104 protein-coding genes and 2 riboswitches (2 of these 106 only partly in view) are annotated in these 113132 nt (G+C 71.9%); of the genes, 47 read left to right on the forward strand and 57 right to left on the reverse strand.

Annotated features, from left to right (window positions below):
• The 3 genes in view from KAF39_RS08595 to nagB are tightly spaced (at most 31 nt apart) and all read left to right on the forward strand, a layout consistent with a single transcriptional unit that may run on beyond the window.
• Nucleotides 1-96, forward strand: the 3' portion of a protein-coding gene (locus KAF39_RS08595; RefSeq protein WP_210676879.1) for an ROK family transcriptional regulator. It extends 1092 nt beyond the left edge of the window; the window shows 96 of its 1188 coding nt (coding positions 1093-1188); the start codon falls outside the window, past its left edge; its stop codon occupies nt 94-96.
• Between the two features lie 31 nt (nt 97-127).
• On the forward strand, nt 128-1093 hold the full coding sequence (locus KAF39_RS08600) for an ROK family protein (protein WP_246878263.1): 966 nt from the start codon (nt 128-130) through the stop codon (nt 1091-1093).
• Nucleotides 1086-1865, forward strand: coding sequence for a glucosamine-6-phosphate deaminase (gene nagB / locus KAF39_RS08605; RefSeq protein WP_210676880.1), 780 nt, complete (start codon nt 1086-1088; stop codon nt 1863-1865). The genes KAF39_RS08600 and nagB overlap by 8 nt, the downstream gene beginning before the upstream one ends.
• Before the next feature lie 7 nt (nt 1866-1872).
• On the opposite strand, the gene KAF39_RS08610 is transcribed toward nagB, so the two are convergent.
• The 6 genes from KAF39_RS08610 to KAF39_RS08635 all read right to left on the reverse strand — a co-directional run bounded on the left by KAF39_RS08610 (nt 1873) and on the right by KAF39_RS08635 (nt 9259).
• Entirely contained in the window at nt 1873-2280 is a 408-nt protein-coding gene (locus KAF39_RS08610; protein WP_210676881.1) for an NUDIX domain-containing protein, read from the reverse strand.
• The gene (locus KAF39_RS08615; RefSeq protein WP_210676882.1) at nt 2273-3637 is read right to left on the reverse strand and encodes an FAD-binding oxidoreductase; all 1365 of its coding nucleotides are present in this window, start codon (nt 3635-3637) and stop codon (nt 2273-2275) included. Before KAF39_RS08615 ends, KAF39_RS08610 begins: the two co-directional genes overlap by 8 nt.
• A gap of 10 nt (nt 3638-3647) precedes the next feature.
• On the reverse strand, nt 3648-4019 hold the full coding sequence (locus tag KAF39_RS08620; RefSeq protein ID WP_210676883.1) for a YrdB family protein: 372 nt from the start codon (nt 4017-4019) through the stop codon (nt 3648-3650).
• A 9-nt stretch (nt 4020-4028) separates the two neighbouring features.
• Complete coding sequence (locus tag KAF39_RS16140) at nt 4029-6059, reverse strand: sigma-70 family RNA polymerase sigma factor (protein ID WP_210676884.1); 2031 nt, start codon at nt 6057-6059, stop codon at nt 4029-4031.
• Between the two features lie 519 nt (nt 6060-6578).
• Nucleotides 6579-7751: an N-acetylglucosamine-6-phosphate deacetylase gene (gene nagA / locus KAF39_RS08630; RefSeq protein ID WP_210676885.1), complete on the reverse strand. Its 1173-nt coding sequence runs from the start codon at nt 7749-7751 to the stop codon at nt 6579-6581.
• Nucleotides 7748-9259 carry a family 20 glycosylhydrolase gene (locus KAF39_RS08635; RefSeq protein ID WP_210676886.1) on the reverse strand — a complete coding sequence of 504 codons (1512 nt, stop codon included), beginning with the start codon at nt 9257-9259 and terminating at the stop codon, nt 7748-7750. Before KAF39_RS08635 ends, nagA begins: the two co-directional genes overlap by 4 nt.
• A 117-nt stretch (nt 9260-9376) precedes the next feature.
• Nucleotides 9377-9461, forward strand: a riboswitch (ZMP/ZTP riboswitch).
• Between the two features lie 38 nt (nt 9462-9499).
• On the opposite strand from KAF39_RS08635, the gene glyA reads away from it, so the two are divergent.
• Nucleotides 9500-10774 carry a serine hydroxymethyltransferase gene (gene glyA, locus KAF39_RS08640; RefSeq protein WP_210676887.1) on the forward strand — a complete coding sequence of 425 codons (1275 nt, stop codon included), beginning with the start codon at nt 9500-9502 and terminating at the stop codon, nt 10772-10774.
• The gene (locus KAF39_RS08645) at nt 10771-11649 is read left to right on the forward strand and encodes a bifunctional methylenetetrahydrofolate dehydrogenase/methenyltetrahydrofolate cyclohydrolase (protein WP_210676888.1); all 879 of its coding nucleotides are present in this window, start codon (nt 10771-10773) and stop codon (nt 11647-11649) included. The genes glyA and KAF39_RS08645 overlap by 4 nt, the downstream gene beginning before the upstream one ends.
• A gap of 78 nt (nt 11650-11727) precedes the next feature.
• Here the strand turns inward: KAF39_RS08645 and KAF39_RS08650 are convergent, their stop codons facing one another.
• From KAF39_RS08650 to KAF39_RS08685, 8 genes are all read right to left on the reverse strand, one after another.
• Nucleotides 11728-12450 carry a DUF6882 domain-containing protein gene (locus KAF39_RS08650; RefSeq protein WP_210676889.1) on the reverse strand — a complete coding sequence of 241 codons (723 nt, stop codon included), beginning with the start codon at nt 12448-12450 and terminating at the stop codon, nt 11728-11730.
• A gap of 22 nt (nt 12451-12472) precedes the next feature.
• The gene (locus KAF39_RS08655; RefSeq protein ID WP_210676890.1) at nt 12473-13717 is read right to left on the reverse strand and encodes an MFS transporter; all 1245 of its coding nucleotides are present in this window, start codon (nt 13715-13717) and stop codon (nt 12473-12475) included.
• A gap of 81 nt (nt 13718-13798) precedes the next feature.
• Nucleotides 13799-14602 carry an HpcH/HpaI aldolase/citrate lyase family protein gene (locus KAF39_RS08660; protein ID WP_210676891.1) on the reverse strand — a complete coding sequence of 268 codons (804 nt, stop codon included), beginning with the start codon at nt 14600-14602 and terminating at the stop codon, nt 13799-13801.
• Nucleotides 14587-15372, reverse strand: a complete 786-nt coding sequence (locus KAF39_RS08665) for a fumarylacetoacetate hydrolase family protein (protein WP_210676892.1) — start codon at nt 15370-15372, stop codon at nt 14587-14589. Before KAF39_RS08665 ends, KAF39_RS08660 begins: the two co-directional genes overlap by 16 nt.
• A 9-nt stretch (nt 15373-15381) precedes the next feature.
• Entirely contained in the window at nt 15382-16548 is a 1167-nt protein-coding gene (hpaD, locus tag KAF39_RS08670; protein ID WP_210676893.1) for a 3,4-dihydroxyphenylacetate 2,3-dioxygenase, read from the reverse strand.
• Between the two features lie 30 nt (nt 16549-16578).
• A complete protein-coding gene (hpaE, locus tag KAF39_RS08675; RefSeq protein WP_210676894.1) occupies nt 16579-18078 on the reverse strand; it encodes a 5-carboxymethyl-2-hydroxymuconate semialdehyde dehydrogenase in 1500 nt (499 codons plus the stop codon).
• Nucleotides 18075-18761: a GntR family transcriptional regulator gene (locus KAF39_RS08680; RefSeq protein WP_210676895.1), complete on the reverse strand. Its 687-nt coding sequence runs from the start codon at nt 18759-18761 to the stop codon at nt 18075-18077. Before KAF39_RS08680 ends, hpaE begins: the two co-directional genes overlap by 4 nt.
• A complete protein-coding gene (locus tag KAF39_RS08685) occupies nt 18758-20230 on the reverse strand; it encodes a fumarylacetoacetate hydrolase family protein (RefSeq protein ID WP_210676896.1) in 1473 nt (490 codons plus the stop codon). The genes KAF39_RS08680 and KAF39_RS08685 overlap by 4 nt, the downstream gene beginning before the upstream one ends.
• Nucleotides 20231-20371: 141 nt before the next feature.
• Here KAF39_RS08685 and KAF39_RS08690 point away from each other — a divergent pair, with 141 nt between their 5' ends.
• Nucleotides 20372-21751 carry an MFS transporter gene (locus KAF39_RS08690; protein WP_210676897.1) on the forward strand — a complete coding sequence of 460 codons (1380 nt, stop codon included), beginning with the start codon at nt 20372-20374 and terminating at the stop codon, nt 21749-21751.
• Nucleotides 21752-21808: 57 nt separating this feature from the next.
• Here the strand turns inward: KAF39_RS08690 and KAF39_RS08695 are convergent, their stop codons facing one another.
• Nucleotides 21809-22516 carry an IclR family transcriptional regulator gene (locus tag KAF39_RS08695; RefSeq protein ID WP_210676898.1) on the reverse strand — a complete coding sequence of 236 codons (708 nt, stop codon included), beginning with the start codon at nt 22514-22516 and terminating at the stop codon, nt 21809-21811.
• Nucleotides 22517-22647: 131 nt separating this feature from the next.
• On the opposite strand from KAF39_RS08695, the gene KAF39_RS08700 reads away from it, so the two are divergent.
• From KAF39_RS08700 to KAF39_RS08725, 6 genes are all read left to right on the forward strand, one after another.
• Nucleotides 22648-24510, forward strand: a complete 1863-nt coding sequence (locus tag KAF39_RS08700) for an FAD-dependent monooxygenase (RefSeq protein ID WP_210676899.1) — start codon at nt 22648-22650, stop codon at nt 24508-24510.
• Between the two features lie 80 nt (nt 24511-24590).
• Nucleotides 24591-25553: an ABC transporter ATP-binding protein gene (locus tag KAF39_RS08705; RefSeq protein ID WP_210676900.1), complete on the forward strand. Its 963-nt coding sequence runs from the start codon at nt 24591-24593 to the stop codon at nt 25551-25553.
• A 1-nt stretch (nt 25554) separates the two neighbouring features.
• Nucleotides 25555-26316, forward strand: a complete 762-nt coding sequence (locus tag KAF39_RS08710; RefSeq protein WP_246878264.1) for an ABC transporter permease — start codon at nt 25555-25557, stop codon at nt 26314-26316.
• A 29-nt stretch (nt 26317-26345) separates the two neighbouring features.
• On the forward strand, nt 26346-27476 hold the full coding sequence (locus tag KAF39_RS08715) for a sensor histidine kinase (RefSeq protein WP_246878265.1): 1131 nt from the start codon (nt 26346-26348) through the stop codon (nt 27474-27476).
• Entirely contained in the window at nt 27470-28099 is a 630-nt protein-coding gene (locus tag KAF39_RS08720) for a response regulator transcription factor (protein WP_307805152.1), read from the forward strand. Before KAF39_RS08715 ends, KAF39_RS08720 begins: the two co-directional genes overlap by 7 nt.
• A gap of 76 nt (nt 28100-28175) precedes the next feature.
• Nucleotides 28176-28556, forward strand: coding sequence for a VOC family protein (locus KAF39_RS08725; protein WP_210676901.1), 381 nt, complete (start codon nt 28176-28178; stop codon nt 28554-28556).
• A 605-nt stretch (nt 28557-29161) separates the two neighbouring features.
• Here the strand turns inward: KAF39_RS08725 and KAF39_RS08730 are convergent.
• Nucleotides 29162-30010, reverse strand: a complete 849-nt coding sequence (locus KAF39_RS08730) for a PhzF family phenazine biosynthesis protein (RefSeq protein ID WP_210676902.1) — start codon at nt 30008-30010, stop codon at nt 29162-29164.
• 26 nt (nt 30011-30036) lie between these two features.
• A complete protein-coding gene (locus KAF39_RS08735; protein ID WP_210676903.1) occupies nt 30037-31782 on the reverse strand; it encodes a thiamine pyrophosphate-binding protein in 1746 nt (581 codons plus the stop codon).
• 162 nt (nt 31783-31944) lie between these two features.
• Between KAF39_RS08735 and KAF39_RS08740 the strand changes: the two genes are divergently transcribed.
• Nucleotides 31945-32454, forward strand: coding sequence for a phosphoribosyltransferase (locus KAF39_RS08740; protein ID WP_210676904.1), 510 nt, complete (start codon nt 31945-31947; stop codon nt 32452-32454).
• Here KAF39_RS08740 and KAF39_RS08745 read toward each other — a convergent pair whose 3' ends face one another.
• From KAF39_RS08745 to KAF39_RS08780, 8 genes are all read right to left on the reverse strand, one after another.
• Nucleotides 32455-33993 (reverse strand): ATP-dependent DNA ligase, encoded by a 1539-nt coding sequence (locus KAF39_RS08745; protein ID WP_210676905.1) that lies wholly within the window; start codon nt 33991-33993, stop codon nt 32455-32457.
• 67 nt (nt 33994-34060) lie between these two features.
• The gene (locus tag KAF39_RS08750; protein ID WP_210676906.1) at nt 34061-34831 is read right to left on the reverse strand and encodes an enoyl-CoA hydratase/isomerase family protein; all 771 of its coding nucleotides are present in this window, start codon (nt 34829-34831) and stop codon (nt 34061-34063) included.
• Nucleotides 34832-34841: 10 nt separating this feature from the next.
• Nucleotides 34842-36002: a 1,2-phenylacetyl-CoA epoxidase subunit PaaE gene (gene paaE / locus KAF39_RS08755; RefSeq protein WP_210676907.1), complete on the reverse strand. Its 1161-nt coding sequence runs from the start codon at nt 36000-36002 to the stop codon at nt 34842-34844.
• Nucleotides 36002-36502, reverse strand: a complete 501-nt coding sequence (paaD, locus tag KAF39_RS08760) for a 1,2-phenylacetyl-CoA epoxidase subunit PaaD (RefSeq protein WP_210676908.1) — start codon at nt 36500-36502, stop codon at nt 36002-36004. The genes paaE and paaD overlap by 1 nt, the downstream gene beginning before the upstream one ends.
• Entirely contained in the window at nt 36496-37383 is an 888-nt protein-coding gene (gene paaC / locus KAF39_RS08765) for a 1,2-phenylacetyl-CoA epoxidase subunit PaaC (RefSeq protein ID WP_210676909.1), read from the reverse strand. The genes paaD and paaC overlap by 7 nt, the downstream gene beginning before the upstream one ends.
• Nucleotides 37380-37709: a 1,2-phenylacetyl-CoA epoxidase subunit PaaB gene (paaB, locus tag KAF39_RS08770; protein WP_210678002.1), complete on the reverse strand. Its 330-nt coding sequence runs from the start codon at nt 37707-37709 to the stop codon at nt 37380-37382. The genes paaC and paaB overlap by 4 nt, the downstream gene beginning before the upstream one ends.
• Nucleotides 37709-38704, reverse strand: coding sequence for a 1,2-phenylacetyl-CoA epoxidase subunit PaaA (gene paaA, locus KAF39_RS08775; protein ID WP_210676910.1), 996 nt, complete (start codon nt 38702-38704; stop codon nt 37709-37711). Before paaA ends, paaB begins: the two co-directional genes overlap by 1 nt.
• A gap of 87 nt (nt 38705-38791) precedes the next feature.
• A complete protein-coding gene (locus KAF39_RS08780) occupies nt 38792-39211 on the reverse strand; it encodes a pilus assembly protein CpaE (protein ID WP_210676911.1) in 420 nt (139 codons plus the stop codon).
• An 89-nt stretch (nt 39212-39300) separates the two neighbouring features.
• On the opposite strand from KAF39_RS08780, the gene KAF39_RS08785 reads away from it, so the two are divergent.
• Nucleotides 39301-41427: a DEAD/DEAH box helicase gene (locus KAF39_RS08785; RefSeq protein WP_210676912.1), complete on the forward strand. Its 2127-nt coding sequence runs from the start codon at nt 39301-39303 to the stop codon at nt 41425-41427.
• Between the two features lie 25 nt (nt 41428-41452).
• Here KAF39_RS08785 and KAF39_RS08790 read toward each other — a convergent pair whose 3' ends face one another.
• Entirely contained in the window at nt 41453-42220 is a 768-nt protein-coding gene (locus tag KAF39_RS08790; RefSeq protein WP_210676913.1) for an IclR family transcriptional regulator, read from the reverse strand.
• A gap of 147 nt (nt 42221-42367) precedes the next feature.
• Here KAF39_RS08790 and dhaK point away from each other — a divergent pair, with 147 nt between their 5' ends.
• From dhaK to KAF39_RS08825, 7 genes are all read left to right on the forward strand, one after another.
• Complete coding sequence (dhaK, locus tag KAF39_RS08795; protein ID WP_210676914.1) at nt 42368-43360, forward strand: dihydroxyacetone kinase subunit DhaK; 993 nt, start codon at nt 42368-42370, stop codon at nt 43358-43360.
• Nucleotides 43360-44001, forward strand: a complete 642-nt coding sequence (gene dhaL, locus KAF39_RS08800; protein ID WP_210678003.1) for a dihydroxyacetone kinase subunit DhaL — start codon at nt 43360-43362, stop codon at nt 43999-44001. The genes dhaK and dhaL overlap by 1 nt, the downstream gene beginning before the upstream one ends.
• The gene (ptsP, locus tag KAF39_RS08805) at nt 43998-46520 is read left to right on the forward strand and encodes a phosphoenolpyruvate--protein phosphotransferase (protein ID WP_210676915.1); all 2523 of its coding nucleotides are present in this window, start codon (nt 43998-44000) and stop codon (nt 46518-46520) included. Before dhaL ends, ptsP begins: the two co-directional genes overlap by 4 nt.
• A 153-nt stretch (nt 46521-46673) precedes the next feature.
• The gene (locus tag KAF39_RS08810; protein ID WP_210676916.1) at nt 46674-47975 is read left to right on the forward strand and encodes a sensor domain-containing protein; all 1302 of its coding nucleotides are present in this window, start codon (nt 46674-46676) and stop codon (nt 47973-47975) included.
• Between the two features lie 105 nt (nt 47976-48080).
• On the forward strand, nt 48081-48509 hold the full coding sequence (gene paaI / locus KAF39_RS08815; protein ID WP_246878266.1) for a hydroxyphenylacetyl-CoA thioesterase PaaI: 429 nt from the start codon (nt 48081-48083) through the stop codon (nt 48507-48509).
• 34 nt (nt 48510-48543) lie between these two features.
• A complete protein-coding gene (gene paaK / locus KAF39_RS08820) occupies nt 48544-49860 on the forward strand; it encodes a phenylacetate--CoA ligase PaaK (RefSeq protein WP_210678005.1) in 1317 nt (438 codons plus the stop codon).
• Nucleotides 49861-49923: 63 nt separating this feature from the next.
• Nucleotides 49924-50526: a TetR/AcrR family transcriptional regulator gene (locus tag KAF39_RS08825; protein ID WP_210676917.1), complete on the forward strand. Its 603-nt coding sequence runs from the start codon at nt 49924-49926 to the stop codon at nt 50524-50526.
• Nucleotides 50527-50611: 85 nt separating this feature from the next.
• On the opposite strand, the gene paaZ is transcribed toward KAF39_RS08825, so the two are convergent.
• The 8 genes from paaZ to KAF39_RS08865 form a co-directional block, all read right to left on the reverse strand.
• Entirely contained in the window at nt 50612-52696 is a 2085-nt protein-coding gene (gene paaZ, locus KAF39_RS08830; RefSeq protein WP_210676918.1) for a phenylacetic acid degradation bifunctional protein PaaZ, read from the reverse strand.
• 14 nt (nt 52697-52710) lie between these two features.
• A complete protein-coding gene (locus tag KAF39_RS08835) occupies nt 52711-53586 on the reverse strand; it encodes a 3-hydroxyacyl-CoA dehydrogenase family protein (RefSeq protein ID WP_210676919.1) in 876 nt (291 codons plus the stop codon).
• Complete coding sequence (locus KAF39_RS08840) at nt 53583-54329, reverse strand: enoyl-CoA hydratase/isomerase family protein (protein WP_210676920.1); 747 nt, start codon at nt 54327-54329, stop codon at nt 53583-53585. The genes KAF39_RS08835 and KAF39_RS08840 overlap by 4 nt, the downstream gene beginning before the upstream one ends.
• On the reverse strand, nt 54326-55516 hold the full coding sequence (locus KAF39_RS08845) for an acetyl-CoA C-acyltransferase (RefSeq protein ID WP_210676921.1): 1191 nt from the start codon (nt 55514-55516) through the stop codon (nt 54326-54328). The genes KAF39_RS08840 and KAF39_RS08845 overlap by 4 nt, the downstream gene beginning before the upstream one ends.
• Before the next feature lie 119 nt (nt 55517-55635).
• Nucleotides 55636-56955, reverse strand: a complete 1320-nt coding sequence (locus KAF39_RS08850) for an MFS transporter (protein ID WP_210676922.1) — start codon at nt 56953-56955, stop codon at nt 55636-55638.
• 133 nt (nt 56956-57088) lie between these two features.
• Complete coding sequence (locus KAF39_RS08855; RefSeq protein WP_210676923.1) at nt 57089-58525, reverse strand: dihydrolipoamide acetyltransferase family protein; 1437 nt, start codon at nt 58523-58525, stop codon at nt 57089-57091.
• Complete coding sequence (locus KAF39_RS08860; protein ID WP_210676924.1) at nt 58522-59559, reverse strand: alpha-ketoacid dehydrogenase subunit beta; 1038 nt, start codon at nt 59557-59559, stop codon at nt 58522-58524. Before KAF39_RS08860 ends, KAF39_RS08855 begins: the two co-directional genes overlap by 4 nt.
• On the reverse strand, nt 59556-60665 hold the full coding sequence (locus KAF39_RS08865) for a thiamine pyrophosphate-dependent enzyme (protein WP_210676925.1): 1110 nt from the start codon (nt 60663-60665) through the stop codon (nt 59556-59558). The genes KAF39_RS08860 and KAF39_RS08865 overlap by 4 nt, the downstream gene beginning before the upstream one ends.
• Before the next feature lie 150 nt (nt 60666-60815).
• Between KAF39_RS08865 and KAF39_RS08870 the strand changes: the two genes are divergently transcribed.
• The 4 genes from KAF39_RS08870 (at nt 60816) to KAF39_RS08885 (ending at nt 65954) form a co-directional block, all read left to right on the forward strand.
• The gene (locus KAF39_RS08870; protein WP_210676926.1) at nt 60816-61253 is read left to right on the forward strand and encodes an Lrp/AsnC family transcriptional regulator; all 438 of its coding nucleotides are present in this window, start codon (nt 60816-60818) and stop codon (nt 61251-61253) included.
• 79 nt (nt 61254-61332) lie between these two features.
• Nucleotides 61333-62934 carry an HNH endonuclease signature motif containing protein gene (locus KAF39_RS08875; protein ID WP_210676927.1) on the forward strand — a complete coding sequence of 534 codons (1602 nt, stop codon included), beginning with the start codon at nt 61333-61335 and terminating at the stop codon, nt 62932-62934.
• A gap of 48 nt (nt 62935-62982) precedes the next feature.
• On the forward strand, nt 62983-64461 hold the full coding sequence (locus KAF39_RS08880; RefSeq protein WP_246878267.1) for an aldehyde dehydrogenase family protein: 1479 nt from the start codon (nt 62983-62985) through the stop codon (nt 64459-64461).
• Nucleotides 64462-64463: 2 nt separating this feature from the next.
• Nucleotides 64464-65954, forward strand: coding sequence for an FAD-dependent oxidoreductase (locus KAF39_RS08885; protein ID WP_210676928.1), 1491 nt, complete (start codon nt 64464-64466; stop codon nt 65952-65954).
• A gap of 67 nt (nt 65955-66021) precedes the next feature.
• Here KAF39_RS08885 and KAF39_RS08890 read toward each other — a convergent pair whose 3' ends face one another.
• From KAF39_RS08890 to KAF39_RS08910, 5 genes are all read right to left on the reverse strand, one after another.
• A complete protein-coding gene (locus KAF39_RS08890; RefSeq protein ID WP_210676929.1) occupies nt 66022-66399 on the reverse strand; it encodes a DUF202 domain-containing protein in 378 nt (125 codons plus the stop codon).
• A 10-nt stretch (nt 66400-66409) separates the two neighbouring features.
• A complete protein-coding gene (locus tag KAF39_RS08895) occupies nt 66410-66766 on the reverse strand; it encodes a YidH family protein (RefSeq protein WP_210676930.1) in 357 nt (118 codons plus the stop codon).
• A 98-nt stretch (nt 66767-66864) separates the two neighbouring features.
• Nucleotides 66865-68319, reverse strand: coding sequence for an APC family permease (locus tag KAF39_RS08900; protein ID WP_210676931.1), 1455 nt, complete (start codon nt 68317-68319; stop codon nt 66865-66867).
• A gap of 163 nt (nt 68320-68482) precedes the next feature.
• Nucleotides 68483-69133, reverse strand: a complete 651-nt coding sequence (locus tag KAF39_RS08905) for an HAD-IA family hydrolase (protein ID WP_210676932.1) — start codon at nt 69131-69133, stop codon at nt 68483-68485.
• Between the two features lie 22 nt (nt 69134-69155).
• Nucleotides 69156-70109, reverse strand: coding sequence for a helix-turn-helix domain-containing protein (locus KAF39_RS08910; RefSeq protein ID WP_210676933.1), 954 nt, complete (start codon nt 70107-70109; stop codon nt 69156-69158).
• A 103-nt stretch (nt 70110-70212) separates the two neighbouring features.
• On the opposite strand from KAF39_RS08910, the gene KAF39_RS08915 reads away from it, so the two are divergent.
• Complete coding sequence (locus KAF39_RS08915) at nt 70213-71355, forward strand: DUF998 domain-containing protein (RefSeq protein ID WP_307805156.1); 1143 nt, start codon at nt 70213-70215, stop codon at nt 71353-71355.
• Nucleotides 71356-71390: 35 nt separating this feature from the next.
• Here KAF39_RS08915 and KAF39_RS08920 read toward each other — a convergent pair whose 3' ends face one another.
• Nucleotides 71391-72248: a MurR/RpiR family transcriptional regulator gene (locus KAF39_RS08920; RefSeq protein WP_210676934.1), complete on the reverse strand. Its 858-nt coding sequence runs from the start codon at nt 72246-72248 to the stop codon at nt 71391-71393.
• Between the two features lie 101 nt (nt 72249-72349).
• Here KAF39_RS08920 and KAF39_RS08925 point away from each other — a divergent pair, with 101 nt between their 5' ends.
• From KAF39_RS08925 to KAF39_RS08935, 3 genes are all read left to right on the forward strand, one after another.
• On the forward strand, nt 72350-73240 hold the full coding sequence (locus KAF39_RS08925) for a BadF/BadG/BcrA/BcrD ATPase family protein (RefSeq protein ID WP_210676935.1): 891 nt from the start codon (nt 72350-72352) through the stop codon (nt 73238-73240).
• A complete protein-coding gene (gene murQ / locus KAF39_RS08930; RefSeq protein ID WP_210676936.1) occupies nt 73230-74162 on the forward strand; it encodes an N-acetylmuramic acid 6-phosphate etherase in 933 nt (310 codons plus the stop codon). The genes KAF39_RS08925 and murQ overlap by 11 nt, the downstream gene beginning before the upstream one ends.
• 96 nt (nt 74163-74258) lie before the next feature.
• Nucleotides 74259-74921: an SDR family oxidoreductase gene (locus tag KAF39_RS08935; RefSeq protein ID WP_210676937.1), complete on the forward strand. Its 663-nt coding sequence runs from the start codon at nt 74259-74261 to the stop codon at nt 74919-74921.
• 28 nt (nt 74922-74949) lie between these two features.
• Here the strand turns inward: KAF39_RS08935 and KAF39_RS08940 are convergent, their stop codons facing one another.
• Nucleotides 74950-76938 (reverse strand): primary-amine oxidase, encoded by a 1989-nt coding sequence (locus KAF39_RS08940; protein ID WP_210676938.1) that lies wholly within the window; start codon nt 76936-76938, stop codon nt 74950-74952.
• A gap of 103 nt (nt 76939-77041) precedes the next feature.
• Complete coding sequence (locus KAF39_RS08945; protein WP_210676939.1) at nt 77042-77626, reverse strand: TetR/AcrR family transcriptional regulator; 585 nt, start codon at nt 77624-77626, stop codon at nt 77042-77044.
• A 151-nt stretch (nt 77627-77777) separates the two neighbouring features.
• Between KAF39_RS08945 and KAF39_RS08950 the strand changes: the two genes are divergently transcribed.
• Entirely contained in the window at nt 77778-79220 is a 1443-nt protein-coding gene (locus KAF39_RS08950) for a glyceraldehyde-3-phosphate dehydrogenase (protein WP_210676940.1), read from the forward strand.
• Nucleotides 79221-79322: 102 nt separating this feature from the next.
• Complete coding sequence (locus tag KAF39_RS08955) at nt 79323-80366, forward strand: winged helix DNA-binding domain-containing protein (protein WP_210676941.1); 1044 nt, start codon at nt 79323-79325, stop codon at nt 80364-80366.
• Nucleotides 80367-80459: 93 nt separating this feature from the next.
• Here the strand turns inward: KAF39_RS08955 and KAF39_RS08960 are convergent, their stop codons facing one another.
• A complete protein-coding gene (locus KAF39_RS08960) occupies nt 80460-81902 on the reverse strand; it encodes an XRE family transcriptional regulator (RefSeq protein ID WP_210676942.1) in 1443 nt (480 codons plus the stop codon).
• A gap of 109 nt (nt 81903-82011) precedes the next feature.
• Here KAF39_RS08960 and KAF39_RS08965 point away from each other — a divergent pair, with 109 nt between their 5' ends.
• The gene (locus KAF39_RS08965) at nt 82012-83874 is read left to right on the forward strand and encodes a phosphoenolpyruvate carboxykinase (GTP) (RefSeq protein ID WP_210676943.1); all 1863 of its coding nucleotides are present in this window, start codon (nt 82012-82014) and stop codon (nt 83872-83874) included.
• Nucleotides 83875-84027: 153 nt separating this feature from the next.
• On the opposite strand, the gene KAF39_RS08970 is transcribed toward KAF39_RS08965, so the two are convergent.
• Entirely contained in the window at nt 84028-85914 is a 1887-nt protein-coding gene (locus KAF39_RS08970; RefSeq protein ID WP_210676944.1) for an ABC transporter ATP-binding protein, read from the reverse strand.
• Nucleotides 85915-85991: 77 nt separating this feature from the next.
• Nucleotides 85992-86198 carry an AsnC family protein gene (locus tag KAF39_RS08975; RefSeq protein ID WP_210676945.1) on the reverse strand — a complete coding sequence of 69 codons (207 nt, stop codon included), beginning with the start codon at nt 86196-86198 and terminating at the stop codon, nt 85992-85994.
• Nucleotides 86199-86316: 118 nt separating this feature from the next.
• Between KAF39_RS08975 and KAF39_RS08980 the strand changes: the two genes are divergently transcribed.
• A complete protein-coding gene (locus tag KAF39_RS08980) occupies nt 86317-86562 on the forward strand; it encodes a hypothetical protein (RefSeq protein WP_136050761.1) in 246 nt (81 codons plus the stop codon).
• Nucleotides 86559-86945, forward strand: a complete 387-nt coding sequence (locus KAF39_RS08985; RefSeq protein WP_307805157.1) for a type II toxin-antitoxin system VapC family toxin — start codon at nt 86559-86561, stop codon at nt 86943-86945. Before KAF39_RS08980 ends, KAF39_RS08985 begins: the two co-directional genes overlap by 4 nt.
• A 69-nt stretch (nt 86946-87014) precedes the next feature.
• On the opposite strand, the gene KAF39_RS08990 is transcribed toward KAF39_RS08985, so the two are convergent.
• Entirely contained in the window at nt 87015-88475 is a 1461-nt protein-coding gene (locus tag KAF39_RS08990; protein WP_210676946.1) for an MFS transporter, read from the reverse strand.
• Nucleotides 88476-88620: 145 nt separating this feature from the next.
• On the opposite strand from KAF39_RS08990, the gene KAF39_RS08995 reads away from it, so the two are divergent.
• Nucleotides 88621-89118, forward strand: coding sequence for a metallophosphoesterase (locus KAF39_RS08995; protein WP_210676947.1), 498 nt, complete (start codon nt 88621-88623; stop codon nt 89116-89118).
• Nucleotides 89115-89618, forward strand: coding sequence for a GAF domain-containing protein (locus KAF39_RS09000; RefSeq protein ID WP_210676948.1), 504 nt, complete (start codon nt 89115-89117; stop codon nt 89616-89618). Before KAF39_RS08995 ends, KAF39_RS09000 begins: the two co-directional genes overlap by 4 nt.
• Before the next feature lie 8 nt (nt 89619-89626).
• On the opposite strand, the gene KAF39_RS09005 is transcribed toward KAF39_RS09000, so the two are convergent.
• From KAF39_RS09005 to KAF39_RS09035, 7 genes are all read right to left on the reverse strand, one after another.
• Nucleotides 89627-89986: a hypothetical protein gene (locus KAF39_RS09005; protein WP_025103902.1), complete on the reverse strand. Its 360-nt coding sequence runs from the start codon at nt 89984-89986 to the stop codon at nt 89627-89629.
• Nucleotides 89987-90071: 85 nt separating this feature from the next.
• Complete coding sequence (gene ribH / locus KAF39_RS09010) at nt 90072-90545, reverse strand: 6,7-dimethyl-8-ribityllumazine synthase (protein ID WP_210676949.1); 474 nt, start codon at nt 90543-90545, stop codon at nt 90072-90074.
• Nucleotides 90542-91810 carry a GTP cyclohydrolase II gene (gene ribA, locus KAF39_RS09015; RefSeq protein ID WP_210676950.1) on the reverse strand — a complete coding sequence of 423 codons (1269 nt, stop codon included), beginning with the start codon at nt 91808-91810 and terminating at the stop codon, nt 90542-90544. The genes ribH and ribA overlap by 4 nt, the downstream gene beginning before the upstream one ends.
• On the reverse strand, nt 91807-92523 hold the full coding sequence (locus KAF39_RS09020) for a riboflavin synthase (RefSeq protein ID WP_210676951.1): 717 nt from the start codon (nt 92521-92523) through the stop codon (nt 91807-91809). Before KAF39_RS09020 ends, ribA begins: the two co-directional genes overlap by 4 nt.
• On the reverse strand, nt 92523-93581 hold the full coding sequence (gene ribD / locus KAF39_RS09025) for a bifunctional diaminohydroxyphosphoribosylaminopyrimidine deaminase/5-amino-6-(5-phosphoribosylamino)uracil reductase RibD (RefSeq protein WP_210676952.1): 1059 nt from the start codon (nt 93579-93581) through the stop codon (nt 92523-92525). Before ribD ends, KAF39_RS09020 begins: the two co-directional genes overlap by 1 nt.
• A 64-nt stretch (nt 93582-93645) precedes the next feature.
• A riboswitch (FMN riboswitch) is annotated at nt 93646-93790 on the reverse strand.
• 67 nt (nt 93791-93857) lie between these two features.
• The gene (locus KAF39_RS09030; RefSeq protein WP_210676953.1) at nt 93858-94721 is read right to left on the reverse strand and encodes an Fpg/Nei family DNA glycosylase; all 864 of its coding nucleotides are present in this window, start codon (nt 94719-94721) and stop codon (nt 93858-93860) included.
• A gap of 50 nt (nt 94722-94771) precedes the next feature.
• On the reverse strand, nt 94772-95335 hold the full coding sequence (locus KAF39_RS09035; protein ID WP_210676954.1) for a GNAT family N-acetyltransferase: 564 nt from the start codon (nt 95333-95335) through the stop codon (nt 94772-94774).
• Between the two features lie 143 nt (nt 95336-95478).
• Here KAF39_RS09035 and mfd point away from each other — a divergent pair, with 143 nt between their 5' ends.
• Nucleotides 95479-99045, forward strand: a complete 3567-nt coding sequence (mfd, locus tag KAF39_RS09040) for a transcription-repair coupling factor (RefSeq protein WP_210676955.1) — start codon at nt 95479-95481, stop codon at nt 99043-99045.
• Nucleotides 99046-99106: 61 nt separating this feature from the next.
• Nucleotides 99107-99703, forward strand: coding sequence for a gamma carbonic anhydrase family protein (locus KAF39_RS09045; protein ID WP_210676956.1), 597 nt, complete (start codon nt 99107-99109; stop codon nt 99701-99703).
• Nucleotides 99704-99772: 69 nt separating this feature from the next.
• Here KAF39_RS09045 and gdhA read toward each other — a convergent pair whose 3' ends face one another.
• Both gdhA and KAF39_RS09055 read right to left on the reverse strand, forming a co-directional pair.
• The gene (gene gdhA / locus KAF39_RS09050) at nt 99773-101143 is read right to left on the reverse strand and encodes an NADP-specific glutamate dehydrogenase (protein WP_210676957.1); all 1371 of its coding nucleotides are present in this window, start codon (nt 101141-101143) and stop codon (nt 99773-99775) included.
• A 132-nt stretch (nt 101144-101275) separates the two neighbouring features.
• Nucleotides 101276-103885 (reverse strand): phosphoenolpyruvate carboxylase, encoded by a 2610-nt coding sequence (locus tag KAF39_RS09055; protein ID WP_246878575.1) that lies wholly within the window; start codon nt 103883-103885, stop codon nt 101276-101278.
• A gap of 174 nt (nt 103886-104059) precedes the next feature.
• Between KAF39_RS09055 and nhaA the strand changes: the two genes are divergently transcribed.
• The 4 genes from nhaA to KAF39_RS09075 all read left to right on the forward strand — a co-directional run bounded on the left by nhaA (nt 104060) and on the right by KAF39_RS09075 (nt 108113).
• Entirely contained in the window at nt 104060-105229 is a 1170-nt protein-coding gene (gene nhaA, locus KAF39_RS09060) for a Na+/H+ antiporter NhaA (protein ID WP_210676959.1), read from the forward strand.
• Between the two features lie 18 nt (nt 105230-105247).
• Nucleotides 105248-105910, forward strand: coding sequence for a MazG family protein (locus KAF39_RS09065; RefSeq protein ID WP_210676960.1), 663 nt, complete (start codon nt 105248-105250; stop codon nt 105908-105910).
• Between the two features lie 79 nt (nt 105911-105989).
• Entirely contained in the window at nt 105990-107240 is a 1251-nt protein-coding gene (gene hisS, locus KAF39_RS09070; protein WP_246878576.1) for a histidine--tRNA ligase, read from the forward strand.
• Nucleotides 107241-107306: 66 nt separating this feature from the next.
• On the forward strand, nt 107307-108113 hold the full coding sequence (locus KAF39_RS09075) for an SGNH/GDSL hydrolase family protein (protein ID WP_210676962.1): 807 nt from the start codon (nt 107307-107309) through the stop codon (nt 108111-108113).
• Here KAF39_RS09075 and KAF39_RS09080 read toward each other — a convergent pair.
• Nucleotides 108082-108609 carry a glyoxalase/bleomycin resistance/extradiol dioxygenase family protein gene (locus tag KAF39_RS09080; protein ID WP_210676963.1) on the reverse strand — a complete coding sequence of 176 codons (528 nt, stop codon included), beginning with the start codon at nt 108607-108609 and terminating at the stop codon, nt 108082-108084. The genes KAF39_RS09075 and KAF39_RS09080 overlap by 32 nt on opposite strands.
• Nucleotides 108610-108701: 92 nt before the next feature.
• On the opposite strand from KAF39_RS09080, the gene KAF39_RS09085 reads away from it, so the two are divergent.
• The gene (locus tag KAF39_RS09085) at nt 108702-109481 is read left to right on the forward strand and encodes a helix-turn-helix domain-containing protein (protein ID WP_210676964.1); all 780 of its coding nucleotides are present in this window, start codon (nt 108702-108704) and stop codon (nt 109479-109481) included.
• Here KAF39_RS09085 and KAF39_RS09090 read toward each other — a convergent pair.
• Nucleotides 109457-110701, reverse strand: a complete 1245-nt coding sequence (locus KAF39_RS09090; protein ID WP_210678009.1) for an APC family permease — start codon at nt 110699-110701, stop codon at nt 109457-109459. The two genes, KAF39_RS09085 and KAF39_RS09090, sit on opposite strands and share 25 nt — an antisense overlap.
• 205 nt (nt 110702-110906) lie before the next feature.
• Between KAF39_RS09090 and KAF39_RS09095 the strand changes: the two genes are divergently transcribed.
• The 4 genes from KAF39_RS09095 to KAF39_RS09110 form a co-directional block, all read left to right on the forward strand.
• Nucleotides 110907-111827, forward strand: a complete 921-nt coding sequence (locus KAF39_RS09095; RefSeq protein WP_210676965.1) for a hypothetical protein — start codon at nt 110907-110909, stop codon at nt 111825-111827.
• Nucleotides 111828-111841: 14 nt separating this feature from the next.
• Nucleotides 111842-112216, forward strand: coding sequence for a hypothetical protein (locus KAF39_RS09100; protein ID WP_210676966.1), 375 nt, complete (start codon nt 111842-111844; stop codon nt 112214-112216).
• A 106-nt stretch (nt 112217-112322) separates the two neighbouring features.
• On the forward strand, nt 112323-112730 hold the full coding sequence (locus KAF39_RS09105; protein WP_210676967.1) for a GntR family transcriptional regulator: 408 nt from the start codon (nt 112323-112325) through the stop codon (nt 112728-112730).
• Nucleotides 112717-113132 carry the start of a DUF1648 domain-containing protein gene (locus tag KAF39_RS09110; protein WP_210676968.1) on the forward strand. The gene runs 640 nt beyond the window's last position, so only the first 416 of its 1056 coding nucleotides appear in the window; the start codon lies at nt 112717-112719; its stop codon lies off the right edge, out of view. Before KAF39_RS09105 ends, KAF39_RS09110 begins: the two co-directional genes overlap by 14 nt.

Genomic DNA, 113132 nt, shown 5'->3' on the forward strand with positions numbered 1-113132 from the left:
TTCGAGGACGTCCTGGTGCGCCTCACCCATCAGGACGACATCGTGCTCCGCGGTGCCGCGGTGATGGTGTTGTCCGGGCAGCTGGGTGTGTCATGACCCCGATGCGCACGACCGGGAACGGCACCCGATGACCGTTCCCGCCCCCGCCGACCTCGCCGGTCGGCCGATTCGCGTGGGCCTGGACGTCGGAGGCACCAAGATCGACGCCGTCGCTGTCGACCCCGCCGGCACCATCCTCGGGCGACTGCGGCGACCGACGGGATGGGGGGAGGACGCGGTCGTCGAGAGCATCGTCGCGACCGTCGTCGCGCTCGCCGACGAGATCGGCGTGCCGCTGTCCGCGGTCGGCTCCGCCGGCATCGGCATCCCCGGTCTCGTGGACGCGGAAGCCGGTCGGGTCCTCCACGCGGTGAACCTCGGCGTGGAGTCGCTCGACCTGGCGACACGCGCCGCGCAGGCGCTGGGCATCCCGTTCCGGGTGGAGAACGACGTCAAGGCCGCCGCATTGGGCGCCGCCGTGCTGAGCGACGTCGCCGGCTCGATGGCGTACCTCAACCTCGGCACCGGGGTCGCCGCCGGCATCGTCATCGACGGGCGCATCTGGCGCGGTGCGCGGGGGACCGCCGGCGAGGTCGGGCACCTCTCCGTCGACCCGCGCGGACGTCTGTGCGGGTGCGGCCAGCGCGGCTGCGTGGAGACCTTCTGCGGGGGAGGTGCGCTCGCGAAGGCGTGGGGGCGCCCCGGCGCCCTGCCCGTCAAGGACATCGTCGACGCCGCCGACGCGGGAGACCCCCAGGCGCTCGCACTGCGCGCCGACCTCTTCTTCGGGGCGGCCGCGGCGGTGCGGGTGCTCGTGCTGTCGGCCGACGTCGAGACGGTGGTCATCGGCGGTGGGCTCACGGCTCTCGGCACCCGCCTCGCGGACGGCGTCCGCGAGGCCCTCCATGCGGGCGCCGAGGCGTCACCGTTCCTGAGGTCGCTGCGTCTGGATGAGAGAATCGAACTGCTCCCCGCGGGTTCCCCCGCCGCCGCTTTCGGCGCCGCTCTGGTGGGCGCATCCATTTCTGAGAAGGAGATCGTTCCGCATGGCTGAGGTCGTCATCGTCGAGAATGCCGAGGCCGCCGGCGCCCTGGTCGCCACCGAGATCGTCGAGCTCATCGACCGCCGTCCGGATGCGGTGCTCGGCCTCGCGACCGGCTCCACCCCGCTGCCCGTCTACCAGGCTCTCCGCAGCCGCCTCGCCGGGCGCGACGTCTCGCAGGTGCGCGGATTCGCACTCGACGAGTACGTGGGCATCGATCCCTCCCACCCGGAGAGCTACCGCTCCGTCATCACCCGCGAGGTGGTCGAGCCGCTCGGTCTCGACCCGCAGCGCATCCATGTGCCGAACGGCGCGGAGGCGACGATCCAGCACGCCGGTGAGGACTACGACGCCGCCATCGCCGCGGCCGGCGGCGTCGACCTGCAGATCCTCGGCATCGGCACGGACGGCCACATCGGGTTCAACGAGCCGGGGTCATCCTTCGCCTCGCGGACCCGCGTGAAGACGCTCACGGAGCAGACGCGCGAGGACAACGCCCGCTTCTTCGACTCCATCGACGACGTCCCGATGCACTGCATCACCCAGGGGCTCGGCACCATCCTGGAGGCCCGTCACCTCGTGCTCCTGGCCTTCGGTGCGGGCAAGGCCGAGGCCGTCGCGGCAGCGGTCGAGGGACCGCTCACCGCGCTGCTGCCCGGGTCGGCGATCCAGCTCCACCCGCACGCGACCATCGTCGTCGACGAGGCCGCGGCCTCGAAGCTCCAGCTCGCGGACTACTACCGGTACACCTTCGCGAACAAGCCGGCCTGGCAGGGCATCTGACGCGGCGTCAGCGCGCGGCCGCCGGCCATGCGAGCGGCAGCAGGTGCTCGACGCTCAGCGGGGCCAGCGGGAGCGTGGCGGCGTCCGCCGGGGTGATCCAGCGGAGCTCGGCGAGCTCGGCCCGGACCTGGACGCCGGTCGGGTCGATGGTCGTCGCGAACGCCTCCGCGACGACCCGGTGACCCGGCTCGTTGGCGGCCGCGGACACGAAGCGGCCCAGCGGCCGCAGGTCGGCCTCCGCCAGCTCCAGCCCCAGCTCCTCCTGGAGCTCGCGGAGGAGGGTCTCGGCCGCCGACTCGCCCGGCTCGGGCTTGCCTCCCGGCTGCATGAACCGCGTCGTGCCGTGCTTGCGGACGACGAGGACGCGGCCGTCGTCGTCGACGATCACGGCGGCGCTCACATGGATGTCAGGCATCGGGGACGAAGACCTTTCCGGGATTGAGGATCCCGAGGGGATCGAAGACGGCGGCGATGTCCCGCTGCAGCTGCCACTGGTCATCGCCGAGCTCGTCCGCGAGCCAGCGGCGCTTCAGGACGCCGATGCCGTGCTCCCCGGTGAGCGTGCCGCCCAGACGGATCGCGGCGCGGAACAGTTCGTCGGCGGCGGCCCAGACCTCCGGTGGTGTCTGCGTGCCCTCGAAGATGAAGTTGGGGTGCAGGTTGCCGTCCCCGGCGTGGGCGACGGTCGGGATCGTCATGCCGAACTCGCGCTCGATCCGCGCGATCTCGTCGAACATGGCCGGCATGGCGCTCCGCGGCACCGAGACGTCCTCGATGAGGGTCGTCCCGAGGGAGGCCATCGCGGCATGCATCGAGCGGCGGACCGCCAGCAGTCGCTCGCCCTCGGCGGGGTCGTGCGAGACGACGGGGACGCCCTCGTGGGCCCGCAGGATCGTCGCGATCGCCTCCGCCTCCGCACGGGCGGCGGGACCGTCGGTCTGGATCGTGAGCTGGGCGGCTCCGGGCGTCGGCTCGGGGAGGCCCAGCAGGGCGTGGACGGCGGCGAGGCTCACGGCGTCCATGAGCTCCATGATCGCCGGCTGGAGCCCGGCGGCGGTGACCGCGGCCGAGCCGGCGGCGGCGGCCCGCACGCCAGGGAAGGTCGCCGTGACCGTGCAGGTCTCGCCCGGAACGAGCCGGCGCAGCTTGAGGGTGGCGCCCACGACCACGCCGAGGGTGCCCTCCGACCCGACGACCAGTGCCGTCAGGTCGAGACCGGTGACGCCCTTCACGCTGCGGTGGCCGAGGTGCAGCAGCCGCCCGTCGGCGAGCACGAGGTCCACCCCGAGGACCGCATCCCGCACGACGCCGTACTTCGCGCACAGCAGGCCTCCGGCGCCGGTGGCGATGTTGCCGCCGACCGTGGAGATGTCGCGACTGGCGGGGTCGGGCGCCCACCACAGGCCCTGGGTCGCGAGATGCGCATTGAGGTCCGCGTTGAGGATGCCGGGCTCCACCACGGCGAGGAGGTCGTCGGGCCGCACCTCGAGGATGGCGTCCATCCGGCGGAGGGAGAGGACGATCTCGCCCTCGCCCGCGTTCGCGGCGCCCGCGAGTCCGGTGCCCGCACCGCGGACGACGACCGGGGTGCGCGTCGCCGTCGCGATCCGCATGGTCTGCTGTACGTCGTCGACGCTCTCGGCATGGACGACGGCGAGGGGACGGCCGGCGGCGGCATGCCCGGAGCGATCCGCCCTGGCCTCTTCCCTGGACTGCTCGCTGACGTCCACGCGCGCGCCGAGCGCATCGCGGAGGAGCGAGACGACGCTCATGGCCGTGCGCTCACGCCAGGGCGCGGCGCCCGCTGAGGACGCCGGCGACGACGGCGACGAGCGCGAACGCGGTGCCGATCAGGGCCTGCCCCATCGACCACCAGGCGATCGTCACGCCCACGTAGATGAACAGCTCGACGATGGCGCGGAGGAACGGGTGCACGCGCAGCACGGGACGCGGCGACAGGAAGAGCGCCCACAGCAGCAGGGCCACCACGGGGGCGCCGATGCCGATCACGATGCTCCACGGGAGGTCCCAGCTGGCGAAGCCCCACAGGGCCAGCGAGCCGATCGCCGCGATGAGGACGACGACGCGCACGATGTCGAGCGCCGAGAGAGCCGGACGTTCGACGCCGGCGACGGGAGCGGGATCCGGGGTCATGCGTCCAGTCTATTCCGCGGGCGGTGCGTCCTCGGTCGGGGTCGCGGCGTCGGTCGGTGCCGTCTCCGGGGCGACGACCGTCTCCTGCGGGGCGGTCGGCGCGGGCTCGACCGGCGCGGTCTCGACGGGCGCGGTCTCGACGGGCGCGGTCTCGACGGGCGCGGTCTCCGCCGGGGCCGTCTCGGCCGGCTGGGACTCCGTCGGCATGGTCTCGACCGGGGCCTGGGTGGCGGCCTCCTCGGTCGGCGCGGCCGCCGGAGCCTCGGTGGGCGTGCTCTGGTCTTCCGCGAGCACGATCGGATCGACGGGGTCGCCGGCAGCGGCGCGCGCATCCCCCGCCGACCCCTGGGGCTCGAGCGAGTAGAGCGTCGTGACGACCGACGGCCCGGCCTCGCCCGAGGGAAGCAGGTAGCGGAAGGTGACCGGAACGAGGTTGGCGAAGAGGAACTGCAGGTGGGAGGGGCGGAGCTCGATGGTCCCGGTGCCGTCCTCGCCGAGGACGACGCGTCCGCCGTTGGTCTCGCTGCCGTCGAGCAGTGCCTGCACGATGGTGCCCGGGGCACCCGCGACCGGGACGACGTAATGCCAGTTGAGGTCGTCGTCGAGCCAGAAGTCCGCGGTGCTCCACGTCGGCGGCTCCGTGGGCAGAGCGGGCTCCACGGGGTCGACCGGATCGACGGGGTCGACCGGGTCCACGGGGTCGACCGGGTCCACGGGGTCGACCGGCGCCACCGGCGGGGCGACCTCGGGGAGGCCGGCCGGGATCTCCGGAGCGGCGGGTGCCACATCCGGCGCCGTCTCCTCGGCGGCGGGCGGAGCGGTCTCCTCCTCGACCGGGGGAGCCGGGCTCTCGTCGGCATCCGGGGTCTCGATCACCACGGGCTGCTCGAGGTCGAGCGAGGAGTCCGGCGCGATGTCGGTCGTGATCGACGACGGGTCGGAATCGGAGGCGCTGGGCAGCGAGGTCGCCGGGCTGGCCCCGGCGAGTCCCGGGACGATGGCGGCAGCGGCCACCACTCCGGCGACGACGAGGGCCGCCGATCCGGCGCCGACGACGGCGCCCATGCCCGTGAAGACCCCGCCCGTGCCGGCACCGCTCCCGGTGCCGCCGGCGGAACCCGCCCCCGAACCGGCCGCACCGGAGCCGGCCGCGGCCTGCCCGGCGCCGCCGTCGCCGACGAACACGGCGCCCGGGACGGGAGACGGCATCGCGGCCATCGCCACGAGCGGTGCGCCGCCACCCTGCAGGGCGGCGAGGTAGCCGGAGGCGCCGGTGACGCCCAGGACGAGCGGGAGCAGCACGAGGGCGAGGCGCTTCGACACGTCCTTCGCCTCGGCCGCCACGATCATGCAGCGCGCGCACTCGTCGAGGTGCAGCTCGAGGCGCTTGTGGTCGCGCGTCGCGAGGTTGCCGCGCGAGTAGGCGCCGAGGTGCTCGATCGTCCACTGGCACTCGGAGCCGGGGTTCGCGCTGCGCAGGTGCGCCTGGATCCAGGCCTCACGGAGACCTTCGCGGGCGCGGAACGCGAGCTGGGAGACCGCGCCGGCCTTCATGCCGAGGAGCGGACCGACCTCCTGCGGCTTCATCTGCTCGATCTCGGTGTACCAGAGCACCTCCTGCCACCGCGACGGCAGGCTGCGGAAGGCCTGGGCCGTGAGGCTGCGGTCGAGCGCCTCGTTCGAGGCGTGCTCGGTGCTGTCCGGGTCGGCGACGGTGTCGAGCTCGTCGATCGCGGTCTCGCGGCGGGCGCGCCCCCAGGCGGCGGCCGTGTTGCGGATGCTCGTGAAGAGGTAGGCGCGGAAGGACCCGTTGGGGCCACCGCCCTTGAGGATGGCCTGGTAGATGCGGGTGTACGACTCCTGCACCAGGTCGTCCGGGTCGATCGAGGAGGTCACCGAGCGGGCCACCGTCAACCCCGAGGGGTAGTGGCGTCTCCAGAGTTCGCCGAACGCCCCGCGGTCGCCGGAGCGGACGCGGAGGATCAGGTCGGCATCGCCGATGGTCTCGTCGGGGGTGGTGTTCTCTCGGTGCACAGTCATCCATCTGGTCCTGGGGGCGACGGATTCGTCTCCCAGGAGGAGAGACGCAGGAATGCGTCTTTCATTACGCGGTAGGACCATTGTCCCTCGAAATCGACGAGGGGGCCAGCCCCCGACCGGACTCGGAGCAGATCTTCGGGATGCGCATCCGGCCCGGCCTGGGGCCTCGGAAGGGACCGGCGGAAAGATTCTCGAAGAATTTTCCGAGAACCGCGTAATGAACCGGGGGTGCCCTCGTCTCTTCCCGTAGAGACAGCCGAAATGGACTCCACCGGGGGGCGGAGTTCCGGCGCTGGTGCGGGGGGCTGCACCAGTGGGCGGGTCGGGATCCTCGGGGGAGGAGCTCCCGGCCCCGCCCGCTCGAGCGGGAGGGAACGGGGCCGCCGATCTGGGGAGAACGGCGGCCCTCCACCCCGCACTGCGAGATGTGCGTCGCCGATCTGGGGAGTCCGGTGTGCGCGTCTCGTCCGATCGACCGGAGACCGCAACGCTGCGCGTCGCGCGAAGCGCTGCACACTCCTAGGCGGGCAGCGCCGGACCCGTCCACACTCGCGCGACGCGCAGCTCTGCGTCCAGGAGCACCGCATCGCCGACCATGCCCGATCGCAGGGCGCCCAGGTGCGCGTCCCGTCCGATCGCGTGCGCCGGGGTCTCGGTGAGGGCGCGGACCGCGTCCGGAAGGGGGACGCCCGCCGCGACAGCACGCCGCAGCGCGACGTCCTGGGTGAGCGTGGAGCCCGCGATCGACCCCGTGTCATCCGCCCGCGCCACACCGTCCTGGACCGTGACCTTCACCGCGCCGAGGTCGTAGTGGCCGTCCGCGCTGCCGGCGGCGGCCATCGCGTCGGTGATGAGCGCCACGCGCCCCGGGGCAGCGTCGAACACGAGCTTCACGATGCGCGGGTCGAGGTGCACGTCGTCGGCGATGGCCTCCAGGATCACCCGGTGGTCAGCGGCCGCGGCGAGGACGGGACCGGGAGCGCGGTGATGGATGCCCGGCATCGCGTTGAAGGCGTGGGTGAGCAGGGTCGCCCCCGCCTCGAACGCCGCGACGGCCATGGCGGCGTCGGCGTCGGTGTGCCCGACCGCCGCCGCCGCGCCCGCGGCGACGATCTGCCGGACGGCGTCCAGCCCGCCGGGGAGCTCCGGGGCGATGGTGACCTGGCGCACGGTGCCCTCACCGGCCTCCAGCAGTCGCGCGACATCGGCCGCGACCGGGTGCCGCAGGAGCGAGGGCTCGTGCGCGCCGTGGTGGCCGGGGTCGAGGAACGGGCCCTCCAGGTGCGAGCCGAGCACGTCGGCATCGGTCCGGGTCAGCGCGGCGATCGTGGCGACGCTGCGCGCGAGGTCGTCGATCGTGCCCGTGACGAGGGAGATGACCGCCCTGGTCGTGCCGTGCGCGCGGTGCAGATCCCGTCCCGTCCGGATGGCGTCCACACCGTCGTCGTAGGCGGCACCCGCTCCGCCGTGGCCGTGGATGTCCACGAACCCCGGGGTGAGCAGCGCGCCGTCGCCGGCCGCGTCCCGGGCGTCCACGACCTCGGACGCCGACTCCCAGCCCGCGCCGGTGCCGCGCGCGACGATCAGGCCGTCCTCGATGCGCACCCAGCCGTCCTCGACGATCCCGCCCCGATCGACGACGCGGGCGGAGTGGATGACGAGCGAACCGGTCGCGGAGGAGAGGGTCTTCAACGGGCGCTCCAGGGGATCTCGGGGGCGGGGTGGAAATCGACCCCCTCAGCCTTCCACAGCGGCGCCAGCGCGCCGAGCCGGGGGCGGAAGGACTCCCACGTGCGTCCGGCGCCGTGGCGCGGAGACCAGGCGACCTCCGCCTGTGCCGCCGCGCGGGGGAACACGAGCCGCTCCACCTCGTCGAGCGTGCGGGTGGTCTCGGACCACAACGGGGCCTCGATGCCGAGGATCGCCTCGTCCGGCACGTCGAGGACGGCGGTCGGCTCCCACTCGTACGCGCGACGGACATCGATGATCGCCGCCCAAGTGAGGCCCAGCGGGTAGTCCGCGGTGTACTTCATGTCGAGATACGTCGCATCCGCCGCAGACATGATGAGGGCGCCGCCGCGCTCGACGAAGTGCGCGGCCTCCTCCGCATGGGTCCCGGTCGGGGTCGTCATGCCCCAGTACTGACCGACGGTGCCGGTGGCGATGTCCGCCGCCGCACCCATCTCGTGCCAGGCCACCGGGATCTTGCCCTCCTCGACGACGATCGCGGTCGCGCGCTCCGCGAAGAGGTCGAAGTCGGCCTGGGTCGTGCCCAGGGACTCGTCCCCGCCGATGTGGATGTACGGCCCCGGGGTCATCTCCGCGAGCTCGCGCACGACATCGCGGACGAAGCGATAGGTCTCCTCCTCGTGGATGCGGACGCTGGAGTGCCCGACTCCCCAGCCCAGGTAGGGCTCGCCGGCCACGGGCAGCGGCTGACCGAGTTCCTCCGACTGCGCGACCAGCGCATCGTTCAGCACCGGTGCCTCGACCAGCTCCGGGTAGGCGACGCCGATCGCGTGCGTGTGGCCGGGGAGGTCGACCTCCGGGATCACGATCATGTGGCGCGAGGCTGCGTAGGCCACGATCTCGCGGTAGTCGTCCTTGGTGTAGAAGCCGCCGGGCGCACCGTCCGCCGCGGTCGTCGCCGCCCGCTCGGTGAGCAGGGGCCAGGAATCGATGTGCACGCGCCAGCCCTGATCGTCGGTGAGGTGCAGGTGCAGATGATTGAACTTCAGGGCGCTGGTGCTGTCGATGAAGGACTTCACGTCGTCGACGCCGAAGAAGTGGCGCGCCACATCGAGCATCACGCCGCGGCGGGGGAAGCGCGGGGAGTCCGCGATGTCGGCCCGGAGCAGTCCCCAGCCCGCGTCGTCCTCGCGCAGCAGCTGCCGCAGGGTCTGGACGCCGTAGAACAGCCCCGCCTCGTCCGCGCCGACGAGGACGGCGCGGTCGCCGATCTCCAGCGTGTAGCCTTCCGGGGCCGAGGAGGCCGGGTCGAGGATCAGCTCGATCTCGGCGGGACCGGACGCGACGGCGGAGAGCCGGAGCCCGGTGCGGCGCTCGACCGCGTCGATCAGCTGCTCGGCGGCCGGGGAGGACCCGAGCACGCGCGTCGTCGCATCGACCGGCATCCGCCCTCCCCGAGCGACGGCGGACACGGGCGCTGGCACGAGCGGGAGATCGAGAGGTAGGACCATGAACAAAAACCTATCGGCCGCAGCGCGGCAAGGGAACAGCGGGATCGAAACGATTCTGCGGACGGGGGCCCCGGCTTCGACGGGGCCGCGTGCACGATGCCGCGTATCGGCTATGCTCATAACCGTCGCGACTGGCGTCTGGGTGGACAACCACCGGGGAGCGACTGACCACGGAATTCGACCGCGCGCCTGGGCCGATAGGAACACCCTGTTCGAATCCGTCGTCACAAGGAGCACGTCATGACCGACCGTTACTTCAACGCCCCGCTGTCCGAGGTCGACCCGGAGATCGCCGAGGTCCTCGATCGCGAGCTGCAGCGTCAGCAGACCTTCCTCGAGATGATCGCCTCGGAGAACTTCGTCCCCGTCTCGGTCCTGCAGTCGCAGGGCTCGGTGCTCACCAACAAGTACGCCGAGGGCTACCCCGGCCGCCGCTACTACGGGGGCTGCGAAGAGGTCGACGTCGCGGAGGAACTCGCCATCTCGCGCGCGAAGAGCCTGTTCGGCGCCGAGTTCGCCAACGTCCAGCCGCACTCCGGTGCGTCGGCGAACGCCGCGGTCCTGCACGCCATCGCGCGCCCCGGCGACACGCTCCTCGGCCTCTCGCTCGACCAGGGCGGCCACCTCACGCACGGCATGAAGATCAACTTCTCCGGTCGTCTCTACGACATCGTCGCCTACGGGGTCGACCCGGAGACCTCCACCATCGACATGGACGAGGTGCGTCGCCTCGCGCTCGAGCACAAGCCGAAGGTCATCATCGCCGGGTGGTCGGCGTACCCCCGCACGATGGACTTCGCGGCCTTCCGGGCCATCGCCGACGAGGTCGGCGCACTCCTCTGGGTCGACATGGCGCACTTCGCCGGCCTCGTCGCCGCCGGACTGCACCCGAACCCGGTGCCCCACGCGCACGTCGTCTCCTCGACCGTGCACAAGACGATCGGCGGCCCGCGCTCGGGCTTCATCCTCACCAACGACGCCGAGCTCGCCAAGAAGATCAACACCGCGGTCTTCCCGGGCCAGCAGGGCGGTCCGCTCATGCACGTGATCGCGGCCAAGGCGACCGCCTTCAAGCTCGCCGCCACGCCGGAGTTCACCGAGCGCCAGGAGCGCGTGCTGCGCGGTGCGAAGATCATCGCCGAGCGCCTCTCCCAGCAGGACGTGAAGGACGCCGGCATCGCCGTGCGCTCCGGCGGCACCGACGTGCACCTCGTGCTCGTCGACCTCCGCGACGCCGAGATCGACGGCAAGCAGGCCGAGGACCTCCTGCACGACATCCACATCACCGTGAACCGCAACGCCGTCCCGAACGACCCGCGTCCGCCGATGGTGACCTCCGGCCTCCGCATCGGCACGCCGGCCCTCGCGACGCGCGGCTTCGGCGACGCCGAGTTCACCGAGGTGGCCGACATCATCGCCCTCGCGCTGCTCCCGGGTGCCGACATCGAGGCTCTCCGCGCCCGCGTGGACGCGCTCGCCGCGGCCTTCCCGCTCTACCCGGACCTGCAGCAGTGACCGCGGTCGTCCTCGACGGCAAGGCGGCGGCGGCCGAGATCCGCGCCGAGCTGACCGAGCGTGTCGCCGCGCTGAAGGAACAGGGCGTCACCCCCGGCATCGCCACGGTGCTGGTGGGGGCCGACCCCGCCTCGCAGCTCTACGTGGGCATGAAGCATCGGCAGTCGGAGGCGATCGGGATGAACTCGATCCAGCGCGAGCTGCCGGCCGACGCCACCCAGGCCGACGTCGAAGCGCTGATCGACGAGCTCAACGCCGATCCCGCCTGCCACGGGTACATCGTGCAGCTGCCGCTGCCGAAGCACCTCGACACCGATGCGATCCTGGAGCGGATCGACCCGGCGAAGGACGCGGACGGCCTGCACCCGACCAACCTCGGGCGCCTCGTCCTCAACGTCAACGCGCCGATCCACACGCCGCTGCCGTGCACCCCGCGCGGTGTCATCGAGTTGCTGCTGCGCAACGACTACGACCTCACGGGCAAGCACGTCGTGGTCGTCGGGCGCGGCGTCACGATCGGCCGCTCGATCGGGCTGCTGCTGACCCGTCGCGACCTCAACGCCACGGTCACGCTGACCCACACCGGCACGGTCGACATGCCGCAGTATCTCCGCGAGGCCGACGTGATCGTCGCGGCGGCCGGTGTGAAGCACCTCATCCGCGCCGAGGACGTCAAGCCGGGGGCCGCTGTGCTGGACGTCGGCGTGACCCGGGAGACCGACCCCGAGACCGGGAAGAACGTCGTCTTCGGCGACGTCGCTCCCGAGGTCGCCGACGTCGCCGGGTACCTGTCGCCGAACCCGGGAGGGGTGGGGCCGATGACCGTCGCCCTGCTCATGACCAACGTCGTCGAGGCGGCCGAGCGGACGGTCTGACCTCCGCGCCACACCGCGATTCACACGAACGCCGCAGGGATCCCCGGATCCCTGCGGCGTTCGTGCGTCTCTGCGGACTCAGGCGTGACCGTGCAGCGAGCTCTCGACACCGCTGATGCGGGCCTGCTCGTCGAAGCGGACCGTGGCCGTGCCGGAGGCATCCGTCACCGTGGCGCCCGAGAACGAGGCATCCGTCCAGGTGAGGGTCCAGCCGGCGAGGCGGGCGAGGTCCCAGACGGCCGTGCGGGCGTCGGGGAGCGGCGTCTGCGCGAGGATGCGGGGGAGGGCGGCCACCGCATCCGCCACCGTGAGCGGCGCGAGCGGCGCGTCGAGCAGGAACACCGCGCGGGTGCCGCCGTCGACGGGGGCCGAGTAGTACGGGGAGCGGCCGGTGAGCTCGACCGCCACGCCGCCGATCGTGTGCGCCGCGCGGGCGATCCAGTCCGCATCGCCGGCCGCATCCGCGGGGAAGGGGACCTCGGGGGCGGTGAGCTCGGCGATGCCGTGCTGCTCGCCGTACGCGCGGAGCTGCGCGGCGACGCCCTGCGGGTCGCCCTGGGGGTGCGCCCACGCCCAGAGCAGCGAGCGCGGACCCGGCGCGATCGTCGCGATGAGATGCGCGCGGGTCACGAGCTGCCGGGTCGGGTCGGCGTTCGCGGTGAAGGTCAGGGTTCCCGCCGCGAGGTCCGCGTCCCAGCGGTGCTCGCCGAGCGCATCGGCGGCCGCGGAGAGGGCGTCCTGGCGGAGCGCGGTGAAGAGAGCGGCACGGTCGGCGAGGGGCTGCAGCGGGGGGAAGGTCATGACCACAGTCTCCCCGGAATTGCTATGAATCCGCCACTTCCGCGTGCTCCACGACGGCGGCCGCGGGGCGCCCCATCCGCCATACCGCGGGCACGAGCAGTGTGACCAGAGCGATCGTGGCATAGAGGACCGCGGAGGTGGTGAGCACGGTGGCCGGATCCGCGTGCGTGACGAGCCAGCCGTACACGAGCGTCCCGATGGGCATCACCACGAAGCTGCCGAGCATGTCGTAGCTCGCAACCCGGGAGAGCTTCTCGCCGGGGACGTTCTCCATCATGGCGAGGTTCCAGCCGGTCGCGAAGACCTCGGCCCCGGCTCCGGCGACGAACGCGGCCATCGCCAGCAGGACCACGGCCGGATGCACACCGAGGAGCGTGAGTGGCAGCGCGAACACCGCCATCCCGATCATCCCGTAGCGCAGCGGCCGGCGGAGCGGCACCCACATCAGCAGGAGGGTCATCACCAGGACCCCTGCCCCCTCCGCGCTCACGACCCACCCCCAGCCGGAGATGCCGAGCCGATCGTCGTTCTTCGCGATGTACGGTCCGACCACGCCCCAGGCGCCCACGTGGATCGCGTTCATGACCATGAAGGCCAGCACGATGGTCCACAGCCAGGAGCGGCTCCAGAACTCGTGCCAGCCCACCCGGAGGTCGTGGAACATCGTGGCCCCGCCGGTCCCCGCGGGCGGTGGGAGCTTCACGAGCGCGAGGACCGGGATCGCGAGCAGCCAGCCCGCCGCCTGCACGACCATGGCCCAGGCGGGTCCCGCGGTCGCCACCAGCACCCCGGCGATGACCGGGCCGCCGATCGTGACGGCCGAGCGGACGAACGACAGCATCGCGTTCGCCTGCTGGAGGTGCGCGGGGGTGGTCAGCTGCGGGATGATGCCCTGCATCGCCGGGAGCACGAACGCGGACGAGGCGCCGTTGATCGCGGACAGCACGGCGAGGAGCGGGACCGTGGCCGTGCCGGTGAACAGCAGGGCGGCCATCGCCCCGACCGACAGGATGTCCACGACGTAGCAGGACTGGATGATGAGGGCGCGGGGGAGCCGGTCGGCGACGACGCCGCCGAACAGGACGAACACGATATTGCTGATCGTGAAGGCCGCCAGCACGATCGAGAGCGACCGCGCGTCGTTGTCGATCTCCAGCACCGCGAACGCCAGCGCGATGGCCGACATCGAGCCCGTGACGAGCGTCAGGGCACGCGCGAGGAAGAACCACCGGAAGTTGCGGTCCTGCATCGCCGCCAGTCTGTGCACCGGCTCATCCTTCCCGGCCGTTCCGAATCACGCAAATGGCCGCAGACCGGCGGTGGATGGAGCCAGGTGCGCGACCCGAAGTCAGTAACTGGGCCGGTCGTAGGCGTCGGAGCGGGGGAGGAAGCGGGCGGCGAGGGCCTCGGACGCCCGGGCGAGGAGAGCGACGTCGGCGCCGACGGCCACGAAGTCGGCCCCCGCCGCGAGGTACGCGTCGGCGGCGGACGGGTCGAAGGCGTTCACGCCCACCGGCTTCCCGGCAGCCCGGACCGCCGCGAACACCGACTCCACGGCGGCGACCACGTCCGTATGCGTCTGCTGACCGAGCAGGCCCATCGACGCGGACAGGTCGGAGGGGCCAACGAACACCGCGTCCACCCCGTCGACCGCGGCGATGTCGGCCGCAGCCTCCACCCCCGCGACCGTCTCGATCTGCACCGTCAGCGACACGTGCTGCGCGGAGTCCGGCAGGTAGCGGTCGACGCGGTTCCAGCGGGCGCTGCGGGCGAGGGCGCTGCCGACTCCGCGGACGCCCTCGGGGGGATACCGGGTCGCGGCCACGGCGGCCCTGGCCTCGTCGGCGGACGACACCATCGGCACGATGAGGTTCTGCGCGCCGAGGTCGAGCACCTGCTTGATCGCGACCGCGTCGTTGAACGGCACCCGGACGAGAGGGGCGACCGGATAGGCCGCGACCGCCTGGAGCTGGGTCAGCACGGACTCGAGCGTGTTCGCCGAGTGCTCCATGTCGATGAGCAGCCAGTCGAGTCCGGAGCCCGCGGCGACCTCGGCGAGCAGCGGGCTGCCGGAGCAGACCCACATGCCGACGAACGGCCGGTCGGACGCGGCGAGCTGCGCGCGGAAGGACGGATCTAGACGAAGCGGCATGTGATGGTCCCCATCGGTCCGTAGTCGCACAGCACCTCGTCGCCGCGCGACACCCACATCGGGCGTGTGAACGATCCTGCCAGGATGATCTCGCCCGCCTCCAGACGCGCGCCGTGCTGGTGGAACTTGTTCGCGAGCCACGCGACCCCGGTGGCGGGGTGGCCGAGCACCCCGGCGGCGACGCCGGTCTCCTCGATCTCTCCGTTGCGGGACAGCACCCCGGGCACCCACCGCAGGTCGATCTCGTCCGGGCGCTTGCGCACCGTGCCGAGCACCATCGCCCCGTAGGCGGCGTTGTCGCTGATGGTGTCGACGATCGTGCGACCCTCGAGCTCGATGTGCGAGTTCAGCACCTCGAGGGCCGGCACGGCGTAGTCGATGACGGCGAGGGCGTCCTCCAGGGTGCAGTCGGGGCCCTCCAGCGGTTCCTTGAGCACGAACGCGAGCTCGACCTCGATGCGGACGTTGGAGAAGTGATCCGTGGGGATCTCCGCGCCGGACTCGTACACGGTGTCGTCGAACATGACGCCGTAGTCGGGCTCGGTGATCCCCGTCGCCTGCTGCATGGCCTTCGAGGTCAGGCCGATCTTCCGGCCCACGAGCCGGCGGCCGGCCGCGACCTGCGAATCCCGCCACACGCCCTGGATGGCGTACGAGTCCTCCACGGTCGCCTCGGGGTACCGCGCGGTGATGCGCGGGATCACCCCGTGCGTGCGGTCGGCCTCGGCGAGTTCCGCGGCGATCTGCGCGATCGTCTCCTCTGGCAGCATGAGCGTCTCCTAGAGCTGGTGGCCGAGCTTGTACTCGCCCTGCTTGTACTCGGGCATCGAGGTCTCGCCCTCGTCCGCGCGGGTGTAGGAGAAGCCGTCGGCGCCGATCGTCACGGCCATCTCGCTGGAGTCCGTGCGGGCGATCACCGGCTGCGGGTTGCCGTCGAGGTCGAGCACGAGCGAGGCGTCGGTGTACCAGGAGGGCACCACCGGGGTGCCCCACCAGTCACGGCGCTGGTTGTCGTGCACGTCCCACGTGACGACCGGGTTGTCCGGGTCGCCCGTGTAGTAGTCCTGCGTGTAGATCTCGACGCGGTGGCCGTCCGGGTCGCGCAGGTAGAGGTAGAACGCGTTGGAGACGCCGTGCCGGCCGGGGCCGCGTTCGATGGCGTCGGAGCGGCGGAGCGCCCCGAGCTTGTCGCAGATCGCGAGGATGTTGTGCTTCTCGTGCGTCGCGAAGGCGACGTGGTGCATGCGGGGGCCGTCGCCGCCCGTCGCCGCGGTGTCGTGCACGGTGGGCTTGCGGCGCATCCAGGCGGCGTACACGGTGCCCTCGTCGTCCTGGATGTCCTCCGTCACGCGGAAACCGAGGTCCTGGTAGTGGCGCACCGCACGCGGCACGTCGGGGGTGACCTGGTTGAAGTGGTCGAGGCGCACGAGCTCGCCGGGGGTGTGCAGGTCGTACCGCCAGGACAGGCGCTCCACGTGCTCGGTGGCGTAGAAGAACTCGTACGGGAAGCCGAGCGGGTCGACGACACGCACGGAGTCGCCGATGCCCTTCACGAAGCCGTTCTCCTGACGACGGACGTCGCAGCCGAGCTCCGTGTAGAACTCGACGGCGCGGTCGAGGTCCTCCGCCGCGCGCACCCGGTACGAGAACGCGGCGACCGCGGCGACCGGGCCCTTGCGCAGCACCAGGTTGTGGTGGATGAACTCCTCGGTCGAGCGCAGGTAGATCGCCTCGTCGTCCTCCTCGGTCACGTACAGGCCCAGGATGTCGACGTAGAACTGCCGCGAGGCGGCCAGATCGGTCACGACGAGCTCCATGTACGCGCAGCGCAGGATGTCGGGCGGGGTGCTCTTCGGCGTCGCGACGGGGTTGTCGGTCTGGATCGGCGCCTCCTGGCTCACGTAGTAGCCCGAGGAGGTGAGGGTCTTGGCGGTCTTGTCGGTCATGTCAGCGTCCTTGCTCGTGTCCGGTGGGCGTCAGTTCTTGCCGAACGTGGGGTTGTGCGGGGTCGAGGCGAGCGTGATGTGCACGCTCTGCTGGTCGGTGTAGAAGTCGATGGAGCGGTAGCCGCCCTCGTGGCCCAGGCCCGATGCCTTCACGCCGCCGAACGGCGTGCGCAGGTCGCGGACGTTGTTGCTGTTCAGCCACACCATTCCGGCTTCGACGGACTGCGCGAACGTGTGGGCGCGCTTGAGGTCGTTCGTCCAGATGTAGGCCGCGAGGCCGTACTTGGTGTTGTTCGCGAGTGCCAGCGCCTCCTCGTCGGAGTCGAACGGGGTGATGGCGACGACCGGGCCGAAGATCTCCTCCTGGAAGATGCGGGCGTCAGGGGCGACGTCGGCGAACACCGTCGGGGCGACGAAGTTCCCCTTCTCGAAACCCTCGGGGCGGCCGCCGCCGGCGACCAGGCGGCCCTCGGCCTTGCCGATCTCGACGTAGGACATCACCTTGTCGTAGTGCTCGGGGTGGACGAGTGCGCCGACCTCGGTCTCGGGGTCGTGCGGGTAGCCGACCTTGACGCGCTGCGCCTGCGCGGCATAGCGCTCCACGAACTCCTCGTAGATCGAGCGCTCCACGAGGATGCGGGAGCCGGCGGTGCAGCGCTCGCCGTTGAGGGAGAAGACGCCGAAGATGGTGGCGTCGACGGCGGCCTCCAGGTCGGCGTCCGCGAAGACCACGGCGGGCGATTTGCCGCCGAGCTCCATCGACAGGCCCTTGAGGTACGGCGCGGCGTTGCCGAAGATGATCTGCCCCGTGCGGCTCTCACCGGTGAAGGAGATGAGCGGCACGTCGGGGTGCTTCACGAGCGCGTCGCCGGCGTCCTCGCCGAGGCCGTTGACGAGGTTGAAGACGCCCTGCGGCAGCCCCGCCTCCTCGAAGATGCCCGCCCACAGCGAGGCCGACAGCGGGGTGAACTCGGCCGGCTTGAGGACGACCGTGTTCCCCGTCGCGAGCGCGGGCCCGAGCTTCCACGACTCCAGCATGAACGGCGTGTTCCACGGCGTGATGAGCCCCGCGACGCCGATCGGCTTGCGGTTGACGTAGTTCATCTGCTTGCCGGGCACCTTGAAGGCGTCATCGGCCTGCGCGACGATCAGGTCGGCGAAGAAGCGGAAGTTCTCGGCGGCGCGGCGGGCCTGACCGAGGGCCTGCGTGATCGGCAGACCGGAGTCGTACGACTCCAGCTCCGCGAGCCGGGCGTCGCGCGACTCGACGATGTCGGCGATCCGGTGCAGTACCCGCGAGCGCTCGCGGGGGAGCATGCGCGGCCAGGGGCCCTCGGTGAAGGCGCGCGTGGCGGCGGCGACCGCCCGGTCGATGTCGGCCTTCTTGCCGGCGGCGGCCGTCGTGTAGGTGTGGTTCGTCACCGGGTCGAGCACGTCGAACGTGTCGCCGTCGAGGGAGTCGACGAAGGCGCCGTCGATGTAGTGCTGGATGTGGTCGGGCAGGTCGGCGGGGATGCGGGAGTCGGTCATGATGCTTCTCCTTCGGCGGGGACGGAACGGGTGTGCAGGGCGTCGAGGAACGCATCCCTCGTGCGCCACCGGTGGTTGCGGGCGGCGAGCTCGATCTCCAGCGGCTCGGCACCGTCGCGGATCAGCTCGAGGATTCGGGCGTGCTCGTCGACCGAGTGATGGGCGCGGCCGGGCACGTAGGCGAACGTCGTGTCGCGGATGCCGGACAGCCGGGCCCAGCCGCGGTGCACGAGGTCCAGCAGGTGCGGGTTCGGGCAGGGCTCGAACAACACGGAGTGGAACTGCCGGTTGAGCTCGGTGAACGTGTGCGGGTCGAAGTGGTCGAGCAGGCGGCTCATGCGGTCGTTGACCTCCGCGGCCTGCGCGAGCGCGTCGGCGTCGAGGAGGGGAGCGGACAGCGCGGTCGCGGCGCCCTCGACCAGTCCGAGCGTCTGCATGGTGTGGGCGTACTCGTCCTCGTCCACGAGGGTGACACGCGCGCCGACGTTGCGCTCGAAGGTCACGAGGCCCTCGGCCTCCAGGCGGCGGATCGCCTCGCGAACGGGGACGACGCTCATGCCGAGCTCCTCCGCGATCGGCCCGAGGACCAGGCGGTAACCCGGCCCGTAGGTGTGCGCGGAGATGCGTGCGCGGATCCAGGCGTACGCCTGCTCCGACTTGCTCCCGCCCTCGACCGCGCTCACTGCGGCTCCGCTCCGGTGCCGGTGGCCTCCTCGTAGCGGGCACGCCACTCGGCGTTCATCGGGAAGAGACCGTCGACCGGATGCCCGGCGGCGACCTGCTCGGCGATCCAGGCGTCCTCGATCTCCTGGGCGACGGCGTCGGCGGCGACCTCGGCGGCGAGAGCCGGCGGGATGACGATCACGCCGTCGCTGTCGCCGACGATGATGTCGCCCGGCTGCACCGTGGCGCCGCCGCAGGAGATCGTCACATCGACGTCCCACGGCACGTGCTTGCGGCCGAGCACCGACGGGTGCGGCCCCTGCGAGAACACGGGGAGGCCGATCTCGGCGACGGCCTGGAAGTCGCGGACACCGCCGTCGGTGACCACGCCCGCCGCGCCGCGGGTCTGCGCGCGCAGGGCGAGGATGTCGCCGAGCGTGCCGGTGGTCGCGTCGCCGCGGGCCTCGATGACGATGATCTCGCCCTCGGCGACCGCGTCGAACGCGCGCTTCTGGGCGTTGTACCCGCCGCCGTGACTGCGGAACAGGTCTTCCCGGAACGGCACGAAACGGAGGGTCTTCGCGGTGCCGACGATCTTCGTGTCCGGGAGGTTCGCGGAGACGCCGTCGATGAAGCAGGAGTGGTGTCCGCGCTTGCGCAGCTGTGCCGAGAGGCCCGCGGTGGGGGCCTCCAGGAGCTGGGCGCGGAGCTCGGGGGTGAGCGTGGGCGCTGTGTCCTCGGCAGGAAGGCCGGCGAGTTCGCGAGAGCCCCAGGCCTCGGTGCGCTGGAGGTCGTCGGCGGCGGGGAGCGAGCCCAGGTCGCCGTCGAAGGGGACGTCGCCCTGCGTGACCGTCGTGACCAGGCGGCCGGAGGTGGGGGCGCCGGGGGCGTCCGGGGCGTCGACCTCGACCTCGACCACGTCGCCGGGGACGATGACCGACGAGCCCGCGGGGGTGCCGGTGAGGATCACGTCTCCGGTCTCCAGCGTGAAGTGCTGGGAGAGGTCGGCGACGAGCTGGGCGAGCGGGAAGATGAGGCCCGCGGTGGTGTCGTCCTGGCGCAGCTCGCCGTTCACCCAGGCGCGCACGCGGAGGGCGGCCGGGTCGACCGTGCGGGCGTCGATCAGGTCCGGACCGAGCGGGGTGTACCCGTCGCCGCCCTTGGAGCGGACGTTGGAGCCCTTGTCGTTCGCGCGCAGATCGTAGAGGCCGAGGTCGTTCGAGGCGGTCACCCACTGCACGTGGTCCCAGGCGTCGGCGAGGGAGACGCGGCGGGCCGGGGTGCCGATGATCAGCGCGATCTCGCCCTCGAAAGCGAGCAGCTCGGTGCCAGCGGGGCGCTCGACCGTGCCGCCGGAGAACCCGACCGAACTGGCCGGCTTGAAGAAGTAGGAGGGGTGGGCGGGGCGTCGACCACGCTGGTCGGCCCGCGAGGCGTAGCTCAGGTGGATCGCGATGATCTTCCCCGGGCGGGCGATGGTGTCCGTCACGGATGCGCCTCCTCGCGCTCGTCAGGACGCGTTGTGCGTCGTATTCGAAATCATATATCATCGTCTCACCCCTCGGCAAGCAGATCGGATTCGTCCGTGCGCGCCGTGACAACGCGGTCACAAGCACAAAGGAGACACCCCATGAGCGGGCAGTCACAGGGTGGGTTCACGCCCACCGGAACCATCGCGACAGCGGCCGACCGGCGTCGTGTCGTGTTCGCCACCGTCGTCGGGACCACCGTCGAGTGGTACGACTTCTTCATCTACGCCACGGCGGTCGGGCTCGTCTTCGGGCAGCTCTTCTTCGCGCCGCTCGGCGCCAACAGCGCTCTCGTCGGCTTCGCCACGGTCGGTGTGAGCTTCCTCTTCCGTCCCCTCGGCGCGTTCCTCGCCGGACACTACGGCGACAAGCTGGGCCGCAAGGCCGTGCTGATGTGGACGCTGATCCTCATGGGTGCCGCGACCGCCCTGATCGGCCTGCTCCCCACCTACGAGACCATCGGCGTCATGGCGCCGGTCCTCCTCGTGCTGCTGCGCATCGTGCAGGGCATCTCGGCCGGCGGCGAGTGGGGCGGCGCGGTGCTGATGGCCGTCGAGCACGCCCCGCGCAAGAAGCGCGGCATCTTCGGTGCCTCCCCGCAGATCGGCGTGCCGCTCGGCCTGCTGCTCGCGTCGGGCGTCATGGCGCTGATGACCGCGATCGCTCCGGGCGACCAGTTCCTCGCGTGGGGCTGGCGCGTGCCGTTCCTGCTGAGCGTCGTGCTGATCCTCGTCGGCTACTACGTCCGCCGTCGCGTGGAGGAGAGCCCGGTGTTCGCCGAGCTCGCCGAGCGCAAGGAGAAGGCGAAGATGCCGATCGTGCAGCTCTTCCGCAAGCACCTGCTGCTCGTCATCATCGCGGCCCTCGTCTTCGCCGGGAACAACGCCGTGGGCTACATGACCACCGGCGGCTACATCCAGGGCTACGCCACGAACCCCGACGGCCCCATCGGCCTCGAGCGCGGACCGGTGCTGTGGGCGGTCGCCGGATCGGCCGTGACCTGGCTGCTGACCACGCTGCTGGCCGGCTGGGTGTCCGACCGCATCGGCCGTCGTACGACCTACCTCATCGGCTGGGTGCTCCAGCTCGTCGGCGTGTTCACGCTGTTCCCGCTCGTCAACACCGGCGACGTGGGGCTGCTGTTCGCGGGTCTCGCGATCCTCACGATCGGCCTGGGCTTCACCTACGGGCCGCAGGCGGCGCTGTACACCGAGCTGTTCCCCGCGAGCATCCGGTTCTCCGGCGTCTCCATCTCGTACGCGATCGGCGCGATCGCCGGTGGGGCGTTCGCTCCCACGATCGCGACGTTCATCGTCGATCAGACCGGTTCCACCGAGGCGGTCACCTGGTACCTCGCGGGAATGACGCTGCTGGGTCTCGTCGCGACGCTCCTGCTGCGCGACCGCTCGGGCATCCCGCTCGGTCCGGACCATGAGGAGGAGCAGTCCGTCAGCCCGATCCGCGGGCTCGCGAAGGTCTGACCTCCCCACCCCGAGAGCGCACGTCCCCGAGGGGCGTGCGCTCTCGGGCGTTCCGGCTCAGCCGTCGAGGGCTTCGCGGATGAGGGCGGCGGAGCGCCGGAGGCGTGCGGCGATCTCCTCGTCGTCGAGGTCGGTCGCGACGTGCACGACCGCGATCGCGGCGGGGCGCTGGCCGCGCAGGGGCAGGGGCACCGCGACCGACTGCACCGTGGGGATGACCTCGTCGTGGCTGGTCGCGTACCCGCGTGCGGCGGCGGTGCCGACGTCGGCGCGCAGGGCGGGGGAGACGTCGTCCGGGAGGTCGGTGGTCTCGAGCTGCGCGAGGATCGCCTTCCCCGGGGCGCCCACCGTCACCGGGTGCCGGGCGCCCGGGCGCTGCGCGACACTGGCGACCGCGTGCCGTGGTTCGACGCTGGCGAGCGTGATGCACTCGCCGCCGTCGAGGACGGCGAGGAAGCAGGTCATGCCGAGCTCGTTGGCGATGGCGGTCAGCTCCGGCAGGGCCTCGGCCTGGAGGTCGTGGGCGACGCCGGCGGCGAGGGCGGCCATACGGGCGCCGAGGCTCACGGCACCGCTCGCATCACGGGTCACGAGCCCGTGATCCTCCAGGGTGCGGAGGAGGCGGTAGGCGATGGACCGATGCACATCGAGGCGTCCGGCGATGTCGTCGATGGTCAGCGCGCCGCGCGCGTCGGCGAGCACCTCGAGGATGCGGATGCCGCGGCTGAGGGTCTGCGAGGCGGGGGTCGCGGAACGTCCGGTCATGGCTCGGCTCCTTGCGCTGCTCGGGGCGCCGGTTTAGGCTGTGTTCAATAGTAGAACACTGTGTTCGAATATAGAACACGGCGTTCCTGGACGCAAGACCCGACGAAGACGTCCGGAAGGAATCGACGACGATGCAGTTCCACCACCACGGCTATGTGTCCGGAGACCCGCGCGTGAAAGACGCCGCCGGGACCGGGATCGATCGCCCCGCCGCCCTGCCCGACGAGGTCGACGTGCTCATCGTCGGCTCGGGCCCCGCAGGCATGCTGCTCGCGGCGCAGATGTCGCAGTACCCCGACATCACGACGCGCATCATCGAGAAGCGCGAGGGCCGCCTCGTCCTCGGGCAGGCCGATGGCATCCAGCCCCGCAGCGTGGAGACCTTCCAGGCCTTCGGCTTCGCCGAGCGCATCATCGCCGAGGCCTACAACATCGGCTGGATGAACTTCTGGGGCCCCGACCCCGAGCACCCCGATCAGATCGTGCGCACCACCCGCACCGCCGACTACGCCTACGACATCTGCGAGTTCCCGCACCTGATCGTCAACCAGGCCCGCGTGCTCGACTACTTCGCCGAGGCGGCGGCCGACGGCCCCGGACGGATCGTGCCCGACTACGGCGTCGAGTTCCTCGGGCTCACCGTGCACGAGGAGGGCGACTACCCGGTCGAGGTGCGCGTCCGCCATGTCGGCGAGGCCGACGAACGCGTCGTCCGGGCGAAGTACGTCGTGGGCTGCGACGGCGCCCGGAGCGGCGTGCGTCAGGCGATCGGACGGACGCACGTGGGCGTGAGCGCCGCACACGCCTGGGGCGTCATGGACGTGCTCGTCAACACCGACTTCCCGGACTGGCGCACCAAGTGCGCGATCAACTCGAAGGCTGGCAACATCCTGCACATCCCGCGGGAGGGCGGCTACCTCAGCCGCATGTACATCGATCTCGGCGAGGTCGCCGCGGACGACGATCACCGCGTGCGGCAGACGCCGATCGAGGAGATCATCCGCCGCGCCAACGCGATCCTCCACCCCTACACGCTCGACGTGAAGCAGGTCGCCTGGCACAGCGTGTACGAGGTCGGCCACCGGGTGACCGACGGCTTCGACGACGTGGACCCCGGCGCCGACCGCAGTCCGCGGGTCTTCCTCACCGGCGACGCCTGCCACACGCACAGCGCCAAGGCCGGCCAGGGCATGAACGTGTCGATGCAGGACGGGTTCAACCTCGGCTGGAAGCTCGGTTCCGTGCTGACCGGCCGCGCCCCGGAGGCGCTGCTCGCCACCTACGGCGCCGAGCGTCGTCCCGTCGCCCAGCAGCTCATCGACTTCGACCGCGAGTGGTCCAGCCTCATGGCGCGCAAGCCCGAGGAGATCTCCGACCCGAACGAGCTGGCCACGTACTACCTCGCGACGGCCGAGTTCCCGTCCGGGTTCATGACCCAGTACACGACCTCCATGATCACCGGCACGGACGCGCACCAGGTGCTCGCGGTCGGGTACCCGCTGGGCAAGCGCTTCAAGTCGGCGGAGGTCGTGCGGGTCGGGGACGGCAACGTCGTCCACCTCGGACACCACGCGAAGGCCGACGGCCGGTGGCGGGTCTACGCGTTCGGCGACCGGACCGGGGAGGCCCTCGCCGCGTGGGCGGAGGAGGCGGCGCCCGTGTTCGCCCGGTTCACCCCGGCGGATGCCGACGCCGACGCCGTGTTCGACGTGAAGGCCGTGTACCAGCAGCCGTTCGAGGAGGTCGAGGTCACGACGACGCCCGCGCTGTTCCAGCCGAAGACCGGCCCGCTCGGACTCACGGACTGGGAGAAGGTGTACGCGGCCGGCCCGAGCAAGTGGTGCGGCACCGACATCTTCGAGGCGCGTGAGCTGTCCCGCGACGGGGTCGTGGTCGTCGTGCGGCCCGATCAGTACGTCGCGGCCGTCCTGCCTCTGAACGCGGTGGACGAGCTCGCGGGCTTCCTCGACGGGGCGCTGCTCCCGGCACGCTGACCCTCGGCATGACACGTGTCATGCCGAGCGGATGACACCGCCCTCCGGCCCCGCACGCGCTCCCGCGCGAGGCTGGAGGCATGAACGACACATCCGTGCAGGAGGCGCTGCCCCGGGCGGCGTCGCCCACCCCCGACACCGCGCCCGTGGCCCTCGAACTGACCGGCGTCCGCAAGCACTTCGGCGCCGGCGAGCGTCGGGTGGTGGCCGTCGACGGGGTCGACCTCACCGTCCACCGGGGCGAGGTCGTCGCCCTGCTCGGTCCCAATGGGGCGGGCAAGACCACCACGCTGGACATGCTGCTCGGCCTCACCGCGCCGAGCAGCGGTCACGTGCGCGTCCTCGGGGCGACCCCCGACCGGGCCACGGCACGCGGCGCCATCGGGGCCGTGCTGCAGACGGGCGGTCTGCTCGGCGACCTCACCGTCGGCGAGACCGTGCGGCTGATCGCCTCGCTCCACGGCGCCGCGGCCGTCGCGCGCGTCCCCGAGGTGATGGCGCGCGCCGACCTCGCCGGGCTCGCCCGCCGCCGGGTGGCGAAGTGCTCCGGCGGCGAGCAGCAGCGCGTCAAGTTCGCCCTCGCGATGGTCTCCGATCCCGACATCCTCGTGCTCGACGAGCCGACCGCGGGCATGGACGTGACCGCCCGCCGACACTTCTGGGATGTGATGCGTGCGGACGCCGACGCGGGGCGCACCATCGTCTTCGCCACGCACTACCTCGAGGAGGCCGAGCAGTTCGCCCGCCGCACCGTGGTCATGCACCGCGGCACGATCGTGGCTGACGCCCCCACCGCCCTGCTCCGCGCGAGCCTGGGGGAGCGCACGGTCTCGGCCACCGTCCCCGCGTCCTCCGAGTCGCTGCGGGCCGCCCTGGCCGCCGTTCCCGGGGTGACCGGCGTGCGGCTCGACGGCGACCGACTCAGCCTGCGGGCCACCGACTCCGACGCGGCCGCCCGTCTCCTCCTCGATGCGGGCGCGCACGATCTTGAGATCGCCGCCCCCACGCTCGAGACCGCCTTCACCGCCCTCACGGAGGACTGACATGACCCTGACCCTCTCGCCGACCATGCTGCGCATCGAGGGACTGCGTCAGCTGCGCAACCCCTACACGCTCGCCTTCACCCTCGCCATGCCCGTGGCCATGTACCTGCTCTTCGGCGCGGGCATGGGCTACGGCACGCTCTCCGCCGGCAACGGCAACGTCTCGTTCTACGTCATGGTCTCGATGGCCGCCTACGGCACCGCGGTCGCGATGAGCTCACTCACCTCGCTCGCCGCCACCGAAGCGAAGCAGGGGTGGGGGCGCCAGCTCGCGATGACCCCGCTGACGACCGCTGGCTACGCCGCGACGAAGCTGCTCACGGCGGTGTCGTTCGCGGCTCTCGCGCTCGCCGCCGTCTTCGTCGCCGGGCTGTTCACGGGGGCGGAGGCGGACGGTGCCTGGCGGTGGGTCGCGAGCGCCGCGCTCATCCTCGGGATCGGCCTCATGTTCGGCCTCTACGGACTCGGGGTCGGGTTGTTCTTCAGCTCCGACTCCGCCGCGGCCCTCGCCTCGATCTCGATGACCTTCTTCGCCTTCTTCGGCAACGTGTTCATGCCGCTCGACGGCGTCATGCTCGACATCGCCCGCTTCACCCCTCTCTACGGTTTCGTGGCCCTGAGCCGCTGGCCGCTCACCGACGGGGTGCTCACCACGGGACAGACGGACGAGCTGTGGATGCTGTTCCTCAACGTGGCGGTCTGGCTGGCCGTGTTCGCGGCGCTCGTCGCGATGGGCGTGAAGCGCGCCCGGACCCGCCGATGAGCGCCCCGGGGCGACAGTAGGTTGGACGGATGACGACGATGCAGGCGGCGCACGGGGCTGAGGACCGCTCCGGCACGGGCAGGGACCCGTGGGCGCGATTCGGCTGGCTGATGGCCGTGGTCTGGCTCGTCTTCCTCGTCTACCCGGTCCTCGCCCTGCTCGACTCTCCGGCGGCATCGGCGTGGATCGTCACCGGGTGGGCGGCGCTCATCGGGTTCATCGTCCTCTACGTCACGGGGTTCGTGCACGGGATGCGCGGGGGCGGCGGACTCGGTCGCCGCCCCTCCCGCCGACAGTGGATCACGTTCGCCGCCCTCATCGCGTGCGCCCTGGTCACGATCCCCGCCGTGGGCGGATCGGCACTGAGCTTCCTGCCGTTCATCATGTCGTTCGCGTCGTACGGGTTGACCCGTGCCTGGCACTGGATCACGACGGTCGCCGCGCTGGTGGTGGGTGCCGCCTGCGTCTTCCTCATCCCCGACAACCGGGACTACCTCTCCGTCCTCGCGATCGTCGCGCTCCTCGGCGTCGTGAACACGGTGTCCACCTGGCTCATCATGCGCTCGGCGGAAGCGGAGCGACTCGGTCGGGAGTTGGCGACCAGCGAGGGACGGGAGGCGGTGGCGCGCGACGTGCACGACCTCGTCGGACACTCCCTCACGGTGGTCGGGCTGAAGGCGCAGCTCGTGCGACGGCTGATGGACTCCGACCCGGAGCGCGCCAAGGCCGAGCTCGCCGACATCGAACGCCTCACCGCGGAGGCCATCGCGGGCGTGCGGCAGACCGTGTCCGGCGCGCGGGCGACGACCCTCGTCGAGCAGCTCGCGGCGACCGAGGACTCGCTGCGCGCGGCCGACATCGCGCTCGTCGTCGACGGGAGTCCGGACGCCCTGTCGCCGGCGCAGGCGATCACGGCGAGCTGGATCCTTCGCGAGGCGACGACCAACGCACTCCGCCACTCCGGCGCCGCCGCTGTGCGCGTGCGGATCGCCCCGGGCATGCTCACGGTGGAGGATGACGGCGTGGGCCCGGCGCGCGCGTTCGGCGACGGCGAGGGCACCGGCATCCGCGGGATGCGGGAGCGGGCGGCCGCGGCCGGCGCGGGGTTCGCGGTGCGGCCCGGTGCCCCGACCGGTACGAGGGTGGAGGTCACGTGGTGACGGACATCCGGCCGGACGTGATCCGGTTGCTCCTCGCGGACGATCAGGCGCTCGTCCGCGGTGCGCTCGCCGCCCTGCTCGACCTTGAGCCTGACCTCGAGGTGCAGGGCCTGGCGGCCGACGGTGCGGAGGCCCTGCGCCTGGCGGAGGAGCTGCGCCCGGACGTCTGTCTCATGGACATCCAGATGCCGGGGATGGACGGTGTCGAGGCGACGAAGCGGATCCGGGCGGTGAGCCCGTCGACGCGGGTGCTCGTGGTGACGACCTTCGCGCGACCGGGATACCTGCGGGCGGCGCTCGACGCCGGCGCGAGCGGCTTCGTCGTGAAGGACACCCCGGCCGAGCAGCTGGCCGCGGCCGTGCGACGGGTGCACGCCGGCTTGCGGGTGGTCGACCCGAAGCTCGCCGAGGAGAGCCTCTTCGAGGGGGCGAACCCGCTGAGCGACCGGGAACGGCAGGTGCTGCGTCTTGCCGCCGACGGTCGATCCGCCGCCGCGATCGCCGCCGAGGTGTTCCTGTCCGCGGGCACGGTGCGCAACCACCTCTCCGCCGCGATCGGCAAGACCGGCGCCGTGAACCGGGCGCAGGCGGTGCGGATCGCGTCCGACAAGGGCTGGCTCTGACGCCTCCGGAGAATGTCGGCGGCCCCGCGTACCGTGAGGTCCGACGGGCGAAGGCGCCCGACAGGAGGAGTGTGCGATGGACTGGAAGATCGAACTCATCTTCGTGCCGGTCAGTGATGTCGACCGGGCGAAGGACTTCTACGAGAAGATCGGCTTCCACGCCGATCACGACCACGTGCCGTACGAGGGACTGCGCTTCGTGCAGATGACTCCGCCGGGTTCGGCGTGCTCGATCGCCTTCGGTACCGGGCTCGACACGGGGCTGCAGCCGGGGCAGCAGAACACGATCCAGGTGGTCGTCCCCGATGCCGACGAGGCTCTGGCCCACCTGCGGGGTCTCGGCGTGGAGGCGGAGGGCGTGGACGAGCAGGACTGGGGCCGTTTCGTGCGCTTCGACGATCCGGACGGCAACACCTGGACCCTGCAGGAGATCCCGGACTACAGCGCCCAGGGGTGACGGCGACCCCCGGGCTCCGGTCCGGGTCCGGGGTCGGTATCCGTGTCGGGTGACGGACGCACGACCCGGTGACGGGTGCACGACCGTAAGTGGGTTGTGGTCGTGCCGGTGGAACCGGGTCGTGCAGGTGTACCTGTGTCGGAAGGCCGGGTCTCGACTAGGTCGCGGGTGCGCGACCGGGGGACGGGTGCAGGACCGGGGGACGGGTGCAGGACCGGGGGACGGGTGCAGGACCGGGGGACGGGTGCACGACCGTAAGTGGGTTGTGGTCGTGCCGGTGGAATTGGGTCGTGCAGGTGTACGTGTGTGGGAGGGCCGGGTCTCGACTAGGTCATGGGTGCACGACGGGGGGACGGGTGCACGACCGTAAGTGGGTTGTGGTCGTGCCGGTGGAATTGGGTCGTGCAGGTGTACCTGTGTCGGAAGGCCGGGCCTCGACTAGGTCGCGGGTGCGCGACCGGGGACAGGTGCACGACCGGGGGACGGGTGCACGATCGGGGGACGGGCGCACGACGGAGGAGGGGATGTGGTCGTGCCGACGGAACGGGGTCGTGCAGGTGTGGCTGGCAGAGGTGGGGTGAGGGGGAAGGCGGGGCGCGGCGGGGTCAGGGGAGGCGGGTCGCTCCGCCCGAGACGACCACGCCGCCGGAGGCCGGGATCGCGACGCGGAGCTCGCTCGGGCGACCCACGTGGGCGCCCTGACGGATGCGGACGGTGTCGCCCGGGTAACCCTGCGCGCGGAGGTAGGCGCCGACCGACGCCGCCGCGGACCCCGTTGCCGGGTCTTCGGTGATGCGGCCCACGGGGAAGAGGTTGCGGGCCTCGATCTCGGCCGGATCCTCGGCGTGCAGCACCGTCACCGTGCCCTGCCAGCCCTGTGTGCGCATGAGGGCCGCCACGTCAGCGGGGGAGAAACGGAACTGATGGAAGAGTTCCCGGTCGGCGACGAAGACGATCGGGTGCCAGTTGCCCGCGAACGCCTCGCGCACCGGGAAGCGCGGGTCCACGTCGGCCGGCTCCATCCCCAGGAGCGCGAGGAGGCGGTCCCGCACGACGGGGTCGAGGTCACGGACCTCCGGCTCGACGCTCGTGAACGACACCGTGACGCGGCCGTCGGCGTCGGCGAACGACTCCATCGACACCGCCCCGGCCGCGGTCTCGAAGACGACCGCCCCCGGACCCTGCCGCTCGGCGAGCGCCACGGCCGTCGCGACGGTCGCATGCCCGCAGAACGGCACCTCCGCCGCCGGGGACCAGTAGCGCACCCGGAAACGGGAGCCGTCCGCCGCGGCGTCCTGCACGAACGCGGTCTCCGAGTAGCCGACCTCCGCCGCGATCCGCTGCATGGCGGCGTCGTCCAGCCCGTCCGCCGCGAGCACGACACCCGCCGGGTTGCCGCCCTCGGGTGTCGCGGCGAAGGCGCTGTAGCGCAGGACCTCGGGAGCATCCGTCATGCCGGGAGCCTATCGGCCCCCGCGGGTCAGGAGTTCACCCGGATGATCTCCTGCTGGTACGGGGCGATCACGTCGCCGGAGATCCGCAGGTCGAGGACGAGGAAGCGCCGGGTCGCCGGGTCCTCCGCGGTCCATGTGGCCAGCCGGTCGAGGTCGTCGAGGGTGCGCACGACCACTCCCTCGGCGCCGACCGCGGCCCCGAACGCGGCGAAGTCGACCTCGGGGATGCGCATCGGCCCCTCGGCCAGGCCCTTCAGTCCGTAGAGGTTGACCTCGGCGCCGTACGCCGCGTCGTTCCAGATCACGGCCATGCCGCGTCCGCCCGCCGCCCGGACGGCAGATTCGAGGTCGGCGATCGCCATGAGCCCGCCGCCGTCCCCGGAGGTGAGCACGATGGTCGCGTCACGCCGGGCGAGGGCCGCGCCGACGACGCTCGGCCATCCCTGTCCGATCGACTGGAAGGCGGTGCCGATCATCATCATCCGGTCGGGCGCGGCGACCGGCCAGTACATGTTCGCCCAGCCGATGAAGTGCCCGCCGTCCGAGACCACGACGCGGTCCTCGGGGAGGAGCTCGGCGATCCGGCGTGCAGCCGAACGCGGGTCGAGGCGGCCGTCCGGGGCGAGCTCGTCCCCGGCCTCGTACGTGCGGGCCGCGGCGACATCGACCGTCTCCCGCCAGGGTCGGGCGGGCACAACTGCGGAGCCTGCGTCGGACACGCCGCCGGAGGCGGGGGTGGCCCCGGCGAGTCCGGCGGCATCTCCGAAGTCGTGCCCGGAGGAGGGGGAGGATGGGGAGGAGAAGCGGGCGACGAGGGCCTCGGCGGCGAGGCGGGCGTCGGCACGGACGAACCCGCCGACATGGGCGTGCGTGGCGGCCGGGGCCGTGTCGATCTGGAAGACCCGGGTGCCCGGGGCGAAGAGATCGCCGAACCGCATCGTGAACTGGTTCAGGCTCGCCCCGAACACCACGGCGACATCGGCCGTGCGCACGAGATCCATCGCCCCGTCGGCGCCGAAGCCGCCGGTGACGCCGAGGTCGTACCGGGCGTCCGGGAAGATGCCGCGGCCGAGAGCGGACGAGGCGGTCAGCGCCCCCGTCCGCTCCGCCAACGCTCCCAGCGCGTCACCGGCGCCGGCCAGCCAGGCGCCGCGACCGGCGAGGAGGAACGGACGCTCGGCGCCGCGCAGCGCGGCGGCGATCTCGTCCAGCATGCCCTCCGCGAACGCCCCGCGCGGGGCGAGCGGCGCGGGAAGCCGCGGCGCCGGCGCCGACGGCAACTCGCCGGCCTCGAGCGCCGCGACGTCGTAGGGGATCGCGAGCACCACGGGCACCCGGTAGGTGAGGGCGTGCTCGACGGCGATGACCGTGGTCGCGGCCGCGTCCGTCCGCCCGACGGTGTAGGTGCGCGCGCCGACGGCCGACGCGAGCGCGATCTGGTCCACGTCCCACGGGCGCGGACCCGACGTGGGCTCATCGCCCACGACCAGCACGAGCGGCACGTGCGCCTGCACGGCCTCCGCGAGCGCGGTGATGGTGTTCGTGAAGCCGGCGCCGTAGGTGGAGGTGCCGGCCGCGATGCGGCCGGACGCGCGGAAGTGCGCATCGGCCGCGACGACCGCGCCCTGCTCGTGCCGGACGGCGGTGAACGTGGCGTCGGTCTGCGTCTCGAGCGCATCGAGAAAGTAAGCGTTGCCGTTGCCCATGACGCCGAAGACGGCGTCGACGTGCTGGGCGAGGGTGAGGGCGACGTGCGCGGACACGGAGGGCATGGAGGAGCCTTTCGAGACAGGGACGGAGAAGAGCGGTATCCGTATGTGTCTCGCCCTCGCGACGATGCGAGGTGCTTCGTGCCTCTTTTTCAGGCACCGGCGGGGCCGGACCAGCCCATTCTAGCGGCGGCTCGGGCGGAGCTGATGCGCGAGAATGGACCGATGACGGATGCATCGATCGAGCGCGAGACGCTCACCTGGGACGGCTTCGGCGCGGCCACGCGCGACCTGGCGCGGAACATCTCGGCGACGGGGTTCGAGCCCGAGGTCGTGGTGGCGATCGCCCGGGGCGGCCTGCTCCCGGCCGGGGCCATCGCCTACGGGCTCGGCGTGAAGAACTGCGGTGCGATCAACGTCGAGTTCTACACCGGCATCGGCACCGTGCTGGACGCGCCCGAGGTGCTGCCGCCGGAGCTCGACATGGCCTATCTCGACGGGCGCCGCGTGCTGCTCGTCGACGATGTCGCCGACTCCGGACGCACGCTCGCGCTCGCCGTGCAGCTGCTGCAGGAGAAGGGAGCGGACGTGCGGTCCGTCACGATCTACACGAAGCCCTCGACCATCATCCAGCCGGACTTCGCCTGGAAGGACACCGACCGCTGGATTGACTTCCCCTGGTCGTTCCGCGGCACGGTGCGGCAGGAGGACGAAGGGCTGCCGCCCACGGCGTGATCAGGGCTCGTCCGTCGCGCCGCGTCGCAGCGCGAGAAGAGCCTGGATCGTGTCGGCCTCGGCGGCCGTCTTGTCCGGGCGATAGCCCTTGACCCGCGCGAACCGGAGGGCGAGGCCGCCGGGGTAGCGCGGGGAGCGCTGCACGCCGTCGATCGCGATCTCGACCACGAGTTCCGGGCGGAGGAACACGGTCGATGCGGAGCGATGGGTCTCGTGCGCCGGGAACTCGGCAGTCTGCCACTGCAGCAGGGCGTCGGTGAGGCCCTTGAACGTCTTGCCCACCATGACGAATCCGCCCGGATCGCCGAACTCGCCGTCGGGGTCGCGGGCGCCGAGGTGCAGGTTCGACAGCCATCCGCGGCGGCGGCCGGACCCCCATTCGGCGCCGAGCACGACGAGGTCGAACGTGAGGACGGGCTTCACCTTGACCCAGGACTTGCCGCGCCGGCCGGCCGCGTAGGGCGCCTCGACGGCCTTGACGAGCACGCCTTCATGGCCGGCCGCCAGCGCCTCTCGGGACAGGCGCTCGGCCTCCTCCGCGTCGTCGGTGACGATCCCGGGCATCCGCCACTCGCCGGCCACCTCCGCCAGCACCTCCTGACGGACCGACAGCGGCTCGTCCAGCAGATCGCGGCCGTCGACGTGCAGCACGTCGAAGAACCAGGGGCGCAGGGCGAGCTCGCGCGCCGCGTCCGCGCCGAACCGCGACATGGTCTCCTGGAACGGGCGGGGACCGCCGTCCTCGTCGAGTGCCAGGGTCTCGCCGTCGAGGATGACGTCCTGGGCGGGAAGGCCGCGCACGATCTCGACGATCTCGGGCAGCCGGTGGGTGACGTCTGCGAGGCTCCGCGTGTAGATGCCGACCTCGTCGCCGCGGCGGTGCACCTGGATGCGCGCGCCGTCGAGCTTGTACTCGACCGAGGCGCGCCCGGTGATCTCCAGCGCGGCCGTGGGTGTCGGCGCTGTCGCCGCGAGCATGGGGAGCACGGGGCGCCCCACGCGGAGGCCGACCTCGTCGAGCGCTCCCTCGGCGCCGGTGAGCGCGAGCAGCGCCGTCTCGCCGAGATCGCCGGAGAGCATGGCGGCGCGGCGCACGGCGGCGGCCGGGGCCTCGGCGGCGCGGGCGATCGCGTCGAGCAGTACCCCGCCCAGTGCGCCCGTGCGGAGCTCTCCGAGCATGGCCCTGGTCAGGAAGTCCCATTCGGGAGCCGTGGCGCGTGCAGCGAGATCGTGGAGGATCTCGCTGCGGACGCCGGCCGACCCCGAACCGGAGGCCCGCGCGAGGGCGTCGAAGGCCTGGTCGACCTCCGCGATGGTGAGCGTCGGGGTCGTGCGATGCTCGATCGTCAGGGCCGAGAGGCCCCGCCACCCGACGCCCAGGCGGCCCTGGCGGGGTGCCGCGAGGAGCAGTCCCACGAGAGGCGCGACGTCGTCGACGTCAGCCCGGCGGAGCAGCGCCGCGATCGCGTCGATCTTGGCCAGGCGGGACGATGTCGCGGCGACCTGGTCGGCGGTGGTGACGAGCTCCGAGAGCAGCATGCGGGCATCATCCCACCGGCGTCGGACACCGCACGAGACGGTTGACAGCGGCGACTCCGCCGTGGCGTCAGCGTCCGCGGAACTCCGGTGTCCGCTTCTCCTGGAAGGCGGCGAATCCCTCTCGGTAGTCGTCGGTGTCGCACAGGGCGGCCTGCGCCGCGTTCTCGACATCGATCGACTCCCACAGCGTGAGCCGCTCGTCCCGGATCCGGGCGACGAGATCCTTGCTGGCGCGGAAGGCGGCCGTGGCTCCGCGGGCGGCCTTCGCGGCGGCGGCCGTCGCCGCCGGCAGCACCTCGTCGTCGGGGAGGACCTGGGAGAACAGGCCCGACCGCACGGCTTCCGTGCCGCTCATGAGCCGACCGGTGTAGATGAGGTCGAGGGTCTTGTGCGGGCCGAGCCGGTCGAGGAACAGGGCGTGACCGCCGGAGTCCAGGGTGGCGCCGAGCGCCGCGAACGGGGAGCCGATCTTCGCGGACTCGGCGACGTACACGACGTCGGTCGCGATCAGCAGGCCGAGCCCCACGCCGAGGCACGCGCCGTGGGCGACGGCGAAGGTCGGCGCCGGGAAGCGCGACATCCGTTGCAGCAGCGGCGTCACCCGCCCGCCGAGGTAGCCGAGCACATCGTCGTCGCGCGGGTCGACGGCGGAGATGTCTCGTCCGGCGCAGAACGCGCGTCCTTCGCCGCGGAGCAGCAGCGCCCGCACGCCGGCGTGCTCCGCCTCACGATACGCGGCGTCGAGTTCCGCCAGGGCGGCCTCGTCCAGGGAGTTGAGCTTCGCGGGGGCGTCGAGCACCACGGTGGCGACGTCGTCGGCGATGGTGAGATCGATCATCGGGGGCTCCTCAGACGTCGTAGTCCACGACGACGCGGTCGCTCGTGGGGTGGGACTGGCAGGTGAGCACGTACCCGCGCTCCAGCTCGTCCGGTTCGAGGGCGTAGTTCTCGGTCATCGTGACGCTGCCCTCGATGACCCGCGCCCGGCACGTGCCGCACACGCCGCCCGCGCACGCGAACGGGGCGTCCGGCCGGACGCGCAGGGCGGCGTTCAGCACGGACTCGCGCGCCGCCACCGGGCTCTCCACGGTCGAGGAGACACCGTCGAGGGTGACCTCGATGCGCACGGTCTTCTCGCCGGAGCGCACCGTCACCGGACGCGCCGCTCGCACCGGCTCGTCCCCGGTTGTGAAAAGCTCGAACCGCACATGCTCCCGGGGGACCCCCACGTCGGCGAGCACCTCGCGGCAGAGGTCGACGAGCGCGAGCGGCCCGCACAGGAACCATTCGTCCACGTCGGCCGGGTCGATGAGGGCGCCGAGGATCGTGCGCAGCTTCTCCTCGTCGATGCGCCCGGACAGCACCGGAGCCGTGCGCTGCTCGCGCGACAGCACGTGGTGCAGCGTGAGACGCGTCGGGTAGCGGTCCTTGAGGTCGGCGAGGTCCTCGAGGAACATGACGTCGAGCGTCGAGCGGTTCGTGTAGAGCAGGGTGAAACGCGCCGTCTGCGAGCGCGAGAGGACGGTGTGCGCGAGCGCCATGAGCGGGGTGATGCCGCTGCCGGCCGCGATGCCGACGAGATGCTTCTCGTCCAGATCGTCGAGACCGGACGTGAAGGTGCCCTGCGGGCTCATGACGTCGATGCGGAAGCCGGGGTGCAGGCCGGTCTGCGCCCACGTCGAGAACAGGCCGCCCTCATCGCGCTTGACCGCCACGCTCAGCCGGGTGGGTCCACCGTCGGTGCGATGCTCGGGCGCACGGCACAGCGAGTAGGAGCGCCGCACCTCCACACCGTCCAGCGTGGTCCGCAGCGCCACGTACTGCCCGGGCAGGTGGTCGTACTCGTCGGCGAGCTCGGCCGGCACCGTGAAGGTGACCTCGACGGAGTCGTCGGTGAGCGGGCGGACGTCTTCGACCGCGAGCGTATGGAACCTGGCGCGACCCCGCGCGCGGGTGGGGGAGGGGGCGGCCGGGGGCGTCGTCGCCGGGGCCGGGGAGAACAGCGACATCAGTGCACCTTGAAGTGGTCGAAGGGTTCCAGGCAGGCCCGGCACTCGTACAGCGCCTTGCACGAGGTCGACCCGAAGCGGGAGACCTCGCGGGTGTCGAGCGAGCCGCACCGCGGGCAGCGCACGCTGAGCGCGAGCCGGATCGGGCCGGACGGCACGGCCGCGCGGCCGCTGGGCGGTGCGATCCCGTACTCGCGGAGCTTCTGCTTCCCGGCGTCGCTCATCCAGTCGGTCGTCCATGCGGGGGACAGCACGAGCCGCACCTCGACATCGCCGAACCCCGCGGCCGTCAGCGCGAGCACGACGTCGTCGCGGATCGTGTCCATGGCCGGGCACCCGCTGTAGGTCGGCGTGATGTCGACGACGACGCGCTCGCCGCGGATCTCGACCGCCCGCAGCACGCCGAGGTCCTCGATCGTGAGCACCGGCACCTCCGGGTCCGGGACGGCGGCGGCGATCCGCCAGGCCTCGGCCTGCGCGCCAGCGGTCCGGGTCACCATGAGGCCCCCGGGTGCCGACGTGCCAACACCTGCATCTCCGCGAGGATGTGCCCGAGCGGGGTCGCGTGCGCGCCGTTCCGGCCGCCCGCCGACGACGCCGACACCTGCGGCACCGCGAGCTCGGCCTCCGCGAAGACGGTGGCGATGACCGCGTCGAACGGCGCACGGAGGGTCGACGGGCGCACGGCGACGTCGCCCAGTCGATCGATCAGGGGTTCGTCGCGGAAGAGCTCGTCCACGTAGGGCCACACGTCCGTGAGGGCACGGATCATCCGCCGCCGCGACTCCTCCGTTCCGCCCGCGAGGCGCAGCACCCACTGCACGGCGTGGTCGCGGTGGTAGTCGACCTCCTTCAGGGCCTTCTCGGCGATGGCCGCGAAGGTGGGCTCGGTGCTCGCACGGAGGGCGGTGTACAGCTCCACCAGGTAGACCGAGGCGACGAGCTGTCGGGCGATGGTCTGCGCGAAGTCGCCGTTCGGCTGCTCCATGATCCAGGCGCTGCGGAACTCGGGCTCGTCGCGGAAGTACGCGAGGTCGTCTTCGGAGCGTCCGTCCCACGTGCCGGCGAAGTGCAGGAAGGAACGGGCGTGCCCCAGGAGGTCGAGCGCGATGTTGCCCAGGGCGACGTCCTCCTCCAGCTCGGGGGCGCGGGAGATCCAGGCGCCCAGCTGCTGCGACAGGATGAGCGCGTCGTCGCCCAGCCACAGTGCGTACTCGGCGATGTCGGCGCTCGCCGCGGTCGTGCCGGCGCCGGCGAGCTCCTCGCTGAGCCGCAGCTCGTCGACGCTGACATCGCCGTGCGCATCCCCGTGGGCGTCGAGTCCCTGTGCCGGGCCGGGTCCCTGAGCGGAGCTGGGTCCCTGAGCGTGTCGAAGGGTCACAGGTGCGGCACCCCCTCGGAGGCGGTGTAGTACACCGCGTGCCGATAGTTCTTGCCGGCGGGGCTCTCGAAGTACGCCCCCTTGGCGTCGGGGTCGCTCGTGGTGATCGCCTCGGCGGGGACCGCCCAGATCGACACGCCCTCGCCCCGGCGGGTGTAGAGGTCGCGAGCGTTGCGGATGGCCATGTCGGCGTCCGGGGCGTGCAGCGAGCCGACGTGCACGTGGCTCAGACCGCGGTTCGCCCGCACGAAGATCTCCCACAGGGGCCAGACCTCGCGGCCCTGGGTCCCTGAGTTCGTCGAAGGGTCGGCTCCGGGGGTCGCCATCACGCCACCGCCCCTTCGACAGGCTCCGGGCTCAGGCGGGTGCGCTGCTTGCGGGCGTACTCGGCGGCGGCCTCCCGCACCCACGCGCCCTCGTCGTGCGCCGTGCGGCGGCGCTCCAGGCGCTCGGCGTTGCAGGGCCCGTTGCCGCGCAGCACCTGGAAGAACTCGTCCCAGTCGATCTCGCCCATCTCGTAGCGACCGGTCTCCTCGTCGAAGCGGAGGTCCGGATCAGGCAGGGTGACGCCGAGGATCTCGGCCTGCGGCACGAGCATGCCGACGAAGCGCTGCCGCAGCTCGTCGTTGGAGAAGCGCTTGATCTTCCAGGCCATCGACTGGGCGGAGTTGGGGGACTGGTCGTCGGGCGGCCCGAACATCGCCAGGCTCGGCCAGTACCAGCGGTCCACCGCGTCCTGCGCCATCTGCCGCTGCTCGTCGGTGCCGCGCATGAGGGTGAGGAGGATCTCGAACCCCTGGCGCTGATGGAACGACTCCTCCTTGCAGATGCGCACCATCGCGCGGCCGTAGGGACCGTAGGAGGCGCGGCACAGGGGCACCTGGTTGCAGATCGCGGCGCCGTCGACGAGCCAGCCGATCGCGCCCATGTCGGCCCACGTGGGGGTGGGGTAGTTGAAGATCGAGGAGTACTTCGCCTTGCCGGAGATGAGCTGGTCCATCATCTCGTCGCGGGTGATGCCGAGCGTCTGCGCGGCGGAATAGAGGTAGAGCCCGTGCCCCGCCTCGTCCTGCACTTTCGCCATGAGGATCGCCTTGCGCTTGAGGCTCGGCGCACGCGTGATCCAGTTGCCCTCGGGCTGCATGCCGATGATCTCGGAGTGGGCGTGCTGGGAGATCTGCCGGATGAGGGTCTTGCGGTAGGCCTCGGGCATCCAGTCGCGGGGTTCGATGCGCTGCTCGTTCGCGATCAGCTCGTGGAACACGCGCTCCTCGTCGGAGGTCTCGCCGTCCACGAGGGACAGGTCTGCGGGACTGGTCATCATCGACTCCTCGGGGTCCGGTCGTTCTTTACTGACCGATCGTTAGGTAATTCTGACACACGGGACCGCCGTATTCAAGGAGGCCGCTCAGCGCGAGCGCGCGACCAGGGCCAGCAGGGCGCGTCCGTACGCCTCCGCCGGATCCGGGTGCTCGAACCGCAGCGCCTCGCCCGCGATCTCGATCTCGACGCGGAACGTGTCGGGGAGGCGGGTGAGCGCGCGGAAGGTCCCCCGCAGCAGATCCCGCAGCTGGTCCTCCCGCGGCAGCCAGACCGCATCCGCGAGGGTCACGGCGTCCAGGGCCCATTCCGTCGTGCCGTTGAATGCGAGGTCGGTGCCCGCCGGGGTCTGCCGGGCCTCGATCGTCATGGCGCTGACGGTGAAGACGTCGGCTTCCGCCTCCAGCTCCACCTCGTCGGGCAGATCGAGCTGGAACCAGTCACCCTCCGCGGGCTTCCAGGTCAGGCCGGCATCGCGCAGCGCGACGGCGAGTTCGCGGGTGATCATTCCTCCACGCTACGGCTCTTCCGGACCTTCTCCTGAGATCGCGGTCGGCGGGCGGAGTCTTGTCGGCGGCCTGGGGCAGAGTGGAGGGCATGACCTCCACGACTGCCGCACCCCTCCGTGACGCCGCCCGCGCCGCCCTCGGGGAGCTCGTCGGCCGCCCCGACGTCGACTTCCACGACGGCCAGTACGAGGCGATCGAGGCGCTGGTCGAGGGGCGTCGCCGGGCGCTGGTGGTGCAGCGCACGGGATGGGGGAAGTCGGCGGTGTACTTCGTCGCGACCCTCCTCCGCCGCCGGCAGGGGGCCGGTCCCACCGTGCTCGTATCTCCGCTCCTGGCGCTCATGCGCGACCAGATCGCCGCGGCCGAGCGCGCGGGGGTGCGTGCGGTCGCCATCAACTCGACGAACGCCCACGAATGGGCCGAGGTACAGGAGAGCCTCGCGCGCGACGAGGTCGACGTGCTCCTCGTCTCGCCCGAGCGACTGAACAATCCCGCGTTCCGGGAGGAGCAGCTGCCGGCGCTCGTCGCGCGGCTCGGCATGCTCGTGGTCGACGAGGCGCACTGCATCAGCGACTGGGGGCACGACTTCCGTCCCGACTACCGCCGCCTGCGCGACCTCATCGCGCAGATGCCCGCCGACGTGCCCGTGCTCGCCACGACCGCGACGGCGAACAGTCGCGTGGTCGCCGACGTCGCGGAGCAGCTGGGGGCTCTTCCTGATGGCGAGGGCGGGGCCGAGCCGGTCCCGGTGCTCACGATCCGCGGCCCGCTCGCCCGCACCTCGCTGCGGCTCGGCGTGCTCCGCCTCCGCGACTCGGCGAGCCGCCTGGCCTGGCTGCTCAGCCATCTCGACGACCTCCCCGGCAGCGGCATCATCTACACGCTCACGGTCGCGGCCGCGAACGACACCGCGCGTCTCCTGCGGGACCACGGTCACGACGTGCGCGCCTACACCGGGCAGACCGACCCCGAGGAGCGGGCGGAGGCCGAGGGCCTGCTCAAGCGGAACGAGGTGAAGGCGCTCGTCGCGACCAGCGCGCTCGGGATGGGGTTCGACAAACCGGACTTGGGGTTCGTCGTGCATCTCGGAGCGCCGTCCTCGCCCGTCGCGTACTACCAGCAGGTCGGCCGAGCGGGGCGCGCGAGCGAGAGCGCCGACGTGCTCCTGCTTCCCGGGGCCGAGGATCGCGACATCTGGCACTACTTCGCCACGGCGTCGATGCCCGATCGGGAGCGCGCCGAGCGGGTCATCGGCGCCCTTGGCGACAGCCCGATCTCGACGCCGGCGCTGGAGGCCCTCGTCGACATCCGCCGCACGCCCCTCGAGCTCCTGCTGAAGGTGCTCGACGTGGACGGTGCCGTGCGGCGCGTGCAGGGCGGGTGGGTCGCGACGGGGCGCCCGTGGACGTACGACGCCGAGCGCTACGAGCGCATCGCCGCCGAGCGGGTCGCGGAGCAGCAGCACATGCTCGAGTACGAGCGCACCGACGGCTGCCGCATGGCGTTCCTGCAGCGGACGCTCGATGACGACACCGCCGCGCCCTGCGGGCGCTGCGACAACTGCGCCGGGGTCTGGTTCCCCCAGGAGGTCGCGTCGACCGCGAGCGCGCAGGCCGCGGAGTCGCTGGATCGCGTCGGGGTGCCGGTCGAACCGCGTCGGGCCTGGCCGACGGGTGCCGACCGGCTCGACGTGCCGGTGCGGGGCCGCATCCCCGCAGACGAGCAGGCCGCCGAGGGCCGGGCGCTGGCGCGGTTGACGGACCTCGGCTGGGGCGGCGCGCTGCGCGAGATCTTCGCTGCGGGTGCCGCCGACGCCCCTGTCGCTCCGGCGCTGCTCCAGGCCTGTGTCCGCGTGCTGGCGGGGTGGGGATGGGCGGAGCGACCGGTCGCCGTGGTCGCCATGCCCTCCCGGTCGCATCCGCAGCTCGTCGATTCGCTCGCCCGCGGGCTCTCGGAGATCGGGCGACTCCCGTACCTCGGGGCGCTGGAGTGGCGGGGCGGCGGGCCGTCAGGGCAGGCAGGCGGAAACAGCGTCTTCCGGCTCGCCGGAGTGTGGGACCGGTTCGACACCGCGCACCTCGAGATCCCCTCCGGCCCGGTGCTCCTCGTCGACGACCTCATCGACAGCCGCTGGACCATGACGGTCGCCGCGCGCGCCCTGCGGCAGGCCGGGGCCACGGCCGTGCTGCCCTTCGCACTCGGCCTGCGCGGCTGAGCAGCGGCGCGCGGGCCGCCCGCTCTCAGTCGTCGGCCGGTGCCACGGGCGGCGGCCAGGTGGTCGCGCCGAGTTCGCGGGAGACGTTGCGGGCCGTCTCCCGCAGGGCCTGCACGACCGCGTCGGAGGGGGGCGCATCCGACGTCGGCAGCACGATGGCGACGGCCGCGACGATCGTGTTCGACGCGTCCGCGATCGGTGCCGCGAGGGACGACTCGCCGAGGACGGCCTCATCGCTCTCCGCCGCCGTCCCGCGCTCCGCGATCCCCGGCAACTCGAGCGTGAGCCGCGCGACGTCCGTGACCGTGTCGCCCGTGAGGGAGCGCAGCGGCTCGGCGAACACGCTCCGCTGGAACGCCTGGTCGTACGCGAGGAGCACCTTGCCCATCGCTGACGCGTGGGCGGGGACCGCCATCCCGGTCTCCAGCATCTGCGGGCTGTCGTCCGGACGGAGGTTGTGGTGAATGACGAGCACGTCGGTGAGGTGCGGGGCTCCGAGTCGCACCGACAGGCCGGTGCGCCGCGCGAGCTCCTGCGTCCACCGCATCGCGCGGGCACGCACGTCCAGCGTGTCGAGATAGACGTTGCTCAGCCGCAGGAGGGTGGGGCCGAGCATGTAGCGCTGGCCGCCGCGTTCCTTCGCGACGAGGCCGTGCGCGCGCAGCGACTTCACCAGCCCGTGCACCGTCGACGGGGGAAGCCCCAGCGCCGACGACAGGTCGGTGATGCCGAGGTGACGGGCGCCCTGCAGCAGGTCGAGGATCTTCGCGGCGCGGTCGATGGCCTGGATCACGCGTCCTCCTTCCGGTCGTCGTCGAGCCGGTGGTCCCGGTCGCCGGGTCGACCTTGACAACCCGGCAGGCTCCGAGCATATTCGACATTGACGAATCCTTTTCGGATTTTCGCTCGAGACTCACGCCGCATCAAAGGAGATCGCAGGATGAAGAAGCTCATCAACGCCCCGGAGGACGTCCTCGTCGAGTCCCTGAAGGGCGTCGCCGCCGCGCACCCCGAACTCTCCGTCGATCTGGAGAACCACGTCATCACGCGGGCCACGCCCAAGGCCCAGGGCAAGGTGGCCGTCGTCTCGGGCGGAGGGTCCGGGCATGAGCCGCTGCACGGCGGCTATGTCGGCACCGGCATGCTCGACGCGGCCGTCGCCGGCGAGGTCTTCACCTCGCCCACCCCCGACCGTGTCCAGGTCGCGACCCAGGCCGTCGACCGCGGTGCCGGCGTGCTGCACATCGTCAAGAACTACACGGGCGACGTGCTGAACTTCGAGATGGCGGCCGAGCTCGCGGCGATGGAGGGGATCGAAGTCGGCACGGTCGTCGTCGACGACGACGTCGCCGTGCAGGACTCGCTGTACACCGCCGGTCGCCGCGGCGTCGGCCTCACGGTCCTGCTGGAGAAGCTCGTGGGAGCGGCCGCGGAGGAGGGGCGCGATCTCGCGGCGGTCGTCGATCTCGCGAAGCGCATCAACGGACAGGGGCGTTCGATGGGGATGGCCCTCACGAGTTGCACGGTGCCCGCCGCCGGGAAGCCCACCTTCGACCTCCCCGACGACCAGATGGAGATCGGCATCGGCATCCACGGCGAGCCGGGGCGGCACCGCGAGCCGCTCGCTCCCGCGTCCGAGATCGCCCGGCAGCTCGTCGAGCCGATCCTCGCCGACCTCGACGCGTCCGGACCCGCGATCGTGATGCTGAACGGGATGGGCGCCACGCCCCTGATCGAGCTCTACCTCATGTACGGTGAGGTCGCGGCCCTCCTCGAGAAGTCCGGCGTGCAGATCGCCCGGAACCTCGTGGGCAACTACATCACGTCGCTCGACATGGCCGGGTGCTCCGTCACGGTGCTGAAGGCCGACGACGAGCTGCTGCGGCTGTGGGACGCGCCGGTGAACACGCCCGGTCTGCGATGGGGCGCATGATGGCGGCGATCGGCACCGACGTCCTCGTCGACTGGGTCTCCCGCTATCGCGAGGCGGTGACCGCCCAGCGCGACTGGCTCACCGAACTCGACTCCGCGATCGGCGACGCCGATCACGGCGCGAACATGGCCCGCGGGTTCGCGGCCGTAGGGGAGAAGCTCTCCGCCGCGACGCCGACGACCGTCGACGAGCTCCTCAAGAGCGTGGGCATGACGCTCGTGAGCTCGGTGGGCGGCGCGAGCGGGCCGCTCTACGGCACGTTCTTCCTGCGCATGGGCATGTCCGCCGGCGCGGTGACGACGCTCGACGGCCCTGGCCTCGCCGCGGCCCTCCGGGCGGGACTCGAGGGCATCGTCGCCCGGGGCAAGGCCGAGGCGGGGGACAAGACGATGTTCGATGCGATGGCGCCCGCGGTCGATGCGTTCGATGCGGCTCTCGCCGGCGGAGCGGACGCGGCGTCCGCCGCACGCGCGGCCGCGGATGCGGCCGCCGCGGGACGGGATGCGACGGTGCCGCTCGTCGCCCGCAAGGGACGCGCCAGCTATCTCGGCGAGCGCAGCGCGGGCCATCTCGATCCGGGGGCGGCGTCCACCGCGATCCTGTTCGAGACGCTCGCCGCGGCCCTCGCGGACGCCGGATGATCGGGATCGTCGCCGTTTCCCACAGCGCGCGACTCGGGGAGGCGGCGCTCGAACTCGCCCTGCAGATGGTGCCGGGCGGCGGGGTCGAGGTGCGCGTGGCGGCAGGCGCGGGCGAGGACGCGGACGGCGCGCCCATCCTCGGCACGGATGCGGTCGCGGTGGCCGCGGCGATCGATGATCTCGCCGCGGACGTCGACGGTGTCCTCGTGCTCATGGACCTCGGGTCCGCTGTGCTCAGCGCCGAACTGGCCGTGGAGCTGCGCAGCAGCGACGTAGCCGTGCGACTCGCTCCCGCGCCGTTCGTCGAGGGCCTGCTCGCGGCGGTCGTCGCCGCTGCGGCCGGCGCCGACCTCGACGCCGTCGCGGACGAGGCCGCCGCGGCTCTCGCGGCGAAGACCGGTCAGCTCGACGCTCCCGGAGACGAGACGGCGTCGGCCGGCGCGGCGACGGCAGCCGAGCCGCAGCCCCCGGCGCCGGGCGACCTCGCGGGCGACACCGTCTCCCGCCGGGTGCTGGTGCGCAACCCGCTCGGCGTGCACGCCCGCCCCGCAGCGCTCATCGCGGAGGCGGCGGGTGGTGCGGACGTGCGTCTGCGGCGTGTGGGGGACGGCGCGGAGGCCGCGGCCGGGAGCCTGACGCGGCTGCTCGCGCTCGGGGCGCGCCAGGGTACCGAGATCGAGCTCATTGGTCGCGGTGCGGAAGCCGCCGCGGCGGTCGAGCGCATCGCCGCGCTGTTCCAGGACGGGTTCGGTGAAGGGGTCGATGCCGCCGCACCGACGAGGCCCGCGACCGCCGGGTCCGTCGCCGGGGGCAACGCGGCGCCGACACCGCCCGGTCCGCCCATCGAGATCGTCTCCGGCGCCGTGCTGGAAGGGCGCGGTGTCAGCGCGGGACGCGTCGCTGCTCCCGCCGTGACCCTCGCCCCGCCGCTCCCCGAGCCGGACCCCGACACGGTGGTGCCCCCGGAGAACCGCGACGCCGAGGTGTCGACGATCGAATGGGCGGCGGTGGCCGTCGCCGATCAGCTGCGCGCGCGGGCGGCCCGGGCCCGAGGGGAGGCGCGCGCGATCCTCGATGCGTCTCGGCTGCTGGCCTCGGATCCCGAGCTCGTGGCGGACGCGGCGGCGCTCGTGCGCCGACAGGGGCGTACCGCGGCGCGCGCGGTCTGGGAGGCATCTGCCGCGCATGAAGCGGCGCTTGCGACCCTGGGCGGGCGTCTCGCGGAACGGGCGGCCGACATCCGCGACGTCCGCGACCGCCTCGTCGCCGAGATCCTCCGGGTGGACCTGCCCGGCGTGCCCGAGCGGGAGGAGCCGTTCGTGCTCGTCGCGACCGACCTCGCGCCGGCCGACACCGCCGCCCTGGAGGGCGGGATGTGCGTCGCGCTCGTCACCGCGCAGGGCGGCCCGACCTCGCACACGGCGATCATCGCGCGCTCGCTGGGTCTGCCCGCGGTCGTCGGCGTGGCGGGGGCAGCGGGCATCCCCGAAGGGACGATGCTCCTCGTCGACGGCGACCACGGCACCGTCCACATCGATCCCGACGAGGCGGAGATCGCGGAGGCGAGGGCCGCGGCCACGGTGGTCACCTTCGACGGGCGCGGGCGCCTGGCCGACGGCACGCGCCTGCCGCTCCTCGCCAACGTCGGGGGTGCGGCGGACGCGGAGACCGCCGCTGCGGCGCAGGCCGAGGGTGTCGGACTCTTCCGCACGGAGTTCTGCTTTCTGGACCGCACGGAAGCGCCGAGCATCGACGAGCAGGTGGACGCGTATCGTGGCGTCCTCCGCGCCTTCGCCGGGCGCAAGGTGGTCGTGCGCACGCTGGATGCCGGCAGCGACAAGCCGCTGCCGTTCGCGAACGACGACGCCGAGGACAACCCGGCCCTCGGCGTCCGGGGCCTCCGCCTCGCCCGCCGTCGCCCGGCGCTGCTCGACGACCAGCTGCGCGCCCTCGCGCGCGCGGCGGATGCCGAGCAGGCCGAGGTCGAGGTGATGGCGCCCATGGTCGCCACGGTCGACGAGGCGGCGGGCTTCGCCGCACGGTGCCGAGCCGCCGGACTGGACAGGGCGGGCATCATGATCGAGACCCCCGCCGCCGCGCTCCTCGCGGAAGCCCTGTTCGAGGTGGTGGACTTCGTGAGCCTCGGCACCAACGACCTCGCCCAGTACACGCTGGCGGCGGACCGGCTGTCGAGCGAGCTCGCCGATCTGAACGACCCCTGGCAGCCGGCGGTGCTGCGACTGATCGGCCTGGTCGGCGCGGCCGGTCGTGCCGCGGGCAAGCCGGTCGGGATCTGCGGGGAGGCGGCCGGTGATCCGGGCCTCGCCCCGGTGCTCGTCGGGCTCGGGGCGACCTCGTTGTCGATGACTCCGCGTGCCCTGGGACGGGTGGCGGCCGCGCTCGACGCCGTGGAATCCGACGTCTGTCGGCGCGCTGCCGAGGCGGCCAGCGGTGCGGCGACCGCGGCGGACGCCCGGCGCAATGCGGCTCTCGTGCTGGACGGTGGAACGGCGCACTGAGCCGGGGGAGTCGTCGCATATGCCGTCAGCGGCATGGCGTTCGTCTCGTTCTGATATCGACAGGGGCGACGGCCGGTTCGCGGCTGTTCCTGCCCGCTACTCTTCCCCCAGGGGGGCGCCTCGTTCGGGGCGCACACGACCACGGGAGGGTGCATGTCGACGACGGTGCGGGACAGAAGAGGGATGCGGGGAGCGGGACTCCTCGCCACGGTGATGGCGGGGGCGCTCGCCCTGATCCCGGGGTGCGCGGCGACGCCGGAGGCGACGCCGACGGCCACGGCCTCTCCGGCGCCCGAGACCCCGACGCCGGAGCCCTACGCCGGGCCCCTCACCTTCGTCGGCGACGAACTGGACGCATTCGCACTCACGCCCGCCGAGGTCGCCGACCTTCTCCCCTCCGCGCCTCCGGCGACGGCGGTCGAGGACACGCTGCTGCAGTACTCCGACGGTGGCGGGCCGGACTTCACCCCGGCGGTCTGCCTGCTGCTCACCGTGGAGACGTCGATGCGCAGCATCGGGGCGCGGACGGTGCCCTGGATCGACTCCGAGGATCCGGGCGCCAGCGGCAAGCAGGAGATCCTGCAGTTCGCCTCCGAGGACGTCGCCGCCGCGCGCATGGACGACCTGCTCGACACGGTCGAGCAGTGCGCGCAGTTCGATGCGCAGGGCGCTGGGACCTTCGACGCCGTCGCCGCGCCGGAGACGGACGGCGTGCGCGCCTTCGCCGGCACCCTGGAGATGGGCTCGGGTCAGAACGGCTGGCGGACGCATCATGCCTTCGCCTCCGTCGGGAACGTCATCGTGCATCTGTGGCAGCCGGCTCTCGACGGGTCGGAGTTCGATGCCGAGCGTGCGGCACTGCTTCTGCGCGACCGCGCGGGGGAAGCCAAGGCCGCGTTCGTCGAGAAGCTGACCGCCACCCCGCCCGCGACACCGACGCCGGAGACCGCCGACCCGGCCGCACCGTGGAGCGAATGGGAGATGACCGCGACGGGCGTCGGACCGCTCGAACTGGGGATGTCCCGCGAGGAGGCGCTGGCGGCGATCCCGGGGGCGACCGCGCAGGCCGCCGGCGGTACGGACACACTGGTGCGCCTCACGAGCGGTGACGGCGCGAGCACGCTCCTGCTGCAGTTCACGGACGACGGCGCGACGCTCGCGGCGATCACCGCCGGCATCGCCAACGTGCAGGGCGATGTCGAGCCGGACGGTGCCGTCCTGCCCGCGACGGGCGGAGTCCGCATCGGCGCGCCGGTGACGGAGGCGACCGCGGCCTTCCCGGAGGGGACGTTCATCCGCATCGTCTCGTCGGGCGAGTACTTCTATCAGTCAGCGACGCGGGACGGGGGCGTCATCCGCTTCCGCGCCGATCGGGAGGCGGCGGACCCCGCGGCCGTCATCACCGGGGTGACCGTGGAGGACGCGACCCTCTGGCCGCCGCTGCGCTTCGAGTGAGTCGTCGGCCCCGTCCCGGCCGCCTTGCGTTACTGACCGATCGGTCAGTTAGTATGGGCGGACGGGACACGGGCGTCCCGCCCCAGCGCGACGAGGAGGTCGGCGATGACGGACACGACGATGGGCACGGCCGATGCCGTGCGGCCCAATCGGGCGATGATGGCGCGCGACCGTGCATCGGCGATGCTCGGCCTCGTGGTCGAGCGGGACGACCCCGGTCACGCCGTCGTTTCGATGCGCGTCCGTGAGGACATGACCAACGGCTTCCAGATCACCCACGGCGGCCTCGTGTTCGCGCTCGCCGACACGGCCTTCGCGATCGCCTGCAACGAGGACGATCGGGTGACGGTCGCCGCCGGCGCCGACATCTCGTTCCTCAAGCCCACGGTCGCGGGGCAGACGCTCACCGCCACCGCCGTCCGCCGCACCCGCACGGGCCGCTCCGGGCTCTACGACGTGACCGTCGTGGACGAGCAGGGCGACCCCGTCGCCGAGTTCCGCGGACGCTCCCGCACCACCTCCCAGACCTTCTGACCCCCACCCGCCCCGAGGAGTCCCCGTGTCGACGATGACCGCCCCCGCCTCCGCCCTCCGCCCGCCGACGGTCGACGAGCTCGACCCCGAGGAGCGGATGAGCCGCCCCGAGATCGAGCGGCTCCAGCTCGAACGCCTCCGCTGGACGGTGCAGCACGCCTACCGCAACGTCCCGCTCTACACGCGCAAGTTCGACGAGGCCGGCGTCCACCCCGACGACATCCGCTCGCTCGATGACGTGCACCGCCTGCCGTTCACCACCAAGGACGATCTGCGCGAGACGTACCCCTTCGGCATGTTCGCGGTGCCGATGAGCGACGTCGCCCGCATCCATGCGTCCAGCGGCACCACCGGGCGCCCGACGGTCGTCGGGTACACGCGCGGCGACCTCGACCGGTGGGGGACGCTCGTGGCCCGCTCGCTCCGAGCGAGCGGCATCCGCCGCGGCATGAAGGTGCACAACGCCTACGGCTACGGCCTGTTCACCGGCGGCCTCGGGGCGCATGCGGGCATCGAGGCGCTCGGCGCCACCGTCATCCCCATGTCGGGCGGGCAGACCGCGCGGCAGGTGCAGCTCATCCGCGACTTCGAGCCCGACGCGATCCTGTGCACCCCCAGCTACCTGCTCACGATCGCCGACGCCATGGCCGCGCAGGGCATCGACCCCCGGTCGACGTCGCTGAAGGTCGCGGTGCTGGGGGCGGAGCCCTGGACCAACGAGATGCGGCATGAGCTGGAGCAGCGACTCGGCATCGACGCCCTCGACATCTTCGGCCTCAGCGAGGTCATGGGGCCGGGCGTCGGCAACGAGTGCCTCGAGACCAAGGACGGCCCCCACCTGTGGGAGGACCACTTCCTGCCCGAGGTGATCGACGGCGACACGCTGCAGGCGCTCCCGGACGGGGAGCGGGGCGAGCTCGTCTTCACCTCGCTCACCAAGGAGGCCTTCCCCGTCATCCGGTACCGCACGCGCGACATCACACGCCTCCTCCCGGGGACCGCGCGGCCCGGCATGCGGCGCATGGAGAAGGTCACCGGACGCAACGACGACATGATCATCCTGCGGGGCGTCAACCTCTTCCCGACGCAGATCGAGGAGCTGGTGCTCGGGATCGAGCAGCTCACCCCGCACTTCATCCTGGAGCTGACGAAGGAGGGGCGAATGGACGCGCTCACCGTGCGCATCGAACGCCACCCCGACCTGTCGGTGGAGACGTGCGAGGCGGCGGCCCAGGTGCTCGTGCAGCGCATCAAGGTGTTCATCGGCTCGTCCGTCGCCGTGCGGCTGGAGGAGCCGGGCGCGCTGCCCCGCAGCGAGGGCAAGTACAAGCGCGTCTACGATCTGCGCTGACACGCGGGGCCCCGGCACCCGTCTTCCGCGGTGCGCGGCGCGGGCGGTGCGAGACTGAGGGGGATGTCCGAGATGCAGACCACGCGGCGCGGCCGCCCCGGGTACGACCAGCAGGGGATCCTCGCCGTCGCGGTGACCGCCTTCAACGAGCACGGCTACGACGCGACCTCGATCGGGATGCTCGCCGAGCGTCTCGGGTTGTCGAAGTCGGCGATCTACCATCACTTCGGGTCCAAGGACGAGATCCTCGACCGGGCCCTCGACAGCGCGCTCAGCGGGCTGGAGGCCGTCGTCGACGACCCGCTTCCGGGCGACGCGACCGACGCCGTCGCCCGCCTGGAGCACGTGCTCCGCGGTGCCGTGCACGTGCTCGTCGATCAGCTTCCCGCGGTGACGCTGCTGCTGCGGGTGCGCGGGAACACCGATGTGGAGCGCCGGGCCCTCACCCGACGACGTGCGTTCGACCGCCGCATCACGGCCCTCGTCGCGGAGGCGCAGGCCGAGGGGTCCCTGCGCTCCGACATCGACGCGGCCGTCGTCGCCCGCCTGACGTTCGGCATGATCAACTCGATCGTCGAGTGGTATCGCCCCGGCGGTCGCGAGGGGGCCGATCGCCTCGCGGACGACGTCGTCGCGATCGCCCTCGACGGCCTCCGGCACGCCTGACCCGAGACCCCGTCTTCGCGCCGAGGCCCCGCCCTCTCCGTGCGGGGAGGGCGGGGCCTGGACGACAACCCGGGGTCTCGGCGACTCAGGCGGCGGGGGTGAGCTCCTTCGCGACGAGGGTCAGCACGTCGTAGGTCGCGACAAGCTCGTCGTCCTGGTTCTTCAGGACCGCGTCCCAGCGCACCTCGCCGTACTCGTCGGTCTCCCGCGGCGTGATCTGCTTGGCGGTGAGCTCGACGCGGATCTCGTCGCCGGGGGACACCGGCGTCACGAAGCGCAGGTTCTCGAGCCCGGAGTTCGCGAGCACGGGCCCGGGAGCCGGATCGACGAAGAGTCCCGCCGCCCACGACACGAGCAGGTAGCCGTGGGCCACGCGCCCGGGGAAGAAGGGGTTCGCCGCGGCCGACGCCTCGTCCATGTGCGCGTAGAACGTGTCGCCCGTGAATGCCGCGAACGTCTCGATGTCGTCGAGGGTGATGGTGCGCGACGGGCTGACGACCTGGTCGCCGATGCGCAGCTCCGCCAGCGACTTGCGGAAGGGGTGCACGCCGTCGCCCGTGTCGAACGGACGGGCCGAGGCCCCCTGGTGCCAGACGCCCGTGAGCGCGGTCATCATCTCCGGGGAGCCCTGCACCGCGGTGCGCTGCATGTGGTGCAGCACCGCCCGGATCCCGCCGAGCTCCTCGCCGCCGCCCGCCCGACCGGGACCGCCGTGAACGAGGTTCGGGAGCGGGGAGCCGTGGCCCGTCGAGCTGCGGGCGTCGTCGCGGTCGAGGAAGAGCACGCGACCGTTGTACGCGGCGATCCCCGCGGCGAGCGTCGTCGCGACCTCCGGGTCGTGCGTCGCGACGCTGGTGACGAGCGAGCCGCCGCCCCGGGCCACGAGTGCCGCCGCCTCGTCCAGCGTGCGATACCCGAGGATGCTGGAGACGGGGCCGAACGCCTCGATCTCGTTCACGGCCGGGCTCGTCGCATCGGCGAAGCGCAGGAGCATCGGGGCCACGAACGCGCCGTCCTCCGCGGGGCCCTCGCTGCCGTCCGCACGGCGGACCGTCGGCGTCTCCGGGGAGCCGATCACGAGCTCGCCCCCGCCCTCCCGCAGACGCGCCACCTGCCGGAGCACCTCGTCGCGCTGGGCCGTCGAGGCGAGCGGTCCCATCGTCACGCCCTCCGCGCGCGGGTCGCCCACGACGATCCGCGCGGCGAGCCGGTCGCGCACCGCGGCGATCACGTCGTCCACCGCGTCCTCGGGCACGATCGCCCGCCGGATCGCGGTGCACTTCTGCCCGGCCTTCGACGTCATCTCCGCGACGAGCTGCTTCACGTAGGCGTCGAACTCCGGGGTGCCGGCGGAGGCGTCCGTGCCGAGGATGGAGGCGTTGATCGAGTCGGTCTCGCTGGTGAAGCGGACCCCGCCGGTCTGCACCGCGTCGTGCGCCCGCAGCCGCTCGGCCGTCGACGCCGATCCGGTGAAGGCCACGAGGTCGCCGAGGCGGAGGTGGTCGAAGAGGTCGGGAACACTGCCGGAGACGAGCTGCAGCGACCCCTCGGGCAGCAGCCCGGACTCGACCATCACCCGCACCATGGCCTCGGTGAGGTAGCCGGTGGGGGTGGCGGGCTTCACGACCGTGGGAACTCCGGCGAGGAAGGCCGGCGCGAACTTCTCCAGCGAGCCCCACACGGGGAAGTTGAAGGCGTTGATCTGCACCGCCACCCCGGGCAGCCGGGTGTAGATGTGCCGGCCGAGGAAGGAGCCGTCGCGCGACAGGTTCTCCACGGCGCCGTCGACGTAGACCTTCGCGTTCGGCAGCTCCCGGCGGCCCTTGCTGGAGTACGCGAAGAGCACGCCGATGCCGCCGTCGATGTCGACCCAGGAGTCCTGCGCCGTGGCGCCGGTGCGGCTGGAGAGCGCGTACAGCTCCTCCTTGCGGGCGGTCAGCGCGAGCGCGAGCTGCTTGAGCAGCACCGCGCGCTGATGGAACGTGAGCTCCCCGAGCGCCGCCTGGCCGGTGGTGCGGGCGTAGTCGAGCGCGGCACCGAGGTCGAGACCGGCGGTGGAGACGCGGGCGACCGTCTCTCCGGTCGAGGCGTCGCGCACCTCGGTGGCGTCCGCGTCGGAGGCGGGCGTCCACCAGGAGCCCTGCACGTAGCTGGGGAGGATCTCGGTCATCGGGGTTCCCTTCATCAGTCGTCCCATTCGTAGAAGCCGCGTCCGCTCTTGCGGCCGAGGTGTCCCTCGGCGACGAGGCGGCGCAGCAGGGCCGGGGGTTCGAAGCGCGGGCCGAGGTGCGCCGCGAGGTACTCGGCGATGCCGAGCCGGACGTCCAGCCCGACGATGTCGGTGAGCCGGAGCGGCCCGACCGGGTGCTTGTAGCCGAGGGTCATGGCGGCGTCGATGTCGGCGGCGTCGGCGACGCCGTCCTCGAGCATCCGGATCGCCTCGAGGCCGAGGGCGACGCCGAGGCGCGAGGACGCGAAACCGGGGGCGTCGGCGACGACGATGGGCGTCTTGCCCAGCGCGCGGACCCAGGAGCGGGCGTCGTCGACGAGGTCCGGCGCGGTCGCGGCGCCGCGCACGACCTCCACGAGGGTCGAGGCGGGCACCGGGTTGAAGAAGTGCATCCCGAGGAAGCGCCCGGGGCGGTCGAGCACCGCCGCGAGCTCGTCGATCGAGATGGACGAGGTGTTGGACGCCAGGGCCGCGTCGTCGGCGAGGTGCTGCTCGACGCGGGTGAGCGCCTCGATCTTCAGCGACAGCTCCTCCGGCACGGCCTCCACGACGAGGGCGCAGTCCGCGAACAGGGCGGCGTCGGTCCCGGTCGCGAACCGGGCGCGATACGCGTCGGCGGTCTCGATCGCCGTGCCGCGGGAGAGTGAGGCGTCGATCGACCCGAGCACGCGGGCGGCGGCGGCCGCGGCGGCGTCGTCGTCCCGCTCGACGACGGTCACCGGGGATCCAGCGAGGAGGAACGCGTGGGCGATGCCCGCGCCCATGCGTCCGCCGCCGAGCACGCCGACGCGGGCCGGCGCTGCGGCTTCGGGGGAGGAGGGGGTGCTCATCGGTCTCTCCGTTCCAGGAAGGCGGTCATGCGGCGGTGCTTCTCCGGGCTCTCGAACAGCGCGGCCTGCTCCTCCAGGTCGACCGCGGGGTGCTGGTCGCGCGGCGCCCGGAACACCCGCTTGGTCGCGATGGTCGCCGCGGGGTCGTTGCGGGCGATGCGGTCGGCGACCGCGTGGGCGGCGTCGAGGAGGTCTGCGGGTTCGTGCAGCGAGGACACGAGACCGATGCGGAGGGCCTCCTCGGCGTGCACGGTGCGTCCCGTGAGCAGCATTTCGATGGCACGGGCGTCGCCCACGATCTCCTTCAGCCGCCAGCTCGCTCCCGCCGCGGCGAGGATGCCGAGGCCGGTCTCCGGGTTGCCGATCTTCAGCGCCGGCGTCGCGAGGCGGATGTCGGCCGCGTAGGCGAGCTCCGCGCCACCGCCGAGGGCGTAGCCGTCGATCGCGGCGATCACCGGCATCGGCAGCTCCGCGACGCGGACGAAGGCATGGGCGTTGATGCCGCGACGCGCGTCGTCGGCGCGACGGTCCCGCAGCTGGGCGATGTCGGCGCCCGCCGCGAAAACGCCGTCGGCGCCGGTGAGGATGAGGGTGCGCGGCGTCTCCTCCAGCTCGGCGCACAGCGCGTGCAGGGCGTCGACGGTGGCCTGGTCGATCGCGTTGCGCTTGTGGGGGCGGTTCAGGGTCGCGACGACGCGATCCGCGGTGCGGGTGACGAGCAGCGACTCGTCCGCCCCGCTCACACCTTCTCCAGGATCACGGCCGCGCCCTGGCCGACGCCGACGCACATGGTGGCGAGGCCGTAGCGGGCGTTCTCACGTTCCATGCGCCCCATCAGCGTCACGAGCAGGCGCGAGCCGGACGAGCCGAGCGGGTGACCGAGCGCGATGGCTCCGCCGTCGGCGTTCACGCGGTCCTCGTCGAGGCCGAGCCGCCGGATGCAGGCGAGCGACTGCGAGGCGAACGCCTCGTTCAGCTCGATGGCGCCGATGTCGTCGAGGGAGAGCCCCGAACGTCGCAGCGCCTTCTCCGTCGCGGGGACCGGCCCGAGCCCCATGATCTCGGGAGCCAGGGCGGCGGAGGTGCCGATGACGATCCGCGCGCGCGGCACGAGGCCGTAGCGCTCCACGGCCTCCGCGCTGGCGACGACGACGGCCGAGGCGCCGTCGTTGAGAGCGCTGGAGTTGCCGGCGGTGACGACCTCACCACCGGCGACGACCGGGCGCAGGCGCGCGAGGACTTCGAGGGTCGTCTCGGGGCGCGGCCCCTCGTCGACGAGCACCTCGCCGTCACGGACCGGCACGCCGACGATCTCGGGGGCGAAGCGGCCCGCGGCGATCGCGGCGGCGGCGCGCTGCTGCGAGCGCACGGCGAAGGCGTCGGCCTCGGCGCGTGTGATGCCGTCGACGCGGGCGACCTCCTCCGCGGTCTCGGGCATCGTGAAGGTGGCCTTGTCGCGGGCCGCCAGGCGCGGGTTCGGGAAGCGCCAGCCGATCGAGGTGTCATAGGCGGCGCCGGGCTTGGCCCACGCCTTCTCGGGCTTGGCCTGCACCCAGGGAGCGCGGGTCATGGACTCGACACCCCCGGCGACGAGGAGGTCGGCGTCGCCGGCGCGGATCGCCTGCGCGGCCATGGTGACGGCGGACATCCCGGAGGCGCAGAGCCGGTTGACGGTGATGCCGGGGACGGTGTCGGGAAGGCCGGCGAGCAGCACGGCCATCCGGGCGACGTTGCGGTTGTCCTCGCCCGCCTGATTGGCGGCGCCGAGGATGACCTCGTCGATCTCGGCGCGGGCCGGGTCGATCCCGGCGCGGCGGACCGCGTCGCCGACGACGAGCGCGGCGAGGTCGTCGGGGCGGACGGCGGAGAGCGCGCCGCCGTAGCGGCCGACCGGGGTGCGGACTCCTCCGACGAGGTAGGCCTCTGGCATGCGGATCTCCTGACTTCGTCGTCCTGGTGTGGTCCGGGAGCGGCCGGTCGTGAATTACTGACCGATCGTAAAGTAATTATGGCACAGCCGCACGGCCGGCCGCGATCCCGGACCAGGAGTCAGACGCTGAGATCCACGCCCTTCGTCTCCTTCACCAGTGAGACGCCGATGAGGGAGATGATCGACGCGACCGCGATGTACACGCCGATCGTCCACGCCGCGTGGAACTGGTTGAGCAGCGCCTCCGCGATCATCGGTGCGAACGCGCCGCCGAGGATGGCGCCCAGGGCGTAGCCGATCGAGACGCCCGAGTAGCGCACGTTCGCGGGGAACATCTCGGCGTACAGCGCCGCCTGCGGGCCGTAGGACAGCCCGAGCGCGAACGTCATGACGAACAGGGCGACGAAGTACCAGACGATGTTGGCGGTATCGATAAGGAACCACATCGGGATGGCCCACACCGCGAGGGCGACGTACCCGATCTGGAACGTGCGGATGCGGCCGAGGCGATCCGAGAGCGCCCCGCCCCACAGCGTGAAGATCAGCCAGCCGAACGAGGCGAGTGTCGTCGCCAGGAGCACCGGCGGACGCTCCATACCCAGACCCGTCACCGCGTACGTCGCGAAGAAGGCGATCAGCAGGTAGCCCGCGGCGTTGTTGGCGATGAAGATGACGGCCGTGAGGATGACCTGCTTCGTGTGCGAGCGGAAGAGCTGGCCGAGCGGCGCCGAGGCCTCCTTGCGGCGGCGACGCAGGTCCTCGAACACCGGGCTCTCGTCGACCGCGCGGCGGATGACGTAGCCGACCGCGATCAGCACGATCGAGAGCAGGAACGGGATGCGCCAGCCCCACTCGAGGAAGGCCTCGGGCGACATCGAGCTCGTGAGCGCCCAGAGGGTGAAGGTGGCGAGGATCATGCCGACCGGCACGCCGATCTGCGGGAACGCGCCGAAGAGGCCGCGGCGCGCCGACGGGGCGTGCTCGACGGCCATCAGTGCCGCCCCGCCCCATTCGCCGCCCGCCGAGAAGCCCTGCAGGATGCGGAGGAGGATCAGGAGGATCGGCGCGGCGACGCCGATGGCGGCATACGTCGGCAGCACGCCGATGAGGGAGGTGGACAGCCCCATCATCACGAGGGTGAAGACGAGCATCTTCTTCCGGCCGAGCTTGTCGCCCAGGTGTCCGGCGATGATCGCGCCGAGCGGGCGGAAGAGGAACGAGATGCCGATGGTCGCGAAGGAGAGCACCTGGGCGAGCCCGGGGCTCGACTCCGCGATGGGGGCGAGGAAGAGCGGGGCGAGCACGAGGCCCGCCGCCTGGGCGTAGATGAAGAAGTCGTACCATTCGATCGACGTGCCCACGAGGGTGCCGGCGAGGACGCGCCGCTCCTCGGCGGGCATCCTTCCGGTCGACGAGGCGGCTGCGGTGGCTGAGGTCATGCGAACTCCGTTGTTCTGCGAGGGGGCGCCGACGCGGGTACGTCGGCGATGACTTACCGAATGATCGGTCAGTAATCGCCGAGCGTAGCGCATCGACGGTCCCGCCCACGAGACCTCGTATCGACGGCGGCGCTCACACCCTCCCGAAAGCCCGGAGCGGATGCTCGATGAGTTCGGTGACGCGCCGCAGGAATCCCGCCGCGTAGCCGCCGTCGCAGACCCGGTGGTCGAACACGAGCGAGAGCTGGACGATGCGGCGCGGCACGATCGCCCCGTCCACCACCCAGGGGCGCTCGATGATCCGGCCGATGCCGAGGATCGCGACATCCGGGTGGTTGATGATGGCCGCCGAGCCGTCGACGCCGAACCCGCCGTAGTTGTTCAGGGTGAAGGTCGACCCGCGCAGGCGCTCCGGCGGCAGCGTGCCGGCGCGCGCAGTGGTGGCGAGCTCCCGCAGAGCGGCGTCGAGGCCGGCGACGGTGAGCCGGTGCGCGTGCGGGACGACCGGGACGAGCAGGCCGCGCTCGGTGTCGGCTGCGACGCCGAGGTTGACGCCGTCGAACGAGATCAGCTCGGAGCCGTCGTCGCTCAGTCGCGAGGCGAGCACGGGGTAGTCCTCGAGCGCGAGGAGCACGAATCGTGCCAGCAGCGCCGTGATCGACGGGGCCTTCCCGCCGTCGGGAGCCATCTGCCCGCGGAGGTCCCAGAGATCGCTGGCGTCGACGTCGACCCACACGGTGGCCTCGGGGATCTCGGAGCGGCTGCGGGCGAGGCGGGCGCTCACCGTGCGACGCAGCGGTGAGAGACGCTCGCGGGCGAGGACGGGCAGGCCGTCGATCTCCCCGGCGCCGGACGAGCCCGGTGTCGAGGCGGGTGTCGCGGGCGACGACACGGCGACGCCGTCCACCGCGTGGTCCACGGCGGCCCGCAGGACGTCGGCGCGCGTGACCGCCCCGTCCGCGCCGGTCGGGGTGATGGCGTGCACGTCGAGTCCCAGGTCGCGGGCGAGACGCCGCACGAGAGGGGAGCGCACGGCGACCGGAGCGGGTCGCGCGGGGTCGCCGTGCGAGGCCGCGGGCCGGGAGGCCGGTGCGGGCGCGGTCTCGGCGGGCGCGGGCGCGGGCGCTGTCGCGGCGGGTGCCGGCGTGGGGCGTGGCGCCGCGGGGCGACGGCGCCGCCCCGTCGCGGAGGAGGCCGAGGTGCCGTAGCCGATGAGGACGTTGCCCGACCCCGCCCGCTCCTCCTGCCGGTACGCCTCGTGCTCGGGCGGCGCCGCGGGAGTCTCCGGCGCGGACGCGGGCTCCTCGGCGCCGGGGTCGGCGACCTCCAGCACCGGCGCGCCGACGTCGATCGTGTCGCCGGGCGTGCCGTGCAGGGCCGTCACGACTCCGGCGAACGGGGAGGGCAGCTCCACCACGCTCTTCGCGGTCTCGACCTCGGCGATGGCCTGGTCGGTCGCGATCGTGTCGCCGACGGCCACCAGCCACTGCACGAGGCCCGCCTCGGTCAGTCCCTCGCCGAGGTCGGGGAGGCGGAACACGCGGGTCGCAGTCTTCACGGGCGTGCTCATGCGTCGTCCTCCCAGTGCAGCGTGTCGATCGCGTCGAGCACCCGATCGACGTCCGGCAGGTACCAGTGCTCGAACTTCGGGGGTGCGTACGGGGTGTCGAAGCCGGTCACCCGCCGCACCGGCGCTTCCAGGTACTCGAAGCACCGCTCGAACACCCGGGCCTGGATCTCGGAGGCGACGCTGGCGAAGCCCGGGGCCTCGGCGATCACGACGGCCCGGCCCGTGGAACGCACCGCCGCCGTCACGGTCTCGTCGTCGAACGGGGACAGAGAGCGCACGTCGACGACCTGGACGCTGCGCCCCTCTCCGGCGGCGACCTCCGCCGCCTCCAGCGCGAGCGGGACGGAGGCTCCGTAGGCGAGGAGGGTCACATCGGTGCCGTCCCTGGCGATGCGCGCCGAGCCGATCTCCGCGGTCACCGCGGTGTCGACCTCGCCCTTCGACCAGTACAGCTTCTTGGGCTCCAGGAGGACCACGGGATCGGGGGAGGCGATGGCCGCGCGAAGCAGCGAGTAGGCATCCTGCGGCGTCGACGGACTCACGACAGTCAGCCCGGGCGTGTGCGCGTAGTACGCCTCGGACGAGTCGCAGTGGTGCTCGACGCCGCCGATGCCGCCGCCGAACGGGATGCGGATCACGAGCGGCATGCGCATGCCGCCGCGGGTGCGGTTGCCGAGCTTCGCGACGTGGCTGACGATCTGCTCGAAGGCGGGGAGCGCGAAGGCGTCGAACTGCATCTCGACCACGGGGCGCATCCCGTTCATCGCCATGCCGACGGCGGTGCCGATGATGCCCGACTCCGCCAGCGGGGTGTCGAAGCACCGGTCCTCGCCGAAGCGGGCGGTGAGCCCGTCGGTGATGCGGAAGACACCGCCCAGGGCCCCGACGTCCTCGCCGAACACGACCACATCGGGATCGGCGGCGAGGGCGTCGGCGAGCGCGCGGTTGAGAGCGGCGGCCATGGTCATGGTCGTCACGGTGGTGGTGTCCTCGGCGGTCGCTGAGGCCGGGGTCTCGTGCTCGGCGATGGTCATCGCGGGCCTCCGGTCGTCGTCTCGGCGGGGCGGGAGCGCTCGATCTCGTCGCGGAGGAGCTGCCACTGCTCCTCGCGCTGCGGCGAGCGGGTCGCGGTCACGAAGCGGAAGAGGTCTTCCGGGTCGAGGTCGGCGTCGGTGTTGAGCGCGGTGCGCATGGCGGCGGCGATCTCCTCCGCGCCTGCGGCGAAACGCTCCTCGGCCTCCTCGTCCAGCACGCCCGTCGCGGTGAGGTGCGCGCGCAGGCGCAGCAGCGGGTCCCGGGCGAGCCAGGCCTGCACCTCCTCGCGCTCGCGGTAGCGGGTGTCGTCGTCGGCGTTGGTGTGCGCCTGCATCCGGTAGGTGTGCGCCTCGACGAGGGAGGGGCCGCCGCCGGCGCGGGCGCGGTCGACGGCCTCGGTGAGCACGGCGAGGACCGCGGCCACGTCGTTGCCGTCGACGCGCTGCCCCGGCATGCCGTAGCCGACTGCCTTGTGGGCCAGGGAGGGCGCGGCGGTCTGCCGGGAGAGGGGCACCGAGATCGCGAACTCGTTGTTCTGCACGAAGAACACGACCGGCACGTGGAACACCGCCGCGAAGTTCATCGCCTCGTGGAAGTCGCCCTCGCTCGTGGCGCCGTCGCCGCAGAGCGCGAGCACCACGGTGTCCTCGCCACGGTGCTTCGCCGCCTGCGCGAAGCCGACCGCGTGCAGGAGCTGCGTCGCGAGCGGGGTCGCCTGCGGGGCGACGCGGTGCGCGCGGACGTCGTAGCCCGAGTGCCAGTCGCCCTTGAGGAGCACCATCGCCTCCGCGGGCGCGACGCCGCGGGCGATCACGGCGACCGAGTCGCGGTACGTGGGGAAGAGCCAGTCGGTGTCGCCGAGCACCATCGCCGCCGCGACCTGGCAGGCCTCCTGGCCGTGCGACGACGGGTACACCGCGAGGCGGCCCTGGCGCACGAGGGCGCCGGCCTGGTCGTTGATGCGGCGGCCTTCGACGAGGCCGCGGTAGGCCGCGAGCAGGACGTCGGCGGCGGGGAGCGCGTAGGTCTCGTCGGCGAGGGTGGTCCCGTCCTCGGCGATCAGTCGTACCGCGGTGTCTCGCGGGAGCATGTCGTGGGGGTGCATCCGTCCGCCTTCCTTGCCGAACTCGATGAGGACAGCATGCCGCGCGTACGACAGTCATCCAAGATCCGTCGGGCAAACGTGGATGATTGAACGACACCTGGCAATATGGCTTACGAAGTGTCAGGATTTCCCGGACGCGAGAGGGGTGTCATGACGGCGCTGGATGAGACGGATCGCGCGATCCTCGCGGAGCTGCGGCGGGATGCGCGGGCGTCCATGACCGCGATCGCCGAGGCGGTGCACATCTCGCGGGCCGGGGCGCATGCGCGCATCAAGCGCCTCACCGACGCCGGGGTCATCACGGGGTACACGGTGCGCACCGACCCCGTGCTGCTGGGGCACCACGCGAGCGCCTATGTCACGCTCGCGATCGAACAGGCCACGTGGCAGGAGGTGAGTGCGCGGCTCCGGGCCATTCCCGAGATCGAGCACATGGCTCTCGTCGGCGGCGACTTCGACGTGCTGCTGCTGGTGCGTGCCAACGACGCCCGCGACCTGCGGCGGATCGTGCTGGAGGACATCCAGGCCATCCCATCGATCCGCTCGACCCGGACGATCCTGATCTTCGAGGACTCCGACCTCGTGTGACCGTCACGCGTTCCGGAATATTGCTCTGAACAGGGGTATCCGGCCTCTGAATGTCGGTGGCCCTCTGTTGGATCGTCGTATGGAAAGCACCCCGGCGGCGGTTCTCGACGACACGGTCGTCGCTCTCGACGCCGTGCTGCAGTCCGGCACCGTGGGCGCTCTCGATGCCGGGGAGATGATGGACCTGCTGCGGGTCGCGGGCGAGATCCAGCGACGCGTGGAGGCCGTGATCGTGGACGCGGTGGCGAGCGTCGATCCACGTCCGGCGGGGTCGGGGGAGCCGGCCTTCTGCGGTCGGTTCGGCTGCCGTTCGATGAATGAGCTGCTGCAGCGTGTCCTCCGCACGGACGCCGCCTCTGCCGCACGGCTGGTGAAGGCGGCGCGGTTGGTGCGCCGCGAGGCCGACCTCTCCTCCGGGGAGTGGCTGCCGGCGCGGTGGCCGGCGTTGCGCGAGGCCCTCCTCGACGGGGCGATCGGCGTGACCGGGTTGCTGGCCGCAACCGGCCCGATCGAGCAGGCCGGTCCTCGCGCGCGCCTCGCCGACCGCTGGGAGGCCGACGCGTATCTCGCGGAGGTCGCTCGTGGCGAGGAGAGCGACGATGACGAGAGCGACGGCGGCGCCGAGAACGAGCCCGGTCCGGCACCGACGCCCGAGGATCTGCGGGTGCGGGCGCAGGTGATCGTGCAGTACCTCGACCCCGACGGCGCGGAGCCCGCGGAAGACATCGCGCTGCGGGCTCGGGGCGTCGTGCTGGGCCGCGCCAGGGACGGGGTCATCCCGATCCGCGGCGCACTGCTGCCGGAGGTCGCGGGGCAGCTGCAGCGGATCTGGGACGCGTATCTGAACCCGAAGGTCGACGGGCCGCCGCTTCCCGGCGTCCACTTCGTGCCGTCCGCGGAACTCGAGGACTCCGACGCCGAGCGGCGGGACACCGCGGTGTCCCTGGACGACGAGGTGCTCCCGTCCGGAGACGCCGGCGGCATGGTCGACGGGCGCACGCGGGCACAGAAGCAGCACGATGCGCTCGCAGCGGCTCTGGGGATCGCGGCCCGTCACGACGACATGCCGCGGCTGGGCGGTGCCGCCCCGACGCTGGTGATCACGGTCGCCGCCGAGGACTACGCCACGGGCCGGGGCTGGGCGCGGGTCGAGGGCGTCGAGACGCCGGTGTCGACGCGGGTCGCGGCACACACGGCGTGCGGAGGGACGGTGCAGCGGGTCGTGCTCGGGGCCGACGGGAGGATCGTCGCGCTCGGGTCGAGTGACCGGATCTTCACCCCCGCGCAGCGTCGGGCGATCGGCGTGCGGGACCGCGAGTGCCTGATCCCGGGCTGCCATGTCCCCGCCGCGTGGTGTGAGATCCACCACCTCACGGAGCATGCCCGCGGAGGACCGACCCACACCGACAACGGGGTCGCGTTGTGCTGGCACCACCACCGCACACTGGAGACCTCAGGGTGGCAGATCCGCATGCGCGGGGGCGTGCCGCAGGTGCGAGGGCCGGCGTGGTGGGATCCGAGGCGACGATGGCGCATGCCGCGCTTGGCGCTTCCCGGCGCAACGGACCGGACCGGGGCGCGATTCACACACGCGGGACCGGCCCGCGGCCGCATCCTTCGCGCGGGGACATCTCCGGCGCGCTCCGCGACAAGTACGGCGGCGAGGGGCGTCCGAGAATGAGAAGAAGACCGGCGTGCGCGCCGTGACCCGCTCGAAGGAGAGACACCGATGTCCGATTCCGCCGTTCCCGTAGCCGTCGACTCCGGAGCCGCCGATTCGGCGGCGTCCGCCGCCGCCGCGCTGCTCGATCGCATCCAGGCCCCGCACGGCGAAGGCCGCGAGATCCCCGACGCCGCGACCCGTGAGACGATCGGACGTGCGCCCGTCGCCACCGCGGCCGACCTCGACGACGCGATCGCCCGCGCCACGGCCGCGCAGCCCGCGTGGGAGGCCCTCGGACACGAGAAGCGGAGCGCACTCCTCCTGGCTGCGGCCGACGCCATCGACGCGAACGCCGAAGGGCTCGCCCACCTCCTGTCGCGGGAGCAGGGGAAGCCGCTGAACGGTCCCAACGCGCGGTTCGAGCTCGGCGCCTGCTCGGCCTGGCTGCGCACCAACGCCACCACCGTTCTGGAGCCGCAGGTCCTCGTCGACGACGAGACGCTGCATGCCGAGCTCGTCTACAAGGCGGCCGGCGTGGTCGGAGCCATCGGGCCGTGGAACTGGCCGCTCATGATCACGATCTGGCAGATCGGGCCGTCGCTGCGCATGGGCAACACCGTCGTCGCGAAGCCCAGCGAGTACACCCCGCTGAGCGTGCTCGCGATGCTCGCGGTCCTGAACGAGGTGCTGCCGGCCGACGTCCTCATCGGCGTCTCGGGTGACCGCGAGGTGGGCGCGCGCCTCGCCTCCCATCCCGACATCGCCAAGATCATGTTCACCGGCTCCACCGCCACCGGACGCCGCATCATCGAGAGCTCCGCGGACAACCTCGCCCGCCTCACGCTGGAGCTGGGCGGCAACGACGCGGGCATCGTGCTCCCGGGCACGGACCCCTCGGCCATCGCGGAAGACCTCTTCTGGGGGGCGTTCATCAACACCGGGCAGACCTGCGCCGCCATGAAACGGCTCTACGTGCACGACTCCGTCTACGACGAGGTCGTCGACGCGCTCGCCGCGATCGCCGAGCAGATGCCGATGGGCAACGGCCTCGACGAGAGCACCGTGCTGGGGCCGCTGCAGAACCGTCCGCAGTTCGACATCGTCCGCCGTCTGGTCGACGACGCCAAGAACCGCGGCGCCCGGATAGTGACCGGTGGGGAGCCGGCCCCCGAACTCGGCGAGCTCTTCTACCGCCCGACGATCGTCGCCGACATCGACAACGACGCCGCACTCGTGCAGGAGGAACAGTTCGGCCCCGCGCTCCCCGTCATCCGGTACACCGACGTCGACGAGGCCTTCGAGCTCGCCAACGCCCTCGATGTCGGACTGGGCGCCTCCGTGTGGGCGAACGACCCCGAGGAGGCGCGCGCCGTCGCCGCGCGCATGCAGTCCGGGACGGTGTGGATCAACTCGCACGGCGGGCTGCACCCGATGGTGCCGTTCGGCGGGGTGAAGAGCTCCGGCTACGGGCTGGAGTTCGGCGTCGAGGGGCTCAAGTCCGTCGCCGTCACCCAGGTCGTCTCCGGCCCCGGCCGGAAGGCGTGAGCGTGGCCGCGGCGAACAACGGTGCGGTGCGCTCCGCCATCGTCGTCGGGGCCGGTACGTCGGGGGCCATCGTCGCCCGGCGTCTCACCGACGCCGGTGTCGCGGTCACCCTCGTCGAGGCCGGCGGGTACGACACGAATCCCGCCATCCATGATCCGTCGCGGGCGGGAGAGCTCTGGCATTCCGCCGAGGACTGGGACTTCTTCACCGTGCCGCAGCCGCATGCCGGCGGTCGCCGTCTGCACCTTCCGCGGGGGAAGGTCACCGGCGGGTCGCACGCGCTGAACGCGATGATCTGGGTGCGCGGCGCGGCCTCGGACTACGACACGTGGGAGGCGGCCGGAGCGACCGGTTGGGCCTGGGCCGAGGTCGAGCCCGTCTTCGACGCGATCGAGAACGACCTGCTGCCCGTGACCGACGCCGATGCGCTCTCGCCCATCCAGGCCTCGATCATCGATGCCGCGGTCGAGGAAGGGCTGCCCCGCAACCCGGATTACAACGGAGGCACGCTCGACGGGGTCTCGCAGCAGCAGGTCACGATCAGGGACGGCCGCCGCGTCAACACCTGGACCGCCTATGCACAGCCCGTGGCCGATCGCATGACGATCCTCACCGGGCGTGCCGTGCACTCGGTCATCGTGCGTGACGGCCGCGCAGTCGGCATCCGGCTGGGGGAGGGCGACGACAGCGAGGATGTCTTCGCGGACGAGGTGATCCTCTCCGCCGGTGCCATCGGCACGCCCGTCATCCTGCTCCGCTCCGGGATCGGTCCTGCCGACGAGTTGACGGCGCTGGGTATCCCGGTCGTGCACGACGCTCCCGGGGTCGGCAAGAACCTGCACGACCATCTCCTCTCGCCCGTGATCTTCGCGACCGAGAAGAAGCCGGTCGGTCCACCGCAGCCGGGTGTCTCCGTCACGCAGAGCCACCTGTTCTGGCGCAGCCGCGACGGGCTGGCGCAGCCGGACACGCAGCCGATCCACTTCTCGGTGCCGATGTGGGGTGAGCTGGAGCCCCGTGGCACCGACGGGTTCTCCCTCATGGCGGGTCTGGTCACGCCGTACAGCCGCGGCGAGCTGCGCCTCACCGGCCCCGGCCTCGACGACCTGCCGCACATCGACCTGGCGGCGCTGGAGGATCAGCGCGACGTCGACGCCCTCGCCGCCTCGGTGCGGCAGTGCCGCCGCATCGGGGCGCAGCCCGCGCTCGCGGAGGACTGGGGCGCGGTCGAGATCTATCCGGGTCCGGAGGTGGCGGATGACCACGTCGAGGACTGGGTGCGCCGCACCGCGATCACGTACCACCACCAGGTCGGCACCTGCCGCATGGGCACCGATCCGGAGTCCGTGGTCGATCCGCAGCTGCGCGTGCGCGGGATCGACGGCCTGCGCGTGATCGATGCGTCGGTCATGCCGACAGTCCCCACCGGCAACACCAACGCACCGGCGGCCATGATCGGAGAACGCGGCGCGGCCTTCCTCCTCGCGGGCTGACGAGAACGAGGCGACACGACCCGGGGCGACCGCGGCATCAGCCGTGGTCGCCCGGGTCTCGCCGCGGTCAGCGGGCCAGCGTGGCCACGACCACGAGTATCAGGGCGACGACGCCGAACCCGGTGGCGAACACCGTGAGCACCAGGGGGAGGCCTCCGCTCGGTAGCGGGCCGGTCGCGCGGGCGGTGAGCACCGCGGTCGTCCGGCGCTGTCGGCGGCGCGCGGCCCCCCACAGCAGGGCTGCCGTGCCCACCCCGAGCACGCCCGGCACGAGACCCCATCCTGCGGAACCGTCCGGCAGCACGAGGGGGAACACCCGCAGCGACAGCAGGGAGCCGATCGCGATCGCGAGTGCGGTGCGCCGCCAGGCGAGCTCCGTGCGCTCCGGCTGCAGCCCCGGATCGGCGAGGCGCGAGGGGGGCGTGGGCGAGGGCGAGGGGGTCATGGCCGCGCCGTCAGCGCCACAGCACGCCGGCGAGCACGAGCAGCCCGGTCGCCACGACCACGACGGCGAGCACCACCGCCGACAGCGCGCCCGGCAGGGGGTGCCCGAGCCGCAGCGCGCGCTCCGCCCGCATCCACTCGAACCAGGCCAGCGGCGCCACGGCCGTGCCGGCGATGATGAGCAGCAGCGAGGCCGCGAGGCGGAAACCCGGGTGCAGGTCGAGCCCGAGGACCTCGAGGGCGACGCCGCCCGCGATCAGCGCCAGACCGGTCCGGGTCCACGCCAGGAACGTGCGCTCGTTGGCGAGCGAGAACCGCGGGTCGGGCTCGTCCCCGACCCGGTAGACGGAGGCGGGGAATCGTCGCATGCGCCCATGGTACGGCGGGCGCCGCCCCGTGCCCTCGTGCGGCGCACCCCGGACGCCGGATTCCCGGGGGCCCGGCGTCCGGCGGCGAGAGGGGGCGGTCAGCGGGTGCTGAACCGCTCCAGATCGGTGGCGAGGCCGTCGTACACCGCGGGCTTGGCGCGGCGGAGGTACTCGGCGTAGACGATGCCGCCGATCAGGGCGAGCACGAGCAGCAGCGGCATCAGACGGATCGCGAGCTCCTCGGAGCCGGCGACGATGGTGAAGTTCACGATCGCCAGGACCGAGATGCCCGCGATGCCGAGGAAGCCGATGCCCGGGGCGATGAACGTGCTCCACCAGCGCGGGTCGTTCCGGCGCCGGAAGTACACGACGATCGACAGCGCCGCGAGGCCCTGCAGGATCAGCACGCTGAGGGTGCCGAAGCCGAGCATGGCGGGCACGAGCGTGACGATGGGGTCGGCGCCGGCGAGGGCGAAGAGGATCGCGACGATCGCCGCGAAGCCGGCCTGCACGGTCCCGGCGAGCTGCGGGGCGCCGTTCGGGCGGGTGCGGGCGAGGGCCTGCGGGAGGACCCTCGCGCGACCCAGCGAGTACAGGTAGCGGGTGGCCGAGTTGTGGAACGCGAGCATCGCTGCGAAGAGGCTCACCAGGAGCAGCACCATCATCACCGTCGTCAGCGGGCCGCCCAGGTATTGCTGCGAGAGCGAGAAGATGAGGTCACCCGTCGGCAGGTGCTCCTGCGCGATGGCCTGCGCCTGCGCGACACCGGTCGCGCTCACCACGGCCCAGGTCGTGACGCCGAGGATCACGCCGATCGCGATGATCGACGTGTAGGTGGCCCGCGGGATCGTGCGCAGCGGCTGCTTGGCCTCTTCGCTGAACAGCGCGGTGGCCTCGAATCCGAGGAAGCCGGTCGCCGCCAGCAGGAGACCGATCGGCAGCGAGCCGGAGAACACGGCCTCGGGGCTGAATGCCGCCACGTCGTAGCCGGTCTGCACGAGCACAGAGACGTCGAACACGACGAGCATGAGCACCTCGAGCACGAGGCACACCCCGAGGATCTTCGAGCTGAAGTCGACGCCGATCCGGGCGAGGATGAAGCAGACCGCGATCGACAGCAGACCCCAGACGAGCCAGGGCACGTCGAGACCGGTGAGGTCGCGGATGATCGTCTGCATGAAGAACCCGCTCGTGCCGATGGTGCCGACCACGAAGAAGTTGTAGCCGATCGTGGCGATCAGGCCCGCGACGAGCCCGCCGGTGCGGCCGAGACCCTTCACGACGAACGCGTAGAAGCCGCCCGCGTTCACGAGCTGCTTCGACATCTGCGCGTAGCCGATCGCGAACAGCAGCAGGATGGCGGCGACGAGGAAGAACGACATCGGCGTGCCGCCGCCGTTGCCCAGCGCGATGGCGAGGGAGGCGACGACGACGATCCCCGTCAGCGGGGCGACCGCCGCGAGGACGAGGAAGACGATGCCGGCGACGCCGAGTGCGCCGGGGCGGAGGGAGGTGTGGTGCGGCGTCGTGGGTGCGGAGGTCTGCTCTGCCACGTCGGCTCCTTTGCTCGGGTGACGGCCGTGCGGACACGGCATCGACGACGAGGGGATCGTCGATAGAGCGAGTCTGGTCGTCGCCGAGTGGGGGCGCTTGACCGTGAGCGAAGGACGATGGTGCCACCGCGCACACCCCGGTGGCGGCCGCGGCGGTGCGAGGTCAGTCGATGTGGAGCTCGAAGCCGTCGTCGGTCGCGACCACCGTGACGTGGGTGAGGTCGTCGACGTGGGCGGTCGGGGAGTGCGCTCCGGCGTGCGGGCCGATGCCGATCACGCGCATGCCCGCGGCGTGCGCCGCCTGGATGCCGGCGCCCGAGTCCTCGAACACGATGCAGTCCGCAGGGTCGACGCCGAGGGTGCGCGCGGCGAGGAGGAAGCCCTCCGGGTCCGGCTTCGACGCCGACACGCTCTCTGCGGTGACGGCGAGCTCCGGCACCGTGAGTCCGGCCTGTCCCATCCGTGCGGTCATGAGCGCCACGTTGGCCGACGTGACCACCGCGTGCGGGAACGGGAGGAGGGCGGCGAGCAGGTCCTCGGCGCCCGGGATGCCGACCACGCCGTCCACATCGGAGGCCTCGGTGGCGAGCATGACCTCGTTCTCGCGGAGGTTGATGGCGTGATCGCGGTCGGGGAGCATGATCGCCATGCTCTGGTGCCCCTGCCGCCCGTGGATGACGCGGAGCACGGTCTCCGGATCGATGCCGTGGGGCTCCGCCCACGCGAGCCAGAGCCGCTCCACGACGGCGGTCGAGTCGACGAGGGTGCCGTCCATGTCCAGAAGGGCGGCGCGGGCGCGGAGGATCTCGGTCACTCCCTCAGGCTAACCCCCGGGGTCAGTGGGTGGCGCGATAGGTGCGGGGGGAGACCCCGAAGGCGTTCTTGAACGCGCGGCTGAAGTGCGCGGCGTCGACGAAGCCCCAGCGGGCGGCGATCGCGGCGACGGGACGGTCGGCGAGCATCGGATCGAGCAGATCGCGGCGGCACTGCTCCAGGCGGCGCGTGCGGATCCACGTCGACACGGTCACCCCCTGCTCCTGGAACAGACCGTGCAGGTGCCGGGTGGAGATGAAGTGCGCGGCGGCGATGGAGGCGGGGCCGAGATCGGTGGCGCCGAGGTTGCGGTCGATGTGCGCGCGGATGCGCTGCAGGAGCGCGCGGTGGGGGTCGGCGGAGGCCCGGTCGAGACCGAGCTCCCGCGTGAACACGGTGGTCACGAGGTCGAGGGCGCTGTGCGCGAGCCGCGCTCCGGTCGTCCCGGCCAGTTCGTCGAGGTGGCCCGCCAGCTGTGTCAGGTACGGCACCACCATGCCGCCCAGTCCCTCCCGTCCGGAGATGCGGACCGCGGTGAGCTGCCCCATCAAGTCCGCCGGGAGGGTGAGGAGGTGCTTCGGGAACATGACGACCATGGTCCGGAAGTCCCGATCGAAGACGAGGGAGTACGGGCGGCTGGTGTCGTAGACCGCCAGGTCGCCCGGTTGCAGCACCGCCTCACGGTCGTCCTGGATGAGCAGGCCGGTTCCGGAGAGCATCAGGCTCACCTTGAAGTACGAGCGGTCGCCGCGGGCGATGAGTCCGGTGGTGCGCTCGACGACGTGCGAGGTCGCGCGGACGTCGGTGACGTGCACCTCGTCGACCGCCGCACCGCGGATCACGCCGCGGAACCGGTCGGCACCGGTGGAGACCTGCAGGGGGACGAAGGATGCGGACACGGCGGCGCGGAACTCGCTGATGTCGCGCGCGACGAGGGTGGACACCGCGTCAGCAGGGGCGGGAGGGGCACCGTTCATGACTGATCACCTCGGGCTGGTGGGAACGACGACGTTGTATACGATCCGTTCCGCGATGCTACCACCGGTGACGCGCCGGCCGGGAGGCTTCTACACTGTGGCCGTGGAGTCCGCACCGAAGGCGACGCTGACGCAGAGGGTCCTCCGCGTGCTCGGGCAGCTGCGGGGCCCCGCCACCTCGGACGCGGTGTTCGAGGCGACGGCGCTGATCGTCGGCGCCGCCTTCCTCGTCGTCGGGTTCGGCATCGCCCTGCCGATCTTCTGGGGGCGCGAGCTCGCCATCAGCGGGACCGGGTCGATCGGCATGTTCGCCGCGTACGGCGGTGCGGTCACGGCTGCCCTCGCGTTCGCCCTGGGGCGGCTCGCGGTGCGGGAGCCGGCGCCGGATCCCGCGGTCGCCCGCGACGGCTTCGCGGTGCCGGGCGACCGGCTCCGCTGGTACGACCTCGCCGCCATCGCCTTCGCGCATGCCGCGATCGCGTATCTCGGGTGGCTGGGGATCGCCGAGCTGCTGGAGCGGAGCTTCGTGGACGCGCCCGTGTTCCCTCTCCCCGGTGCGATCCTCGTCGCGGTGGCGTTCGCGCTCACCGGCTATGTCGCGTTCCTCAGCGCCGTGGCGCTGACCCCGATGGTGCTCTCGCTCGTGCTGGCGGTGTTCCTCGTGATCGGGGCGTTCGCGGCCATGCTGGCGTCGAGCGACGTGCACTGGTGGCAGGACAACCTGTCGGCGCTGGGTATGAGCAGCAACAGCGCATCGGTGGCCTTCAACGCGACCCTCGTGATCGCGGGGATCATGGTGACGACGATCGCGCGATACGCCACGGCGGGGCTGCCGGTCGACGAGCCGGCGGATCGGCGGGGCCGGACGATCGTGCGCGGCGGGCTCATCCTGATGGGGATCTTCCTCGCCTGCGTGGGGATCTTCCCGGTGGACGAGTTCTTCGCCCTGCACAACACCGTCGCGACGGGCATGGCCGTCGCGTTCGCGGTGGTGGTCGTCGGGCTGCCCTGGTTCGTGCGCGGCGTGCCGCGGGTGTTCGTCGGCTTCGGGTGGACGTACGTGCTCGTCATCGTCCTGCTCGGTGCGTTCTTCGCCGTCGGCTACTACAACCTCACCGCGGTCGAGCTGATCGCCGCCGTGCTGATCTTCAGCTGGATCATCGTGTTCCTGCGGACGGCGGGGGCGATGGGCAGCCCGGCCACGCACACCGACGGCCTCGCCGCGTCGAGCGTCGAGGCCGCCTGATCGGGCCGCCGCGCGCCCGCGCGCGTCGTCCGACGTCAGTCGCCGAGCAGGCGCGTGGCGTCGCGGGTGCGGTGCAGCGCGTCGACCGTCTCGGCGTACCGCTGCTTGGCGACCCCGATGAACAGGCAGTCCACGAGAGCGAGCTGCGCGATGCGGCTCACCATCGCGCCCGCGCGGAACGTCGATTCGCGGACCTCGGTGAACAGGGCGTGGTCGGCGACCTGCGCGAGTGGGGAGTCCTTCGCGGACGTGACGGCGACGGTCGTCGCCCCGGTGGCGCTCGCCGCCTCGAGGAACCGGACGGTCTCGATCGTCGACCCGGCGTGCGAGAAGCCGATCGCGACGGTCCGGCCCACCGGCAGCACGGCGGCGGCGATCGCCTCGTGGGGGTCGGCCAGCGCATGCGCGTTGCGCCCGACGCGGAGCAGCTTGTGCGCGAGGTCCTCGGCGACGAACTGGCTCGCCCCGATGCCGTAGAGGAGGATCCGGTCGGCGCGGTCCATCGCCTCGACCGCGGCCGACAGCACCGCGAAGTCGAGCTGCCCGACGGTTTCCTCGATCGCGAGGAGCTCCAGTGCGGCGAGTTTGGACACCGCCTCCGGGAGGGTGTCCTCGTCGGAGATCTCCGAGCCGTAGGCGCCGCGGGCGGAGAACTGCGCCGCCTCTTTGCCGAGTTCGGTGGCCAGGGCCATGCGCAGGGGCGCGTAGCCCGTGAAGCCGATCGCCCGGCAGAAGCGCACGACCGAGGCGACCGACGTGCGGCACTCCGCGGCGAGCTCGCTGATGGTCTTGTCGATCACGAGGCTCGGGTTCTCCCGTACGGCGGCCGCGACGCGGGCCAGTGACGGGGGCATGGTCGAGGCGGCGGCTTCGATCGTCGACTGGATGCTCACGCGATCCTCCGGAGATGGCGGGACAGGGTGGTAAATTCTTTTCAGTGAGTCTACGTGTTGTGTAGTCTCTTTTCCTTCCGCCGCCGATCCGAGGAGTCCCGATGAGCGCGACGACCGCGACCGTCGATCTCGGCAAGTCCCGTTGCCGGCTCGTGGTGCACGGCCCTGCCGCCGCCTCGCGCTCCGGCGTCGGAGCCCCCGGGCTCGCCGCCGCCGGGGGAGTGGACGCCGCGCTCGCGGCGATCCTTCCGCTGCTCGACGGCGTCGAGCGCGTCGACGCCCTCGGGGTCGGCGCGGCCGGCGCCTGGTTCGCGCCGGAGTCGGCGGCGGCCCTCGCGACCGCGCTCGCATCGCGGACCGGCGCGCGCGTCGCCGTCGCCTCCGACGTCGTCACCGCCCACGTCGGCGCACTCGCGGGCGACACCGGCGTGCTCCTCATCGCCGGGACCGGCGCGGTGGCCCTGGGCGTCGACGCCGAGGGCGCACGCCTCGTCGACGGCTGGGGACCCGAACTGGGCGACCTCGGCAGCGGCTCCTGGCTCGGGCGTGAGGCGCTGCGCGCGATCCTCCGCGCCGCCGACGGGCTCGCCGGCCCGACGGCCCTCACCACCGCCCTCGCCGAACCGGTGGGGACCCCGGCGGACGTGCAGGCCTGGCTCGCCGCCGACTGCGCGCTCGCCCGTCGCCTGGCGACCCTCGCCCCCCTCGTGCTCGCGGCGGCCGAGGCCGGCGACGCCGCGGCCTCCGCCATCGTCGCCGAGGCCGTCCGCCTGCTCGCGACGACGGCGACTGCGGCCTCCGACTCGACCGTCGACGTCGCCCTCCACGGCGGCCTCACCGACCACCCCGGGTTCCGTCGCACCCTCGCCCAGGCGCTAGAGACGCGCGGTCGCCGTATCGTCCCCGCGCGGGGCGACGCCATGGACGGCGCCCTGCTGCTCACCCGCCGCCTCGATCTCCCCCACGAAAGGTTCGTGCACCGTGCCGAATGACGCCCGTCTCACCACCCTCCTCGCCGAGCTCGCGGGCCTCGACACCGAGGCCTCCACGACCGAGCGGGGCGACCTCGACCTGCTGAGCACGACCGAGCTGGTGCAGCGCATGAACGCCGAGGATCGCCGGGTGCCCGAGGCGGTCGCGGGGCGGACCGCGGAGATCGCGGCGGCCGTCGACGGCATCACCGCGCGGTTCCGCCGCGGCGGGCGTCTCATCTACATCGGCGCGGGGACGGCGGGGCGCATCGGCGTGCTCGACGCGAGCGAGTGCCCGCCCACCTTCGGTACCGACCCGTCGATGGTCGTCGGGCTCATCGCCGGCGGGGAGACGGCCATCCGCTCGGCGGTGGAGAACGCCGAGGACGACGACGAGGCGGCCGCCGTCGCTCTGCGCGACCTCGAGCTCAGCGAGCGGGACACCGTCGTGGGCATCTCCGCGTCGGGGCGCACGCCCTACGTCATCGGCGGTCTGCGGTACGCGCGGGGTATCGGCGCGTTCACGGTCGCGATCGCGTCGAACGCGGGCTCGGCGATCGGTGCGGAGGCCGAGGTCGCGATCGAGGTGGTCACCGGGCCGGAGTTCGTCTCCGGATCGACGCGACTGAAGTCCGGCACGGCGCAGAAGCTCGTCGTGAACATGCTCACGACGCTGTCCATGATCAAGCTGGGCAAGACGTATCGCGGGGTCATGGTCGACCTGCTGGCCACGAACGAGAAGCTGCACGCCCGCTCGATCCGCACGGTGTCGCAGCTCGCCGGCGTGGGCGTCGACGAGGCGTCCGCGGCGCTGCGCGAGGCCGACGGCTCGGTCAAGCTCGCGCTGCTCCTGCTCGCGACCGGAGCGAACGCCGACGAGGCGGCGTCCGCGCTGGCCGCGGCCGACGGGATCCTCCGGGACGCGATCGCCGCCCTCGCCTGAGCCGGTCCCGCGCGGTGCGGGGTGCGAAACGCTCCTGAGGAGTGCGGGCGGGGCGCCTTTTCGCACCCGCGACGGCTCGGCCGCTAGCGTGAGGGCATGCCTCTCGCACTCGTCACCGGCGCCGCGCGCGCCAACAGCATCGCCGCCGGCATCGTCCCGCGGCTCCGTGCCGACGGCTGGACCGTCGTCACCAGCGACCTCGACGACGCCGATCACCCCGCCGATCTCGCCACCGCGGAGGGACCGGAGCGCCTGATCGCCGAGGTCGCGGACGCGCACGGCCCGATCTCCGCGCTCGTCCTCAGCCACGCGCACGACGTCGAGTCCGGCGTGCTCGACACCACGGCGGAGAGCTTCGACCGGCACGTCGCCGTGAACGCGCGGGCGAGCCTGCTCCTCATCGCGGCGTTCGCCCGGCAGGCCGAGTCGGGCGGCGCCATCGTGGCCCTCACGAGCGATCACGTGACCGGGAACCTGCCGTACGGGGCGTCCAAGGGGGCGCTCGACCGGCTGGTCATCTCCGCCGCGCGCGAGCTCGGCCCGCGCGGCATCTCCGCCAACGTCCTGAACCCCGGGCCCATCGACACCGGGTGGATGGATGACGAGACCCGCCTCGGCCTCGCCGGCATGACGCCGCTCGGGCGTCTCGGCACCCCCGGCGACATCGCCGCCGTCGTCTCGTTCCTCCTCTCGGAGGAGGGGCGCTGGATCTCCGGGCAGCTCCTCCAGGCCGACGGGGCCTTCTCCGCGCGCTACTGATCGCGCGGCGGAGCGGCCCCGGGGGCGCTCAGTGGGCGCACCCGCAGGAGTCGCCGCCGCAGCAGGAGGCCGTCGCGGTCGCTCCGCCGTGCGCCTGCGACGACTCCGGCACGTCCATGGCCGGGTTCTGGTCGAGGAAGCCGGAGGGCTTGAACCAGAAACCCGCGTAGTCCACGGGCATGATCGGCCAGTCCTCCGGGCGGGGGAAGTGCGTGAGTCCGAAGGTGTGCCACAGCACCATGTCCTCGCCGTCGATCCGGCGGTCGCCGGCGGTGTACTCCGGGAGCCCGGCGCCGCCCTGGTGCGCGTTCGGGTAGCGTCCCGCGGGCCAGAGCTGGCCGTGCTCATACCGCGTCGCCCAGAGGTGCTTGGTGGCGAAGGCCGCGCGCGCGGCGACGGAGGAGGCCGGGTCGGCCATCAGGAGGGCGGTGGGCTCCGGCACGAGGTGATAGGCGGTCGGGCGGCCGACGTGGTTCGTCCGCGAGGCGCTCTGCACCTCCCACACCCGGGCGGCGGACGAGTCGGCCTCGCGCCGCGCGGCGTGCTCGGTCTCCAGCACCGTCTCCGACCAGGTGAACGCGTTGCCGAACGGGTTGTCCGGCCCCATCGGCACCCGCTGCGCGTCCACCTCCACGAGGCGGTTGTCCTGGCCGTCGATCGCGACGTCGAGTCGGGCGCAGAACAGGTGCTGGTGGACCGGGGCGAAGACGCCGGGGGCGAGTTCGGTGGCGTGCTTCTGGCGGACGCCCGGCTCTCCGGCCCCGGCAAACACGATGCCGGTGGCCTTGGCGACGACCTCGATCGAGCCGTCCAGACCGAAGTTCCAGTAGAAGCCGTAGTCGTAGTTGCCGATCGTGGAGAAGTACGAGACGACGAAGCGCCGCGACCGCCGCACGTCGGACCGTCCGGAGAGGTCGGTGTGCTTCCAGAGGATGCCGAAGTCCTCCTCGTGCATGCAGATCACGTTCGGGATACGCACCGGGTGGCCGTGGTCGTCGGCGACATACCCGTCGAGATACCGGATCACGCCGAGGCAGTCGCACCCGAGTTCCAGGTGGTTGGCGTTCTTGCCGAGGAGGTACTCACCGGCGTCGAAGTAGCTGATCCAGAAGCGACCGGGGGCGGTGTCACCGTAGGGGACGACCATCTCCGGCACGCTCGCCCGGTGCAGCACGGAGCGCCCCTGGAAAGACACGTCGTGCAGCACGAGGCCCTCCCGGGCGTTGAAGCCCACGCGCATCGACCAGCCCTCCCACTCGACGAGCGATCCGGACACGGCGAAGCTCGGTCCTTCCGGCTGCGTGATCTCGATCGGCTTCAGCGTCGTCCGTGCCGCGCCCTGCACTTCCGGGTAGTAGTTGCCGTGCCCGGCGGGCACTCCGACGTCGCCCTCGTCCTCGACGCGGATCACGCTGTTCGTCGTGAGATCGATGTGGACGATCAGCCCCTCGACGGGGTGGGCCCACGGAGAGTCCCGCTCGCCGTAGCGGAGGAACGTGAGGGATCGGATCACGCGGCGGCCCACCTCGTCGGCCCGACCGGTGTACCCCGGGGCCAGGGGGGAGCAGAAGGCGAGGGCCATGTGGTCCGCCAGGCCCCGGCGGCGCATGGCGGCCTGCCATTCCGGGGACGTCTTGGCGATGGCCTCGGCCCGCTCGTACTCCTCGAAGAGGTACTGCGGCTGTCCGTAGGGCGGGGCGTCGTTCGGCACCCGCTCCTGGCGCACGACCTCGCCGCGGGTGATCGAGACGATCACCTCGGTCGCGACGCCGGTGGCCGTGTCGAGCAGCGTCACGTCCACCCGGCGGTCGATGGGGGAGCCGGGGCGCCAGGCCGCGAGCTCCTCCTTCGTGGCTTCATCGGGGAGCAGCATCGGCACGCGGGTGGTCGCCGTCAGCAGGCCGGCCGCGTCGAGCACGGCGCGGGCGGCGGCGATCTCGGCGCCGGTGAGCGGGTCGAGCGGATGCGGGGCGGCGATGGGCTCGAGGGAGACGGACTGCGGGGAGTGCGGGGACATCGTTGACCTCACTATTTTCGAGCAACTGCTCAAGAAACGGGTTGGCACGATGATACGGCCGGGCCTGTGCAGGCACAACCGTTTCCGGACGGCGACGTCGGGCTCAGCGGCGCCAGGGGGCGAGGATGCCGTCGAGCACGGCGAGGTGCGCCGCGGGCGGCTGGGGCTCGGTGACCTCCACGACCTGCTGGCCGTACGTGATCGACCGCAGGAGGGCGAGGAGGTCGCCGGTGGGTGTCTCCGGCCGCAGCTCCCCGTCGGTCACCGCCTCCTCCAGGGCGTCGCGGATGCGGTCCTGCCACGTCGCGAGGGTCGGCGCCCCGGCGTCGGGCGTCGGCGCGAGGGTGGCCAGACGGCCCCAGAACCCGACGACGACGCGGGCCTCGGCGCGGGTGCGCTCGTCCACCGGGAGCACCTCGCGCATGAGGGCCTCGAGCCGGGGGAGACCGCGGAGGCCGTCGGTCGCCGCCGTGATGCGCTCGTCGGTGCGGCGGGTGACCTCGGCCGCGGCGGCGCGCACCACGTCGTCGAAACCGTCGAAGTAGTGCCAGAGGGCGCCGGTCGCGATGCCGAGCTCCTTCGCGACCGCGCGGGAGGACACGCTCTCATGGCCGTCCCGCGCGGCGACGGCGAGCAGCGCGTCGGCGATCTGCCGGCGGCGCTCATCATGATCGACGATGCGGGGCACCCGCTCATTGTGGCGCATCCGGTGCGCCCGGCCGTGACGGCGATTCGGCGGGCCGTTCCGCGGCTTGTACGCTGGAGGCATCCCCCGATCACCCCGGCAACCTCGCGCGCGCCGGCGACCTCGGCGCGCGCTCACACATGCAAGGACGCAGATGAACGATTCCGCGGCACACCGCGACGGCTGGACAGCGAGCGAAGAACTGGCGGAGCGGATGATCCCGCTCGTCGGGGCTCTCAAGCGCGAGCGCGACGTGGTCACCTCGCTGCACGGCCACCGCCTGCTCGGGCTCTCTGCCACCGGGCTCGTCGAGGTGCACGAGCGGGTGGCCCAGCTCGGGCACGAGCGTCTGGATGTGGCGGACAGCCTGGCGGTGCTCGAGGGCATCCACGCCCTCGCTCCCGGCGCGTCGTCGATCGACGTGGCGCGCCTCGTCGAAGGGCACGCGGCGAGCGGCCGCCCGCTTGAGGAGTACCTCGCCGACGTCCTCGCTCCGGCCGTGGGGGCCGTCGCCGCTGATCCGACCGACGTCGTGCTCTACGGCTTCGGGCGGATCGGACGCCTGCTCGCCCGCATCCTCATCGCGCACACCGGCGGAGGCAGCGGTCTGCGGCTCCGCGCGATCGTCGTGCGCCGCGGCTCCGAGAACGACCTCGTCAAGCGGGCGTCGCTGCTGCAGCGCGACTCCGTGCACGGCCGCTTCGCGGGCTCGGTCACGGTGGACGATGACGCCGAGCAGATCATCGCCAACGGCACGCGCATCCAGGTCATCTACTCCGATGACCCCGCGGCGGTCGACTACACCGCCTACGGCATCGACGACGCGATCGTCGTCGACAACACCGGCCGCTGGCGCGACGAGGCGGGGCTCTCGCAGCACCTCCGCGCGAAGGGCGTCGCCCGGGTGCTGCTCACCGCCCCGGGCAAGGGGACGCTGAAGAACATCGTCCAGGGCATCAACGACGACACGATCACCGATGAGGACCGCATCGTGTCGGCGGCGTCCTGCACGACGAACGCCATCACCCCGGTGCTCGCCGCGATCGACGAGGCCTACGGTGTCGTCAAGGGGCACGTCGAGACGGTGCACTCGTTCACGAACGACCAGAACCTCATCGACAACTTCCACAAGGGTGACCGCCGCGGCCGCTCCGCCGTGCTGAACATGGTCATCACCGAGACCGGGGCGGCGAAGGCCGTGGCCAAGGCCCTGCCGCAGCTCGAGGGGCGGCTCACGGGCAGCGCGATCCGCGTCCCCACGCCGGACGTCTCGCTCGCCGTGCTGCACCTCACGCTGGAGCGCCCCGCGACCAAGGAGCAGGTCAACGACTACCTGCGCCGCGTCTCGCTGCACTCGAAGCTCCGCCAGCAGATCGACTACGTGGAGAGCCCCGAGGTGGTCTCGACGGACTTCGTCGGCTCCCACCGCGCCGGCATCGTCGACGGTCTGGCCACCATCGCCGACGAGAACACGCTCATCCTCTACGTCTGGTACGACAACGAGTTCGGGTACTCCTGCCAGGTGATCCGGGTGCTGGAGACCATGGCTGGTTCGCACCCCGTCGTCCTCCCTCCCCGCCGCGAGGTCACCCTCTAACCCCCCGTCGACCCACCCCTTTCCGCGCGCCCCGGCCCCTTGCGTCCGCACGTAACGGGCCGGGGCGCACGCATGGGGGTGGGTCGCGGCATGATGAGGGGCATGAAGACCTCACAGTGGCGGGAGGAGCGGCTGCGGTTCCAGGGACTCACCGCGCCGGAGGCGGACGTCACGGGCGCGGCGGCACGGCTGCTCGCGGTGCAGAGTCAGGACTTCACGGCCGGACGGTGGGCGCTGGCCGCGCGGACGAAGGGCGACGTGCACCTCCGCGACGTCGATGCCGCGTTCGACCGCGGCGACCTCGTCCGTGCCTGGACGATGCGCGGCACGCTGCACACGATCCCCGCGCGTGATCTCGGCTGGGTGCTCGAGGTCACGGCCGCACGACAGCAGCAGCAGGCGGCCTCCCGTCAGCGGCAGCTCGGCATCGATGACGCCATGGTCGACGCGGTCGTCCGGGCGCTCACCCCGCGGCTCCGTGACGGCGGCCTCACCCGGAGCGAGATCTTCGGGGTGCTGGAGGAGATCGGTATCGACCCCTCGGGGCAGCGCGGCGTCCACCTGCTGTTCGCGCTGACGGTCTCCGGTGTCGTCGTGCAGGGGCCGGTCGTGGCGCGGGAGGGCATCACCCGGGAGCAGCGCTTCGTGCTCGCGGCCGCCCACATCCGCGACCACGCCCGCCCGGAGGATCCGCTGGCGGAGCTCTTCGTCCGCTACATCGAGGGACACGGGCCCGCGCGGGTGACGGACTTCGCGTGGTGGTCCGGTCTCCCGCTCGGGCGGTCCCGCGAGGCGGCGGAACGGGCGGCGGCACGGATGTCCGAGATCGAGGACGGCGTCTTCGTCGGCCGCACCCCGCCCCGGCGCGCGGCGAAGAGGGCGTCCGTCTTCGCCCTCGGGGCCTTCGACGAGTACTACATCTCCTACGCCGACCGCACCGTCGTGTGCGCTCCGGACCACCTCGCCGCCGTCGGGCCGGGGAAGAACGGCATGGTCCGCGCGACGCTCGTGGAGCACGGTCGCGTGATCGGCTGCTGGACCCACGCCGCCGCCGCGCACACCGCCCCTCCGACTCTCTTCACCCCGCCTGAGGATTCCGCCGCCGTGACCGCCGCTCTCGCCCGCTTCGCCGCATTCATCGCTTGACCCCGCGTCGACCCACCCCTTTTCGTTCCTCCCGGCCCCCTGCGACCGTCCGCAACGGGGTGGGGCGCACGCAAGGGGGTGGGTCGGCAGAGGTTACTCGCTGGCGTGGCGACCCAGGAAGTTGTAGACCTCGTTGTCGTCCACACCGGGGAACATGCCCCGGGGGAGCGGCGAGAACATATGGGTGTGGACGCGGGCGCTCGGCCACGCGCGACCCTTCCAGCGCTCCGTGAGCTCGGGTGACGGACGGCGGCAGCACGCCTCATCGGGGCAGGTCGACACGGCCCGGTCGTTCGTCTCCCGCCCCCGCCACCACCGGGCGTCGTCGAACGGCACGCCCACCGTGACCGAGAACTCTCCCTCGGTCGACGACCCCGTCTGAGTCGAGCACCAGAACGTCCCGGAGGGCGTATCGGTGTACTGGTGGTGCTCGACCGTGCGGTTCTGCTGCGTGAAGGCGGAGCGGGCCTGGAACTTCCGGCACACCCGCTGGCCTTCCACGGCACCGGTCACGTCCATCGGCAGCGGGAGGTCGTCGTTCTCGTAGACCCGGGTGATCGCCCCCGTCGAGTCGACGCGCAGGAAGTGCAGCGACATCCCGAGGTGCTGCGTGAGGAGGTTCGTCATGCGCATGCCCGCGGCTTCGTGGGTCACGCCGAATCCGTCGCGGAAGTCCTCCACGGCGAGGTTGCGATCCTTCTTCGCCTGCTGCAGGAAGGCCACCGCGGCCGTCTCCGGCATGAGACAGCAGGCGGCGAAGTAGTTGATCTCCAGGCGCTGCTGCAGGAAGTCGGCGTAGTCGGTCGGCGGCGTGTGGCCGAGGAGGCGGTGCGCCATCGCCTGCAGGGCCATCGACCGGAGGCCGTGACCGCCGGGGATGGACGCGGGCGGCAGGTAGATGCGGCCGTTCTCGAGATCGGTGACCGAGCGGGTGGAATGCGGGAGGTCGTTGACGTAGATGAGCTCGAACCCGAGCTTCTCCGCCATGATGCTCACGGTCCGGTGGGTGAGGGCGCCCTGCACGTGCCCGGCGGCCTTGAGCTGCTTCTCCGCGAGCTTCTCGATGTCGGGCAGGTAGTTGTTCTGCGCGCGCATCCGCAGTCGCAGCTCGGTGTTGGCGCGGCGGGCCTCTTCGGGGGTGGCGATGGCCTCGCGCTCGCGCCGCTGGAGTTCGCGGTGCAGACCGAGGATCGACTCGATGGTCTCGTCGCTCATGCCCTTCGTGACCCGGACGGGGGAGACGCCGAGCTGGCGGAACACCGGACTCTCCTGCGCGCGTTCGAGCTCGATCTCCAGCGCGGCCCGACGGTTCGGCGGCTCCCCTGAGATGAGGTCGGTGACCTCGGTGCCGGTGGCCTGCGCGATGGCCTGGAGGAGGGACAGCTTGGGCTCGCGCTTGCCGTTCTCGATGAGGCTGAGTTGCGAGCCGGCGACGCCGACCAGCGCTCCGAGCTCGTCGAGGGTGAACCCGTTCTCCAGGCGGCGGTGCCGGATGCGGTGGCCGAGGGTCGTGAGGTGGATGCCGGAGGACGCCATTGTTTGAGTGTAGCGAAAGAACAGCGATTCTTATCGCTCGATTTGGCCGAAAGTCCTCGATAAGGGCGATGAAGATGGAAGCAACGCCCCACACTTCGAAGGAGCAGTCATGGCCATGGCCGAAGTCCTCACCCCCCGCACGTCCCCCGTCGCCCCGACGCGCACGTTCGGCGCTGCGCCCTCCTATGACACTCCCGCGATGGCCGAGCTGGTCGCCTGGGTCGACGAGATCCGTGCCCTCACCCAGCCGGACGCCGTGCACTGGGTCGACGGCTCGCGGGCCGAGAACGACTGGCTGCTGCGCGGTCTCGTCGACGAGGGCAAGCTCATCAAGCTGAACCCCGAGTGGCGTCCGGGCTCGTACCTCGCGCGCTCCCACCCCAGCGACGTCGCCCGCACGGAGGCGCGCACCTTCATCGCCTCGGAGCGTGAGGAGGACGCCGGGCCCACGAACAACTGGGCGGACCCCGCCGAGATGCACGCGAAGATGGACGAGATCTTCGAGGGGTCGATGCGCGGCCGCACGATGTACGTCGTGCCGTTCTCGATGGGGCGCGTGGGCGGACCGCTGTCGCACATCGGCGTGCAGATCACCGACAGCGCCTACGCCGTCGCCTCGATCGGCATCATGACCCGCGTCGGCGACGAGGTGACCCGTCAGATCGCCGAGGGTGCGCCGTGGGTCAAGACGGTGCACTCCGTCGGCGCTCCGCTGGAGGCCGGAGAGCCGGACGTCGAGTGGCCCTGCAACGACGACAAGTACATCGTCCACTTCCCGGAGACGCTCGAGGTCTACTCCTACGGCTCGGGCTACGGCGGCAACGCGATCCTCGCCAAGAAGTGCTTCGCGCTGCGCATCGCGTCGGTCATCGCCCGTGACGAGGGATGGCTCGCCGAGCACATGCTGCTCATCCGTGTGATCGACCCGCAGGGCAAGGCCTACCACGTGGCTGCGGCCTTCCCTTCGGCGTGCGGCAAGACCAACCTCGCGATGCTGCGTCCGACGATCCCCGGCTGGAAGGTCGAGACCCTCGGTGACGACATCGCCTGGATCCGTCCCGGCGAGGACGGCCGGCTGTGGGCGATCAATCCCGAGGCCGGCTTCTTCGGCGTCGCGCCCGGCACCGGCGAGTCGACCAACGTCACCGCCGTCGAGACGCTGTGGGGCAACACGATCTTCACGAACGTCGCGCTCCGCCCCGACGGCGACGTGTGGTGGGAGGGCCTGACCGACGAGGCCCCCGCTCACCTCGTCGACTGGGAGGGCAACGACTGGACGCCGGACTCCGGTCGTCCGGCCGCGCACCCCAACTCCCGCTTCACCGTGTCGGCGGCGCAGTGCCCGCAGATCTCCGAGGACTGGGAGGAGGCCGTGCCGCTCGACGTCATCCTCTTCGGCGGTCGTCGGGCGAGCAACGTCCCGCTCGTGGTCGAGGCCACCGATTGGACGCATGGCGTCTTCCTCGGCTCGAACATCTCCTCCGAGCGCACGGCCGCGGCCGAGGGCACGGTCGGAGAGCTGCGCCGCGACCCCTTCGCGATGCTGCCGTTCTGCGGCTACAACATGGCCGACTACTTCGGCCACTGGCTCAAGGTCGGCCGCGGCCTGCGCTTCGACCGCGCGCCGCGCATCTTCCAGGTGAACTGGTTCCGCCGCGGGGCCGACGGACGCTTCCTCTGGCCCGGGTTCGGCGACAACTCGCGTGTCGTCGACTGGATCATCCGCCGGGTGGCGGGGGAGGTCCCCGTCGTCGACAGCCCGATCGGACGGCTGCCGCGCGTGGACGACCTCAACCTCGACGGGCTCGACATCCCCGCGGAAGACCTCGACGAGCTGTTCTCGGTGGACCCGGAGGCGTGGAAGGCCGAGGCCGACCTCACCGAGGAGTTCTACGACACGTTCGGCGACCGGGTCCCGGCGGCCCTGCGCACCGAGCTCGCGTCGCTGCGCTACCGCCTGGCCCAGGCGTAGCCCCCAGACCGGTGCCGGTTCGGGGGAGCCGGCACCCTCGGCCTCCGGTCGAGTCATACCCGCGAAGGCGGGGCATCCGAGACGAACCCATGGCTGAGTGGTCTCAGACGCCCCGCCTTCGTGGCATCCGCTTCCCGCGAACTGCGCGACAGGCTACGCGAGGAGCTGGTGGCGGGCGAGGTCGCGGTAGAGCGGGGTCGACTCCACCAGTTCCGCATGGGTGCCCTGACCGACGACCACGCCGTCCTGCAGCACCACGATGAGGTCGCTGTCGACCACGGTCGAGAGCCGGTGCGCGATGACGATCAGCGTGCGGTCGGTGGCGACCGCGTCGATGGCCTCGCGCATGCGCTGCTCGTTCACGCCGTCGAGCGAGGACGTCGACTCGTCCAGCAGGAGGATCGGGGCGTCGGTGAGGAGGGCGCGGGCGATCGCGAGCCGCTGGCGTTCGCCGCCGGAGAGCATCACGCCGTCCTCGCCGACCGGGGCGTCCACCCCGAGCGGGTTGCGCTCCAGCACGTCGCCGAGGTTCACGGCGCGGAGCACACGGGCGCAGTCCTCGTCCGTCGCCGTCGGGGACGCGAGGCGCAGGTTCTCGGCGAGGGTTCCGGCCAGCGTCGGGGCGTCCTGCTCGACGTAGCCGAAGTGGGCGCGCAGCTCGTCGCGCGGATAGGTGCGGGTGTCGTGACCGTGCAGCCGGATCGACCCGCCCGTCGGGTCGTAGAAGCGCTCGATGAGGGAGAGGATCGTGCTCTTGCCGGCCCCGCTCGGACCGACCAGGGCCACGCGCGATCCTCGGGGGACGGCGAACGACACCCCGCGGAGCACCTCGTGGTCCTGCGTGTCGGGAGCGGCGTCGGTCTGCTCGAGGTGGGCATCGTGGAGGAGGGTCTGGGCTTCTCTCGCGGCCGCGCGGCGGGCCGCGACGACGTTCTCGGGATAGCGGAACCGCACGTCGCGGAACTCCAGGGCCGGGGCGTCCGGATCCGGCGCCGCCTCGCGGGGCAGCGCGGCGGCGGTGGCCGCGTCGTCCTGGGTCTCGGTGGGCAGATCGAGCACTTCCTGGATGCGGCCGAGGGCGCCGAGGGCCTCGTTGACCGAGACGATGGCCCCGAAGGTCGAGGCCAGGGGCATGACCAGGAGGAAGAGGAACATCACGAACGAGATGAGGGCGGCGATGGAGATGGCTCCGGCCGCGACGCGGAAGCCGCCGACGCCGAGCACGACGAGCAGCGAGAGCTGCAGGGCGATCCCGGCGACGGGTACCACGAGCGACGAGATCTTCGCGATGCGCACGCCGATGCCGTAGGCCTCGGACGCCCGCTCCGTGACCGCCGCCGTCTCGCGCTCCGTCGCACCGGAGGCGCGGATCGTGCGGATGGACCCGACGGCGCGTTCGACCCCGGAGGCCAGTTCGCCGACCTTCTCCTGCTGCGCGGTCGAGGCGGCACGGATCCGCCCGCTGAGCGCGGTCACGACCACGACGGAGACGCCGATCACGACGACGATGAGCAGCAGCAGTACCGGGTCGATGAGCAGCATCGCGATGAGGGCACCGGCGAAGAGTACGACGTTGCCGACCGCGTCGGCGAGGCCCTGGGTGAGGACCGCGTACAGGAGCGTGGTGTCGGTGCCGACGCGCGAGACGAGGTCTCCGGTCCGCCGGGCGTCGAACTCCGCGGTAGGCAGGTGGAGGATGCGCGCGATGAGCTTGCGGCGGCTCGAGTACACGACCGCGGTGCCCGTGCGCTGCAGCAGGTAGTGCTGGAATCCGGAGATGATCGACGACACGATCACGAAGCCGACGAGCGCCCAGACGAGGAACCCGATGGCGCCGTCGGTCTGCACCGCCTCGATCACCTCGCCGACCAGCAGGGGCTGGACCAGCGAGGTCGCGGCGCCGAACACGCTCAGCACCGCGACGACGACGAGGGTGCGCTTGTGTTCGAAGAGGAAGGGGAGGAGCTGGCGGAAGGTGGCGCGGGGCCCGTCGGCCGGTGCGCCCCGTCCGCGTCGGCGGGGTGTCGCCGTGCGGGACATGGGGGAACCTCGATCTGGAGATGGTACTTCGACCGTACTCGGGAGCCGGTCGCTTCCTATGGGACTGCTGTATGTGCTCAGGTGCGGCCGAACCGGCGGTGCGCCGCCTGTTTGGTGACGCCGAGGGCGCTGGCGATCGCCTGCCAGGAGTAGCCGCTCGTGCGGGCGCGGCGGACCTGGGCTTCCTCGGCGCGGGCGAGTTCCTTGCGCAGTGCGGCGAGACGGTGGAGCTCGGCGAGCGGCTCGCCGCCTTCGGCAGCGGCGATGGTGGTCGGCAGAGTCATGGGGACCTCCTTCGCGTCAATACTCGTTGACGATCAATCCGGTGTCAAGAAGTGTTGACGCACGTGTTGTCCACAGGCGTCCCTTGTCTGCATGTGGAGCGCATGCGATGCTGGCAGGATGGCTCGCATGCTGCAAGTGAGGAACCTGCCCGATGAGGTTCACGCCCGGCTCAAAGAGCGTGCCGCGGCGGAACGCATGAGCCTGTCGGACTACGTCGCGCGCGAGCTGGAAGATCTCGTCCGGTACCGCAGCAATGCGGAAGTCCTGGAGGCGTCGCGAGCACGGGCGCGCGCCGCCGGCGTCTCCCTGACGCGCGAGAGCATCCTCGCCGCCCGTGATCGCGAACGGGACGGGCGCCGGTGAGCGTGTCGTCCGAGTCGGTCGTGCTCGATGCCTCGGCGGCGATCGAGGCCCTGCTCGGCGAGGAGGTCTGGACGCACGGCGAGGAGTTCCATGCGCACGCGGGTCTCGACATCGAGGTCCTGTCCGTGCTGTGCCGACTCACGATGCGGTCCTCGATGCCGGCACACGCTGCCCGCGAGGCCCTGGATGCGTTCGGGGCGTTGCAGATCGCCCGCCATCCGCTGCGTCGTCTCATCCCACGGATCTGGTCGCTGCGCGATGACGTCTCCGCGTACGACGCCGGTTATGTCGCGCTCGCCGAGGCCCTCGACGTGCCTCTGCTCACGGCCGATCGCCGGCTGGTGAAGACGGCGGCCCGGTACTGCGACGTCGTGCTGCTGTGAGCGCCTGGCCAGGAAGACGAGAACGGCTGCGCCCCCGAGGAGTGCAGCCGTTCCTTGTTCCTTCGGCGTCTAGAGCTCGACGGCGGAGGCGAGACCGAGGTCGTCCTCGTAGTCGTGGTCCTTCGTCTCGGGGGTGAAGATGAGCGCGATGAACGTCAGCACCGCCATCGACGAGAGGTACAGGCCCACGAGCCACGGCTCGCCGCCGACCGCCGCCCACAGGGCCACCGCGATGAACGGCGCCACGGCCGCACCGAGGATCGACGACACGTTGTACGCGATCGCGGAGCCGGAGTAGCGCACGTTCGTCGGGAACAGCTCCGGCAGGAGCGCACCCATCGGGCCGAATGTCGTTCCCATGAGCATGAAGCCGAACACGAGGAAGGCCTGGGTGAGCGCACCGGTGAACTTCGGGTCCGCCTGCGGCAGCAGGAAGAGGTTGAACGACAGGCCGAAGACGACGATGAGTCCGGTCACCCACAGCAGGAGCTTGCGGCGGCCGATGGCGTCGGCGATCGGACCGGACAGCAGCGTGAAGATACCGAAGAACACGACGCCGATGATCTGCATGAGCACGAAGTCCGTGTAGCCGAAGCCGAGTCCGGGGTAGAACTGCGCCGCGAACGCGCTGGGGTCGAAGTCCTTGCCGGTCGCCTCCGCGGCGGCGCGGGCGGCGGCCGATGCGGTCTCCAGGTCGGCGGCCTTCGTGCCGTAGGTGAGCGTGAAGTTCGTCATCAGGTAGAACAGCACGTACGTCGCCAGCATGATGAACGTGCCGAGGATGAGCTGCTTCCAGTGGTGACGGAACACGGTCGCGAGCGGCAGCTTGCGGATCGCGCCGGTCTTCTCCGCCTTCTTGAACGTGTCCGACTCGACGAGCCGGAGCCGCACCCACAAGCCGATGATGACCATGACGGCAGAGAAGAGGAACGGCACGCGCCAGCCCCAGGAGAGGAAGGCCTCCGACTTGAGCGCCGGGTCCTCGGGGTGGGGGAGCGCGAAGTTGATGGCGAGGAAGATGCCGTTCGCGATGATGAAGCCGAGCGGCGCGCCCAGCTGCGGGAACGAGCCGTACCAGGCGCGCTTGCCCTTCGGAGCGTTCTCGGTGGCCACGAGCGCGGCGCCCGACCACTCGCCGCCCAGCGCGAAGCCCTGGGCGAGGCGGAGGACGAGCAGGAGCAGCGGCGCCACCCAGTTGATCTGCTGGAACGTGGGCAGCAGGCCGATCACGAACGTCGCGATGCCCATGGTCAGGAGCGATGCGACGAGGGTCGCCTTGCGTCCGAACCTGTCGCCGAAGTGCCCGAACACGACCGCACCGATCGGGCGGGCGACCATCGCGGCGCCGAAGACGGCGAACGACGACAGCAGCGACGCGGTGTCGTTCGTGCTCGGGAAGAAGAGCGTCGGGAAGACGAGCACGGCTGCCGTCGCGTAGACGTAGAAGTCGTAGAACTCGATGGTGGTGCCGACGAGGCTCGCGGTGATGACGCGCGAGCGGGGATTCGCGGGGGTGGTGGCGGTGCTCAAGGGGTCTCCGATCCTCCGCCGGTATACCGGCGGACTCGGGCGAGTCTACGCCTTCCTGGGAGTTCGCTGGACGTCGATGACGAGACGGTGTCGGGCGCCTCGGTGCCCCCGCGTAGAGTCGGGGGAGACGGGCCGGAGGGGAATCATGACGACGCGGATGCTGCTTCTCGCCGACACGCACGTGCCGAAGCGGGCGAAGCGGCTGCCGGACGCGGTGCTGCAGGCGATCGACGAGGCCGACCTCGTCGTGCACGCGGGGGACTGGGTCGATCTCGCCACCGTCGAGCTGCTCGACGCCCGCGCGCGCGTGCTCCACGGCGTGCACGGCAACAACGACGGCCCCGAGATCCGCCGGGTGCTGCCCGAGATCGCGCGGTTCCGGGTCGAGGACATCGCCGTGGCCGTCATCCACGAGACCGGCGCGGCGACCGGGCGCGAGCGGCGGATGGATCTCGCCTTCCCCGATGCCGACCTGCTCGTCTTCGGGCACTCGCACATCCCGTGGGACACCGTCACCCCGAACGGTCTGCGGCTGCTCAACCCGGGCTCTCCGGCGGACCGGCGTCGGCAGCCGGTGCACACGATGATGCACGTCGTGGTCGACGGGCACGATGTCGAGGCCACCCTGGTGCCGCTCCCATGACGGACGACGGGTCCGACGGGCCGATCGCGTACCGGGCACCGATGCGCTCCCGCGACGATGCCGTGGCTGCGGGGATCGCCGTCGAGCGCGCGCTCGCGGTCGGCGTCTGCGGGATGGGCGGGAGGCTCGACCGCACGCCCTCCTCGCTCGCCGCAGCGCTCGCCGCCGTCGACGCCCGTCATGGTGAGCGGGCGGCGCGGCGGCTGGAGCGGTTCGCGGCGCTTCCGGCGGGAACCCTCGCCTGGACGAGAGACGTCGACGGCCTCTTCTGGCTCGGGACGCTGATCGGGCCCTGGCGTTACGACGACGATCCGGCGGCGGTGGCGGCCGACCTCGTGCACGTGCGCGACTGCACCTGGTCGTCGAGACCGGTGGCGCCTTCCGACGTCCCGCCGGGTGTCACGGCCACGTTCGCCCGCGGGGGACGCAACGGTCAGCGCATCCGCACGGCCGGGGCCGGGGAGCAGTCAGCCGCACTCTGGGAGCGCGGCGTCCGCTGATCGGTGCCTCAGCGCCAGATCGCGGCGATGGCCGCGTTGACAGCGGTGAGGATGCCCACGAGCCAGAAGACGGCGGGCGGGACGACCTGGTCGCGCTTCTGCCGCGCCGTGCCGATGCCGAGCAGGGCGCCGATCGCGAGGAGGATGACGAGCTTCGTGCCTATCTTGGCGTAGTTCATCTCCACGCCCTCCGGAAGGCCCCACGGGGCGGCGAGGGCGAGGCCGGCGACCGCGGCGATCGTCATGCCGATGGTCATCAGACGCGTGAACACCCGCTTGCCGCCGAATGCCTGCGCCGCCCAGGCTCCGAAGAGCACGGCGAAGCCGATGAGGTGGACGAAGAGCACGATGTGGCGCAGGGTCTCCATGCCCTCACCGTACGAGAGCGCGGCGTTCCGCGCCACCAAGGCGCACCTGACCTCGCGCCCGCGAGGGGGCGCGGATCGCGGGTGCTCAGCCGCGCATCTCGCGGATCACGAGAGCGGTGCGCAGCGCGGCGTCCGCCGCCTCCGCGCCCTTGTCCTCCTTCGAGCCCTCCAGGCCCGCGCGGTCCAGCCCCTGCTTCTCGTCGTCGAGCGTGAGCAGCCCGAACCCGACCGGCTTGCCGGCGTCGAGCGAGACCCGGGTGAGGCCGTCGGTGGCCGCCGCCGAGACGTACTCGAAGTGCGGGGTGCCGCCGCGGATGATCACGCCGAGCGCGACCACCGCGTCCGCGCCGCCGGCGAACGCGGCCTGCGCGGCCACGGCGAGCTCGAACGAACCAGGGACCCGCACGAGGCGGTGGGAGGCGCCGGCCTCGTCGAGCACGCGCTGCGCGCCGGCGATGAGGCCGTTCGAGATGACCTCATGCCAGGTGCCGGCGATGACCACGACCTCCAGCCCGCGTCCGTCGATGTTTCCGGTCTTCGGTGCTCCGGCGCCGCTCATTCCTCGTCCTTTCCTGCCGCGAGGGCCTCGGCGAGCTCTGCCTCGCCGATGATGTGGCCCATGCGATCGCGCTTGGTCTCCAGGTACTGGTGGTTGTTCGGGCCCACGCCCACGATGAGCGGCACCTGCTCGACGACGTCGAGGCCGAGCTCGCGCAGCTTGGTCACCTTGTCGGTGTTGTTGGTGAGCAGGCGCACCTTCGACACTCCCAGGTCGGTGAGGATCCCGGCCGCCGCCGCATAGTCGCGGGCGTCCGCCGGAAGGCCGAGCGCCAGGTTCGCGTCGACCGTGTCCAGGCCGTCCTCCTGCAGGCTGTAGGCGCGCAGCTTGTTGATGAGGCCGATGCCCCGCCCCTCGTGCCCCCGCATGTAGATGACGATGCCGCCCTCGCGGTCGATCGCGTCGAGCGCCGCGTCGAGCTGCGGTCCGCACTCGCACTTCTGGGAGCCGAACGCCTCGCCCGTCAGGCACTCGGAGTGCACGCGCACCAGGGCGGTCTCGGTGGGCTCACCCGAGACGACGGCGATGTGGTCGGTGCCGGTGACGCGGTCCTTGTAGGCGAGGAAGCGGAACGTGCCGTGGTCGGTGGGCACGGTCGCGTCCGCGCGCAGGCTCACGCGGCGCCCGCGGTGGGCGGCCGGTGTCGCCCCCTCCGGGTCGATCTCGTTGAGGTACGCGATGAGCTGCTCGATCGTGATGACCGGTACGCCGTCCCGTGCGCCGAGCTCCATCAGTCCCGGCAACCGCATCATGCTGCCGTCCTCCGCGACCACCTCCGCGATCGCGCCGACGGGGCGGAGGCCGGCGAGCTTCATGAGTTCGACGGCGGCCTCGGTGTGGCCGCTGCGCTCGCGCACGCCGCCGTCGACGGCCCGCAGCGGCAGCACATGGCCGGGGCGGATGAGGCTCGCGGGGGTCGAGTCGGGGTTCGCGAGCACGGTGAGGGTGCGGGCGCGATCGCTCGCGCTGATGCCCGTGGTCACGCCTTCCGCCGCATCGACGCTCACGGTGTACGCCGTGGAGCGGGCGTCCTCGCTGGCCGCGACCATCGGGGGCAGGTTGAGGCTGTCCGCGAGGTCGGTGGGCATCGGCGCGCAGAGGAAGCCGGAGGACCAGCGCACGGTCCACGCGACCCACTCGGGGGTGGCGAGCTCGGCGGAGAGGACGACGTCGCCCTCGTTCTCGCGGTTCTCGTCGTCGGCCACGAGCACGGGGCGTCCGGCGCGCAGCGCCTCCAGTGCCTCGGGAATGGTTGACAGGCTCATCGGGAGCCCCCTTCCGGTGCGGCGCGGAACGCGAGCAGCCGCTCGACGTGCCGCGCGAGGATGTCGGTCTCGAGGTTCACGCGGTCGCCGACCGCGCGCGTGCCGAGGGTGGTCGCCGCCAGCGTCTCCGGGATGAGCGACACCTCGAACCAGTGCCCGCCCTGGGCCCCTTTGCCTGTCGAAGGGTGGGCCCCTGAGCCCTCCTGGGCCCCTGAGCCTGTCGAAGGGTGGGCCCCTGAGCCTGTCGAAGGGGTCGCAGGGCTCACCGCGCTCACCGTCAGCGACGTGCCGTCCACGGAGATCGAGCCCTTGTCGACGACGAGCGGCGCGAGGTCGTCCGGAAGGCTGATGCGCAGGACGCTCCACTGCGCGCCGGGTCGCACCTCGAGCACCGTCCCGGCGCCGTCGACGTGGCCCTGCACGATGTGACCGCCGAGGCGCGCCCCGACGGGCATCGCCTTCTCGATGTTGACCCTGGTGCCGACGGTCGCCTGGCCGATGGCCGCGACGTCGAGCGTCTGCTTCATGACATCGGCGTCGAACGTCTCGGGAGTCGAGCCGACGACGGTCAGGCAGACGCCCGAGACCGCGATCGACTCGCCGTGGACCGCGTCCGCGGCCGCCTTCGGGGCGCGGACCGTGAGCCGCCAGCCGTCGCCCGAGTCGGCGATGGCGGTGATCTCGCCGATCTCCTCGATGATTCCGGTGAACATCAGAGGCTTCCCTCCTTCTCCGGGCCGACGCGGTCCGGGTCATCCGCGTCCGCGGGGTGCGCGATCGCGAGCAGGTCTGCGCCCAGCGGCAGCCATTCGTCGACGACGAGGCGGCGCGCGTGAGCGATCGAGTCGACGCCGATATCGGTGAGCGCTGTTCTCCGGCCGCCGAGCAGCACCGGGGCGACGTAGGCGAGCACGCGGTCGGCGAGTCCGGCGGCGAGGAAGGCGCTGGCGAGGGTCGGCCCTCCTTCCACGAACAGCGTCTGGATGCCGCGCGCGTGCAGGTCGGCGAGGACCGCCGACAGGTCGTGCGTGTCGTAGAACAGGGGGGCGTGCGGGTGGCGGTGCACGGCCGCGTCCTCGGGGGTGGGGCGCGTGCCGATCACGACCGGGACCGGCTGGTGCGGCAGGAGCACGTCGCCGTCGCGGGCGGTGAGCGCCGGGTCGTCGGCGAGGACCGTGCCGGTGCCGACCGCGATGGCGTCGGCCTGCGCGCGTCGCCGGTGCACGTCGGCCCGGGCCTCCGGACCGGTGATCCACTGGCTGCTGCCGTCGTCCGCCGCAGCCCGCCCATCGAGGCTCTGGGCCCACTTGACGATGACCTGCGGCCGACCGAGCCGTGCCGCGGCGAGCCAGTCGCCGATCAGCGCGTGCGCCTCGGCGGCGCGTTCGCCGGATTCGACGCTGACGCCGGCGGCCCGCAGCCGCTCCGCGCCCCCGCCGGAGACCTCGCCGGGATCGTCGAGCGCATAGACGACGCGGGCGACCCCGGCGTCGATGAGAGCGAGCGCGCAGGGACCGGTGCGGCCGGTGTGGTTGCAGGGTTCGAGGGTGACGATCGCCGTCGCCCCCTCGGCAGCGCCCGGGGCGAGCTTCGACAGCGCGTCGACCTCGGCGTGCGGCGTGCCGGAGCCCCGGTGCCAGCCTTCCGCCAGCACCTCGCCGTCGGGGGAGAGGAGCACGGCGCCCACCTGCGGATTCACTCCGCGGGGGCCGCGCGTCGCGAGGGCGAGCGCGCGATCCATCGCGCGGCGCTCTGTCGCGGTCACTGCCATCCGTCGTCCTCTCTGCGGCCTCGGGGTCGCTGCAGGGTGGCGGAACGGACGCACACGCGTGCGCCTCGTGCTGCCTCCCTTCCGGACTAGCGAGGTGTCCCTCGCATCACCGTCGGTTCCGGAATTCCACCGGATCGGCATCCCGATCACTCGGAACGCTCGCGGACTGTCACCGCCGGTTCGGATTCCCACCGACCCCGGAGCACGTTGCTGCTCTGAGTGTACTCAACACGTCCGCGCCCGTTTCATTCCGCGGCAGGGGCCGTGCGCGGCCCGTCACTTGAGCAGGCGGGACAATCGGCGGTCGGCGAGGATCTTGCCGCCGGTCTGGCAGGTGGGGCAGTACTCCAGCGAGCGGTCGGCGAAGAAGACGCTGCGCACCTCGTCGCCGCAGACCGGGCAGGCCTCCCCGCGCCGGGCATGCACGCGCATGCCGCGACGCTTGGCGTCCTTGAGGTCGGCCGGAGGTTTGCCGGACGCGGTAGCGACCGCCTCGGCGAGGGTCTCCTGCATCGCCGCGAACAGGCGGTCGATCTCCGCATCGTCGAGCGTGCCGGCGATCGCGTAGGGCGACATGCGGGCGGCGTGGAGGATCTCGTCCGAATAGGCGTTGCCGATGCCCGCGATCACGCCCTGGTCGCGCAGCAGACCCTTGATCTGCATCCGCCGGTCGTCGAGCAGGGCGGCGAAGGCGTCGCGCGTGAACGAGGGATCGAGCGGATCGGGACCGAGGCGGGCGATGCCGGGCACCTCGTCGGGGTCGCGGACGACGTACACGGCCAGCGACTTCTTCGTCCCGGCCTCCGTCAGATCGAAGCCGCTGCCGTCGTCGAGAGCGATCCGCAGCGCGATGGGCGACTTGCCCGGCTTGAGGAGCGTGGTCGGCAGGGTGTCGTACCAGCGCAGCCATCCGGCCTTCGCCAGGTGGAAGACGAGGTGCAGGTCGGGTCCGCAGGACAGCACCACGAACTTGCCCCGACGCTCCGCCCCCGTGATCTCCGCGCCCTGGAGCGCCGAGATCGGCGGGTCGTAGGTCTTCAGCGCGGCGATCGCGGCCACGGAGGCACGGGTGATCGTGCGTCCGGTGGTGCGCTCGCCGAGGAACGCGACGAGTCCTTCGACCTCCGGCATCTCGGGCATGCAGCCATCCTGTCACCGGGGTCCGACGCTGTCACGCGTCGGTCATCCGTTCAGAGCACCTGCCACTCGACCGGCGTCCGGTCGTCCTCGCGCAGCAGCGCCGCGCTCCAGCCGTCGTCCCGTCCGCGCTGGCAGGTGAGGCCCTGGCGCATCGTGCCCTCGAACCGGAAGCCGAGGGCGCGGGCGGCGCGAGCGGAGGGGATGTTGCCCACGACGGCCTGCCAGCGGATGCGGGCGAGACCGAGCTCCGCGAAGCCCCAGTCCAGCACCGCGCGGGCCGCCTCGACGAGGTAGCCGCGGCCGCGGGCATCGGCGACGACCCAGTAGCCGAGCTCGGCGTGGCCGCCGGCCGCGTGCTCGACGATGTGGTGGAGCCCCACCATGCCCACGAGCGCGCCGTCGGCGTAGACGCCCCAGACGGTCTGCGAGCCGTCCTCCCACCACTGCGCCACGAGGGCCACGAAATCCTCCGCGTCCTGCCGGAAGTAGGGGGAGGGCACCGTCGTCCACCGGGCGATCTCGGAGTCCTGGCAGGCCGCGGTGATCGCGTCGACATCCGCCTCCGTCGGTGCACGGAGGACGAGGCGTTCGGTGGTGAGGGTGACGGCGAGCATCCTTCCAGCCTAGAACGCGCGACCCGGCCCCTTCCGTCTGCCCCGGCCCCTTCCGGGCGCGCGCAGAGGGGTGGGAGGCACGGAAAGGGGTGGGATGTGAGGAAGCCGACCGCGGTGTCGGCGGGCGCGATTAGGCTTGTCCGGTGACTGTGCCGGGGATTCTGCGCGCCTTGGAAGAGGCGTCTCTGTATCGTGACGCTCTCGCCTGGGCGCACACCGACGCCGACCTCGGCCTGGTCGACGGGCTCGACGCGCCCGTGCTCGCCGGTCTCCTCGCCAAACGGGCAGCGGCCGGCCACCCGGCGTCGCTGCTGGCCGTGGTGCCGACGGGGCGACGCGCGGAGTCGGTGGCGCAGGCCCTGGAGACGTACGTCCCGGATGCCGAGGTGCTCACGTTCCCGGCCTGGGAGACCCTGCCGCACGAGCGCCTCAGCCCCAGCCCGGACACGGTCGGCCTGCGCTTGCAGACGCTGCGCCGCATCGCCGAATGGTCGGGGGAGCGTCCGCTGGTCGTCGTCGCATCGGTGCGCGCCGCGCTCCAGCCTATCGCGGGCAACCTCGGCGACATCGTGCCCCTGGAGCTCGCCGTGGGCGGCCGCGGCACCGAGCTCGACCACGTCGCCGCGCAGCTCGTCGAACGGGCCTACTCCCGCGTCGACATGGTGTCGCGACGCGGCGAGTTCGCCGTCCGCGGTGGCATCCTCGACGTGTTCCCTCCCACCTCCGAGCACCCGTATCGCGTGGAGTTCTTCGGTGACGAGATCGACCAGATCCGGGCGTTCTCCGTCGCCGACCAGCGTTCGCTCCCCGGCGACGTGCCGCGCGTCGATCTCCCGCCCAGCCGCGAACTCCTGCTGACCGCGGAGGTGCGGGAGCGTGCCCGCGCGCTCATCGGCGGCTTCCCCGCCATCGGCGGCATGCTCGAGAAGATGGCCGAGGGCATCCCGGTCGAGGGCATGGAGTCGCTGCTGCCCGCGGTCGCCGGCCCGCTGAAATCCCTCGCCGAGTACCTGCCCGAGGGCAGCGCCACCGCCGTCATCGACCCGGAGCGCTCGACCGCGCGGGCCCTCACCCTCGGCGAGACCAACCGCGAATTCCTCGACGCCGCCTGGAGCGCGGCCACCTCCGGTGCCTCGGCGCCCATCGACCTCGGTGCCGGCGACTTCCTCACGATCGCCGAACTCCGCGAGGTCGTGCGCGACCGCGGCGGGGTGTGGTGGCGCCTGAGCCCCTTCGGGATCGGTGACGCGACCGCCGAGAGCGTCGAGGCCGCCACCGTCATCCCGTCCTTCCACGGCAACGTCGACGGCGCGATCGCGTTCGTCGACGCGAAGGTCGCCGACGGCTGGCGGGTGGTCGTGCTCGCGACCGGTCACGGCCTCGTCGACCGCGCCCGCGACGTGCTCTCCGACCGCGGCATCGCGGCCCGGGTGGTGGAGACCATCGCAGACGCGCCGGACCCGGGGGTCGCGACCCTCACCGTCGGCACCGTCGAGGCCGGCTTCCAGGTGCCGGAGGCGAAGCTCGCCGTCCTCACCGACAACGAGTTCTACGGCCGCACGATCGGCGGCGATCAGCGCGTCGTCAAGAAGCTCGCCTCCCGGCGGAAGAACGTCGTCGACCCGCTGCAGCTCAAGCAGGGCGACTTCGTCGTGCACGCCACGCACGGCATCGGCCGGTTCGTCGAGATGACCCAGCGCGAGGTCTCCACCGGCGGACGCAACGCCGCGAAGTCCGTCCGCGACTACCTCGTGCTGGAGTATGCGCCTTCCAAGCGCGGCTACCCCGGCGACAAGCTGTACGTGCCCACCGACCAGCTCGACCTCCTGTCGAAGTACGTCGGCGGCGAGGCCCCGACCCTGTCGAAGATGGGCGGCAGCGACTGGGCACAGGCCAAGGGCAAGGCGCGCAAGGCGGTGCGCGACATCGCCGTCGAGCTTGTGAAGCTGTACTCCGCGCGCATGAGCGCCAAGGGGCACGCCTTCGGGCCGGACACGCCCTGGCAGCGCGAGCTGGAGGAGGCGTTCCCGTTCGCCGAGACCCACGACCAGCTGCAGACCATCGACGAGATCAAGGCCGACATGGAGCGGCCGATCCCGATGGACCGGCTGCTCTCGGGCGACGTCGGCTTCGGCAAGACCGAGGTCGCGGTCCGCGCCGCGTTCAAGGCGATCCAGGACGGCAAGCAGGTGGCGATGCTCGTCCCGACCACCCTGCTGGTCAAGCAGCACCTCGAGACGTTCACGGAGCGCTTCGCCGGGTTCCCGGTCAAGGTGCGGCCGCTGTCCCGCTTCCAGACCGACAAGGAGGCGCGGCTCACGCTGCAGGGCCTCCTCGACGGGTCGGTGGACATGGTCATCGGCACCCACCGGATCCTCACCGACCAGGTGATCTTCAAGGACCTCGGCCTCATGATCATCGACGAGGAGCAGCGGTTCGGCGTCGAGCACAAGGACGCGCTGAAGAAGATGAAGACCAACGTCGACATCCTCGCCATGAGCGCCACCCCTATCCCGCGCACCCTGGAGATGGCGGTCACCGGCATCCGCGAGATGTCGACGCTGGCCACGCCGCCGGAGGACCGGCACCCGATCCTCTCGTTCGTCGGGCCCCGCAGCGACAAGCAGATCGCCGCCGCGATCCGTCGCGAGATCCTCCGCGAGGGGCAGGTCTTCTTCGTGCACAACCGTGTGCAGTCGATCCAGCGGGTGGCGGCCGAGCTCGCCGAGCTGGTCCCCGAGGCGCGGATCGCCGTCGCCCACGGACAGATGGGCGAGCACGCGCTGGAGCAGGTCGTCGACGACTTCTGGGAACGCAAGTTCGACGTGCTCGTCTCGACCACCATCATCGAGACCGGTCTGGACATCTCCAACGCGAACACGATCATCATCGACCGCGCCGACAAGTACGGCCTCAGTCAGCTCCACCAGCTGCGCGGCCGGGTGGGTCGCGGACGGGAGCGGGCCTACGCGTACTTCCTCTACGACGACATGAAGCCGCTGAGCGAGACCGCGGCCGACCGGCTGCAGACCATCGCGGTCAACAACGACCTCGGCTCCGGCATGCAGGTCGCCCTGAAGGATCTCGAGCTCCGCGGTGCCGGCAACCTCCTCGGCGCCGAGCAGGCCGGACACATCGCGGGGGTCGGTTTCGACCTCTATCTGCGCATGATCGGCGAGGCCGTCGCGACCTTCCGCGGCGAAGAGGTCGAGACCGGGCAGGAGCTGCGGCTCGAGCTGCCGCTGGACGCCCGCATCCCCGAGGACTATATCGACAGCGAGCGCCTGCGGCTCGAGGCGTATCAGAAGCTCTCCGCCGCCTCGGCCGCGACCGCGAAGGACGACGCTATCGACCTCGTCGTGGAGGAGCTCGTCGACCGGTACGGCACGCCGCCGGACGAGGTCACCGGACTCGTGTCCATCGCCCGACTCCGGCGGCGGGCGGCCAGGGCCGGACTCACCGATGTCGTGGCGATGGGCTCGAACCTTCGCCTCGCGCCCGCCCGCCTGGAGGACTCGATCAAGGTCCGGCTGCAGCGGCTGTACCCGAAGGCGAAGCTCGTCGCCGGGGGCGAGGCCCTGGTCGTGCCCATGCCCACCGTGCCCGCCGCGGTCGGGGTCGGCGTGGAGCCGTTGCCCGACGCCGAACTCCTCACCTGGGTCGACCAGCTCTTCACCGCCATCTTCCCCGAGCCCGCCAAGCCCGAGTGAGCCGGTGGTGATGATCTCCGAAGTCGTGCACCCCGAGGATGCCCGGGGCTAGTCTGGCCGCATGTTGTACGAGCACCTCGGGGCTCGGCCCCGCATCCATGACACCGCCGTCGTCGCTCCCACCGCCGTGATCTCCGGCGACGTGGAGCTCGGGCCCGGCTGCCAGGTGCTGCACGGCGCCGTCATCACGGCGGAGGGCGGTCCGATCACGCTCGGTGAACACGTCATCGTGATGGAGAACGCGCTGATCCGGGCGACCGCGGCGAACGCCGTCCACATCGGCTCCCATACCCTCGTCGGCACGCTCGCCAGCATCGCCGGGGCGACGGTGGGGGAGGAGGTCTTCTTCGCGTCCGGGGCCCGCGTCTTCAACGGGGCGCTCGTCGGTGACGGGTGCGAGGTGCGGGTCAACGCGATCGTGCATCGCCGGGCCGTGCTGCCCTCGGGCACGGTGGTGCCGATCGGGTGGGTCGCGGTCGGCGATCCCGTTCAGCTGCTCTCACCCGACCGGGACGCCGAGATCGCGGCGGCGCAGCCCGAGCTCGACTTCCCCGGACACGTCTTCGGCGTCGATCGCGATACGCCCGATCTCATGGTCCAGCTCACGGAGCGCTACGGCAGCTCCCTCGCGCGGCACGCCGACGATCGTCAGGTCTGACCCCCCCTTCGAATCGCGCGATCGGTCCCGGATCCGGCCGGAATCAGACCGATCGCGCGATTCGACAGGTCAGATGACGCCCTGGGCGAGCATCGCCGCCGCGACGCGCTCGAAGCCCGCGATGTTGGCGCCCGCGACGTAGTCGCCGGGGACCCCGTGGCGCTCGGCGGCCTCGAAGGCGGCGCGGTGGATGTCGCCCATGATCTCGCGGAGCTTGTCCTCGCTGTCGCCGAAGCTCCAGCGCTGCCGCGAGGCGTTCTGGCTCATCTCCAGCGCCGAGGTCGCGACGCCGCCCGCGTTGGCGGCCTTGCCGGGGGCGAACAGCACGCCGGCCGTCTGGAACGCCTCGACGGCCTCGGGCACGCACGGCATGTTGGCGCCCTCGGAGACGGCACGCACCCCGTTGGCGATCAGGGCCTCGGCGTCGGCGAGGCTGACCTCGTTCTGAGTGGCGGAAGGCACCGCGATGTCGACCGGCACCTCCCACACGCTGCCGCTCTCCACGAAGCGTGCGCTCGGGCGGCGGTTCGCGTACTCGACGATGCGGGCGCGCTCGACCTCCTTGATCTGACGCAGCAGATCGAGGTCGATGCCGGCGTCGTCGACGACGTAGCCGGAGGAGTCGGAGGCGGTGACCGCGGTGGCGCCGAGCTGCGCGGCCTTCTGGATGGCGTAGATCGCGACGTTCCCCGAGCCCGAGATGCCCACGCGCTTGCCCGCCAGGGAGTCGCTGTGCACGGCGAGCATCTCCTGCGCGAAGAACACGGCGCCGTAGCCGGTGGCCTCGGTCCGCACCTCGGCCCCGCCCCATCCGGTGCCCTTGCCGGTGAACATGCCCGACTCATGGCGGTTGGTGACCTTGCGGTACTGGCCGAAGAGGTAGCCGATCTCGCGGCCGCCGACGCCGATGTCACCCGCGGGGACGTCGGTGTGCTCGCCGAGGTGGCGGTAGAGCTCGTTCATGAACGACTGGCAGAAGCGCATGACCTCGGCGTCCGATTTGCCGTGCGGGTCGAAGTCGGAGCCGCCCTTGCCGCCGCCGATGCCCTGACCGGTGAGCGCGTTCTTGAAGATCTGCTCGAACCCGAGGAACTTGATGATCGAGAGGTTGACCGAGGGGTGGAAGCGCAGTCCGCCCTTGTACGGACCGAGCACCGAGGAGAACTGGATGCGGTAGCCGCGGTTGACCTGCAGCTTCCCGGCGTCGTCGACCCACGGCACCCGGAACATGATCTGCCGCTCCGGCTCGACCAGACGCTCCAGGATTCCGCCGTCTACGTATTCCGGGTGGCGCTCCAGCACCGGGGCGATGGAGTGCAGCACCTCGTGGACGGCCTGGTGGAACTCCGGCTCGTGCGGACTGCGCGCGAGCACCGTGTCGAAGACGGGCTGCACGGAGTCGGCGAGCGGGTGGAAGTCGGTGGGGGTGGTGACGGTCACGCGGGAGGGCTTTCTGGTGGGGGATGGGGTGCGGGCGATCGTGTCGCGCGCGAAAGCAGAGCCGGGTGAGGCGGAGGTTTCACTCTAGCGTCGGCGACAGCGGCCTCCGCGCACCCGGCGGGAGGGCTCGGATCACCCGGTGTTCTGCAGGCCGGCGGCGACCCCGCTGACGGACAGCAGGAGCAGACGCTGCTGCTCGGCATCGGCTCCCGAGCCCTCCGGCTGCTCCGGTGCCGACCGGAGCGCGCGGAGCGCTCGCAGCTGCAGGAGCGAGAGGGCGTCGACGTAGGGGCTGCGCAGCTGCACGGCTCGCTGCAGGATCGGCTTGTTCTGCAGCAGGTCGTCGCCTCCGGTGAGGCGGATCACCCACCGGCGCGTGAGCGCGAGCTCATCGAGCACCAGGGCGGCGAGGTCGTCGCGGTCGCCGAGGGCCAGGTACTGGCGGGCGATGCGCTCGTCGGTCTTCGCGAGGCTCATCGCCACGTTGTCGACCATCGTGTGCAGCAGCGGCCACTCGCGGTAAGCCTCGGCGAGCAGATCCTCGTCGCCGACGGCGTCGAGCGCGGTGCCGAGACCGAACCAGCCGGCGAGGTTGATGCGGGCCTGGGTCCATGCGAACACCCACGGGATGGCCCGGAGGTCTTCCAGCGACTCGACCGAGAGACCGCGACGGGCGGGCCGCGAGCCGAGCGCCAGCAGACCGATCTCCTCCATCGGGGTCACGGTCGCGAACCACGGGGCGAAGCCGTCGGCCTTGACGAGGGCGAAGAACCGCTCGCGGGAGGCGGCGTCCATGGTCGCGGCGACGTCGGCGTAGCGGGCGGCCGCGCGGCTCGTGCGCTCCTCGACCGAGGGCGAGGAGGCGAGCAGGGTCGCCGCGGCGACCTGATCGATGTGCCGCATCGCGATCGCCGGCTCGCCGTACCGGGCGAAGATGACCTCGCCCTGCTCGGTGAGCTTGAAGCGGCCGTCGACGGAGTGCGGCGGCTGCGCGAGGATCGCCGAGTTGGCGGGACCGCCGCCGCGGCCGAGCGCACCGCCGCGGCCGTGGAAGAGGGTCAGCTCGATGCCGTTCTCCTGGGCCCAGCGCGCGATCTTCTCCTGCGCGGTGTACAGCGCGAGGTTCGCGGCGACGGGCCCGACGTCCTTGGACGAGTCGGAGTAGCCGAGCATCACCTCCAGGCGGTTGCCGGTCGCGGCCATCCGCTCATGGAACTCGGGGAAGGTGACGGCTTCGGCGAGGATCCCGGGGGCGGCCTGCAGGTCGGCGAAGGTCTCGAACAGCGGCACGACGTCGAGCACGGGGGCGGCGTCGCCGAGCGCGTGGCGGGCGAGCCGGTGAACGTTCGCGAGGTCGGAGGCGGCCTGGGTGAACGAGACGACGTAGCGGCCTGCGGCCCGCAGACCGCGGTCGCGCTGGATGTCCGCGATCGCACGGAAAACCTCCAGCACCTCCTCGGTCTGCGTGCTGATCGCCCCGCCGGATTCCAGCTCGGCCAGGGCCTTGGCGTGCACCTGGGAGTGCTGACGCACCTCGAGCTCGGTGAGGTGGAAGCCGTAGGTCTCGACCTGCCAGATCAGATGCTGCACGCCGCCGAACGCGTGGCGGCGGGCGCCGGCGTCGACCAGGGAGGACTGCACGGCGCGCAGCTCCGCGAGCAGCTCCTCCGGATCCGCGTAGCCCTCGTCGTCTCCGCGGCGGGTGGCCGCCACGCGGCGGGCCATCACCAGCACGACCCGGCGGTGCGGCTCATTGGGTGAGCGGGCGGCGAGTTCCTCGGCGACGGCGGGCTCGGCGGTCGCGAAGCGCTCCCACAGGGCCATGACCTCGGCGCTGGCGGGGGTGTCATCGGCGGAGAGCGTCAGGGTGCGGCCGATCCGGTCGAGCGCCCGCTCGAGTCCGCGGAGCACGTGCTCGGAGGCGATCTGCGACGCCTCGCGAGTCACGGCGGCGGTGACGAACGGGTTGCCGTCGCGGTCGCCGCCGACCCAGGAGCCGATCCGCACGAACGCGGGGACGACCGGAGCGCTGGCGCCGGACTCCTCGCCGCGGAGGGCGTCGTCGATGCGGCGGTAGACGTGGGGCACCGTGGTGAACAGCGTCTCGTCGAAGACGCCCATCACGGTGCGCACCTCGTCGGTGGGGGAGGGCTTCTGTGCGCGCAGCGGCGCCGTCCGCCACAGCGTGTCGATCTCCTCGAGCATCCGGCGGCGGGCGCGGTTCTCCTCGGAGCCGCCCGCGCTCGCCGCGTCGTGCTGGGTGAGCAGCTCGGAGAGGCGCCGGATGCTCGACGAGACCGCGCGGCGCCGGGCCTCGGTCGGGTGCGCGGTGAAGACGGGGTGGAAGCGCAGGCCGTCGAGGCGCCGACGGGCCTCGTCGTCGCCGACCTCCTCGCGCAGCCGGGCGTACGCCCCCGCGACCGTGTCCGTCGCCTGGGTCCCTGAGCCTGTCGAAGGGGTCTGTCCCGCGCGCTCCCGGAGCACGCGCACGCGCTGGTGCTCCTCGGCGAGGTTCACGAGGTGGAAGTAGCAGGTGAACGCGCGGGCGACCTCGTCGGCGCGGGCGATCGTGAACGACTCGGCGATGGCCGCGGCGCGCTCGAACGCGTCGGAGGTGTGGTCCTCGTAGGCCTGGATGGTCGCGAGACGCAGCCGCTCGACGTCCTCGAACAGGTCGTCGCCGCCGGCCTCGCGGAGCACCTGGCCGAGGAGCTGGCCCAGCATCCGCACGTCGGAGCGCATGGCATCGGGAATACCGCGACCGGCTTCGAAACGACCGATCACGCGGATGGCCTCGGTGGGCGTCGGCTCGGAGAAAGCGGGGGAATCGGGGGTCACCCTCCGAGAGTAGCCGGGTGGATCGGGGTGTCCTGCACGCATGACGGCCGTGTGACGCCGCGGCCTACGATGGAGTCGATGCGCATCACAGCGAACCCCCTCCGCGGGCAGCAGTTCCCCGCCGTCCTCCTGCTCGTCGCCGCCGGCCTCGGCCTGCTGTTCGCGAACCTGCCCACGCACGACGCCATCGCGGGGCTGCTGGAGACGCACCTCGCCGTGCCGGGGACGGCGCTGGACCTGTCGGTCGCGCACTGGGTGTCGGACGGCCTGCTCGCGATCTTCTTCCTCGTCGTCGCGATCGAGCTGCGGCACGAGCTCACTCACGGCGAGCTCGACTCTCCGCGGAAGGCCGTGCAGCCGGCCATCGCGGCGACCGGCGGCGTGCTCGTACCGATCCTCGTGTACCTGCTGATCGCCGGGGGCCCGGAGACGGCGTCGGGCTGGCCGATCCCGACCGCCACCGACATCGCCTTCGCGCTCGGCGTGCTGGCGATGTTCGGGCGCGGACTCCCGTCCCGGGTGCGGGTGTTCCTGCTCGCGCTCGCGATCCTCGACGACATCATCGGCATCATCTTCATCGCGGTGCTGTTCGCGCATGACGTCCAGTGGCTGCTCTCCGGCCTCGCGATCGTCGGGGTCGCGGTCTTCTGGCTGCTGAGCCGCCTGCTGCACGCGACCGGCCACACCCTGGTCGCGATCGCGATGGCCGTCGTCGGCGTGGTCACCTGGGGCCTGGTCGCCTCCTCCGGCATCCACGCGACCATCGCCGGGGTCATGCTCGGCCTCGTCATGGCGCCGGTGCCCGCCGGGCGCACCCGGCATGCGCTGGAGCCGACGGTGAACGGGGCGATCCTGCCGCTCTTCGCGTTCGTGGCGGCGTTCGTCGTGATCCCGGCCGTCTCGCCGACCGCGCTTTCGCCGGCGTTCTGGGCGATCGTCGTGGCGCTTCCGGTGGGGAAGATCATCGGTATCTCCCTGTTCGGCTGGCTCGCCATGCGCATCCGCCCAAAGGGGGCCGACCCGGCGCTGCCGTTCGCCGACATCCTCGCCGCCGGAGCCCTGGGCGGCATCGGATTCACCGTCTCGCTCCTGCTCGCGAACCTCGCGTTCGAGGGCGATGCGGTCATCCGCGACCAGGCGATCCTCGGCGTCCTCGTCGGCTCGCTGCTCGCGCTGATCCTCTCCGGCATCGTCGTCACCCTCCGCGCCCGGTGGTACCGCCGCGTCGCCCCTGTCCCCGCCGTCTGAACCGATCCCGGAGGAAGCATGAGCAGCGAGCCGCAGAGTCCCGAGGGCATGGACGATCCGCTGCGTGCGGCCGCCGAGACCATGCGCGCGGTGCGGGAACGGTGCGTGTGGTCGCAGCGCATCACCCATCGCGACCTCGTGCCGTACCTCATCGAGGAGTCGCACGAGGTGATCGACGCCGTGGAGGACGGGGCGCCCGCCGACCTCCGTGAGGAGCTCGGCGACCTTCTGTGGCAGGTGCTCTTCCACTCGGCCATCGCCGCGCAGGACCCGGATGACCCGTTCGACATCGACGACGTGGCTCGCACGCTCACCGAGAAGATGGTGCGCCGGCACCCGCATGTGTTCGGCGACGAGGTCGCGGAGACGCCGGAGCAGGTGCTCGTGCACTGGAACGCCGCCAAAGCGGCGGAGAAGCGCACGCGCCGCAGCGTGCTGGACGGGATCCCGCGGGGGATGCCGGCCCTCGCACGGGCTCAGAAGATCGCGGGACGCGCCGGCGGAACCGCGGCGCTCCCCGAGGAGCCCGTCGGCCCGCGTCCGGCCTCGGAGGAGGAGCTCGGCGACGCCCTCCTCGCCCTCGTCGTGACGGCGCGGGCCGAGGGCTGGGACGCGGAGCGCGCCCTGCGGGAACGGCTGCGGCGGGTGGAGGAAGACGTCCGCGCCGCCGAGGCGGGCTGAGTCCGTCCGCGTCCCGGCACGGGCACCGCCGTCGACCTGGGAAGATGGACGGGTGGCTACCGTGAACGCGCCGCGCGGCATGCGCGACTTCCTCCCCGCCGACAAGGCCCGCCGTGAGCGGGTGCTCTCCGTCATCCGCGACCGCTATCGCGCCCACGGATTCGACGAGATCGAGACCCCCGTGGTGGAGGAGTACGACCGCCTGCACGCCGGGATCGGCGGCGACAACGAGAAGCTGTCGTTCAACATCCTGCGCCGCGGTCTCGATGCGGACGGCATCCGCGCCGCGGCCGACGACCCCGCCGAGCTGTCCGACCTCGGTCTGCGCTACGACCTGACCGTGCCCCTCGCCCGCTTCTACGCGAGCAACCGCGGACAGCTCCCCGGCGTCTTCCGCTCCATCCAGATCGGGCCGGTCTGGCGGGCCGAGCGTCCGCAGAAGGGGCGCTACCGCCAGTTCGTGCAGTGCGACATCGACATCATCGGCGATGCATCGGCGCGCGCGGAGGCCGAGCTGCTGGCCGCCTCCCTCGACGCCGTCGACGCGCTGGGCCTCGAGGGCGCGAGCGTGCGGATCAACGACCGCCGCGTGCTGGAGTGGATGCTGGAGCACTTCGGCTTCACCGAGGGCGAGCGTCCGCAGGTGCTGATCACGATCGACAAGCTCGACAAGATCGGGCCCGAGGGCGTGGCCGCCGAACTCCGTGAGCGCGGGGCGACCCCTGCGGCGGTCGATGCGTTCCAGGCCTTCCTCGGCCGCCCGCAGACGCTGGAGCACCACCCGTTCGGCGACCGCCAGATCCGCAAGGCGCTCCCGGACGGTGTGCCGGACGAACTCGTCGCGCACCTCGTCGGCATCGGTGAGGCGGTGGCGGCGGGCCGCGGACAGGACGACATCCCGCTCGTGTTCGATCCGTTCCTCGTCCGCGGCATGGGCTACTACACGGGGACGATCTTCGAGCTCGCGCACCCGTCGGTGACGTATTCGCTCGGTGGCGGCGGCCGGTACGACGGCATGATCGGACGATTCCTGCAGCAGGACGTGCCCGCGGTGGGCTTCTCGCTCGGGTTCGAACGCCTGGTCGACCTCGTCTCGACCGATCCGGCCACCGCGCCGCAGGCGATCGTGCTCGTCCACGATGCGGCCGTCCCGGTGGCCGAACTCGTCGCCCACAAGACGGCCCTGGTCGCGAAGGGCGCGCGCGTGCGCCTCGAACAGCGCACGAAGAACCTCAAGGCGCTGCTGGAGCGGTCGGCCGCGGACGGGTACACGCACTTCGCGAGCGTGCGGTCCGGCGATGTCGAGCTCGAGGTGAAGACCCTGGCCTGAGCCGGCGTCCGTCGGCCCGACGGGCATGTTCACCGCGCGTTCACGCCGGTCGGTTCCCATCGGAGGGTGCGCCGTCTCCGCTTCCTGATCATCGTCGCGCTCGCCGCGGTCGTCGTGGCAGGGTCCGCCCGTGCTCTTCTCGACCAGCAGGCGGCGCTCGCCCGCCGTCGTATCGGGAAGCCGCTCGGTGAGCAGCCGCCGGCGGCCGATCGCGTCTGGCGTCCGCGCCTCGACGGGGTCCCTCTCGACCTCCTGCTGCTGGGCGACTCGCTCGCGGCGGGGCTCGGTGCCTCCCGTCGGAAGGAGACGCTCGGGGCGCGCCTCGCGAAGGCCGTCGCACGCCGTCTGCGCCGCCCGGTCCGGCTGCACACCGCCGCCGTCGTGGGGTCGGAGTCGCCAGACCTCTCCGCCCAGCTCGACGGGCTGTCGCCGGGCGACCGTCCGCACGTCGCGGTGATCGTCGTGGGCGGCAACGACGTCACGCACCGTCTCCCCACCGCGACGTCGGCACGGCACCTGCGCGATGCGATCGCACGTCTGCACGCCCGGGGCGTGCGCGTCGTCGTCGGCACGTGTCCCGACCTCGGCGCGCTCCGGGCCGTGCCGCAGCCCCTGCGCCGCATCGCCTCGGTGCTCTCGCGCCGTCTCGCCGAGGTACAGGCCGAGACCGCGCGGCGGTGCGGCGCGGAGCCGGTGGACCTGCGGCGCGCGGTCGGTCCGATGTTCTTCGACGAGCCGGAGGAGATGTTCAGTCTGGACCGGTTCCATCCGAGCGCCCTGGGCTACCGTCGCACCGCGGAGGCGCTGCTGCCGGCCGTCGAGCGCGCCGCGCGGGCCGCGCTCAGCTCCCGGCGTCCTCCGGAGCCGCGCTGAAGGAGGCCGCCCACTCCGCCACCCGCCGCGCGCTCTCCTCGTCGGACAGATCCTCCACGCGGGTCATGATCGACCACCGCACGCCGAACGGGTCGCGGATGCTGGCGTACCGGTCGCCGGACACGAACAGCGACGGCGCTTCGCGCACGGTCGCCCCGGCCGACACGGCGCGCGCGACGACGGCGTCCACGTCCGGCACGTAGAGGCCCATCGAGTAGCAGTCGTCGTCGCCCGTGGGGGCGGGCACGAGATGGTAGTCGGGGCTGGGCTCACCGAGCTGGAGACGCCCGAGCCCGAAGTCGAGGTCCGCATGCGCGACGACGCCGCCGAACTCCGTGACGTCGACGACGCGGGCGCCGAAGACGTCCCGGTAGAAGGCGACGGCCGCGGCCGCGTCGGAGATCGCGAGGAACGGGGTGAGCGAGGTCGCGCTGTGCGGGCGGCCGTCGGTCGTGTGCGTGCCGGTCGCACCGGCGCGAGGTGTCTGGTCTGTCATGCCGCCACGGTAGATCGTCGACGGAGGGCGCCGCTTGAAGATCCGCGACACGTCTCTCCGGCGTCGTCGGCGGTGCCCTCTACGCTGGCCGCATGGTGGACCCGACCCGTGGCGTGCTCTATCCGTCCCACCTGCCGACCTTCCACCGGCTGGCTCCGGATGCGGAGGCCGCCGACGCGGTCGCCTGGTTCTGGATTCCCGAATGGCGCCTTCCGGAGGGGGCGGTGTCGCGGCAGGAGCTCGTGTCGTATCCGGCGGTGAACCTCGTCGTCGCTCCGGAGGGCGTCACGATCTCGGGAGCCACCACGCGGGCGTCGACGCGAGAGCTCCGGGGTGCGGGATGGGCCGTTGGTGCCCTGCTCCGACCGGCCGCAGTGGCGGCGCTGGTGGACGATGCGGCGGTGCTCGTCGATGCGGAGCATCCGTTCGACGCCCCGGACCTGCACGCCGCAGTGACGGCGGCGATGGGACGGGATGAGCGGCACCGGGAGACCGCCGTCTCCGCGTTCTCCGCGTGGCTGTCGCAGCGGATCGGACCGCTCGGTGCGGCGGGGTGGCAGGCGAACGCGCTTGTCGACGTCCTGTGGGGCGAGCGCGCGGCGCTGACGCCGGAGGAGGCGGCCACACGCCTCGCCGTGTCCGTGCGGACGCTCCAGCGGCTCACCCATCGGACTGTCGGGCTCGCCCCCGGAGCGATCATCCGCCGCCGTCGGCTGCAGGAGGCGGCGCAGCGTCTGCGTGACGAGCCGGAGACCGATCTGGCGGCGCTCGCCGCCGCTCTCGGGTACGCCGATCACGCTCACCTGTCGCGTGACTTCTCGGCCGTCCTCGGTCTGCCGCCGCGGGATTATCGCGCGCGGGCGTCCGGCTGAGCCCGTCGCAGCCGCAGCAGCCGTCCCGCGATGCCCAGCAGTACCACGCCGGTGCCGATCAGGGAGGCGAGCGGGGGCAGCGTGCTCACGAGCACGAGACAGCCGAGAACACCCACCACCTGGAGCGCCCGGGGATACCGTCGGGCGGTGCCGTGCTGGCGGAACGCGGCGGCGTTCGCGATTAGGTAGTACAGCAGCACACCGAAGGACGAGAACCCGATCACCTCTCGCAGGTCCGCGAGGAGGACGAGGAGGATCACGATCGCGGCGATGGCGATCTCGGCGCGGCGGGGCACCTGGAACCGGTCGTCGATCCGGGTGAGGAATCGCGGGAGGTCGCCTTCGCGTGCCATGGCGAGGGAGGTGCGGCCGATCCCGGTCAGCAGCGCGAGCAGCGCACCGAGGGACGCGGCGGCCGCGGCGATGCGTACGACCGGCGCGAGCGCCGACCAACCGGACGCCGTGAGCACGTCGGCGAGCGGCGCGGCGGATCCGCGCGCGTCACCGCCGAGCACGAGGAGGACGACTACGCCGACGAGTCCGTAGACGACGACGGCACCGCCGAGCGCGAGCACGATCGCCCGCGGGATCGTGCGCGCAGGGTCGACGACCTCCTCGCCCATGGTGGCGATCCGCGCGTAGCCGGCGAAGGCGAAGAACAGCAGCCCGGCGCCCTGGAGCACGCCGTAGACGCTCGCGTCGGGCAGCGACGCCGGCGTTGCGGTCGGCGCCGCACCGAAGCCGACGCCGACGACGACGGCGAGGCCGAGCAGGGAGCAGGCGACGAGGATGCGGGTGGCCAGGGCCGTCCTCGTCACCCCGAAGCAGTTCACGGTCGCGAGGGAGGCGACGGCGAGTGCGGCGATCGGCACCTCCCACCCGGGGGGAGCGGCGTAGGCGGCGAACGTCATCGCCATGGCCGCGCAACTGGCGATCTTCCCGACGACGAAGCTCCATCCCGCGATGAATCCCCACCACGGCCCGATCTCCGCGCGCGCATAGGCGTACGTCCCTCCGGCGACCGGGTGGACGGCGGCGAGCTGCGCGGAGGCGGTGGCGTTGGCGTAGGCGACGACGGCGGCGATCGCGAGCGCCACGAGGATTCCGCTGCCCGCGACACCGATGGCCGGCGCCCACACGGCGAAGACCCCGGCGCCGATCATGGATCCGAGTCCGATCGCGACGGCGTCGGCGAGCGTCAGGCGGCGGGCGAGGGGCATCGGGTCATCGTCCCACGCCGGGGTGAACGGCGGGTGACGCGTCAGCCGCGCGCGCAGACCGCCCGGCAGATGCTTCATATCGGTGTGCTGGCGCGACATCACTGGGGTTTCGCTGTCTGTCCCCCGGATGGTGGACAGACACGCCTTCTGAGGCTGCCTAGCGTGGCATCGCGCTGGCATCTGCGCCGGCTCAGAAGGGAAGAAAGTGTTGAGAACCAACCTCGCGCTCGTCGGCTCACTCGCGGCTGCGGCGGCGCTGACGTGCACCACGATCTCGCCGGCCCACGCGTCGGACGACTCAGCGAATGATGCCGAAGTGGTTGCCGCGACGATCGAAGCTGCTGCGCCTGCGACAGACCTCTCCAGGCCTGGTGAGATTGTTGCCGGTCGACTTGTCACGAGCGTCGCCGGTGTTGAGTCTTTCGTGCCATTGGCGTCAGATGCTGAGGTCGTCGTGACGAGGCCGACGGAGGAGGGAGAACAGGCTGTCAGTATCGCGCTTCCTGATGAGCTCTCAGTTGGCCAGGGTGCTGTCGCCGACGATGGAACAGTTGTACACGCGGCCGACGACAATTCGGGAGATGCTGTCGCCGTTCAGACACTCGAAAATGGATCCACTCGCATCCAGACAGTGATCGGAACTTCGGACAGCGCTCACGAGTTCGGCTATCGGATGGATGGCTATCAGCCGTATCTGTCTGACAGCGGGGAGGTGATTTTCATCGACGATCAGAAGAACCTGGTCCCGGTGGCGGCGCCTTGGGCTGTGGGGGCGGACGGGCGCTCCGTTCCCAGTCGGTACGAGATTCGCGGCGACGAACTGTTCCAGATCGTCATTCCCGACGCCTCGACGACGTATCCCATCGTTGCAGACCCTACGTGGCAGTGGACCGGGCCGGCCTGGGGGATGAAGCTGAACCGCTCAGAAACACGGCGAGTCCGCGACTATGCTGCCGCGATCGGCATGTGCGGTGTCTTTGCGAAAGCTGCACGAGTGAGGGTGTGCGGAGTCTTCGCGTCTTACATCGTGGCGCAAGCGAATCTCGCGCAGGGAGACAACCCGAAGACCTGCCTGTTTTTCACTGCTGCCCCGATCCCCGGAGTGATCTGGAGGATCAAATGCTGAACGGAGGACCGCTAGTGGCGGATGAAGCCCTCATTTACCTCCTCACCGTACTTCTCGGGGTGAGCGTCGGTCTCAGTTTCGCCTCGACGACCGCGGGGGCGTTTCGCTGGCTGGGTCGAGTCGCCGGGCTCCTGGTCTTGAGTGTCGTCGTCATCGCCGGCTTCATCATCGGCGCTCGCGCGGTGTGGATCGGGCCCATCTTCGTCCTTGTGCTGTTCATCACGACCGTGATGGTGGGGGCTCTCATCCCGCGAGATGACCCCGTTTTCCTCGCACAGTCGTACTGGCGGCGAGTTCTCCTCGTGAGCCGGGGCTACAAGAGCGCGCCGACGAGGTCTGCGGAAGGATCGGGCCTTCATCCGCCGCGGCGCGGCTCGGAGGAGCGCTGAGCCGCGATACTGCGACGCGGCCCCCACGCTCTGGCGCGGCGCGAGGGGGAGGTGGGCTCGCACAGTTGTTCTAGTTCACCTAGAATAAGTAGCGAAGGGAGGCGGCATGCTCATCCGCGTCGATGTCGACAGCCCGCACGCGCTGTACGACCAGGTGGCCGCCTCCGTGCGCGCAGACATCCTCGCCGGGGTGCTGGCGCCCGGCGACCGCCTGCCCGCCGCCCGTGACGTCGCCGCCGCCCTGGACATCAACCAGCACACGGTCCTGCACGCCTACCAACGGCTCCGCGACGAGGGTCTGGTCGACCTCCGCCGTGGGCGCGGCGCCGTGATCGCCGCTTCCGCTGCTCCGCTCGCCGAGCTGGCGCAGGAGATCGACGGCCTCGTGCGTCGCGCGGCCGCGCTGGGGGTGTCCGTCGACACCCTCGCCGGCATCGTCCGCACCCATCGCACGGAAGCCGTGCCGTCCACCCCCGAAGCGACCCCTGAGGAGGGCCCTCATGACGACGCCTGATCCGACCCGCACACCTCCGGCCACCCTGCGCCGCGCGAGACGGGCGTTCGTGCTCGTGTCCTTCGTCCTTCCGCTGCTCATCGTGGTGGTCTCCGCGCTCGTCCTGGGGTCCTGGCTGCCGTCCTTCCCCGGAGATGTGGCCATCCACTGGGGCGTCGATGGGGCGGACGGGTTCGGCCCCGCCGCGACCTACCTCTGGGTGCTGCTCGGGATGGGGCTGGGGATACCGATCTTCCTGACGATCACGACGCTCGTCGCCGTCGGCGCGCACTGGGGTCCGACCGCCCGCTTCCTCGGCGCGGTGTCGGCAGGGACATCGGCGTTCGCGGGCGCGATCTGCCTCGGTTCCCTCGCCATCCAGCGTGATCTGACGTCGCCCGCCGACGTGCCGGGGATCGGCGG

Source organism: Microbacterium sp. BLY, from assembly GCF_017939615.1.
GTDB lineage: Bacteria > Actinomycetota > Actinomycetes > Actinomycetales > Microbacteriaceae > Microbacterium.

Coding starts and splice junctions, on each gene's coding strand:
- KAF39_RS08600 (WP_246878263.1), top strand. CDS start 128: ATGACCGTTCCCGCCCCCGCCGACCTCGCCGGTCGGCCGATTCGCGTG.
- nagB (WP_210676880.1), top strand. CDS start 1,086: ATGGCTGAGGTCGTCATCGTCGAGAATGCCGAGGCCGCCGGCGCCCTG.
- KAF39_RS08610 (WP_210676881.1), bottom strand. CDS start 2,280: ATGCCTGACATCCATGTGAGCGCCGCCGTGATCGTCGACGACGACGGC.
- KAF39_RS08615 (WP_210676882.1), bottom strand. CDS start 3,637: ATGAGCGTCGTCTCGCTCCTCCGCGATGCGCTCGGCGCGCGCGTGGAC.
- KAF39_RS08620 (WP_210676883.1), bottom strand. CDS start 4,019: ATGACCCCGGATCCCGCTCCCGTCGCCGGCGTCGAACGTCCGGCTCTC.
- KAF39_RS16140 (WP_210676884.1), bottom strand. CDS start 6,059: ATGACTGTGCACCGAGAGAACACCACCCCCGACGAGACCATCGGCGAT.
- KAF39_RS08635 (WP_210676886.1), bottom strand. CDS start 9,259: ATGGTCCTACCTCTCGATCTCCCGCTCGTGCCAGCGCCCGTGTCCGCC.
- glyA (WP_210676887.1), top strand. CDS start 9,500: ATGACCGACCGTTACTTCAACGCCCCGCTGTCCGAGGTCGACCCGGAG.
- KAF39_RS08650 (WP_210676889.1), bottom strand. CDS start 12,450: ATGACCTTCCCCCCGCTGCAGCCCCTCGCCGACCGTGCCGCTCTCTTC.
- KAF39_RS08660 (WP_210676891.1), bottom strand. CDS start 14,602: ATGCCGCTTCGTCTAGATCCGTCCTTCCGCGCGCAGCTCGCCGCGTCC.
- KAF39_RS08665 (WP_210676892.1), bottom strand. CDS start 15,372: ATGCTGCCAGAGGAGACGATCGCGCAGATCGCCGCGGAACTCGCCGAG.
- hpaD (WP_210676893.1), bottom strand. CDS start 16,548: ATGACCGACAAGACCGCCAAGACCCTCACCTCCTCGGGCTACTACGTG.
- hpaE (WP_210676894.1), bottom strand. CDS start 18,078: ATGACCGACTCCCGCATCCCCGCCGACCTGCCCGACCACATCCAGCAC.
- KAF39_RS08690 (WP_210676897.1), top strand. CDS start 20,372: ATGAGCGGGCAGTCACAGGGTGGGTTCACGCCCACCGGAACCATCGCG.
- KAF39_RS08695 (WP_210676898.1), bottom strand. CDS start 22,516: ATGACCGGACGTTCCGCGACCCCCGCCTCGCAGACCCTCAGCCGCGGC.
- KAF39_RS08700 (WP_210676899.1), top strand. CDS start 22,648: ATGCAGTTCCACCACCACGGCTATGTGTCCGGAGACCCGCGCGTGAAA.
- KAF39_RS08705 (WP_210676900.1), top strand. CDS start 24,591: ATGAACGACACATCCGTGCAGGAGGCGCTGCCCCGGGCGGCGTCGCCC.
- KAF39_RS08710 (WP_246878264.1), top strand. CDS start 25,555: ATGACCCTGACCCTCTCGCCGACCATGCTGCGCATCGAGGGACTGCGT.
- KAF39_RS08715 (WP_246878265.1), top strand. CDS start 26,346: ATGACGACGATGCAGGCGGCGCACGGGGCTGAGGACCGCTCCGGCACG.
- KAF39_RS08725 (WP_210676901.1), top strand. CDS start 28,176: ATGGACTGGAAGATCGAACTCATCTTCGTGCCGGTCAGTGATGTCGAC.
- KAF39_RS08730 (WP_210676902.1), bottom strand. CDS start 30,010: ATGACGGATGCTCCCGAGGTCCTGCGCTACAGCGCCTTCGCCGCGACA.
- KAF39_RS08735 (WP_210676903.1), bottom strand. CDS start 31,782: ATGCCCTCCGTGTCCGCGCACGTCGCCCTCACCCTCGCCCAGCACGTC.
- KAF39_RS08740 (WP_210676904.1), top strand. CDS start 31,945: ATGACGGATGCATCGATCGAGCGCGAGACGCTCACCTGGGACGGCTTC.
- KAF39_RS08745 (WP_210676905.1), bottom strand. CDS start 33,993: ATGCTGCTCTCGGAGCTCGTCACCACCGCCGACCAGGTCGCCGCGACA.
- KAF39_RS08750 (WP_210676906.1), bottom strand. CDS start 34,831: ATGATCGATCTCACCATCGCCGACGACGTCGCCACCGTGGTGCTCGAC.
- paaE (WP_210676907.1), bottom strand. CDS start 36,002: ATGTCGCTGTTCTCCCCGGCCCCGGCGACGACGCCCCCGGCCGCCCCC.
- paaD (WP_210676908.1), bottom strand. CDS start 36,502: ATGGTGACCCGGACCGCTGGCGCGCAGGCCGAGGCCTGGCGGATCGCC.
- paaB (WP_210678002.1), bottom strand. CDS start 37,709: ATGGCGACCCCCGGAGCCGACCCTTCGACGAACTCAGGGACCCAGGGC.
- paaA (WP_210676910.1), bottom strand. CDS start 38,704: ATGACCAGTCCCGCAGACCTGTCCCTCGTGGACGGCGAGACCTCCGAC.
- KAF39_RS08780 (WP_210676911.1), bottom strand. CDS start 39,211: ATGATCACCCGCGAACTCGCCGTCGCGCTGCGCGATGCCGGCCTGACC.
- KAF39_RS08785 (WP_210676912.1), top strand. CDS start 39,301: ATGACCTCCACGACTGCCGCACCCCTCCGTGACGCCGCCCGCGCCGCC.
- dhaK (WP_210676914.1), top strand. CDS start 42,368: ATGAAGAAGCTCATCAACGCCCCGGAGGACGTCCTCGTCGAGTCCCTG.
- dhaL (WP_210678003.1), top strand. CDS start 43,360: ATGGCGGCGATCGGCACCGACGTCCTCGTCGACTGGGTCTCCCGCTAT.
- ptsP (WP_210676915.1), top strand. CDS start 43,998: ATGATCGGGATCGTCGCCGTTTCCCACAGCGCGCGACTCGGGGAGGCG.
- KAF39_RS08810 (WP_210676916.1), top strand. CDS start 46,674: ATGTCGACGACGGTGCGGGACAGAAGAGGGATGCGGGGAGCGGGACTC.
- paaI (WP_246878266.1), top strand. CDS start 48,081: ATGACGGACACGACGATGGGCACGGCCGATGCCGTGCGGCCCAATCGG.
- paaK (WP_210678005.1), top strand. CDS start 48,544: ATGACCGCCCCCGCCTCCGCCCTCCGCCCGCCGACGGTCGACGAGCTC.
- KAF39_RS08825 (WP_210676917.1), top strand. CDS start 49,924: ATGTCCGAGATGCAGACCACGCGGCGCGGCCGCCCCGGGTACGACCAG.
- paaZ (WP_210676918.1), bottom strand. CDS start 52,696: ATGACCGAGATCCTCCCCAGCTACGTGCAGGGCTCCTGGTGGACGCCC.
- KAF39_RS08835 (WP_210676919.1), bottom strand. CDS start 53,586: ATGAGCACCCCCTCCTCCCCCGAAGCCGCAGCGCCGGCCCGCGTCGGC.
- KAF39_RS08845 (WP_210676921.1), bottom strand. CDS start 55,516: ATGCCAGAGGCCTACCTCGTCGGAGGAGTCCGCACCCCGGTCGGCCGC.
- KAF39_RS08850 (WP_210676922.1), bottom strand. CDS start 56,955: ATGACCTCAGCCACCGCAGCCGCCTCGTCGACCGGAAGGATGCCCGCC.
- KAF39_RS08855 (WP_210676923.1), bottom strand. CDS start 58,525: ATGAGCACGCCCGTGAAGACTGCGACCCGCGTGTTCCGCCTCCCCGAC.
- KAF39_RS08860 (WP_210676924.1), bottom strand. CDS start 59,559: ATGACCATCGCCGAGCACGAGACCCCGGCCTCAGCGACCGCCGAGGAC.
- KAF39_RS08865 (WP_210676925.1), bottom strand. CDS start 60,665: ATGCACCCCCACGACATGCTCCCGCGAGACACCGCGGTACGACTGATC.
- KAF39_RS08870 (WP_210676926.1), top strand. CDS start 60,816: ATGACGGCGCTGGATGAGACGGATCGCGCGATCCTCGCGGAGCTGCGG.
- KAF39_RS08875 (WP_210676927.1), top strand. CDS start 61,333: ATGGAAAGCACCCCGGCGGCGGTTCTCGACGACACGGTCGTCGCTCTC.
- KAF39_RS08880 (WP_246878267.1), top strand. CDS start 62,983: ATGTCCGATTCCGCCGTTCCCGTAGCCGTCGACTCCGGAGCCGCCGAT.
- KAF39_RS08890 (WP_210676929.1), bottom strand. CDS start 66,399: ATGACCCCCTCGCCCTCGCCCACGCCCCCCTCGCGCCTCGCCGATCCG.
- KAF39_RS08895 (WP_210676930.1), bottom strand. CDS start 66,766: ATGCGACGATTCCCCGCCTCCGTCTACCGGGTCGGGGACGAGCCCGAC.
- KAF39_RS08910 (WP_210676933.1), bottom strand. CDS start 70,109: ATGAACGGTGCCCCTCCCGCCCCTGCTGACGCGGTGTCCACCCTCGTC.
- KAF39_RS08925 (WP_210676935.1), top strand. CDS start 72,350: ATGAGCGCGACGACCGCGACCGTCGATCTCGGCAAGTCCCGTTGCCGG.
- KAF39_RS08935 (WP_210676937.1), top strand. CDS start 74,259: ATGCCTCTCGCACTCGTCACCGGCGCCGCGCGCGCCAACAGCATCGCC.
- KAF39_RS08940 (WP_210676938.1), bottom strand. CDS start 76,938: ATGTCCCCGCACTCCCCGCAGTCCGTCTCCCTCGAGCCCATCGCCGCC.
- KAF39_RS08950 (WP_210676940.1), top strand. CDS start 77,778: ATGAACGATTCCGCGGCACACCGCGACGGCTGGACAGCGAGCGAAGAA.
- KAF39_RS08955 (WP_210676941.1), top strand. CDS start 79,323: ATGAAGACCTCACAGTGGCGGGAGGAGCGGCTGCGGTTCCAGGGACTC.
- KAF39_RS08960 (WP_210676942.1), bottom strand. CDS start 81,902: ATGGCGTCCTCCGGCATCCACCTCACGACCCTCGGCCACCGCATCCGG.
- KAF39_RS08965 (WP_210676943.1), top strand. CDS start 82,012: ATGGCCATGGCCGAAGTCCTCACCCCCCGCACGTCCCCCGTCGCCCCG.
- KAF39_RS08970 (WP_210676944.1), bottom strand. CDS start 85,914: ATGTCCCGCACGGCGACACCCCGCCGACGCGGACGGGGCGCACCGGCC.
- KAF39_RS08975 (WP_210676945.1), bottom strand. CDS start 86,198: ATGACTCTGCCGACCACCATCGCCGCTGCCGAAGGCGGCGAGCCGCTC.
- KAF39_RS08980 (WP_136050761.1), top strand. CDS start 86,317: ATGGCTCGCATGCTGCAAGTGAGGAACCTGCCCGATGAGGTTCACGCC.
- KAF39_RS08995 (WP_210676947.1), top strand. CDS start 88,621: ATGACGACGCGGATGCTGCTTCTCGCCGACACGCACGTGCCGAAGCGG.
- KAF39_RS09000 (WP_210676948.1), top strand. CDS start 89,115: ATGACGGACGACGGGTCCGACGGGCCGATCGCGTACCGGGCACCGATG.
- KAF39_RS09005 (WP_025103902.1), bottom strand. CDS start 89,986: ATGGAGACCCTGCGCCACATCGTGCTCTTCGTCCACCTCATCGGCTTC.
- ribH (WP_210676949.1), bottom strand. CDS start 90,545: ATGAGCGGCGCCGGAGCACCGAAGACCGGAAACATCGACGGACGCGGG.
- ribA (WP_210676950.1), bottom strand. CDS start 91,810: ATGAGCCTGTCAACCATTCCCGAGGCACTGGAGGCGCTGCGCGCCGGA.
- KAF39_RS09020 (WP_210676951.1), bottom strand. CDS start 92,523: ATGTTCACCGGAATCATCGAGGAGATCGGCGAGATCACCGCCATCGCC.
- ribD (WP_210676952.1), bottom strand. CDS start 93,581: ATGGCAGTGACCGCGACAGAGCGCCGCGCGATGGATCGCGCGCTCGCC.
- KAF39_RS09030 (WP_210676953.1), bottom strand. CDS start 94,721: ATGCCCGAGATGCCGGAGGTCGAAGGACTCGTCGCGTTCCTCGGCGAG.
- KAF39_RS09035 (WP_210676954.1), bottom strand. CDS start 95,335: ATGCTCGCCGTCACCCTCACCACCGAACGCCTCGTCCTCCGTGCACCG.
- KAF39_RS09045 (WP_210676956.1), top strand. CDS start 99,107: ATGTTGTACGAGCACCTCGGGGCTCGGCCCCGCATCCATGACACCGCC.
- KAF39_RS09055 (WP_246878575.1), bottom strand. CDS start 103,885: ATGCGCTCCGACGTGCGGATGCTGGGCCAGCTCCTCGGCCAGGTGCTC.
- nhaA (WP_210676959.1), top strand. CDS start 104,060: ATGCGCATCACAGCGAACCCCCTCCGCGGGCAGCAGTTCCCCGCCGTC.
- KAF39_RS09065 (WP_210676960.1), top strand. CDS start 105,248: ATGAGCAGCGAGCCGCAGAGTCCCGAGGGCATGGACGATCCGCTGCGT.
- hisS (WP_246878576.1), top strand. CDS start 105,990: ATGCGCGACTTCCTCCCCGCCGACAAGGCCCGCCGTGAGCGGGTGCTC.
- KAF39_RS09080 (WP_210676963.1), bottom strand. CDS start 108,609: ATGACAGACCAGACACCTCGCGCCGGTGCGACCGGCACGCACACGACC.
- KAF39_RS09085 (WP_210676964.1), top strand. CDS start 108,702: ATGGTGGACCCGACCCGTGGCGTGCTCTATCCGTCCCACCTGCCGACC.
- KAF39_RS09090 (WP_210678009.1), bottom strand. CDS start 110,701: ATGCCCCTCGCCCGCCGCCTGACGCTCGCCGACGCCGTCGCGATCGGA.
- KAF39_RS09105 (WP_210676967.1), top strand. CDS start 112,323: ATGCTCATCCGCGTCGATGTCGACAGCCCGCACGCGCTGTACGACCAG.